The following is a 115343-nucleotide window of genomic DNA, read 5'->3' as shown; positions in this document are numbered from 1 at the left end:
TCATCTTTACTTAAATTTTGTGATTCCATTTCTTTGGTTAAAGCAATGGCGAAGTTTTTTCCTTCTACTGGTTTTTCATATTTAATCGAAAACATTAACGGACGTTCATTTTTTTCATAAGAACCCGTTTCAGAATATAAGCCGACAGTATAAACATGGAATGGCCCCCATGTGTATTCAGCATTGCCGACAGGTTGCCATTGGGCAAAAAGTGCGGTGGAAAAGAAGGCTGAAATGGCAGCAATAATAAATTTCAGTTTCATAGTTTTTTTCATGTCAAAAATATTGCCGTGATTATAACAAAAAAGCCCTTTAAAAAAACAAATAAAAAGGCAGGATATACCTGCCTTTGACACCAAATTATTGGCTGAGTTTATTTTAAGCTACCCACCATATCTTCTGGACGAACCCATTTGTCGAAATCTTCGGCTGAAACTAAGCCTAAGTTAATCGCTTCTTCACGTAGGGTTGTACCATTTTTGTGTGCAGTTTTCGCAATTTTCGCTGCATTTTCGTAACCGATGTGGGTATTAAGTGCGGTCACTAACATCAATGAATTTTCCAATTGTTGTTTAATGCGTGGGTAGTTCGGTTGAATACCGGTTGCGCAGTGTTCATCAAATGATACGCAAGCATCACCTAATAATTGTGCCGATTGTAAGAAATTCGCCACCATTACAGGGTTAAATACGTTTAATTGGAAGTGACCTTGTGAGCCAACAAATGCGATAGTGGTATCGTTACCGAATACTTGTGCACACACCATGGTTAACGCTTCACATTGAGTTGGGTTCACTTTACCTGGCATGATTGAAGAACCTGGTTCATTTTCAGGAATTAAGATTTCACCAATACCAGAGCGAGGGCCAGAGGCTAATAAACGAATGTCGTTTGCAATTTTGAATAAACTCATCGCTAATTGTTTAATTGCACCGTGAGTTTCAACGATTGCATCGTGCGCAGCTAATGCTTCAAATTTGTTTTCCGCAGTCACAAATGGTAAGCCAGTGAATTGTGCGATGTAATCCGCCACTTTCACATCATAGCCTTTTGGTGTGTTTAAACCCGTACCTACTGCAGTACCACCAAGTGCTAATTGGCTTAAGTGTGGAAGAGTGTTTTTAAGTGCACGTAAACCGAAATCTAATTGTGCAGCATAAGCAGAGAACTCTTGGCCTAATGTTAATGGAGTTGCATCCATTAAGTGAGTACGACCAATTTTTACTACATCTTTAAATGCAGCTGATTTTTGTGCGAAAGTTTTTTGTAAACGTTCTACGCAAGGAATGGTGTGTTCAACCACTTTTTTGTATGCGGCAATGTGCATTGCAGTTGGGAAAGTGTCATTTGAAGATTGTGATTTGTTCACATCATCATTTGGGTGAACAAAAGATTTTTCACCTAATTTACCACCATGTAAAACGTGAGCACGGTTTGCCACCACTTCGTTCACGTTCATGTTTGATTGTGTACCTGAACCGGTTTGCCAAATGACTAACGGGAATTGGTCGTCTAATTTTCCTGCAAGGATTTCATCACAGGCGGTTGCGATTAAATCACGCTTCTCTGCAGGTAATACACCTAAATCACAGTTTGCGAAAGCAGCGGCTTTTTTCAAATAACCGAACGCTTCAATAATTTCGTGCGGCATAGATGCAGCCGGACCAATTTTGAAGTTGTTGCGAGAACGTTCGGTTTGTGCTGCCCAGTATTTATCTGCAGGAACTTGAACTTCGCCCATAGTGTCTTTTTCAATACGAAATGCCATGTGATACTCCTATCATCGAAAATAAAAATAAATCTTAAAGATTCTAACACCTACGAGTTATGAATGGAATGTAACATAAAGGTTAAAAGTTACTTTTGTGATGTAGATCATAAAAGTGCGGTAAAAAATTTCTGTGTTTTTTCTATTTACTTTAATCGCCTTGTTGATGATTTATTTTTTGCTGCTTTTTTGATAAAATCCGCCAGTTTACAAAACGATAAATGGGGAAGTCGCAATCATGGCAAAAAACGCACAATTTTATCTCTTAAATCCAGAAAAGAAGATAACAGTTGAGCAACTTGCCTGTGATCTTGCCGCTCAAGCGTGGCGTTTAGGCAAGCGAGTTTTAATCGCTTGTGAAACAGAAGAGCAAGCATTTTTAATTGATGAAGCATTATGGCAACGGGATCCAAATGAGTTTGTTCCTCATAATCTTTCAGGTGAAGCAACACAATATGCTCCGCCAATTGAGATTAGTTGGAAAGGCAAACGCAATGCCCAACGTCGAGATTTGCTGATCAATTTACAAATGGAAGTGCCGGATTTTAGCCACAGCTTTACGCAATTAATTGATTTTGTACCGGTAGAAGAAACGCAAAAAGCCCAAGCGCGTGAACGTTATAAAATTCTTCGTTCGCAAGGCTGGATGCTTTCTACTGAAAACACTTAATATTTTTAACTTTAAAACCTAGGAAATTAACATGAATTTAAACGCTAAAGTGGCTTTAAGCCTTATTCTTGGCGCAAGCACTTTATTATCTGCTTGTGACAATAAAGAAAACACATCAACCCAAGTTGAGAAAGCAGTAAGAGTACCTGCACCACCAGAAAAAGCAGAAAGTGCGGTTGAAAAATCAAAAGAATTAGTGGCTGAAACTAAACCTGCTGAAAAAGCGGCTGAAAAAACAGAAAGCACAGAAGTTAAAGCTGATGTTAAAACTGCAGAAGTAAAATCCGATATAGTCAAATTTGAAGTCAAAAAAGAAGCAAAAGCAGATGATGTGGCAGAGAAAGCATCGGATAAAAAAGAGACTGTTGTCGCTCAACGAGCAACCTACCCTCAGAAACCACGCGTGGTAGTGATTGAAAAAGCACCAAAAGAAAGTGCAGAACGTAAACAGCAAAGAGCCGTATTAAATGTGTTAGAAAAACAATACGAAGAAGTTCGTTGTTCTGCTGACGCGAAAAATTTAAGCGGTGATAGTTTTTGCCGTCAAGAAGAACGCCGTTTATTCTTAGAAATTCAACGTATTAAAGATGAATTAAGAGGGATTAAGGAATAATTTCATCCTGGCCAATATGAGGGCGTGATCAATTCGCCCTCAAAATGAAAAATAGATTTTTTGTGACCGCACTTTATGAACGATATTACCTTTTATCAACGCTTCGAAGCTGATATTCTCGCCGGGCGTAAAACCATCACGATTCGAGATAAATCCGAAAGCCATTTTAAAGCAGGTGATATCTTACGTGTTGGTCGATTTGAAGATAATCAATACTTCTGCACGATTGAAGTGTTAAGTGTGTCGCCGATCATGCTTGATAATCTCACAGAACAGCACGCTGTTCAGGAAAATATGAGTTTGGCGGAATTGCGAGAAGTGATTAAAACAATTTATCCCAATGAAAATGAGTTTTGGGTGATTGAGTTTGACCTAATTAAGTAACCAAGATATCCAAGAGTGTTTCTTATGATTATTGTATTGTCAGCCATATTAGCATTTATTTCTTTTCCTTTTTTAATGAGTTTTGCTTGTATGGATGCTGGCATGGGGCCTGGCGGTCTAGGCTGTCTTGGTGTTGGAATAGGTTATACCATTGTTGCGTTTATTGTTTTTGTTATTTTGGGTGTAATGTTAGATTCACGTTTTAAGAATAAAGTGCAACAAGAGAATGATGACAAACCTTTTGATTTAAGCCAAATTAAAGAAGATAAATATCACGATATTATTCGTTACTATACGGAATCGGATGAAGAGCATAAGGGTCGAAAATGAAAAAAATCGTTTTTATATTATTAAGTATGTTTCTCTATGGATGTGGCACCTTAACGACACTGAAAGATCCTTGCCCTTATATTGGCACTCGATACGATTACAATATGGTGGTTGGTAATTTTTATGATGGTGTTGGTTTTAAGCATATGACCAGACCATTATATTTTATCGATTGGCCTTTATCTGTTGTGGCTGATACCGCATTGTTACCGATCAATATTCCTCGTTACTATCTATCAGATGATGAAGCAAGAAAATCATGTGGGCAATACGGTGACCCTAATAATAAACATCCTTGGCTAGATAAGAAGTAAATTAAATTTTTTGTGACCGCACTTTATGAACGATATTACCTTTTATCAACGTTTTGAAACTGATATTCTCGCAGGGCGCAAAACCATCACCATTCGAGATAAATCCGAAAGCCATTTTAAAGTAGGTGATATTTTACGTGTTGGTCGATTTGAGGATAATCAATATTTCTGCACGATTGAAGTGTTAAGTGTGTCGCCGGTCATGCTTGATAATCTCACAGAACAGCACGCAGCTCAGGAAAATATGAGCTTGTCGGAATTGCGAGAAGTGATTAAAATAATTTATCCAAATGAAAGTGAATTTTGGGTAATTAAGTTTCAGTTTTTTTAATAAGAGGGTGAATAGATATGAGTCTATCTGTGAGTCTACCTGATTTTATATTAGTAATTGTATGTTTTTTAAGTAATTTGGGTATTGTAATTAATTTGTTTTACTCTTCAAGGCATAAATATAAAAAACCTTATTTAGCTTTATTTGTGATATTTGTGTGTGTGGTTTTTGAGCTGATTTTATTTGTAGGACCGATATATCGTACTGCTCAAATTTCATCAATAAATAATGAAGCACCTCTACCTATAGAGTATATGGTTTATGCTTTATCTGTAACTTCATCTGTTTTTATTTTTTATTTATTAGATAATTTTCATAAAATGACAGAGAAACAGAAGGGGAGCGTTATTATTATTTCTGTGATTCAGGTTTCTGTATGGATGATTTTGACTTCATTACCTAATATATCAATTTATTTGAAAATGCTGGCAAATATTTGTTATATCTGTATTCCTGCATTTGGTATTCATAAAATAACTGAAAAATCAGATAAGGATAAAAATAATTAAGATAAATTAATCATATTAGATAATGCATAATAAATTTGAATATTCTTTGCACCAATAATAATTTAAAGTAAATGTGATGGATGATTTTTAACGAATAAAAAAGAGAACAACAATGACACAAAAATTCGAAATGGCAGACCGTTTTAATCCGTCTGCGGTAGAGCAAGCCCTTTATCAACATTGGGAAGAGAGCGGTTATTTTAAACCGTCTGAAAATGAAAATGCACCGAGCTATTGCATTGCGATTCCGCCGCCGAACGTAACAGGTTCTTTACACATGGGGCATGCTTTCCAACAAACCTTAATGGATACCTTAATCCGTTTTAACCGTATGGAAGGGCATAATACCTTATGGCAAGCGGGGACAGACCATGCGGGTATCGCAACCCAAATGGTGGTGGAGCGTAAAATCGCTGCAGAAGAAGACAAAACCCGCCATGATTATGGTCGTGAAGCGTTCATCAACAAAATTTGGGATTGGAAAGCTTATTCAGGTGGCACAATCAGCCAACAAATGCGCCGTTTAGGTAACTCAATCGACTGGGAACGTGAGCGTTTCACGATGGACGATGGTTTATCTAACGCAGTAAAAGAAGTGTTTGTTCGCTTGCACGAAGAAGGTTTGATTTACCGTGGCAAACGCTTGGTAAACTGGGATCCAAAACTGCACACCGCAATTTCCGATTTAGAAGTGGAAAACAAAGAGAGCAAAGGTTCTCTTTGGCATTTCCGTTACCCGTTAGCTAACGGTGCAAAAACGGCAGATGGTAAAGATTATCTAGTGGTGGCAACCACGCGTCCAGAAACCATGTTGGGCGATACGGCGGTGGCGGTGCATCCTGAAGATGAACGTTATCAATCTTTAATCGGTAAAACAGTAGTTCTACCATTAGCAAACCGTGAAATTCCGATTATTGCCGATGAATATGTGGATCGTGAATTTGGTACTGGTGTGGTGAAAATCACCCCTGCGCACGACTTCAACGACTACGAAGTGGGTAAACGTCACAGCTTGCCGATGGTTAACGTATTAACCTTAAATGCGGATATTCGTGATGAAGCCGAAATTATCGGTACTGACGGCAAACCGCTTGCAGGCTATGAAGCGACTATTCCTGCGGATTACCGTGGTTTAGAGCGTTTCGCTGCACGTAAGAAAATCGTGGCAGATTTTGAAGCGTTAGGTTTATTAGACGAAATTAAACCGCATGATTTGAAAGTGCCTTACGGCGACCGTGGCGGTGTGCCGATTGAGCCGATGTTAACCGACCAATGGTATGTGAGCGTGAAACCGCTTGCTGATGTAGCAATTAAAGCGGTGGAAGATGGTGAAATCCAATTCGTGCCGAAACAATACGAAAACCTTTACTTCTCTTGGATGCGTGATATTCAAGATTGGTGTATCTCTCGCCAACTTTGGTGGGGACACCGCATTCCTGCGTGGTATGACGCGGAAGGTAACGTGTATGTTGCGCGTAACGAAGAAGAAGTGCGGTCAAAATACAACTTAGATTCTGCGGTTGAACTCAAGCAAGATGAAGATGTGTTAGACACGTGGTTCTCATCAGGCTTATGGACATTCTCAACTTTAGGCTGGCCAGAGCAAACTAAAGAACTCAAAATGTTCCATCCAACGGATGTGTTAATCACCGGTTTTGATATCATCTTCTTCTGGGTTGCGCGCATGATTATGTTTACGATGCACTTCGTGAAAGATGAAAATGGCAAACCACAAGTACCATTCAAAACCGTGTACGTAACAGGATTGATCCGTGATGAGCAAGGTCAAAAAATGTCTAAATCAAAAGGTAACGTACTTGATCCAATCGATATGATTGACGGCATTAGCCTTGAAGATTTACTTGAAAAACGCACCGGCAACATGATGCAACCGCAATTAGCGGAGAAAATCGCGAAAGCGACCCGCAAAGAATTCGCAGACGGTATTGCAGCTCACGGTACAGACGCATTACGTTTCACATTAGCTGCGTTGGCTTCAAACGGTCGTGACATCAACTGGGATATGAAACGTTTAGAAGGCTACCGCAACTTCTGTAATAAATTATGGAATGCAAGCCGTTTCGTCTTAACAAATGAAAAATTAGATTTAAGCGAAGGTGAGATCGAATTCTCATTAGCGGATCGTTGGATTCAATCTGAATTCAATCGCACAGTAGAAACGTTCCGTAATTCATTAAGCCAATATCGTTTCGACCTTTGTGCCAATGCGATTTATGAATTTACCTGGAACCAATTCTGCGACTGGTATTTAGAATTGACTAAACCAGTATTTGCCAACGGCAATACAGCACAAATCCGTGCAGCAAGCCAAACCTTGGTTCATGTGTTAGAAAAATTATTACGTTTAGCGCATCCGCTTATTCCATTTATTACCGAAGAAATTTGGCAAAAAGTGAAAGGATTTGTGGGCATTACTGCAGACAGCATTATGTTACAACCTTTCCCACAAGTAGAAGAAAACGGCTTTGATCCAGAAGCAGAAGCTGAAATTGAGTGGTTAAAAGAAGTGATCGTTGCGGTGCGTAATATTCGTGCAGAAAGCAACATCGCACCAAGTAAAGGCTTAGATCTGTTATTCCGTAATTTAAGCGCAGAAAACGCAAAAATTCTCGAAAAACAGACCGCTCTTTTAAAAGCCATGGCTAAATTAGATAACGTTCAAGTGTTAGCCGCAAACGAAACCGCACCACTTGCGGTAGCAAAACTCGTTGGCAATGCTGAATTGCTTGTGCCAATGGCTGGCTTTATTAATAAAGAAGCAGAGCTTGCCCGTTTAACCAAAGAGATTGAAAAATATCAAAATGAAGTTAAACGTATCAAAAACAAACTTAGCAACGAAGCTTTCGTGGCTAAAGCACCTGAAGCAGTGATTGCAAAAGAACGCGAAAAACAAGCGGAATACCAATCTGGATTAGAAAAAATCCAAGAGCAGTATAAAGCGATTGAGGCGTTGTAGTCTTTAAATAAAAAAAGCGGTCAGATTTAAAATCTGACCGCTTTTTTCTTTACAATACGCCAAAATTTTGTACAGCGTTTTATCTTATTTTTGTAAGAATAATTTTAAATACTTGATTGTTTAGCTCAAAAAACAATCTTTTTTACTCAAAAAATGTGATCTTGATCCAATTTTAGAAAATTGGTGCGATTCCTCCCATTGACACTATGAGTTTATTTTGTAATATTTGCGGCGTCTATTTCGGAGATTGAACTTTTTTATGAAAAATTGTTTCAATCAAAAATCGTAGGTAACAACCAAAAGGAATAACAATTATGAAAAAGACACTAGCAGCATTAATCGTTTCTGCAGTTGCAGCTTCAGCAGCAAACGCAGCAGTAGTTTATGATAATGAAGGTACTAAAGTTGAATTAGGTGGTTCTCTTCGTTTAATCATGGAAAAAGCGGATAAAAAAGTGTACGACGCCGCTAACCACTCAACCAAAAAAGCTAACTCTGCTTTACGTAATGCAGGTTCACGTTTTGGCGTTAAAGTAAAACACAATTTAGATAATGATTTCTATGCATTAGGTAACTTAGAGTTACGCTTTGATGATACAGCTTCACGTGATAAATTTGGTGGAGCTTATGCTAAACGTGCTTATGTAGGTTTAGGTAGTCAGTCAGTTGGTGAAATCAAATTTGGTCGTCAATTAACTATCGCGGATGATTTAAGCCAAGCTAATGACTATGAATATGGTTTTATTCCAAAAGGTGATTATATTCCTACTTCAGGTACTGGTGTAGTTCGTTATGACTATAAAGGTATTGAAGGTTTACAATTAAGTGCAAACTATAACTTCGGTCAACGTCATAATGAGAAAGGTCAAGATTTGCAGAAATTATCTGATCCAAAACCGTACATTAAAAATGCTTTTGCTTTAGGTGCATTATATACAGCTGGCGATCTTGATGCTCGTTTCGCTTATGGTCATACTAACTTTGAAACTAATGCAACATATAAACACCGTGTGGATGGTTTCTTAGCATCATTAGGCTATAAATTTGGTGATTTCACATTAACGGGTGATTTTGGTTATGCTCATGAAAAAGAAAATGATGCTAAAACTAACAAATTCTATGTATCTCCAGGTTTTGCATATCAAGTTACCCCTATGTCTCAAGTATATGGTAACTACCTATATGAACGCGTGAAAGGTGAATCTGATAAAGACAAAACTCACGCTTTCTTACTTGGTGCAGACTACAAACTTCATAAACAAGTTGTATTATTCGTAGAAGGTAAATATGTGACTACTAAAGAGTACGTTAATGATTCTTACGATGGTAAAGTTAAAGACAGAGCTATCGGTGTAGGTATGCGTGTATTCTTCTAATCTTTGATTAGAAAAGAATCTTAAAAGGCGAATCGAAAGGTTCGCCTTTTTGTTTATTTTTTTAAATCTCCCCAACCCCTCTTTACGAAAGAGGGGCTTTTTTATGATGTTGCTTTTAGTGGTTTTATTGGGAATGTATTTGAGAGGGTTAAGAACGGCGAACGTTTATGGGCTATTAAGCTCCCCCCTCTTTCGCAAAGAGGGGGCTAGGGGGAGATTTAACTACTGCAACTTATTTAAAATTAATCTCCCCAACCCCTCTTTACAAAAGAGGGGCTTTTTTTATGATATTGCTTTTAGTGATTTTATTAGGAATATATTTGAGAGAGTTAAGAACGGAGAACGTTTATGGGGCTATTAAGCTCCCCCTCTTTCGTAAAGAGGGGGCTGGGGGGAGATTTAATTATTTCAACTTATCCAAAACCAATTTCCCCATCATTTCAATATGTGCTTTTTCAGCATTCAATGCGGGGATATAGTGATAAGAGACACCGCCATGATTTAAGAATGTTTCTTTATTTTCAACCTCAATTTCTTCTAAGGTTTCTAAGCAATCCACCGAAAAACCTGGGCAAATTACCGCGATTTTTTGAATCCCTTGAGAAGCGGCTTCTTCTAAAAAGTGATCTGTATAAGGTTGTAACCATTCTTCTCGGCCAAAACGAGATTGGAAGGTCATATTCCATTGGTTTTCTGTGAGACCTAATTTATCCACAATGGCAATCGTGGTTTGTTTACAATGCTGACGATAATAATCGCCCATATTCTCATAACGTAATGGAATACCATGATAAGAAAAGAGCAAAAACTCATCTGGTTTTAACCGCATTTTGATGGAGTCTACCAACGCATTAATGTAGTTTTCATCAAGATGATAAGAATGAATAAACTCAAAAGGCACAATATTGCGTTCTTGTGCAATGGCACGATTAAACGCATCGATTAATGCGCCTGTTGTCGTGCTCGAATATTGTGGATAAAGCGGCAACACAATCATGCGTTCTACATCATTTTTAAGTAAATTTTTGACCGCACTTTGCATAGAAGGATTGCCGTAAGTCATGGCAATTTCGACTTGTGCATTGATACCTTGTTCAGTCAAATAAGCTTGTAAACCTGCTTGTTGTTGCGTGGTAATCGCAAGCAGGGGAGAGCCTTGTTCAGTCCAAATAGATTGATAATTTCGTGCAATGCGTTTAGAACGCATAGGTAAAATAATGGCTTTTAAAAGGGGATACCATTTCCAACGCGGCAAATCGACCACGCGAGGATCCATTAAAAATTCCCACAAATAACGAGAGATCGCCGCGGGTTGAGGGGCATCTGGCGTACCAAGATTCGCTAAAATGATGCCGATTTTTTTTGTTGTATTCATAAATGTTTGATAGAAAGCGTTAATCGAGAAACGCAACAGAGTTTATCTTGTTCATCGCGAATGTCAATTTGCCAAACATGGGTATTTTGACTTAAAGCAATTGGTGTTGCCTTTGCGGTAACAAAACCTTTTTTCACTGGGCGCAGATGATTGGCGTTGATATCTAATCCCAAGGCAACTTGGCCTTCTTCTATACAGAGAAATCCAGCCAATGAACCAATGGTTTCAGCCAACGCGACAGAGATGCCACCATGTAATAAACCAAAAGGTTGAGTGGTGCGATGATCAACGGGCATTTTTGCCTCAATCCAGTTTTCACCATAAGCTGAGATCTCAATACCTAAATGCCCAACAGCACAATGTTTCCCCATTTCATTAAGCTGCTCAAGGGTAAAGTGTTTTTTCCAAATCATATATTCTTCCTAGGTCTAATTTAAAATCTCAAGCAATGCTTGAACAGGGTGTTTTAAGATGGCTTTTTCATATCGCTTCACTTGGCTACGACAGGAATAGCCGGTTGCGAGACAATGATTCGGATCTTTACCTTGTAATTTTTTGCCCCATGATACGTCATAAATGTCTTTTGACATGGTTTGATTTTGAACCTCATGACCAAATACGCCCGCCATACCACAACAGCCGACTTTCTCAACGTTCAAGGTTTGTCCAAATTGCGCAAAAATATACTGCCATTCTTTTGGGCTGTTTGGCATAAAGGTGGATTCAGTACAATGAGGGAATAAATGCCACTCAAAAGTGCGGTCAGATTTTGCGATATTTTTCACCGCACTTTGTAATGTGTTACAGTCTAACTGATTGGTCAGCCATTCATGCGCTGTGAGTACATGGAAATCACCGCGAGAATCACCTAATGCTTCTTTATATTCATCACGATAAGAAAGCACAATAGCTGGATCTACGCCGACTAAAGGTACATTTAATTTGGCGACACGATTTAAAAATTCCGCTTGTGTTTTCGCGGTTTTACTAAAGCGAGCTAAAAAACCTTTAATATGCATGGCTTTGCCATTCGGTTTAAAAGGCAGAAGGATTGGATTGAATCCTAATTTTTGCGTGAGAGCCACGAAATCCCGTACTACTTTGGCATCGTAATAAGAGGTGTAAGGATCTTGTACGATAAAGAGCATATTGGCTTTTTCGGCGGTGCTAAGAGCTTCCAATTCTTCTAATTTTTTGCCTTGATAACCAATTTCCACTAATTGTTGTTGAAGGTTTGGCTCTGAAAGGAGAGGCAAATCTGTCATGCCAAGCGTTTTTTCAACCACGCTTTGAGTAACTTTCAGTTTGGTAAAATAATTGAATAATGCCGGTTGTTTTGCCATATAAGGTGCAGCAACTTCTAAATTCGCCACAAGATGATCTTTGGCTGGGTGCAAATAACGACTGTGGTAGAAATGGAAAAATTTCGCACGGAAACTTGGTACGTCAATTTTAATCGGGCATTGGCTTGCACAGGCTTTACAAGCCAGACAAGTATCCATTGCTGCTTTTACTTCATGTGAGAAGTCATATTCACCACGCCATTTTTGCACGCTATTGCGAAAACGTTCCACAAGTGCGGTCAGTTTTACTTGCGTTTTATGAAAATCTAATTGATCAGGCGATACGTTTTCATTCGCCATCAATCGCAGCCACTCACGCACCATAGCGGCTCGTCCTTTTGGCGAGAATACGCGATTTTTACTCACTTTCATGGAAGGGCACATAATGCTGTGCTCATCAAAGTTAAAGCAAAGCCCGTTACCGTTACAGTTCATCGCACCTTTGAATTCATCTCGCATTTGAATTGGGATTTGGCGATCATTGTCAGCACGCATTGGCGAGAGAATCGAATAGAGTTCAGCATTGCTATTAAGTGGCGTACAGATTTTACCTGGATTCAGACGATTGTTTGGATCAAATAAAAATTTCACATAACGTAATTCTTGCCAAAGTTCAGGTGTAAAGAATTTCTCGCCATAATGAGAACGTACACCTTTACCGTGTTCACCCCATAGCAAACCGCCGTATTTCACCGTGAGTTCAGCTACTTCATCTGAAATTAGTTTAAAGAGTTTGACTTGTTCTTTATCACATAGGTCTAAAGCGGGGCGAACGTGCAATACGCCAGCATCAACATGGCCAAACATCCCATATTGCAGATTGTGACTATCTAATAAGGCTCTAAATTCTGCAATGTAATCCGCAAGGTGTTCAGGTGGTACACAGGTATCTTCTACAAAAGGAATCGGTTTGGCTGCGCCTTTCGCATTACCTAATAGCCCCACCGCTTTTTTACGCATGGCGTAAATACGTTCAATAGAAGGCAAGTCAGAACAAAGTTGATAGCCGATAATATGATCTTTGCCTTGTGCAATTTTTTCATCTAATTGCTGACAAAGTGCGGTCACTTGGCTGTCTATTTTAGCTTGATTGTTGCCCGCATATTCAACAATGTTTAAACCAAGAATTGGATTTTGTTCTTCTTCTGTTAAAAGTTCTTTCACTGAATGCCAAATAATATCTTGCTTAGCAAGGTTCAGCACTTTGGAATCGACGGTTTCAACTGAAAGGGCATTGGCTTTCACCATAAAAGGTGCATTGCGAAGTGCGGCATCAAATGAGCTGTACTTCACATTAATTAAGGTGCGATATTTAGGAATAGGCAATAAATTGAGTTTAGCTTCGCAGATAAACGCAAGTGAACCTTCTGACCCCGTTAAAATTCGGGTGAGATTAAATTCACTTTCATCGTTATTAAAGACATTCTTAAGATCGTAACCAGTGAGAAAGCGATTGAGTTGGGGTAAATCTTGAATGATTGAGGCGCGCTTCTCTTTACAACGTTGGAAAATCGTTTGATGTAGCGTTTTTCCATTTTCTGCAAGTGGGTAGTTTTCTAAAACATCGTCGGATTTGACCGCACTTGTATCTAATATTTCACCATTCATTAAAACTGAACGTAATGCTAAAACGTGGTCGGAGGTTTTACCGTATTGTAATGAACCTTGACCGGAAGCATCGGTATTAATCATGCCACCTAGTGTAGCTCGATTACTGGTGGAGAGTTCTGGTGCAAAGAATAAACCGTGAGGTTTTAAAAATTGGTTTAGTTGGTCTTTTACTACACCTGCTTGAACGCGAACCCAACGTTCTTCTATATTAAGCTCTAAAATGCCTGTCATGTGGCGAGAGAGATCCACAATAATATTATTATTAATAGATTGCCCATTTGTGCCCGTGCCGCCACCGCGAGGTGTAAAGGTTAAGTGAAGGTATTTCTCTTTATTGGCTAATTTGGCGATGCGTACCACATCGGCAACAGATTTAGGGAATAAAATAGCCTGTGGAAGTTGTTGATAAACGCTGTTATCCGTAGCGAGACTTAAACGGTCGGCATAATTTGAGGCAATATCACCTTCAAAATGCTGTTTTTGGAGTTCGCTAAGATAATCACTTACCACATTATTAAGTTGTGGCACATTAGAAAGACGGGGCAACATAAAATCACTCACACATAAATATAAATAGAGAAGAAAGTGAATTTGATGATATATGAAGCTCAAAAAAAAGTCGATTTGAACAAAAGATATTTTTTGTTAGAATAGAAAACGGGTTAAAAATTAACCCGTTTTTTGTGAATGAACGTTCATTTTAGGGGTTGTTTGTCTATAAAATAATCAAAAAGGGCAAAAAAGGTTTGATCTTTGATGTTTTTATAGGATAATAACCATACTTTTGAACGTTCCTTTGGCTATGGCAAAGGAATTGAATTTGTCAAAAGGATAAGTTAGGGCAAATTCAAAACCCTAGTTAAGCAATGTTTAGAGTGTTTCTTTTTTATAAAGTTCACAATAAACAAGGAAACTTTTCTTAATTAATAACGATGACTAAATAGAGGACATCAAAATGAAAAAAACTGCAATCGCATTAGTCGTTGCTGGTTTAGCAGCAGCTTCAGTAGCTCAAGCAGCTCCACAAGAAAACACTTTCTATGCAGGTGTTAAAGCTGGTCAAGCATCTTTCCACGATGGTATCAAAGCTAACACTGATGCTACTAACCCTCGTAGCTTAGATTTCGGTACTGGTTACAACCGTAACTCTGTTACTTACGGTGTATTTGGTGGTTACCAAGTATTAAACCGTGATAACTTAGGTTTAGCAGTAGAGTTAGGTTACGATGATTTCGGTCGTGTTAAATTCAAAGATGCTGGTAAAGTAGTATTCAAACACACTAACCACGGTGCTCACTTAAGCTTAAAAGGTAGCTATGGTCTTGGTGGTTTAACTTCTGCTTTAGAAGGTTTAGACTTCTACGGTCGTGCTGGTGCAGCTTTAGTTCGTTCTGACTATAAATTCTACGATGAAACTACTGGTGCTCGTGAGCACGCATATGGTCGTCACAGCTTACGCGTTTCTCCAGTGTTCGCTGCTGGTTTCGAATATGCATTACCTTCATTACCAGAGTTAGCATTACGTCTTGAATATCAATGGTTAGCTCGCGTGGGTAAATTACGTACTCAAACAGGTCCAAATAGCTCAGTAGACTACAACCCATGGATCGGTTCTATCAACGCTGGTTTATCTTACCGTTTCGGTCAAGGTGCTGCTCCAGTTGTTGCTCCTGAAGTTGTAAGCAAAACTTTCAACTTAAGCTCTGATGTAACTTTCGCTTTCGGTAAAGCTAACTTAAAACCACAAGCTAAAGCAACTTTAGACGGTATCTATGGTGAAATCGCTCAAATCAACAACGCTAACGTAGCAGTTGCTGGTTATACAGACCGTATCGGTAAAGATGCACCAAACGTGAAATTATCACAACGTCGTGCAGACTCTGTAGCTAACTACTTAGTAGCTAAAGGTGTTCCAGCTCAAAGCATCTCTGCAGTTGGTCACGGTAAAGCTAACCCAGTTACAGGTTCTACTTGTGACGCGGTTAAAGGTCGTAAAGCGCTTATCGCTTGTTTAGCACCAGACCGTCGTGTTGAAATCGCAGTTAACGGTACTAAATAATTTTATTTAGTTATCCATTAACGGATTAACATTAGAAGACCTAAACTTCGGTTTAGGTCTTTTCTTATATAAATTAAACCTATAATTGAAGGAATTTTTGAATGAAAAAGTGGATTATCTTGATTATTATCGCCGTTGCTGCAGGTTTTGGCTTAATGTCTAGCTACAATGGCTTAGTAAAAGCAGAAACTGAAATTGATTCTGTTTGGGCTAATGTTGAATCATCTTATCAACGTCGTGCTGATTTAATTCCAAACTTAGTGAATACTGTAAAAGGTCAAGCTAATTTTGAACAGCAAACATTAACCAATGTAATTGAGGCTCGCGCAAAAGCAAGTCAAACTAAAATCGATCCGTCTAATTTAACGGAAGAACAATTAAACGAATTCCAACAAAACCAAAATCAAGTAGGTTCAGCATTATCTCGTTTACTTGTTACTGTAGAACAATACCCACAATTAAAAGCGAATGAAGGTTTTATGAACTTACAAGCGCAACTTGAAGGTACAGAAAACCGTATCAATGTCGCTCGTAATAAATTTAATGAAGCTGCACGTATTTATAATGAAAAAGTACGTCAATTCCCAACTAAATTAGCGGCAATGATTTTTGGTTTTAAAGCTAAACCTTACTTTAAATCAGCTACTGGCGCTGAAAACGCACCAACTGTAAACTTTAACTAAGGTTTATCTATGCCATTCTTTTCCAGAATTCCGGTAGATAAAAAGCAAATCGAGGCGGCGATTAGTCGCCTCGAAAGCTTAAGTTCGGCTGAGTTACGTGTTTATATTGAACGCAAAGTACCAAAGGCTTCAGCACAACTGTCTGCAATGGAACGTGCTTTAGAAGTGTTTGATGAACTGGAAATGCATAAAACAGCGGCACAAAATGCCGTGTTGATTTATGTGGGATATAAAAATCATCTCTGTGCAATCGTAGGTGATAAAGGTATTCATCAATTTGTTGATGTGGCTTATTGGCAGTTACAATGCGATTTAATGATTGAGCAGTTTAAACAAAAAGCTTATACACAAGGCATTGTCGATGCGATTGATCGTATCAGTGATATTTTATCTCGCCATTTCCCTATTCAGTCTGATGATGTGAATGAATTATCTAATGAGGTAATTATTAATGGCTAAGCTTTTATCTTTTATGAAAAGTGCGGTTGTTTTTAGCCTTGTTTTTTTTGCTCAAATGGTTGTTGCGGCAGAATTTCCGCCTACACCAAATCCTTTCCATTACATAAACGATTACACCAACACACTTTCATCAGAACATAAGCAAATTTTAGAAAATAAACTGATTGCTTATAGTAAAGAAACGAGTTCACAAATCGCTGTTGTTTTGGTTCCGACAACCGGTGAATATGAAATTGCTGATTATACCTTTGCTTTAGGTGATAAATGGGGTATAGGACGTAAAAATCTGAACAATGGCGTGTTGATGTTGATTGCGAAAAATGATCGCAAAGTCTTTATTGCAACTGGACAAGGTTTAGAAGGCGTACTGCCGGATGCTTTTTTATCGCAAGTCATCCGTTCGGCCATTTTGCCACAATTTAAACAAGGTCAATATGCCCAAGGTATTAATGACGGCTTAAACCAAATTATTGCGGCAAGTAAAGGCGAGTTTGATGCAGCACAAGTTGAAGAAGATGCGTTCGATAAGTACATCCCATTCTTAATGGTATTGGCGTTTATTGCTATTGTATTATTTGGTGAATTCCAATATCACAAAGATGAAGTATATATTAGCCCGAATCAACGTGACCAACTGAATAAAATCATTCGTCAAAGTACGATTTCTCGTCGCCGTGGTGGCGGTTCTGGTTTCGGAGGCGGATTTGGTGGAGGCTTTGGGGGCGGTGGTTCTTCCGGTGGTGGCTTTGGTGGCGGTGGCTTTGGCGGCGGCGGAGCCGGTGGAAGTTGGTAAGACCAAGTCTTTCACTCAGGTTCTATCTTATGCTAGAATAGCGCCCTATTCATACTTATTTGAACAAGGAACATTATGGAAACGTTAGACAAAATCAAAAAACAAATTGCAGAAAACCCAATTTTAATTTACATGAAAGGTTCACCAAAATTACCTTCTTGTGGTTTCTCTGCGCGTGCATCTGAAGCATTAATGAATTGCAAAGTGCCTTTCGGCTATGTTGATATTCTTCAACACCCAGATATTCGTGCTGAATTGCCGGCTTATGCAAACTGGCCAACTTTCCCACAATTATGGGTAGAAGGTGAGTTAATTGGTGGTTGTGATATTATTTTAGAAATGTATCAAGCTGGCGAACTTCAAACTTTATTAAGCGAAGTAGCGGCTAAACATCAAGCTTAATTGACGATAGATTACCAAGATAAACCTGCTTTTTAGCAGGTTTTCTTTTGCTCAAAAAATGATAAACCTGTTATAAAAATGTGATCAGATTAACATTTTTAAGTTAAATAACTTGTTGATAAAATTTCCTTACGTTAGACTACACCGCACTTAGTCGGGGTGCCAATATTAATGGCTGAGAAACACCCGTGAACCTGAAACAGATAATGCTGGCGTAGGAAACTAATTATCTCATTATGCTGTTTCGTTATGCAAAAATAAGGAGAACGCATAATGAACAAAACGCTTCCCATTTTAACCGCACTTTTCACCTTTTCCGCTTTCGCACAAGCTGCACCTCAAACATTAGATGTTTATACTTATGATTCATTTAGTGCTGATTGGAGTGCTGGACCAAAAGTAAAAGCAGCTTTTGAACAACAATTCCCGCAATGTAAGCTGAATTATGTGGCTTTTGACAATAATGGCACTTTGTTTAACCGTGTTCGTCTAGAAGGTAAAAAAATTAAGGCGGATGTGGTGCTCGGTTTAGATAGTTATCAAATTGAGGATGCACAAAAACTCAATATTTTTGAGCCAAATAAAGTGAATTTAAGCCAGTTACGTTTGCCGATTAAATGGGAAAATAATACGTTCTTACCATTCGATTATGCACAATACGCGTTTATTTATGATAAAAATAAACTGACTAATCCACCAAAGAGTTTAAAAGAATTAGTTGAGCGTCAAGATCTTAAAGTGTTATATCAAGATCCGCGTACAAGCAGTATTGGACGAGGCTTATTGCTTTGGATGAATGCAGTGTATCCAGAAGCAGATGTCGCAAATGCCTGGAAAACCCTTTCTAAACATACTGTCACGGTCACCAAAGGTTGGACTGAATCTTATGGGGCCTTCTTAAAAGGTGAAGGTGATGTGGTTTTAAGCGTCAATACTTCGCCGATTTACCATATTCTTTCTGAACAAAAAGACAATTATGTGGCAACGGAATTTGCAGAGGGTAGTGTATTACAAGTTGAAGTCGCGGCAAAAGTCGCTAACCGCAATAATGCCTGTGCTGATGAATTTTTAGGATTCTTACTTTCACCGCAAGCTCAAGCGGATATTGCTAAAAATAATGTGATGTTACCCGTGGTAGAGACCAATATCGAAAGTCATATTGATGCGCTTAATTCTCGCGCAAAATCAATGCGTATTTTAGATACCACAACGGTAACAAGTGAGCAGCTGAAAGGCTGGATCAATCAATGGCAAAAAGCCTTATCTAAGTAGTATTAATGAGCTTATTGCAACATCCGCATTTTCGTCCTCGCCATTATTTGGGTGGAAGTGCGGTCATTTTTTTCATTGTTTTACTCTATGGATTTTCACTTTCTGCTGTTTTTTCAGTTGGAAGTGATTATGCCTTATCTGATTTCTTAAAAGACGATTATTTGCATCAAGTTATCGCCTTTAGTTTCGGTCAGGCATTATTATCTGCCTTGCTTTCTAGCATAATTGGTATGTTATTTGCGCGTGCTTTTTTCTATTTAGATTTCAAAGGCAAATCGCTCATTTTACGCATTTTTTCCCTCACGTTTGTTTTGCCGGCATTACTGGCTATTTTCGGTTTGATTGGTATTTATGGCACAGCCGGTTGGCTAACACAACTGCTGCAAACCTTAGATATTTCGTGGAAACCCTCCATTTATGGTTTAAGTGGCATTCTCATTGCCCATTTATTTTTTAATATTCCTTTAGCGGCAAGAATGAGTTTGCAGGCTTTGCAAAGTGTACCAACCGAACAGCATCAACTTGCGGCACAATTGAATATCAAAGGTTTCACATTTTTCCGCTTAATTGAATGGCCTTATTTGAAAAGCCAAATCGTGTCTGCCTTTGTGCTGATTTTTATGTTGTGTTTCACCAGTTTTACGATTGTCTTGGCACTTGGTGGCGGGCCACAAAATAGCACACTAGAAGTCGCCATTTACCAAGCCATTTTCTTTGAATTTGATTTACCCAAAGCGGCACTTTTTGCGTTAGTGCAATTTGCGTTTTGTTTTGCGTTATTTTCGCTTTCACAATATTGGGCAAAAGCACCCGAAACCCAGATTTCGCAACGTTATCGATGGGTTTTGCCGTCTTCAAGTGCGGTCAAATTTGGACATGTTTTTGTCTTATTCTCGGTGTGCTTATTTATTTTAAGTCCCTTATTCAATATCGTTTTCCAAGGTTTATCTGCAACTCAATTATTTGGCTATTGGCAAAACCCACAATTATGGAAGGCACTTGCTTATTCATTAACCATGGCACCGACAGCCGGGATTTTATCGGTATTATTTGGATTCTTCTTATTGTTACTTTCCCGTCAACTGCAATGGTTATATCACCCTAAATTAGCCCACTTAATTTTAACGGGGGGAATGATGATTTTAGCCATTCCGACGATTGTCTTAGCTGTTGGCTTATTCCTTTGGTTACAAGATATTGATTTTTCAGCAGGGCATTTGTTTGTGGTGGTATCTGTTTGTAACGCCTTGGCTGCCTTGCCATTTGTGATCAAAATTCTTAATACACCAATGAATCAATCGATGCAATATTATGAAAAACTCTGTTTATCGCTGAATATTACAGGTTGGCAGCGTTTTCGTTTAATTGAATATCCGCTACTAAAAGCACCGTTGAAATATGCCTTAGCGCTCGCAACGACTTTATCACTCGGTGATTTTACAGCGATAGCCTTATTTGGTAGTCCTGATTTTACTTCGTTGCCTCATTTGCTTTATCAACAAATCGGACAATATCGAAGCCAAGAAGCGGCGGTGACGGCATTGATTTTATTGGGTTTATGTTTAGGTTTATTTATGTTTATTGAAGGGCAGAAGGAACAACATGATTAAATTAGATAATGTGGTCTTCAATTATCAATCCATGCCGATGGTATTTGATTTACATATTCAAGCCCAGGAAAAAATCGCCATCATTGGTGAAAGTGGCGCAGGAAAAAGTACCTTGCTGAATTTAATTGCCGGCTTTGAATATGCTGATAGTGGCGAGATTTGGCTAAATGGTGAAAATCATACCAAAACAGCACCTTTTGAGCGTCCTGTTTCCATGCTATTTCAGGAAAACAATCTCTTTACTCATCTTTCTGTAGAAGAGAATATTGCCTTAGGTTTAAAACCGAATTTAGCCTTAAATGCAGAAGAAAAAGCCCTTGTAGAACAAGCTGCAAGTGCGGTCAATTTACAGGATTTTTTAACGAGAAAACCGACCGCACTTTCAGGTGGACAAAAACAGCGAGTAGCGTTAGCGCGCTGTTTGCTACGAGATAAACCCATTTTATTATTGGATGAGCCTTTTTCAGCTCTTGATCCTAAATTACGCATTGAAATGCAGGATTTAATGGATCAATTATGTGAAGAGAAAAAACTCACCATGTTACTGGTGACGCATCAACCCAAAGAAATTGAACGGCATATTGATCGAGTGATTGAAATTCATCAAGGAAAAGTGATCTGATCTCTTTTTATCATATTGCAGAGTAATATGCTCAACTTAATCAAAGCGACATAGCTTAAACGAGGAAAATATAATGACCACAACAAATGTAGTACAGCTTTCATCTATTACACCCCATCCATCAGTAGAGTATTGGTCTGTTTGTAAAGTAGAAGCGTTGTTTGAAACACCTTTTTTAGAATTAGTCTATCGTGCGGCTCAAGTGCATCGAGAGCATTTCAACCCTGGCGCGATACAGTTATCGACGTTGATGTCGATTAAAACGGGTGGCTGTCCAGAGGATTGTGGTTATTGCCCACAATCAGCACGTTATCAAACAGGCGTACAAAATCAGCAGATCTTGGATATTGATGAAATTGTCGAAAAGGCCAAAATTGCAAAAGCTCGTGGAGCAGGACGTTTTTGTATGGGCGCAGCATGGCGTGGTCCTAAGCCTAAAGATATGGAAAAAGTGACGGCGATTATTCGTGCGGTAAAAGATATTGGCTTAGAAACTTGCGGGACCTTTGGGTTGCTGCAAGATGGTATGGCAGAAGAGTTAAAAGATGCGGGATTGGATTATTACAACCACAATCTTGATACCGCACCAGAGAATTACCACAATGTCATTGGTACACGCCGTTTTGATGATCGTTTAAGCACATTAGGAAAAGTGCGTCGTGTCGGTTTGAAAGTTTGCTGTGGCGGTATTGTGGGCATGAACGAAACCCGTAAAGAGCGAGCTGGTCTCATTGCAAGTTTGGCAAATCTTGATCCGCAGCCAGAGTCAGTGCCAATTAACCAATTAGTGAAAGTAGAAGGCACACCAATGGCAGATGCAGCTGATTTAGATTGGACAGAGTTTGTTCGCACTATTGCCGTTGCGCGTATTACCATGCCGAAAAGTTATGTTCGTCTTTCTGCAGGTCGTCAAGGCATGAGTGAAGAAATGCAAGCCATGTGCTTTATGGCGGGAGCGAATTCCATTTTCTATGGTGATAAATTGTTAGTGACAGGTAATCCAGAAGAAGATGGCGATCAGCTGCTCATGGCTAAATTAGATCTTGAGCCGGAAACGGAAGAAAATAGAAAACCACTCGACAGAAATTAGTCATAAAAAAAGTGCGGTGAAATCTACCGCACTTTTTATTGAGTCTTACTTCACTTGTTCAGTTAGGCAAGGCTGAATTTTATTTAGCATTTCTTTTAAAATACGCGCTGGAGCAGCCACGATGTTGCCTGAGCGTAAATAGCCATGACCCGCATTGAAATCACACACTAAACCGCCAGCTTCACGCACGATTAAATCACCCGCTGCGCAATCCCAAGGTTTTAAGCCCATTTCGAAATAACCGTCAACGCGACCTGAAGCCACATAGCAAAGGTCTAATGCGGCAGAACCCGTACGACGGAAATCTGCTGCTTCATCAATTAAGTTATTCATGATAGCAAATTGAGTTGGCATCAAGCTTGGTTGTTTGAATGGGAAACCGGTGGCTAAAATCGCCCCGTTAAGTTCATTTAGGCTATCGACACGTAAACGCACTTCATTTAATTTTGCGCCTTCACCACGCACAGCAGTGAATAATTCATTACGAATAGGATCGTAAACCACACCCACTTCGGTACGGTTTTTTACACGGATAGCAATAGATACAGAGAAATGTGGCAAACCTTTTACAAAGTTGGTTGTGCCATCTAGTGGATCAATTACCCATTGGATATCGCTGTCTTTACCTTCTAATGCACCACGCTCTTCACTGATAATTGTATGATCAGGATAAGATTTTTGAATGATTTCAATGATCTCAGCTTCAGCGGCTTTATCGACGCTGGTCACATAATCATTAATACCTTTTTTACTTGTTTGGATGTCATCACGGCGCTCATAGTTTTTAGCAATCACGTTGCCCGCTTTTCGTGCCGCACGAATAGCGATATTTAACATTGGATTCATATTTCCACCAGATTTTAAAGAACAGATAAATAGGTCGCCTATTATAAGGGAGTTTTAGTAAATAGCCAGTTGAAAATGTTTAATTCACGGTTTTTCCCGTTTTTTAAAGGAAATTTGCGATCAGTATCGCAAAAATAGAGTAGCTAATTTGGCTTTCTTCTAAAGGAATTTTAAAGTGCGGTCAAAAAAGAAGGCATTTTATGTATAAAGGGATAACCTTATTAGAAACCTTGATTGTATTATTTATTTTAAGCTTAACATTAGCGTTTGCATTGCCTAAATGGCAGAAAAATGATCCCAAATATTTTCTCGAAAAAGAGCAACAACGGCTTTATTTTTTCTTACGTAATATTCAAGCGAGGGCGGAAAACTCATCGGCGATTTGGTTTATTTTGGCCAATCGAGATTCAGCAAATCAACGTTGGTGTATCACAGCCCAAGTAAAAAGCGATCATTTTTGTGATTGTTTTCATCCCCATAATTGTCCTAAAAACCTTTATGCGCATTTTTACTATCCTTATTTTGAAGGCAAAACGATGCTAATTGGCCCTAAACTATATCCGTCAGAAGTGGCGGTGAAATTTAATGGGGCCAGAAATACCATGGAAACAAATTGTTTTATGTTACAGGCTGAAGAGCATCGAACATTGTTCTCTTTTTTCAATGTTGGCAGTATTAAATTAAAGTCTGATCAGGCAGCGAGTGCATGTACAAGATGAAACCATTAAAAGGCGAAACATTGGTGAGCTTATTGATTTCACTCGGCTTATCCGCTTTATTATTGTTATTGGTTGCTCAATTTTATGCCCAAACTCAGCAGCAAAATCAGCGTTTAATGTTACAACTCAAATTACAAGCTGAATTACAACGCACAATTCAACTCATCGGGAAAGATCTGCGCCGCGTAGGCTTTCGAGCCGCAAACCAAAAACTCATCGAAGATAATCTCGCTTTATTTGAATTAGACGAAAAGGGCACAGCAATAACCATTGCTCAAGCAGACAATGCGCCATTAAATAGTTGTGTCTTGTTTTTTTATGATTTGAATAGTAATGGCTGTATTGGTGAAAAATACACAAAAAATACCTGCGTAAATGGCATTAAAAATGTGGCAAAAAATATCGAAAAGGAGCTATTTGGTTACAAACTTAACGGGAATATGATCGAAACCAAACAAACCTATAAAAATGCGGTAAATGCAGATTGTCGCTCAGCAGAGTGTCAGCGTGCTTTAACGCAATCTACTTGTAACGCGGGTGGTGGATGGACAGATTTATTGGATGAAAAAGAGTTTGATATTTCTCAATTACGTTTTGATTGGTTAAAGGCAGGGAAAGGGATTGAAATCAAACTCGCGGGAAATCTTACAACACATAAGCATATTCAATATGAAACTTCGCTTGTGGTGCCTTTATTAAATCAAGAAGAATGATCATGAAAAAAGGGATGGTGACATTGGCGGCGCTAATTTTACTTTCGGGATTATTGGCATTGATCTTATTATTTGATGAACAGATCTTTGCATTTTTTCGATCTCAAATGAGTCAGCGAAAATATTATGTAGAACAAAGTCTTCCTTTACAGAAAATCAGTCAGCAGCAACAAACGCACATTTGCCAAAACTTGCCTTTAAATAGTTCTGAAAAAGTGAAACAGGTCTTTTTCGAGTCTTCAGGGGAAGAGGATAAAGTCGCCTATTCTGTTTGGTGTAAACGCGCTGAGTTATTTAAGAAATCACCCACAAAAGGCATTAATGAAAATATGCTGCGAGATTTTATTTCCAGCGAAAAACAAGCTGATTTTCAACCGCACTTTGTGAAAGTAGATACTACTTTAATTGCTCAAAAAACACCGCAAGTGTATTGGGTAACGCAAAGCCAATTAGAAATTAAAGGGAATGTAAGTGCTATTCTGCTAGTAGAAGGAGATTTAACTTTAACAGGCAAAGGACGAATTAGTGGTGCGGTGATTACAGGTGGTTCACTTAAGTTAGAGGAGGGCGTGACGGTGGCTTACGGTAAAGCCGTGGTAACAAAACTCGTACAAGAATATAGCCAATGGCGTTTGGTGGATAAAAGTTGGAGTGATTTAAGTGCGCAAGATCAAAGTGAATAAAGGCATGTCGTTAATGTCACTTTTATTAGCCTTATCGATTTTCAGTGGGTTATTTTTGATCTTTAACCGATGGACGAGCGAGCAACGGAAAAGTGCGGTCAGGATTTTTCAAGAATTTCAGGCGATTCAAATTGCTGAGAATCAGGCTCAACGTCAGTTTTTAGGCTTGTCTTGTGAAAATAGCGTACAACAAAATGGCATTCAATTTGCAATTCAATGTAATTATCATCAAGTGAATATACGCTATCCTCAAGGTGAATTTTTATTGAAAACCGAGTAAAATAACGCATTGTTTTTGCTTTCAAAAGGGCGTTACTTTGTTCGTTACTTATTATTCAAACCAACCAGAAATTCAAAAGGATATTTTAGTTTTGCTGTTGGAAAATTTACCGCAAGATGATCCGTTTCAATCTGACATTGTGTTGGTGCAAAGTCCAGGTATGGCACAATGGTTACAAATGGAAATTGCTAAAAAACGCGGCGTTGCAGCGAATTTTCAATTCCCCATGCCTTCCAGTTTTATTTGGAAACTTTACGCCGATAATTTGCCGAATGTTTCCACGCAAAACCCTTTTGAAAAAGATTCAACGTTATGGCGATTAATGCGATTAATCCCAACCTTTTTACAGCACAAAGAATTTGAACCATTAAAAAAATATTTAGCGTCCTCGCCAGCATCAGAACAGCAAAAACTTTATCAATTAAGCCTAAAAGTTGCTGATTTATTTGACCAATATCTCGTCTATCGTCCCGAATGGATTGCCGCATGGGAAGAAAATAACGATGAAAAGATCTTGGCTCAAATTAATCAGCAAAAGCAGGGGCTTTCGGCGTTAAATCCTACCTTTCTTTCTCAAATTAAAGGCAATATTCACTGGCAGGGAATTTTATGGCGAGCCTTGGTGGATGATATCCAACGTGATTTTGGTGGAAAAGCAAAACATCGTGCTGCCCTCAATCAACAATTTTTAGCATTATGTCGTGATCCCAATGCGACACTCAACTTACCAGAACGTATTTTTATTTTTGGTATTCCAGCATTACCAACGGTTTATCTCAATATTTTCCAAGGTATTTCAGCTAAAACAGACGTGCATTTATTCTTTAATAATCCATGTCAAGAGTACTGGGGCGATTTGCGAGATCTGAGTAAATCCTATTTATTAGAAAGACAGCGTTTCGTGCAAGAAAGTAATGATGTGAAGCCTTTAATTTCAGCCGAGCAAGTGTCATGGAAACCTGCTAACCTTGATTACACTAATCAACAAGAAGAATTGTTCAGCGGGAATCCGCTTTTAGCCTCTTGGGGAAAAATGGGACGGGATTTTCTCTACCAATTAGTGCGTGATGAGGAGAGTATTCAAGCTATTTCCCGTGATTACTATGCAGAACTTCCCGAAAAAACGTTGTTAGGGCAGATCCAAAATCAAATTTTGACGTTAAGTCATGGTGCATTAAATGTAGCGAAAAATGACCGCTCTTTGGTCGTGAAATCTTGCCATAGCGCAATGCGAGAAGTTGAAGTGCTGCATGATTATTTGTTGGATTTATTCAATCAAAATCAGCATAAGCCAAAAGAAGAACAGATTACACCAAAAGATGTGGTGGTCATGGTGGCCGATGTTAACCAATATACGCCTTATATTCAGGCTGTCTTTGGTGCAAATAGTGCGGATGCCCCCGTTATTCCATTCTCAATTTCTGACAGTAAATTGTCTGAAAGTGATGTGATCGTGTCGAGCTATCTTTCTCTGTTAAATTTAAGAGAAAGTCAGTTTGGCGCGGAAGAAGTACTGGCTTTATTGGATATTCCGGCTATCCGTGAACGTTTTAATATTGCCCTTGCAGATCTCGAGCAAATCCGTGAATGGGTGAAAGAGTCGGGTATTCGCTTTGGTTTAGAAAAATTGCAGAATACACTGAATTTTAACGCATGGCAGGCGGGACTTGAACGTATGACCTTAGGTTATGCGATGCGTGAAGAACAAGGCGTTTGGCAAGACAGTCTTGGACTTGATAGTAGCTATGGATTGAAAGGGCAGTTAGTCGGTGCGGTGAATCAATTTTTTACTGCCTTAAATAAATGGCATCAAGATTTGCAAAAGGCACACAATATTGAAAAATGGCGTGAAAAATTGACCGCACTTTTGACTGATTTCTTTGTGCAAAATGAAGAAACTGCGGATACTTTGTTTTATATTCAAGATTGTATCAATGCCTTTGCCGATGATTTGCAGACCGTCAATTTTGAAGAAACTTTGCAAGCGGATGTCATTGCGGAAGTGATGTCTGCTCGTTTAGAAGAAACACCAAACAGCCTTCGTTTCTTAGCGGGGAAAGTGAATTTCTGCACACTTTTACCAATGCGTTCCATTCCTTTTAAAGTGGTGTGTCTGCTCGGAATGAATGAGGCGGATTACCCACGCAGTCATACACCAAATAGTTTTGACTTAATGCAATATCATCATCAAAAAGGCGATCGTGTTCGTCGAGATGATGATCGTTACTTATTCCTTGAAGCCTTACTGGCCGCAAGATCCCATTTTTATGTGAGTTATGTGGGCTCTTCAATTATTGATAATCAACCTAAAGAACCTTCAGTATTGGTGAGTCAGTTAATTGATTATATTAATCATTATTCAGAAAATGGCTTAAGGATTGAACAACATCCAATGACGGCGTTTAGTCCAAGTAATTTCCAAAATGAAGGGAAAATTAACCGCTCTTTTGCAAAAAAATGGCTGCCGATTGCGCAATTCCAAGAAAGAAAATGTCATGAATTTGTTGTGCCGATGGGCGAAAATCAAGAGCCAATAACGGAAATTGAACTCGATCGTTTTGTGAGTTTTGTTGAAAATCCAGTGAAATTCTTTTTTGAAAAGCAGCTTGGCGTGTATTTCCGAGATGAAGATGATCGCATTGAAGAAAGTGAAAACTTCACGTTAAATGGTTTGGATCATTATCGCATTAGTAATGAGTTATTGCATTTAGAGGAAGCGCAATTTAACGATTATTTTGCCAAACAGCGAGTAAAAGGCATCATGCCACGCGGCGAGTTTGCGGAGGTTTGTGAACAAGATATTCGTGCTGATGTATTGGCTTTTAAAGAGAAAATTAAGGATTATTCTTCACCACACAGTGAGAGTGTCGATTTTGTGGTGGAAACGGCACAAGGCAATATTCGCTTATTTGGTTATATGGAGCCATTATTTGGTGATGAAAATCAGATAATCGAATGGCGATTTGCAAAATATAAAGAGCGTTATCGTATTCGCCCATGGCTTTATTATCTCATTCAACTGGCGACAAAAGAGAATTCACTGCCACCACGCATTATCGCTAAAGATAAGGATTTAACATTAAAAACAATAGAAAAATCAACCGCACTTGAGAAACTGAAAATGTATGTTGAGGCTTATTTACAGAGCCAACAACAAATTCAGCTCATTCCAACAGAAAATATAGCGAAGTTTATTGAAAAAGATGAAAGTGCGGTCAATTTTGACAATGTTTTAACGAATATTGAATCCCTTGCGAAAGATGATAACTATGGTTATAGAAAAGCCGATCCTTATTGGGCAAGGGTGTTAGGGCAAACAGAACAATTTAAATCGCAGGAAGGTATTTCACAGTTGGTGAAACAAACCACATCTTGGTTTGGAGAAATGTTGTCTTAACGCGGATCTTCAGATCGAAAAGATCCTGGATTTTTGATAAGATACTGACTTAAGAATCATTTTGAAAAGGAGCTAAAATGCGTTGTCCGTTTTGTTCAACTGAAGAAACTAAGGTGATTGACAGCCGTTTGGTTTCTGATGGGTATCAAGTGCGTCGTCGTCGAGAATGCGGGAATTGTCATGAACGCTTTACCACCTTTGAAACAGCCGAATTAGCGGTGCCAAAAATTATTAAAAATGATGGGTCACGCGAGCCGTTTAATGAAGATAAATTGCGTAGCGGTATTCAACATGCGTTAGAAAAACGCCCTGTAAGTTCGGATGATGTGGAAAAAGCCATCAGCCATATTATTATCCAATTACGTGCGACAGGTGAGCGCGAAGTGCCAAGTCATCTCGTGGGCAAATTAGCCATGAATGAGCTGAAAGAATTAGATAAAGTGGCGTATATCCGTTTTGCGTCCGTTTACCTGAGCTTTGATAATATCAATGAATTCACCAAAGAAATTGAAAGCTTAAAGGATTAGTATGAGTGATACCTTTTCCCCTGATGACGTGAAATTTATGCAACAGGCTCTTGAGCTTGCGGCAAAAGGGCAGTACACCACTACGCCTAATCCATCCGTAGGATGTGTGTTGGTTAAAAATGGTGAAATTGTCGGGAAAGGGTTTCATTTTAAAGCTGGTCAGCCTCATGCAGAACGAGTGGCGTTGGCAGATGCCGGTGAGAAAGCGAAAGGCGCAACTGCTTATGTGACGCTTGAACCTTGTTCTCATTATGGACGCACACCGCCTTGTGCATTAGGTTTAATTGAAGCGGGTGTCAGTCGAGTTGTCGCAGCCATGGCCGATCCTAATCCTCAAGTGGCGGGCAAGGGCTTAAAAATGTTAGCCGATGCAGGCATACCAAGTGCGGTCAATTTATTGAACGAACAAGCAGAAGCTTTAAATAAAGGTTTTCTTAAACGTATGAGAATCGGTAAGCCTTATGTGCAGCTAAAACTAGCCATGAGTTTAGACGGCCGAACAGCTATGGCGAGCGGTGAAAGCAAGTGGATCACGGGTGAAGCCGCTCGTGCAGATGTACAAAAAATGCGAGCCAAAGCGACCGCACTTTTATCTACAAGTGCTACCGTGTTAGCCGATGATCCAAGCTTGAACGTGCGTTGGAATCAATTCCCCGATGCTCTAAAAGCGGAATATGCTGAAGATACTGTGCGTCAGCCTATTCGCATAATCTTAGATTCTCAAAATCGAGTTCAACCAAACCATCAATTATTCCATACCCATTCGCCAGTTTGGCTTGTGGGTTCAATTCCACGGGATATGTCTGTATTCCCTGATTTCTGTGAGCAAATGTTACTACCAGAAAACTATGATTTTGATCTATTGATGACAGAATTAGGCAAGAGACAAGTGAATTCTGTTTGGGTTGAAGCCGGCGCCAATTTAGCGGGAAGCCTGATTGAACAACATGCTGTAGATGAATTAATTATTTATGTCGCCCCAAAACTCTTGGGAGATAACGCTCGAGGATTATGCCAACTTCCGCATTTGGAAAAACTTGCTGATGCCCCATTGTGGCAACTGCAAGAATGTGAAAGAATTGGGGATGATTTAAAGCTCAGTTATTTACCTAACTTATTAATAAAAGAATAAAAAATGTTTAAAAAACTTTTCCACTCCGCCCTTTGGGGGCTTGCTGCGGCAGGTGTTATTTTATTTGCCGTTCCTAAGCTCAATAACAGCAGCCTTTTTTCTGCTGATGATATCGTTTCGTTTAATAGTGCCGTGAGAATTGCTTCTCCAGCCGTCGTGAACGTGTATAACCGATCTTTTTCTTCTGCCAGCATTAATGATAGCGATCAATTACAGGTAAATAACTTAGGTTCTGGCGTGATTATGACCAAAGACGGTTATATTCTCACCAATAAACACGTTATTCAAAATGCCGATCAAATTGTGGTGGCATTGCAAAACGGCAATATTTATGAAGCGAATTTAATCGGTTCGGATAATTTGACAGATCTTGCGGTATTAAAAATCAAAGCAACCAATCTTTCTACCATTCCACAAAATAAAGAACGCCAAGTACGAGTTGGTGATATTGCACTGGCTATTGGTAACCCGTATAACCTCGGTCAAAGTGTTTCTCAAGGGATTATCAGTGCGGTAGGGCGTAGTGCCGTAGGGGATTCTTTAGGTCGTCAAAACTTTATTCAAACAGATGCATCAATTAACCGCGGTAACTCTGGTGGTGCGTTGATTAACTCAGCTGGCGAATTAGTAGGGATCAGCACGTTAAGTATTGGTAAAACAGCCAATGAAATTGCAGAAGGTCTGAATTTTGCGATTCCAATCAGCATTGCCAATGATGTGTTATATAAAATTATTCGCGATGGACGCGTGATTCGTGGTTATTTTGGGGTACAAAGTGAAATCACCGCTAATTCAAATGGTGGTATCGTGATTACAGGCGTGACCGCCAATAGCCCTGCAGCGAAAGCGGGCATCCAAGTAGGTGATGTGATTTTACGTTTAAATAAACAAGATAACCTGTCTATTCGTGAAATGATGCAAATTATCAGTGATACTAAACCGAATACTGAAGTCATCGTTACCATTTCTCGCTTAGGTAAAGTGATTGATCTCCCTGTGATTATTGAAGAGTTCCCGTCTAATTAAGGATATATTGTGGAAGTTAAAACCAGTCACTTTTTTGCCTGTTTAGATCGTCTTCGTTTAATTCAGCGTTGGTCATTGATGCGCAATATTGAAAAGGAAAACTTAGCAGAGCATAGTCTGCAAGTTGCCTTTGTGGCACAAGCCTTAGCCATTATTAAAAATCAATTTTTTGGTGGGGAAGTGAATCCTGAGCGTATTGCGGTAATGGCGATGTATCATGATACCTCTGAAATCTTTACTGGTGATTTGCCGACCCCAATTAAGTATTTCAATTCTGAAATCACCCATGCTTATAAAGATATTGAAGCGGCTGCAGAATTGCATTTAATTAGTTTGCTCCCGACTGAATTACAAGAGAGTTTTGCACCATATTTAGATAGTGAGCAATTTAGCCCAGAAGAAAAGCATCTAGTAAAACAAGCGGATTTGATTTGTGCTTATATCAAGGCTCAATTTGAATTAGAGCATGGTAACCATGAATTTAAAACCGCCAAAAAACGCTTAGAAAATCTAATGGAACAATGGCACAGTCAAGAAATGGATTATTTTTTACAGGTCTTTTTGCCGAGTTTTGGACGCTCGATTGATGAGATTGCGTTATAAACGAAAATAAAAAAGTGCGGTGAATTTTGACCGCACTTTTTGTTTCTGAGGTTATTTCAATGTGGCCAAAATAATCTGTTCTGGATCCACGTGTAACCACACCTCTTGTCCCACTTTCCAACCATCTTTGCTATGAATACTGGCACAAAATTCAGTTGAGCTGTCCTTTAATTGCACAATGGCTTCTTCGTTTTCCATTGAAAGAATAGTCGCTTGGAAAAGGTTATTTTTTTCTTCTAATGGGGTAGCACTAATTTTCACCCAAGGGGCTTTAAACATGACCATTACTTCTTTTTCAGTAATGAGTCTGAGACGCTCAGCACTGCGCATTGTGATCGAAACGTGTAATGGGTGAGCTAAATCCAGAATATTTACTGCAACAATGCAGCGAGAGTCCACAATATGTTGACTTGCAACCTTACCAAAAAATTGATTGCGTGCGCTACTTTGTAAGGAGAATTTTGCCGTTGCTGAAAGGAGACTGTTTAGCGGGATCGTCTCATCTTGCAGAATATGAAAGGCGTGCTCTTGCGTTTGTTCGAGCAAATCATAAAGCTGCAGTAAACGCTCGGCATAAGTGGTTAATGAGGTACCGCCCCCATTTTTCCCACCGATATTACGTTCTAAAAGCGGTTTTGGGCTGATTTTATTCATTGCCTCAAGGTGATCCCAAGCACTTTTGTAGCTTACTTTGGCGTTTTTGGCTGCTTGGTTGATTGAGCCACATTCTTTAATTTCTTTTAAGAGGCGAACACGTTTTGGATCAATAAATAATTCTTGATGAAGTTTGATCGTCAGTAAAATTTCAGTTTGTTTCATCATCTCCTCCTAATACACAATTCTGTTTATTTTACTTGATCTTTAAGTTTTTCTGTATGCTTATTTAAAAATTCACGTTATAATTTATTCGCAGTATATTTTTTTATATATAGTTTCATTTATATAGGAGATAAATAATGAAATTAACTAAATTTGCAACCGCACTTTTAATTGCAGGGATGGGGGTATCTTTTGCTGCATCAGCAAAAGTGACTGTGTTTGCTGCCGCTTCAATGACTGATGCGTTACAACAAATTGCAGATCAATACCAAACTGAAAAGCCAAATAATACCGTCGTTTTCTCTTTTGCTTCTTCTTCTACCCTTGCAAAACAAGTTGAAGAAGGTGCACCAGCAGACTTATTTATTTCAGCTAGCAACAAATGGATGAAATATTTATCAGATAAGAATCTTACTGTTAAAGAGACTGAGAAAGTCATAGCTGGCAACGAATTAGTGTTAATTGCACCAGCCAAAAGTGCCACTAATTCAGTAGATATTGCAAAAGGTGAATGGATCAAAGGTTTAAAAGACAGCTATTTATCTGTGGGTGATCCTGCGCATGTTCCTGCAGGACAATATGCTGAAGAGTCATTAACCAAATTAAATTTATGGGATCAAGTTAAAGATAAGTTAGCGCGTGCGAAAGATGTGCGTGGTGCGTTAGCCTTAGTTGAACGCGCTGAAGCCCCTTATGGTATCGTGTATAGCACTGATGCAAAAGTGAGTAAAGACGTGAAAGCAGTAGGTGTATTCCCGAAAGATAGTTATAAACCGGTTGAATATCCCGTTGCGATTTTAAAAGATCATGACAATGCGGATACCCGTGATTTCCTTAATTACTTAGAATCGAGTGCAGCGAAAAAAATATTTGTTGAATATGGTTTCTCTGTGAAATAATGAGCTCAGACTTTATAAAGAAAGGACAGGAAACTGTCCTTTTTGTTATCTCTAAAGAAATTTCGTCATATCGATATATACACAAGGAAATATTTTGCTCTCTTGGTTTCAATTAAGCCCGATGGAATGGGATGCGATTCACTTAAGCATGAGTGTCGCATTGAGTTCTATGCTTTGGAGTTTGCCTTTTGCGATTTTTATCGCTTGGTTACTGGCTCGTAAGGAATTCTACGGTAAGTCACTGATTACAGGGATTATTCATCTACCTTTGGTGTTACCGCCAGTGGTAATCGGCTATTTATTATTAGTCGCCATGGGGCGTAACGGTTTTATTGGCAAGTATTTATATCAATGGTTTGGTGTATCCTTTGGCTTTAGTTGGAAGGGAGCGGTATTAGCTTCAGCGGTGGTGGCATTTCCATTGGTTGTGCGGGCGATTCGTCTTTCCTTAGAAAGCATTGACTTTAAATTAGAGCAAGCCGCACAAACGCTTGGCGCTTCGCCTTGGCGAGTCTTTTTTACAATTACATTACCTCTTTCTCTTCCAGGTGTATTGGCGGGTTTAGTATTAGGTTTTGCTCGGTCTTTAGGGGAATTTGGTGCAACCATTACCTTCGTTTCCAATATTGCGGGGGAGACCCAAACCATTCCTTTAGCGATGTATTCATTTATCCAAACACCTGGCGCAGAAGCACAAACTGCACGCCTTTGCTTGTTTGCGGTGATTCTTTCATTAATTTCTTTATTGCTTTCCGAAGCCTTAAGTAAACGGATGCAGAAAAAATTGGGGCAGGGCGATGCTACACATTAATGTACAACAACAATTAGGTCGTCTGACCTTACGTGCGGATCTGCAACTGCCAACTCAAGGTGTGACGGCTATTTTTGGTTTGTCAGGTTCGGGTAAAACCTCATTGATTAATTTGGTGAGTGGTTTAACTCATCCTGATCAGGGATTTATTCGTTTAAATGACCGCACTTTGGTGGATGTAGAGAACGGTGAGAATCTCCCCGTGCATCAGCGCAAAATTGGTTACGTATTCCAAGATGCCCGTTTATTTCCGCATTACAACGTCAAAGGCAATTTACGTTATGGCATGAAGCATGTCAGCCGTGAAGACTTTGACTATATCGTTCAGCTACTTGGTATTGAACCGTTACTCAAACGCTATCCGCTTACTTTATCGGGTGGCGAAAAACAACGTGTAGCGATTGGGCGAGCCTTATTAACAGATCCTGATATTTTGTTAATGGATGAACCGCTTTCAGCTTTAGATGTGCCTCGCAAACGTGAGCTTATGCAATATCTGGAAAGTCTATCTAAAGAAATTAATGTGCCGATTTTATATGTGACGCACAGTTTGGACGAATTATTACGTTTGGCCGATCGCGTTGTGCTGATGGAAAACGGCAAAGTGAAAGCCTATGACTCCTTAGAAAATGTGTGGAACAGTCCGTTATTTGTCCCTTGGAAAGGCGAATCGGAACAGAGTAGTGTATTGGCGTTGCCAGTATATTTACATAATCCAACCTATAAAATGACCGCACTTTCTTTGGGCGAACAACAGCTTTGGATTAATGAAGTACATCATCAAGCGAATGAAAAAGTACGCGTCTGTATTTATAGTTCCGATGTGTCACTTACTCTCAGCAAGCCAGAGCAAACGAGCATTCGTAATATCTTACGTGGGCAAATTGTCCAAATCATTCCGCAAGAGAATCGCATTGACATTGCGGTGTTGGTAGAAGGGCATAAAGTTTGGGCAAGTATCAGTAAATGGGCGTTTAATGAATTGCATTTTGCTCAAGGCATGGATGTTTATGTGCAAATAAAAGCGATTTCTGTCGTGTAAAGTCATTACTTATAAAATAAAAGTGCGGTCAATTTCAAAACAGTTTTAAAATTGACCGCACTTTCTGTTTAGGATTACTTACCTAAGTTATCAAAGAATTTCTTCACACCGTCTAAAAAGCTTGAAGATTTCGGGCTATGAGATTTTTGCCCTTTCAAACTTTCTTCCAGTTTTTCTAATAATTCTTTTTGTTCTTTATTTAAGTTTACCGGTGTTTCAATCACCACGCGGCAAATGAGATCGCCTGCGTAGCCGCTACGTGTAGAGGTCACCCCTTTACCACGCATACGGAAGAGCTTGCCTGTTTGGGTTTCCGCAGGAATTTTGAGTTTCACTTTACCGTCTAAGGTTGGAACTTCAATTTCACCCCCTAACGCTGCCATTGAGAAACTGATTGGCACTTCGCAGTAGAGGTTGTTTCCATCACGTTCAAAGATATGATGTTCTTTAACATGAATTACCACATATAAATCGCCTGCTGGTGCACCATTTTCACCCGCTGCGCCTTCACCGCTTAAACGTAATTGATTGCCGGTATCCACACCTGCTGGGATTTTAACGGAAAGGTTTTTCTTCTTGTGAACACGACCTTCGCCATGGCAGCTTTTACATGGTTTTTCAATTTTCTTACCAGAACCATGACAAGTAGGACAAACGGCTTCAGTTACGAAGAAACCTTGTTGGCGACGAATACGACCTGAACCATGACAGCTTGGGCATGTCTCAACTTTTGATCCTTTTTCTGCGCCAGTACCATCGCAGCTATCACAGTGAGCAAGCGTATTGATTTGGATGTCTTTGGTTGTACCTTTTACGGCTTCTTCTAATGTAATTTGGATGTCATAACGTAAATCTTCACCGCGTACTACACGTTGACGACCACGTCCACCACCGCCAAAGATATCACCGAACATATCACCAAAAATATCACCGAAATCAGCGCCGCTGAATCCGCCACCGAAGCCACCGCCTCCCATGCCACCTTGTTCAAAGGCTGCGTGACCGTATTGATCGTAAGCGGCACGCTTTTCTTTATCGCCTAAGATTTCATAGGCTTCTTGGATTTCTTTAAATTTTTCTTCTTTGGCTTTATCACCTTTGGTTCTATCAGGGTGATATTGCATGGCGAGTTTTTTGTAAGCACGTTTAATTGCTTTTTCATCTGCGCCACGTTCAACACCAAGAACGTCGTAATAATCTTTCTTTGCCATAATGTTTTCGTTTTCCGTTTAAAAATATAAATTTAAAAAATTTTATTTTGTTATTGTGTGGTACTGCATAACAACATACCTAACAATAAAAATGATGCCGAAGGCAGAAATATCAAGGGTAAATACGTTAATTTATACTTGTTTTTGTTTGCTTACTATTAAGATAAGTAAACAAATAAAAATAAGCGATAAGCTGAACGCTTTTATCTCTCTATTTAAAGTGGCAGGCAATTTGCCTGCCTTATAATACTTATTTCGCTGCAGCAAATGCTTGCTCTAAGTCAGCTAAAATATCTTGGATATTTTCAATACCGCAAGAAAGACGAATAAGTCCTGCAGAAATACCAGCTTGTTCTAGTTCAGCTTCACTTAATTGGCGATGTGTTGAAGTCGCTGGATGTAACGCACAAGTACGAATATCGGCTACGTGTACTTCACGTGAGGTCATTTGTAACGCGTTTAACCATTTTGCCGCAGTTTCTTTGCCACCTTTAATCTCAAAGGAAATGACACCACACAAACCGCTAGGTAAATATTTTTGTTTGAGCGAGTAATCTGGTGAGCTTGATAAGCCTGGGTAATTCACTTTAGCGACTTGCGGATGTTTTTCTAAAAACTCGGCTACGGCCTGTGCATTTTCATAATGACGTTGCATGCGAAGAGCAAGGGTTTCCATGCCTACATTCAACAAGAAACTATTTTGTGGGGCAGGAGTAGCACCTAAATCACGCATTAATTGTACACGTGCTTTGACAATATAAGCCGCAGGACCAAAGGTTTCTGTATAAACTAAACCATGATAAGTTTGGTCTGGCGTGCTTAATTGCGGATATTTGCCGTTATTCCAATTAAAGTTACCACCATCAGTAATGGATCCACCTAAGGCAATAGCATGACCATCTAAATATTTAGATGTGCTGTGAATGACCACGTTTGCGCCAAATTCGATTGGGCGACAAAAATAAGGGGTGGCAAAAGTGTTATCAATTAATAATGGCGCCTCTGCAGCTTTCGCTAAGGCAGCAAATTTTTCAATATCTAATACTCGTAAAGCAGGGTTAGCAATAGTTTCAGCAAAAACAGCTTTTGTATTTGGACGAATCGCTTTTTTGAGTTCTTCAAGCGGTAAGTCTTGATCCACAAAACTCACTTCAATGCCCATTTTTTTGAATGTATGGGCAAATAAATTGTAAGTACCGCCATATACATAAGAAGAGGAAATAAAATGATCACCGGCTTCTAAAATATTCAACATCGCATAGAAAACCGCAGATTGACCAGAAGCCGTACACATTGTTGCAACGCCACCTTCAAGTGCCGTAATTTTTTCTTCCGCAGCATTTGTCGTTGGGTTTGCTAGGCGAGTATAGAAATAACCTGCAGCTTGTAAATCAAATAGCTTGCCAATTTCTTCTGCAGAATCGTAGGTATAAGTCGTGCTTTGTACGATAGGTTGAACACGTGGCTCACCGTTTTTAGGGCTGTAGCCAGCATGGAGGAATTTCGTTTCGAATTTCATTGTTTTTTCCTTTGTTGTGTTTGTTTTGGGATAAAGTGCGGTCGTTTTTTATAAAATTCTACGCACTTTGAGCTTAGCAATGTGGTTCAACAGCGATATAAATTTCTACCAAACCATCAGGGTGGTATTTTTCAAAATCCACCGAATAAGCCCGCTTAAGTAAACCTTGTTGTTCTTTTTTCCAGATCAGTTGCCATGTTTGATAAATTTCATCTACTTTGCAACGAAAAACTTCGTAGAAACTCAAATCTTCAATTTCAATCACCGGGATATCTGTTTCTAATACTACTTCACTTGCAATCGCAAAATCATAGTCAGCTTGGTAATTCGTAGCATAATTAAAATAAATGCCATAACAACAGTGACCTTGTGGTAGTTTATTGAGGTTGTTTTGCCAAAGGGACAGGATTATCTCATCTGCTATGTTATTATTTAAGCGTTGCTGTACGATTGGGTAGAGTTTTAACGCCATTTATCCTCCAGGTTTATTTTTCCTCACTTCACTTTATTTAAATAAAGTGAAGTGAGGAAAAATTGTGGTTGATGAATACACCAAAAGGGCGTATTGCTACGCCCTTCTATTTTAGTGAGAGTGAAATTACTTATTATCTTTCACTTCTTCAAACTCAGCATCAACGACATCATCATTTGGTTTGCTGTTGCTTTGAGCTTGTTGTGCATCAGCTTGTGGTTGTGCAGCTTGAGCAAGTTTTTGAGCCACTTCTGCAAGTGCTTGAAGTTTAGCTTCGATTGCTGCTTTATCTTCGCCTTTCGCTGCAGTTTCTAAATCGCTTAATGCGCTTTCAATTGCTGCACGATCTTCAGCTGGAACTTTGTCACCGGCTTCTTCTAATTGTTTACGTGTGCTGTGTACAAGGTGATCTGCTTGGTTGCGAGCTTGTACTAATTCTTCAAATTTACGATCTGCTTCAGCGTTTGCTTCTGCATCACGAACCATTTTTTGAATTTCTTCATCACTTAAACCTGAAGAGGCTTTGATGGTGATTTGTTGTTCTTTGCCCGTACCTTTATCTTTCGCAGAAACATGGATAATACCGTCAGCGTCGATATCGAAGGTTACTTCAATTTGTGGCATACCGCGTGGAGCTGGGTTAATGCCTTCAAGGTTGAATTGGCCTAAAGATTTATTCGCTGATGCTTGTTTACGTTCGCCTTGTAATACGTGAATGGTTACTGCACTTTGGTTATCTTCTGCAGTTGAGAACACTTGTGATTTTTTAGTTGGAATCGTCGTGTTTTTCTCAATTAAGGTAGTCATCACACCACCCATGGTTTCGATACCTAAAGATAATGGTGTTACGTCTAACAATAAGACATCAGTTACATCACCTGCTAATACACCACCTTGAACTGCAGCACCGATAGCAACGGCTTCATCCGGGTTCACGTCTTTACGAGGCGCTTTACCGAAGAATTCTTCTACTTTTTGTTGTACTAATGGCATACGGGTTTGACCGCCCACTAGGATAACATCATCAATTTGTGATGCACTTAAACCCGCATCGTTTAATGCAACTTTTACAGGTTCAAGTGATTTCGCCACTAAATCTTCTACTAAAGATTCTAATTTAGCGCGAGTTAATTTGATGTTTAAGTGTTTAGGACCTGTAGCATCTGCAGTGATGTAAGGTAAGTTCACATCAGTTTGTTGTGCAGAAGAAAGTTCAATTTTCGCTTTTTCACCTGCTTCTTTTAAACGTTGCATTGCAAGTGGATCGTTACGTAAATCAACGCCTTGTTCTTTTTTGAACTCATCTACTAAGTAGTTGATTACACGGTTGTCGAAGTCTTCACCACCTAAGTGAGTATCACCATTGGTTGATAATACTTCAAAGGTTTTTTCGCCGCCTACTTCATCAATTTCGATGATAGATAAGTCGAATGTACCACCACCTAAGTCATATACTGCGATAGTTTTGTTGCCTTGGCCTTTATCTAAACCGTAAGCTAATGCTGCTGCAGTTGGTTCGTTGATGATACGTTTAACTTCTAAACCAGCGATACGACCCGCATCTTTTGTCGCTTGACGTTGAGCATCGTTAAAGTATGCTGGAACGGTAATTACTGCTTCAGTTACTGGCTCACCCAAGAAATCTTCCGCAGTTTTCTTCATTTTTTTCAATACTTCTGCAGAGATTTGTGGAGGTGCAAGTTTGTCACCTTTTACATTTACCCAAGCATCACCATTGTCTGCTTTAGTGATTTCAAATGGCATAATGTCGATATCACGTTTTACTTCAGCATCTTCAAAACGACGACCGATTAAACGTTTGATTGCAAATAGTGTATTTTTCGGGTTGGTCACTGCTTGGCGTTTTGCCGGTTGACCCACTAAAATTTCGTTATCATTTGTATAAGCAATAATTGACGGAGTAGTGCGATCACCTTCTGCGTTTTCAATTACGCGTGGTTTGTCACCATCCATTACTGCCACACAAGAGTTTGTTGTACCTAAGTCAATACCAATAATTTTTCCCATTTTGTTACTCCTAAGTAAATTTTAAATTCGTTGTAAATCATTACGATGAATAAGATGTGGATACTTTTCCGCATTTCAAGAGGCAAGATTTAAATTTTTTCTTCCTTTTAAAGTGCGGTCATTTCCGTTCTTGTTTCACAAAATAAGTCCAGCTGAACAAAGTTCAAGGGGGAAATATAAAATTATTTTGAAAAAATAAGAAAAAATTTGTGTTTTGTGGTAAATTGTCGACAATTTTAATCATCTATTAATTTAACAAAGGAATCGAAATGAAAAAATCAGTCGTAGCATTAGGTGTGATTGTGGCTCTCGGTGCGGTAGGTGTCGGTGGGGCTTGGTTTACCGGGGAAAAAGCACAAACTGAATATTTACGCCAAATTGAATTAGCAAATAAACAAGCTCAAGCTTTAGGCTTATCTGATTCATTTAAAGTTGTTTATCAAAATAAACAGTTTGAACGCGGTTTCTTTACCTCTCAAGTAGAAGATGAAGTGGTTATTTCTTTACCTAAAGAAGGGAAAGTATTCACTATTCCCCTTTCAACGAAACTTTATCATGGCCCATTTCCGCTTAATCAGCTAGAAAAATTCAACTTTGTTCCAACTATGTTTTCAGCACAAGGTGTGATTGGTAAAAATGAAACAACCCAACCTTTATTTGATTTACTTAAATCAGATAAGCCAGTTCAATATCAAGCCTCTACTAGCTATAGCTTAGCAACAAAAGGTAAAGTTGAACTAGCTGCTGGGGAAGTGACAGATCCAAATTCTCCACAAAATAAATTAGCTTGGTCAAATATCAATATAGGTTTTGATGTTGATAAAGATCGTGCGGGTAAATATGATCTGGTTTCAGATGAAATAAGCTTCAATTCAAACTTTGATAATATTGAAATAGAAGAGAGCAAAGATGTTGTTATGCCCAAATCAGTAACAATGAAAATGAAAGGCTTGAAATTTGAAACCTCATTCAACCCAACCAAGTGGGCTTATATTTATACGGGAAAAAGCGTTTCTTCAGCTGAAAGTATCGAAATGACTAACACCAATTCTTTAGACGATACGGTTTCTATTATTTACAAGGGGACTAAAGGAACATCTGATATTTCACTTAATGGTGATTTTTTGAATCTTAAAGGTGAAAATACGGTAGACTCGATAGTTATTGATGGGAAAGATTTTGGAAAATTAACTTACAATAGCGAGTTAAATCATATTGAAGCAAATGCAGCAAATGCGTTAATTGAAGCACTCTTCACCGTCTTCAAATCAGTAAGTGATGATGAAAATGCGAATCAGGAAATGGTCTCTGAAATTTTAAGTTCATGGGCTGAAAATCATGGTATGGCTATTTTTAATAATCAACCTCAAATTAAACTAAACCCTATTTCAATTTCAAATAGTCAGGGTAAAGTCTCATTAGATTTAAATGTGGCGTTAGCGAAAGATCCGAAATTTGATTTAATGGCGGGGAGTTTATATAAACAGTTTACAGATTTTGCAGTGAATATTCATGTGGATAAAGCAACTGTAGAAAAACTTATGACACAATTAGATCCAGAAGCAGATAAAGCGTTGATTAAAGCACAAATTGAAGAGCAAGCTAAACAAGCTGCAGCACAAAATATTATGGTGAATAATGATAAAAATGTGACGCTTAACTTAGTGCTTGAAAAGGGCGAACTCAAACTTAATGGTCAAGTGATTCCTGAAGAGCAAGTTCAAGGCGTGTTGTTTATGCTAATGATGGGAATGGCGGCACAGGGCCAGTAATTAACAACGAAATAATTAGAAAGGAGATAAAGGAGATAAAGTCATTTATCTCCTTTTTTATTAGGTTGGGATTATTTGAGTTTTAATCTAAACGTGCCTTTAAATACCCGTCATAATCAGGGATATCAATATCAATTTCTTGATCGAACAAACTTGATGTTAAAAGAAAATCAGCGGTGCTTTGATTAATTGCTACCGGAATATTCCAAACGGTTGCAATACGCATTAAGGCTTTTACATCGGGATCATGTGGCGCGGCATTCATCGGATCCCAAAAGAAAATCATCATATCAATTTTTTTCTCGGCAATCAGTCCGCCAAGTTGTTGATCGCCTCCCATCGGGCCACTTAATAGCGAGGCTATTTCAAGTCCTGTTTCTCTAGACAATAGATGGCCAGTTGTACCTGTTGCATAAAGTTGATGGGGAGCGAGAGCTTCTTTATGTTTCTTTACCCAATTGAGCAGGTTTTGTTTGCAGCTATCATGTGCAACGAGCGCTATTCGTTTATGAGAAAAGATTGTGCGAGTTGTAGTATTCATATTTTATCCTCTATAAAGCTAAAAAAGTATGCGAGCACTTTAGATCAAAGCGGGTATTGAATGCAATATGTAAAGCATGCTTTAACTCAAATCAGAAAATCTTCCTAAAATGACTGCACTTTTAATCACAAGTATGGAAATAACTGGAAGAAAAGCACGAGAACAGTGAAAATCTACTATCTTTCTTGCAAAAAATCTTCTAAAATTTACAAGATTTGTTAAATGTTTGTAACATTGATTAACAAGCTTGATTTTCGTGTTTGGTCATAACCAAACTTCATTTTCACTCAGTAAAATAAGGAAAGACTATGTCAGATACCTTAGTAAACGATATTGACCCAATTGAAACACAGGATTGGTTGTCAGCTGTTGATTCATTAATTCGTGCAGAAGGCGCAGAGCGAGCGCATTACATCATCAATCAGGTGATTGATCAGGCACGTAATGGTGGTGTGAACATTGCAAAAGGTGGCGTAACAACCCCTTATGTTAATACCATCCCACTTTCTGAACAGCCAGCATACCCAGGTGATAAAGCTATTGAGCGTCGTATTCGTAGTGCTGTACGTTGGAATGCGATCATGGCGGTATTACGTGGCCAGAAAAAAGATCTTGAATTAGGTGGTCACATTTCAACTTATCAATCTGCAGCAAGCATGTATGAAGTTTGTTTTAACCACTTCTTCAAAGCGGCGACTGATAAAAACGGCGGTGACTTAGTCTTCTTCCAAGGCCACGCAGCACCTGGTATGTATGCTCGTGCATTTGTTGAAGGTCGTATTACTGAAGATCAAATGAATAATTTCCGTCAGGAATGTGAACCAGGCAAAGGTCTTTCTTCTTACCCACACCCGAAATTAATGCCTGAATTCTGGCAATTCTCGACCGTATCTATGGGTTTAGGCCCTGTAAATGCGATCCGTACTGCTCGTTTCTTAAAATACTTAGATAACCGTGGTTTAAAAGACACCAAAGATCAAAAAGTGTATGCTTTCCTTGGTGACGGTGAGATGGACGAAATCGAAGCAAAAGGTGATTTAACGTTCGCAGCACGTGAAGGCTTAGATAACTTAATCTTCGTAGTAAGCTGTAACTTGCAACGTTTAGATGGTCCTGTAACGGGTAACGGCAAAATCGTTCAAGAATTAGAAGGTTTATTTGCTGGCGCAGGTTGGGAAGTGATCAAAGTCATGTGGGGTAGTGGCTGGGATAAATTATTTGCAAAAGATACTACTGGCAAATTAACCCAATTAATGATGGAAGTGCTTGACGGTGACTATTTAACCTTCAAATCTAAGAATGGTGCATACGTTCGTGAACACTTCTTCGGTCGTTACCCAGAAACGGCTGCATTAGTGGCAGATATGACAGATGATGAAATCTGGGCATTAAGACGTGGTGGTCACGATTCAGAAAAACTTTATGCGGCATTCCAGAAAGCGCAAACTGCAGGCAAACCTGTTGTGATCTTAGCGCACATGGTTAAAGGTTATAAAATTCCTGAAGCAGAAAGTAAAAACACTGCACACCAATCGAAAAAAATGTCACTCGAAAGCTTAAAATCTTTCCGCGATCATTTCCAATTAGATATTAAAGATGAAGATATTCCTAACTATCCATACATCACCTTCCCAGAAGGTTCGGAAGAGTACAATTATCTTCACGGCAGACGTAAAGCGTTAAACGGTTATTTACCAAAACGTTTACCAAAATTCACCACTGAATTTAAAGTGCCAGCATTAGAAGAGTTTGCGCCATTATTGGAAGAGCAAGCACGTCCAATTTCAACCACAATGGCATTTGTTCGCTTCTTAAATACCTTATTGAAAGATAAGAACATTGGTCAACAAATTGTGCCAATTATTGCTGACGAAGCACGTACTTTCGGTATGGAAGGTTTATTCCGTCAAATCGGTATTTACAACCCACATGGTCAAAACTATGTGCCTTCTGACCGTGATTTAGTGGCTTACTACCGTGAAGCGAAAGATGGTCAAGTATTACAAGAAGGTATCAATGAATTAGGTGCAGCATCCTCTTGGTTAGCGGCAGCGAACTCATATTCTGTAAATAATCTTCCGATGATTCCATTCTTCATCTACTACTCAATGTTTGGTTTCCAACGTGTGGGTGACTTAATGTGGGCAGCAGGTGACCAATTAGCGCGTGGTTTCATGATCGGTGGTACTTCTGGTCGTACAACATTAAATGGTGAAGGTTTACAACACGAAGATGGTCACAGCCATATTCAATCTCTTGTTATTCCTAACTGTGTGTCTTATGACCCTGCTTACGTTTATGAAGTGGCAGTTATCCTACAAGACGGTATCAACCGTATGTATGGTGAAAAACAAGAAGATGTGTTCTACTACATCACCACATTAAACGAAACTTACGAACAACCAGCAATGCCAAAAGGTGCAGAAGAGGGTATTCGTAAAGGTCTTTATAAATTTGAAACCGTTGAAGCGAAAGGTAACAAAGGTCATGTTCAATTATTAGGTTCTGGTGCGATCTTCCGTCACGTTCGTGAAGCAGCACAAATCCTTGCAAATGAATATGGTGTAAGCTCAGATGTATATAGCGTGCCTTCATTCACTGAAGTGGCTCGTGAAGGTGCGGATGCAGTACGTTGGAATATGTTACACCCAACAGAAACACCACGCGTACCTTACATTGCACAAGTAATGAACGATGCTCCAGCTGTTGCAGCAACTGACTACATGAAATTGTTCGCAGAACAAGTTCGTGCATTCATTCCTGCACAAAGCTATCACGTATTAGGTACTGACGGTTTCGGTCGTTCAGACAGCCGTGAAAACTTACGTGAACACTTTGAAGTGGATGCACGTTATGTTGTGGTTGCAGCATTACATGAGCTTGCAAAACAAGGCAAATTTGATGCGAAAGTGGTGGCAGATGCAATCGCGAAATTCGGTTTAAAAACTGAAATTTTAAATCCGCTTTACGCTTAATAAAAACATCCTGTGTGTGAGAGCACACAGGAGCATCTACAAATAAAGTGCGGTTGATTTTAACTGCGTTTTTTAAAGGTAAGATAACATGTCAAAACAAATTCAAATTCCTGATATCGGTAGTGATGAAGTTACCGTAACAGAAGTGATGGTGAAAGTAGGTGATACCATTACTGCTGATCAAAGTATTATCAATGTTGAAGGTGATAAAGCTTCAATGGAAGTACCCGCACCAGAAGCTGGTGTGGTAAAAGAAGTATTAGTAAAAGTGGGTGATAAAGTCACAACTGGCACACCAATGCTTGTTTTAGAGTCAGCGGATGCGGCAGCGCCTGCTCCTGCTGCAGCAGCACCTGCACCGGCAGCCGCACCAACAGCTGCAAGTGTCGTTGAAGTGAATGTACCAGATATCGGTTCAGACGAAGTAAACGTGACAGATATTATGGTGAAAGTCGGTGATACTGTTGAAGTTGACCAATCAATCATCAATGTTGAAGGTGATAAAGCGTCAATGGAAGTCCCTGCTCCTATTGCTGGCGTAGTAAAAGAAATTTTAATCAATGTGGGCGATAAAGTTGTTACTGGCAAATTAATCATGAAATTTGAAGTGGCAGGTGCAGCACCAGCCGCAGCGCCAGTTCAACAGGCTGCAGCACCTGCAGCAGCACCAACAGCTTCAGCCATTAAAGAAGTGAATGTACCTGATATCGGTGGCGATGAAGTTAACGTAACTGAAATCATGGTTGCCGTTGGTGACAGCGTTTCTGAAGAGCAATCTTTAATCACCGTTGAAGGCGATAAAGCCTCGATGGAAGTGCCAGCGCCGTTTGCGGGTGTGGTAAAAGAAATTTTAGTGAAATCAGGTGATAAAGTTTCAACTGGTTCATTAATTATGAAATTTGAAGTGGCAGGTGCAGCACCCGCTCCTGCAGCAGCTCCAGCAGCGGCAGCTCCAGCGCCTCAAGCAGCACTTGCAGCAGCGCCGGCAGCACAATCAGGTAATGTATCAGGTTTAAGCCAAGAACAAGTTGTAGCAAGTGCAGGCTATGCACACGCAACACCGGTGATTCGTCGCTTAGCGCGTGAATACGGTATTAACCTTGATCGCGTAAAAGGTACGGGTCGTAAAGGTCGTGTTGTGAAAGAAGATATTCAAGCTTACGTGAAAACTGCTGTTAAAGCATTTGAAACTGGTACTGTATCTTCTGCAGCAGCGGGTAATGGTGTGGCAAATGGTGCAGGCTTAGGCTTATTACCATGGCCGAAAGTTGACTTCAGCAAATTTGGTGAAGTAGAAGAAGTTGAATTAAGCCGTATCAACAAAATCTCTGGTGCGAACTTACATCGTAACTGGGTAATGATTCCACATGTTACTCACTTCGATCGCACAGATATCACCGATTTAGAAGCATTCCGTAAAGAACAGAATAAGATTGTTGAAAAACAAAAATTGGATGTGAAAATTACACCAGTTGTGTTCATTATGAAAGCAGTAGCGAAAGCATTAGAAGCGTTCCCACGTTTCAATAGCTCTATCTCTGAAGACGGACAAAAATTAACACTTAAAAAATACATCAACATTGGCGTAGCGGTAGATACACCAAACGGTCTCGTTGTACCTGTATTTAAAAACGTGAATAAAAAAGGTATTATCGAACTCTCTCGTGAATTAATGGAAATCTCCAAAAAAGCACGTGACGGTAAACTTTCAGGTTCTGATATGCAAGGTGGTTGTTTCACCATTTCAAGCTTAGGCGGTATTGGTACAACTCACTTTACACCAATCGTAAATGCACCAGAAGTAGCAATCTTAGGTGTATCTAAATCAGAAATGCTACCGGTATGGAATGGTAAAGAATTTGAGCCACGCTTAATGCTTCCATTATCATTATCTTTCGACCACCGTGTGATCGATGGTGCTGATGGTGCTCGCTTCTTAAGTTATATCAATGGCGTATTAGCTGATTTACGTCGCTTAGTGATGTAATTAACGCGGTAAGATGTGAGTGATTAGGCCACATCTTACAGAAAGGATCGCAAGTGCGGTCAAAAATTTGAACGTTTTTACGAGGTAAAAATGAGTAAAGAAATTAAAACCCAAGTTGTGGTACTTGGTGCTGGTCCTGCAGGTTATTCAGCGGCATTCCGTTGTGCGGACTTAGGTTTAGAAACAGTACTTGTTGAACGCTATTCAACATTAGGTGGGGTATGTTTAAACGTAGGTTGCATTCCATCAAAAGCATTATTACACGTTTCTAAAGTAATTGAAGAAGCAAAACACGCAACTAAAAATGGTGTTTACTTTGGTGAACCAACCATCAATTTAGATGAAGTTCGTGCAGGTAAAGATGCAGTAGTTGCTAAATTAACTGGTGGCTTAGCGGGTATGGCAAAAGCACGTAAAGTAACTGTAGTTGAAGGCTTAGCAGCATTTACTGACCCAAATACATTAGTTGCACGTGACCGTGATGGTAACCCAACTACTGTTAAATTTGATAATGCCATTATCGCAGCGGGTTCTCGTCCAATTCAATTACCATTTATCCCACATGAAGATCCACGTATTTGGGATTCAACAGATGCACTTAAATTAAAAGAAGTACCGAAAAAACTTCTTATCATGGGTGGTGGTATCATCGGTTTAGAGATGGGTACAGTGTATCACTCTCTAGGTTCAGAGATTGAAGTGGTTGAAATGTTCGACCAAGTTATCCCGGCAGCAGATAAAGATGTGGTAGCAATCTACACCAAACAAATCGAGAAAAAATTCAAGTTAATGCTTGAAACGAAAGTAACTGCAGTTGAAGCAAAAGATGACGGTATCTATGTTTCAATGGAAGGTAAAGCATGTAACGATACTAAACGTTATGATGCTGTACTTGTTGCTATCGGTCGTACGCCAAATGGTAAATTGATTGATGCAGGTAAAGCAGGTGTTGAAGTGGATGAGCGTGGTTTCATTCATGTTGATAAACAAATGCGCACTAATGTGCCTCATATCTTTGCAATCGGTGATATCGTTGGCCAACCAATGTTAGCACATAAAGGTGTTCATGAAGGTCACGTTGCAGCAGAAGTGATCGCAGGGAAAAAACATTACTTCGATCCAAAAGTCATTCCTTCTATTGCTTATACTGAACCAGAAGTGGCTTGGGTGGGTAAAACTGAGAAAGAATGTAAACAAGAAGGTTTAAACTACGAAGTGGCTAAATTCCCTTGGGCTGCTTCAGGTCGTGCGATTGCTTCAGAATGTGCTGAAGGTATGACCAAATTAATCTTCGATAAAGATACTCACCGCGTACTTGGTGGGGCAATCGTTGGGTCTAACGGTGGTGAATTATTAGGTGAAATCGGTCTTGCGATCGAAATGGGTTGTGATGCAGAAGATATCGCATTAACCATCCATGCTCACCCAACACTTCACGAATCTGTTGGTCTTGCGGCTGAAGTGTTTGAAGGTTCAATTACTGACCTTCCAAACGCAAAAGCGAAGAAAAAATAATTAATTGAAATCGTCCATAAAGGCTACTCGAATGAGTGGCCTTTATTTTTTGAGAGATAACTCACAAAATTGCATAAAAATTCAATAAAAACTGGCGGTCAAAATGACTTTTTGATAAAATCCGACCAGTTTTATTTTTATATTTTTTTATTATTTAAAAGCTATGTTAAAGAAGATTTTGATTATTGTAGGATTGGCCGTGTTGACAACAGCCTGTTCTAATGGCTCTAGGCAGGCTCATAATGGAGTCATTACAGAGAGCGATGATGCGGAGCTAACAGGTTTAATTGCAGGTTTAGATGGGAAACAAGGTGGACTTCACCCTAAATTAAGAACAAACCGTCCTAAATCTGGTTTAATTGGTGATAAAGCACTTGCTCAAGTTTATAACGAATGGGGTGGTACACGTTATAGAATGGGCGGAAGCACAAAACGTGGTATTGACTGTTCTGCATTTATGCAAACCGCTTTCCTTGATGCTTATGGTGTTGAACTTCCTCGCACAACTTCAGAACAACGCTATTTAGGTCGCCAAATCCAAAAACATGAATTACGTAAAGGCGATTTAGTCTTCTTCCGTCGAAATAACCATGTGGGCGTTTATATTGGTAACAACCAATTTATGCATGCAAGTTCAAGCCAAGGTGTAACAATTAGTTCATTAGATGAAGATTACTGGGCAAGAACTTACACACAATCACGTCGAGTGATGTAATAACAATTTTTTATTTCAACAAAAAGTGCGGTTAAAATTAACCGCACTTTTTCTTTGCGTAGATTATCTGTTTATTGGATTAAGCCGCAAATTTCATTAAATCTCTTCTTGGTTTCATTTGATGGATGGTATTTGTTACTGTTCCAACCAATGGTAGGCTTGTCCATTGTGTTGTTTTAATATTCTCCACTTTGGAATCTAATGCCATGAATACAAATTCATTACCGCTTACACCGGCAAATTCATAAATATGGAATTCATCTTGTTTTTCCAATACTACAAGATCACCGATGAAAAGGCTGTCATTTTTTTCAACCACTAACATATCGCCCATTTCAATTCCCCAAGCAAGCATATTCGGATTCGTTACACGAATAAAACACGTTTGTTGTGGACGTTTGATGCAATAAAGGTTGAGATCTAATTTTTTATTAAATGTCGATTTGCTTTCAACATCATTGAAAAATGGCATAGGATGATAAGAAAACGTCATATCATTTTGTGCAACTGTATTTGCGTAGTTCATCATCTTGTGTTCCTTTTAGTTAGTGTGTTTTTAATCATTGGTTGTTTATACAGGTGTAATATACTGTGGTTAGATACAGTATGTCAATAGGGCATAGAAAAAATTTTTTTATAGGCGAAAATTTTAGAAAAAATTCATTCCAGGCTTAAAAAGTTCAATTTTTTAATAAAATGATAAAGAAAAAATTTTCTTTTAAACAAAATTTAAGCTATCTTTAGTCTGTTTCGGTGGATCGTAACGATCTGAAGTTCAACTTAATCTTTATTTAAAATTATTATGAATACATCACGTTTATTTCATTTTCTTTTCCAAGGTAATTTGGTAAAACGAATTGCTGTTGGTTTGGTACTCGGGATCCTTGTTGCATTGGTGAATGAGAGTGTTAAAAATTCATCAGGCATTGATCTTGCATCTAGCTTTGGTGTGCTGGGTCAAATTTTCGTTAAAGCATTACGTGCAGTTGCACCAATTTTGATTTTCTTCCTTGTTATGGCTGCACTGGCTAATAAGAAAGTGGGCTCTAAAAGCAATATGAAAGAAATCGTAGTGCTTTATCTTGTGGGAACCTTCTTAGCCGCTGTTGCTGCGGTAATTGCAAGTATGGCATTCCCGTCAGAGGTTGCACTTGCGGTAAAAGAAGATGCAAGTTCGGCACCACAATCTGTTGGCCAAGTGATGCTTGCTTTAGTATTGAACGTGGTAGATAACCCATTAAATGCGATTTTTAAAGCAAACTTTATCGGTGTATTAGCATGGTCTATCGGTTTAGGTTTAGCACTTCGTCATGCTTCTGATGCAACTAAACAAGTGGTGGCTGATTTTGCAGAAGGCATTTCTAAAATTGTTCATATCATTATTTCTTTTGCGCCTTTCGGTGTATTCGGTTTAGTGGCTGAAACTTTATCTGACAGAGGATTAGCGGCGTTAGGTGGATATGTACACTTACTATTCGTGTTAATCGGTACAATGTTATTCACTGCATTTGTGCTAAACCCAATTCTCGTTTATTGGAAAATCCGTCGTAACCCATATCCATTAGTTTGGACTTGTGTACGCGAAAGTGGTGTAACTGCATTCTTTACTCGTAGTTCTGCGGCAAATATTCCAGTAAACATTGAATTAGCAAAACGCTTAAATCTTGATGAAGAAACCTATTCTGTGGCAATTCCATTAGGTGCGAATATCAATATGGCGGGTGCAGCGATTACTATTACTGTATTAACGTTAGCGGCTGTTCATACATTAGGTATAGAAGTATCTTTTGTCAGTGCTGTATTATTAAGTATTGTTGCGGCGCTTTGTGCATGTGGTGCTTCTGGTGTGGCAGGTGGTTCATTATTATTAATCCCATTAGCTTGTAGCTTATTTGGTATCAGTGATGACATCGCGGCACAAATGATCGGTGTAGGTTTTGTGATTGGTATCTTACAAGACTCAACAGAAACCGCATTAAACTCTTCAACTGACGTATTATTTACTGCGGCAGTATGTATGGAAGAAGAACGTAAAAACGGCTAATTAAATGAATCTGACAAGGCGGGCAAATTGCTCGCCTTTTGTTTTTAAGGGAAAGAGAATGACACTTTTAATTCAGCAAGCAAAATTTGAACTTCATCAAAAACAGACCTTAAACTTACCGCACTTTGCGATTGAGCCACGACAATATTGGGTTGTGGTAGGCAGTAATGGGAGTGGAAAATCAGCGTTTGCTCTCGCTTTGCAAAATGAATTGTCTTTGCAGGAAGGGAAGTATCATAATTCCTTTCAACGGGTTCAATCCTTCTCTTTTGAAAAACAACGTGAAATTCTTGAAGCAACATTAAAGAATTTAAATAATGATGATACCGATCCAGATTTTTTTGGTAAAACCGCAAGGGAAATGATCTTAAATGGCAGTTCATCGCTAGATTTTTGCGAAGAGATTGCAGAAAAATTAGGGATTACTTATCTCTTAGATCGTTTCTTTATCAAACTTTCCACTGGGGAAACGCGTAAAGTATTATTGGCACAAGCGTTATTACAAAAGCCCGACCTATTAATTTTAGATGAACCTTTTGAAGGGCTAGATCAGCAATCTGTGCAAGATTGGATGGCGATGCTGAACGAACTGAAAAAAGAATGTGCAATCGTTCTAATTGTTAATCGTCTAGCGGATATTCCAGAACAGTCCACTCATTTAGCCATGTTGGAAAATTTAGAGTTAGTATTAGAAGGTGAACGCCAATCCATTGAGCAACAAAGTATTTATCAACAATTAGTTTATGCGGAGCAATCTGTTGATGTAGCTTTGCCAGAACCAGCGTCACCATTACTAAAACTGCCTGGAAACCAACCGCACTTTGAGCTCCGAAATGTCACGGTTCAGTATGGCGATAAAGTGATTTTGGATCATTTAAACTGGGTTGTTCAACCTCATGAAAATTGGTGGATTAAAGGACCAAATGGTGCAGGAAAGTCAACCTTACTTTCTTTGATTACAGGCGATCATCCTCAGGCATTTTCGAATCATGTGGTGATCTTTGGTAAACAACGAGGCTCAGGCGAAACGATTTGGGATATTAAACAAAAAATTGGTTACGTAAGTAGCCAACTGCATTTAGATTATCGCGTGAATTGTTCTGTGCTTGATGTGATTATTTCGGGCTTTTTTGACAGTATAGGGATTTATCAACAAGTACCAGAGGCAATTCGTTTGAAAGCCATGCAGTGGTTAGCTCGTTTAAATCTGACTCATTTAGCAAAAACGCCATTTCGTTCACTTTCTTGGGGGCAGCAACGTTTGCTTTTAATCACACGAGCGATGGTGAAACATCCGCCTGTTTTAATTTTAGATGAGCCTTTTCAAGGACTTGATGGATTAAATCGTAAGCTAGTGAAACATTTTATTGAACAACTTGTTAATAATAGTGAAACGCAGCTCTTATTTGTCTCTCATCAAGATTTAGATGCTCCGAATTGCATTACGCATCTTTTTGAATTTATAAGAGAAAACGATAAATATATTTATATACAAAGTGCGGTCTAATTTGATAGACTTTTCTTATATTTCCTCATCATTAAGGAGCAATCTATGGAAGGCTTATCTATTGCCGCAATCGTCTTTATTGTATTAGTTGTTGTTGTGCTATTTTCGGCACTTAAAACTGTACCGCAAGGTTATAACTGGACGATTGAGCGTTTTGGGCGTTATACCCACACCTTAATGCCTGGCTTGAACTTTGTGGTGCCGTTTGTGGATCGTGTTGGTCGTAAGATCAATATGATGGAACAGGTATTAGATATTCCCTCACAAGAAGTTATTTCTAAGGATAATGCGAACGTATCCATTGATGCGGTTTGTTTCGTCCAGGTGATTGATGCTCGCAGTGCAGCTTATGAAGTGAATCATTTAGAACAGGCGATTATCAATTTAACCATGACCAACATTCGTACCGTGCTAGGCTCGATGGAATTGGATGAAATGCTTTCTCAACGTGATTCCATTAATGGTCGTTTATTGGCAATTGTGGATGAAGCGACCAATCCTTGGGGGATTAAAGTCACCCGTATTGAAATTCGCGATGTGCGTCCACCACGTGAATTGATTGATTCTATGAACGCACAAATGAAAGCGGAACGTAATAAACGTGCGGAAGTGTTGGAGGCGGAAGGTATTCGTCAGGCGGAAATTTTACGTGCAGAAGGGGAAAAACAAGCCCGAATTCTGAAAGCGGAAGGGGAGCGTCAAGAAGCCTTCTTACAAGCAGAAGCGCGTGAACGTGCAGCAGAAGCGGAAGCGAAAGCAACTCAAATGGTATCAGAAGCGATTGCCAGCGGTGATACCAAAGCGATCAATTACTTCATCGCACAAAAATACACAGAAGCCTTAAAACAAATCGGTGGTTCACCAAATAGCAAAGTGGTCATGATGCCGCTTGAAGCCGGTAATTTAATCGGCTCGGTAGCGGGTATTGCCGAACTGTTAAAAGGCGACAAAAAAGCGTAATTTCTTAAAGTGCGGTTAAAAATGACCGCACTTTTTCTCTCAAGGAGTTGATATGGCTGATTGGTTAACAACTTGGTCGGTATGGCATTGGTTGGTATTAGGTTTTGTATTGTTAATTGCTGAAACCCTCGTGCCCGGCGTATTTTTATTGTGGTGGGGCTTGGCTGCGATTGTGGCTGCAGGCGTAATGGCGTTAGTACCGAGTTTATCCTTAACCGTGTTAGCCGTTTTTTATGCGATTTTAGCGATTATATTCTCGTTGCTCTGGTGGAAATATCAACATAGCAAAGATAATCAGGACCAATCACGTACAACTTTAAACCAACGAGATCATACTTTGTTAGGTAAAAAAGGCACGGTATTAGAAATTGGTTCTAATGGGATTGGTCGTGGTGCCTTTGGCGATACCACATGGCGTATTCAAGGTGAGCATTTAGCGGTGAATGATCTAGTGGTGGTAGAACGCGTTGATGGCATCACATTGTTAGTGAAAAAGGTAACGGAATGAATCATTTAATTATTTTTGCACATCCCAATAGCCAAAAAAGTTTTGGTCGTGCCATCGTAGATCGTGTTGTAAAAGCAAGCCAACAACTTGGTGTTGAAACCCATTTGCGCGATCTTTACACCATGGAATTTAATCCGATTATTTCCTTTGAAGAATTGCAATCGGCCAATAAGGGGATTATCCCAGCCGAAATTCAGCAGGAACATGATTTTATCCGCCAAGCAGATTTGATTACGATGGTTTATCCTTTATGGTGGATGGGTTTTCCAGCGATGCTAAAAGGCTATTTGGATCGTGTATTAAGTCATGGTTTTGCTTATAAAACAGAAAATGGCGAATCCAAAGGTCTGCTTCAAGGTAAAGCGATGCAACAATTTATCACTATTGGTAGCAGCGTAGCAAAATATCAAGAATACGGCGTGGATAAGTCCCTCAATCATTGTTTGATCAATGGGTTATTTAATTATTGTGGTATTGAGAATGTGGATTATACTTTGTTCGGTGATATTCATATTATCGATAATGCTGCTCGCCAAGCGATGCTTGACGAAGCCGCCGAAAAAACAACGGCAAAATTGACCGCACTTTTAGCTCAATCGTGAGCACAATCATAGGAAAGCAAACAGATGTCAGAAACTCAAGTGAATAATTTTTCTTTAATAAGCCGCCTATTTGGCAATTTATTTTATCGCAGCCCCACAGATCCAATTTTGAGTGGGGTATTTGATTGGTTGCAGCAACAAGGTTTAAGTCAAGTGTGGGCGCTCTCTACAGATAAAGAAAGCGAAGCGGCCATTGATAATTTACAAATGAAAATTGATTTAACGTTGCTTGATCAAGAATATCAAAAATTGTTTGGTCCAAACGGTAACGTACCAACGGCTATTTCAAGTTATGATATGGATGTGCAACGTTTTGTGGATTTCCGTCATGCGCGTAATGTGCCTGAGGCAGAGAATGTCGATCATTTCGCTTTGCTATTGCTTACGGCTTCTTGGTTAGAAGACAACACGGAATCGCTATCCGCTCAACAGGATTTATTCGGTGATTTCTTATTACCTTGTGCAGCGAAATTCTTAACCCAAGTGGAAACTTATGCAACACTTCCTTTCTATCGTTCATTGGCGTATTTAACCCGTGAAATCTTGGCTGCAATGGCTGATGAATTAGAAGAGGGCGAGTAGTTTTCATCAATAGAATAGATCTCTAAAAGAGATTTTTAGATGCCAATAAAAAAGCCCCGCGAATCAAAACGCGGGGCTTTTATTTAATGGGAGATCAATTATTCTTCAGAAGTCACATCTTCAGTGCCTTCGTCTTCATCATCCACATCACAAACACGTTCAAGACTGACTACGTGTTCATCTTCTGCGGTACGAATTAAACGAACCCCTTGGGTGTTACGGCCAACGATACTTACTTCACTTACACGAGTACGCACTAAGGTACCTGCATCAGTGATAAGCATAATTTGGTCGGTTTCTTCTACTTGTGTCGCTGCAACGACTTTACCGTTACGTTCGCTCACTTTAATCGAAATCACCCCTTTGGTATTACGCGATTTGGTTGGGTATTCGCTTAATTGTGTACGTTTACCGTAACCGTTTTGTGTCGCCGTAAGGATTGCACCATCATTTTTCGGCACAACTAAGGATACGACTTTATCGATGTTGAGATCGAGTGTTTCTTCTGCATTATCGTCAGAAACATCTTCAATTTCGACCGCACTTTCATCGTCAGCGATATCATTGGTAAGAGCGAGTTTAATACCGCGTACACCTGTTGCTAAACGACCCATTGCACGGACTGCGCTTTCAGCGAAACGCACTACGCGACCTTGAGAAGAGAACAACATGATTTCGTTAGAACCGTCGGTGATATCGACGCCGATTAATTCATCTTCATCACGTAAGTTCAAGGCGATGATGCCGCTGGAACGTGGACGGCTGAATTCGGTTAGTGCAATTTTCTTCACAATACCACCAGCGGTTGCCATGATCACGAATTTATCTTCTTCATAAGCAGAGATTGGCAGGATTGCGGTGATACGCTCGTTTTCTTGTAACGGTAGAATATTGACAATTGGACGACCACGCGCACCACGGCTAGCTTGTGGTAATTGATAGACTTTCAACCAATATAAGCGGCCACGGCTAGAGAAACAGAGAATCGTATCGTGAGTATTCGCCACTAAGAGTTTTTCGATGAAGTCTTCATCTTTCATCTTCGTTGCAGATTTACCTTTACCACCTCGGCGTTGAGCTTCGTAGTCGGTAAGCGGTTGATATTTCACATAACCTTCGTGAGAAAGGGTCACCACCACATCTTCTTGAGCGATTAAATCTTCTAAATCAATATCACCGGAAGCTGCAGTGATTTCGGTACGACGTTCATCGGCGAATTGTGCACGTACTTGTTCAAGTTCTTCACGAATTACTTCCATCAAGCGTTCAGGGCTGTTGATGATGTGGAGAAGTTCTGCAATTTTAACCAATAACTCTTTGTATTCATTGATGACTTCTTCGGTAGCAAGACCGGTTAAACGGTGTAAGCGAAGTTCTAAGATTGCATCAACTTGTTCTGGAGAAAGGTAGTAATCAGAACCTTGAATACCAAATTCAGCGGCTAATTCAGCTGGGCGTGCCGCTGCATCAAGTAAGCCTAAGATCTCATTGTTGAGTTTCCAAGGGCGAGAAATTAATTTTTCTGCCGCTTCTTTACGCTCTTTCGATTGACGGATAATGTCGATGATTTCATCGATGTTTGATGTTGCAACCGCTAAACCTTCTAAAATATGGGTACGCTCGCGGGCTTTACGCAATTCAAATAAAGAACGGCGAATCACCACTTCGCGACGATGCATCACAAAAGCTTCAATGATTTGTTTTAAGTTGAATAAACGTGGTTGACCGTGATCCAAGGCCACCATGTTGATCCCGAAGGTTACCTGCATTTGGGTAAGCGCATAGAGATGATTTAATACCACTTCGCCTACGGCATCACGTTTGATGTCAATTTCAATGCGGATCCCTTCTTTGTTCGAAAGGTCGATAATATTGCTGATGCCTTCGATTTTTTTATCTTTGATAAGCTCAGCAATTTTTTCCACTAATTTGGCTTTGTTCACTTGATAAGGCAATTCGGTCACAATAATTTGCTCTTTGCCTTTATCTGTGGTTTCTACGCTAGCGCGAGCGCGAACATACACTTTGCCGCGACCAGTGCGATAAGCTTCTTCAATCCCTTTGCGGCCATTAATTAATGCCGCTGTTGGGAAGTCTGGGCCAGGAATATATTGCATTAACTCATCAATAGTGATGTTTTCGTTATCAATATAAGCCAAGCAGCCATCTAAAACTTCATTTAAGTTGTGTGGAGGAATATTCGTTGCCATCCCTACCGCAATACCGGAAGAACCGTTTGCTAAAAGTGCCGGAATACGGGTTGGTAATACGTCTGGAATCATTAATTCGCCATCATAGTTAGGCGAGAAATTCACGGTTTCTTTATCCAAGTCAGTTAATAACGCTTGGGTGATTTTTTGCATACGGACTTCGGTATAACGCATTGCCGCTGGGGCATCACCGTCGATTGAACCGAAGTTACCTTGCCCATCTACCAACATGTAGCGTAATGAGAACGGCTGTGCCATACGCACAATGGTGTCGTACACCGCAGAATCACCGTGCGGGTGATATTTACCGATTACATCACCTACCACACGGGCAGATTTTACGTATTTTTTGCCGGCAGTGATGCCAGATTGATCCATGGAGAAAAGCACACGTCGATGCACCGGTTTTAAACCGTCACGCACATCAGGCAAAGCACGCCCAACAATCACCGACATGGCGTAGTCAAGGTAAGAAGATTTTAGTTCTTCTTCAATATTGACTGGGGTAATAGAGGAATGGATTGAATCCGTCATTTTTATTCCTTTTTTGATCAAAAAATTGTGACGGATTATAGCATAAATTTAAGCATTTTTGTGTGAAAAGTGCGGTTGATTTTAAAGCAGTTTTTTAATGTGGAAATAAATAAGGCAGACATGAAGTCCGCCTTATGATTGAGAGAAAATTGCCTATTTCCAATTTTCTCGTTTGGCTTTTTGTAATTTCGCATAAGCACCAAGTAAAGCTTGGTGTTCTTTGAAGTTTTCAAGCGTTTCATCGCTGGCTGGCAAGTTATAGAACGGGTTACCTTTTTCTGCTACTGCCGCCCAAGCTTGTTGAACAGCTTCTTTGCCATACATTCTTTCAAATACAGTGCGATATTGTTGTGGATCGCGAGTATTGTCTAAATGCAATTCAATGATGCTGATTAAGGCACGATAGTAATTTGCACGCTCTGGTGTAAATACAGAGCTGTTCATATTCATCGTCCAGTTTGCCCAATCTAAGGCTAATTCTAATTCACCTAATGCTAAGTAAAGCATGGATTTAAGTTCACCAACACGTAATGTTGTCCAACCGCTTGCTTTTGGTGCAACGATACCGATAAATTCGCGAACGCGTGTAGCGTCGTCAATATCTTGCTCATCTAATTCTGCTAATAATTCTTCATAAGTTTCAGCATCATGATGATGGTGTGGTAGATCCAATAAGATCTCACGCCAGTCCATACCCATATTATTATTGGCATAAATGAGGTCATCAGCAGGATAGATATCAGACATGCCTGGTACGATAATGCGGCAAGCGTAAACGTCTAAATGGTTGTAATCCATGATATAGACTTCTTTTTCCTCTGCATTAAAGATTGCCATCAAGTTTTCATATTCTTCTTGCGTTGAACCTGAGAAATCCCAATCTACAAATTCATAATCTGGCGTATTTTTAAATAAATCCCAAGAAATTAAACCGCTAGAATCAATAAAGTGTGTTTCAAGGTTAGCATGCTCCGCCACATCATAATTATTGAATGATGGAGGCGAGAATACATCGAGATCTTTTAAGCTGCGACCTTGTAAAAGCTCCGTTACGGTACGCTCTAATGCCACTTGAAAGTTTGGATGTGCACCAAAAGAAGCAAAGCAAGTGCCATTATTTGGGTTAAGCAACACAACACAAATGACAGGATATTTGCCACCTAGTGACGCATCAAAGGCATAAATTGGGAAGCCTTCTTCCTCTAATTTTGCAATAGAGGCTTGAATGGATGGATAGCGATCCATCACAGATTTTGGAATTTCAGGAAGACTGATTGCTTCTGCAATAATACGATTTTTTACGTAACGTTCAAAAACTTCTGAAAGCCCTTGCACGCGTGCTTCATTTTTTGTGTTACCAGCGGACATCCCATTAGAGACGTACAAATTCGCAATGATACTTTGTGGAATATAGACGGTTTCTTGATCGGATTGGCGCACATAAGGCATCGCGACAATACCGCGATCGTAATTACCGGATTGCAGATCCACAAGCAATTCAGGGGTTAGTTCTTGATTTGGATCGAAATAATCCCATAAATAATCATCTAAAATCCCTTTTGGTAAAAGGGCTTCATCTTCAATTGGAAACCATTTTTCAGTGGGATAATGGACGAAATCGCCATTGGCAATCTCTTGCCCTAAATAGAAATCGGCAAAGAAATAGTTGGTGGAAAGACGTTCGAAATATTCACCTAATGCAGAGGCTAGCGCTGCTTTTTTGCTTGCACCTTTACCGTTAGAAAAACATTGTGGGCAATCCTTATCACGAATATGTACAGACCAGACATTTGGTACAGGATTAAGCCAAGAGGCTTCTTCGATATTGAAACCAAGTGCGGTCAATTTTTGTTGAAATTTTGAAATACTGTCTTCAAGTGCGGCATCTTTGCCGAGAATAAATGTTTGTTCAGTCATAATTGTTCCTGTTATAAAAAGCTCCCGCATCATAGGGGAGTTTAGTGGGCTAATCAAGCATAAAATTTATACGCTTTAGCTCTTGTTTTCCTTTATTTTTAAGGGTAAATTAGCCTGGCGCAGAAAGGCATTTTCTGTGTAGGTAAAATTATAAACAAATCAATCAATTGGGAGACATTATGGCTCAAGGATTTTATGAATTAAAAGTGGCTAAAGACGGACAATTTATGTTCAACTTAAAAGCAGCAAACGGACAAGTTATTTTAACTAGCGAACTTTATAAAACAAAAGCATCAGCTGAAAACGGTATTGCTTCAGTACAAAAAAATGGTGTGGATGCGAAAAACTTTGAATATCGCGTAGCGAAAAATGACAAACCTTACTTCATTTTAAAAGCGGCTAACCACCAAGAAATTGGCCGTAGCCAATATTATTCTTCTCAAGCTGCAGCAGAAAAAGGCGTTGAGTCTGTAATGAATAATGCATCTTCAGCAGTAATCAAAGAAGTGACAGAATAATCATTCTGTTCTGATTTCTTTAAATGCACCTGCCGGCTCTAAAAACGCCGGCATTTTTGACCGTGCTTTCTCCGGATTCAGTGTTAAGGGATAGGTTCGTTTTTGGGCGATGATCACGGTGAGCGGAGAGCAGAGCGTGGTCTTTTCTTGTTTTATAGATAGCCTTTCTTCTGTAATCACATCAAAATTTAATAACGATAACCAGTCAATGACTCGCCAAGTAGCATATTGTCGGAATTTGAAGTTACCTAACTTCGGTTTGAAAAGTAATGGACTCATCGGATTAAATAACGTGATGAAAATCCAGCCATCATCCTTTAAAACACGATGAGCTTCACGCAATATTTGGTGAGGATCTTGCGCAAAATTTAAGGTGTTTGCCAACAAGCAGGCATCCATTTCTTTTTCAATAAAAGGCAAGGCTAATGGCGATGCTTGGAGTAAGCTATCACTTTCATTTAAAAGTGCGGTAGGAAAATACGCTGTTTTTTCAGCTAATACAATTTGGTGACGTAAAGGCAAGTCAAAGGCGATTTCGCCACTTAAGGCGCCGACTTTCAGAATTTGATAGCCTAAAATTTTTGGTGTCCATTGGGCAAAATAATCGGTTAATACGTTACAATAGGTTTCACCTTGCGGTAACGCTTGCCAACTTTCAGGTGAAAGAAGTGGTTTGTGCCATTTGGCTTTCCAATTCAATGTTAATCCTATTTTCATAAGGTAATTTATGCTAGCTCCTATTCCTGCGTTCAATGATAACTATATTTGGCTTTATAGACGAGAAAATTTTCCCGTAATTGTGATTGATATCCCAGAAATAACCCGTTTAATTCCGTACTTAGAGTCCCATAAGTTAGACGTAGAAGCGGTGTTATTAACCCATAATCATGATGATCATGTGCAAGGTGTCGCGGAGTTTAAGCAGTATTATCCCAATGTGCCTGTTTTCGGTCCAACAGAATGTGCAAATAAAGGGGCAACCAATATCGTGGATAGTGGTGTGATTAATACGGCACATTATCATATTGAAGTTTTGCCAAGCGGTGGTCATACGGCAGGGCATGTCAGTTATTTGGTGGATGGGCATCTATTTTGCGGTGATGCGTTATTTTCTGGTGGTTGTGGACGCGTATTCACGGGAAATTTTGCTCAAATGTTTGAATCTATGCAACGTTTTAACCAATTACCAGATGAAACCGTGGTTTGCCCGGCTCATGAATATACGCTGGGCAATTTAGCTTTTGCGGAAACCGTATTGACAGATAAAAGTGCGATTGAAAATCAACGTGTTTTAGTGGAGCGTTATCGGGCAGAGGGCAAGCCGAGTTTGCCGACAACAATTGGATTAGAGAAACAAATTAACCCGTTTTTACAAGCAAAAAATTTAGACGAATTTACACAATGGCGTTTAGCTAAAGATAAGTTTTAACTCGTTTTAGTTATTTATTTGAGTTTTTTCTCTTGAAATTTGCTCAATTCTCAACAATTCATTAAAATAGCGAAACTTTTACTTTCTACTTAAGCCGCCTATTCATAAAAGTGCGGTTGTTTTTATTAGGTTTTTATGACCCTTCTTGTTCTTGGCATTAATCATAAAACGGCTTCTGTTGCTGTTCGTGAGAAAGTCGCTTTTTCTGAAGAAAAGCGGCAGCTTGCCTTACAACAAATTCACCAACAAGATTTGGCAGAAAGTGCGGTTATTCTTTCTACCTGTAACCGTACAGAGATTTATCTTCACCATCGTCAAATTTCACCCCAAGAGTGTAAGCAATGGCAAACGAACTGTACAAATTGGTTTGCTAATATTCATCAGCTTTCTGTCGATGAATTAAATAAGAGTATTTACACACATCAAAATCAACAAGCAGCGAATCATTTAATGCGAGTGGCCTGTGGTTTGGATTCATTAATTTTGGGTGAGCCGCAAATTTTAGGACAGGTGAAACAAGCGTTCCAAATCAGTGAAGATTATTATCAAGCGGCGAATATTCCGCTTTCAAGCACGCTTTCTCGTTTGTTCCAAAAAACCTTTGCTACAGCAAAACGTGTACGCACTGAAACCAATATTGGTGAAAGCGCTGTATCGGTGGCTTATGCAGCTTGTAGTTTGGCACGTCAAATTTTTGAATCTTTACGTGAATTACAAATTTTGCTCGTTGGGGCAGGGGAAACCATTGAATTGGTAAGCCGTCATTTATTACGCCATGGTGTAAAAAAATTGATGATTGCTAACCGCACTTTATCTCGCGCTGAACAGTTGGTGGAAAACTTAGCATCTAATACACCGATAGAAGTGTATTCTCTCGATGAGTTGCAAACACCACTAAATCAAGCGGATATTGTTATCAGCTCAACAGGCAGTCCGAATGTTTTAATCACCAAAGCAATGGCTGAAATTGCGGAAAAAGCACGCCAATTTAAACCGACTTTGATGGTGGATATTGCGGTGCCGCGTGATATTGATGAAAACGTCTCGGAATTAGAAAGTGTGTATCATTACACCGTAGATGATTTGCAAGATATTATTCAACGCAATCTTTCTCAACGTGAGCAAGCATCAGAGCAAGCGCAAGACATCATTACACAAGAATGCACGGATTTCTTCGAGTGGTTGAAGGTTCATCAGTTCTCTAATTTGATTCGTCATTATCGTGATGAGGCGGAGAATACTCGACAAGAATTACTCGAAAAAGCCTTACACCAAATTCAACAAGGTGAGAATGCTGAAAAAATTTTGCAAGAATTAAGTTATAAATTAATGAATAAACTCATTCATGCACCAACCCAAACCATGCAAGCCATGATGAAATCCGGTAATGCGGAAGGTTTGCATGCCTTTTCCAATGCTTTGCATTTAACCCATCCTTTAAATGAAAAAAACGATTAGATTTTTGACCGCACTTTTAGGTGGCTCATCGCTACTGATGAGTGTATCAGCCCTAGCTGAATATCGAACCTTTAATGATGGCAATATTACTTACGGGATTTTCCAAGCTAAACCTGAAGAAGTGCAGCTACATTGGAAAGATGCTGAAGGTAACGATTATCAAAGTTTAACGCGCCTCAAAAATGCCCTAGAAGATAGCTATAACGTGAAAATGGTCATGAATGCAGGCATTTATAGCATGAATAATGTGCCTGCAGGATTATGGATTGAGCAAGGAAAAGAGCTCAATGCGTTAAATACAAAATCAGGTAAGGGTAATTTCCATGTGCAGCCTAATGGCGTGTTTGCCATTGCTGGAAATAAACCCTATATTTTAACAACCGCTGCGTATCAAAAAAGCAAACTCAAACCAGATTTTGCATTGCAATCAGGCCCGATGTTGATTATTCATGGAAAAATGAATCCGCAATTTCGAGCTAGCCTAGAAAGCTATCATAAGCGCAATGCAGTGTGTTTGACGAAGCAAAATGAATTACTTTTCTTGATGACGATAAAAGGTGAGCCTAACCTTTATACCTTAAGCCAAGGTTTGCTGAAAATAGGTTGTCATGACGCCTTATATCTTGATGGAACAATATCTAATTGGTACATTCCAGGGCAATTTAACACCTTGCATTGGAAGCGTTTTGTTGGAATGATCTCCGTTCTTGATGTGAACAAAAAATAGCAAAAGCGTTTTATTTATAATCAACTAAATCAAAAAATCCGTTTTTTGCAAAAAAATGATTGACGAGAATAGGTCAAATCAGGATAATACGCCCCGCAAAGCCGATAAGGTAAAGCAAATGATGGCTACATAGCTCAGTTGGTTAGAGCACAACACTCATAATGTTGGGGTCGCAAGTTCGAATCTCGCTGTAGCCACCAAGTTTGCGGGACTGGCGAAATTGGTAGACGCACCAGATTTAGGTTCTGGCGCCGAGAGGTGTGTGGGTTCAAGTCCCTCGTCCCGCACCATTTATCAGCTTGCAGTCAAATAGTAGTTGGGGTATCGCCAAGCGGTAAGGCACCGGGTTTTGATCTCGGCATCCCTAGGTTCGAATCCTAGTACCCCAGCCATCTTATTTTTCAATTTCTTTTGTATAAAAAATGCGATTAAATTTAACCGCACTTTGTTTTATTTTTGTTTAAAATATTATTTACACATTCTCTCGATAAGTTTTGCTTCTAATCGGCGATGAAACCATGGTGTTGTATCAAATTCACTACCTTGTCCCAGTAAGCCAAGATCAAAAGTGTCTTCATCGACGTATGGACCAGACTTATCTCCTATTCCATCCATGTATTCTTCGCCAAGATCGTAAAAGCCAAGCAAATTCTTATTAAGATCAAACACAAAAACTGTGGCACGATAACCCAAATTAAGTGAAAACCCATTAGGAATGAAACCTGCACAAACAGAAATATTACGCTTGAATTTTGGAAAACTGTGGTTTACACAATGATTAGTCGAGTTCATCGAATATTCCATATCTCGACAAACATTACGCCATCGCCAGCTGAATGCAACAACTAGTATAAGAACGATACAGATGAAGTGTCGTTTTTTCATTTTATTTCTCATAAAGTGCGGTACTTAATTCACTATAAATTTTGACCGCACTTCGTATTGCAATTAATGTTCCCTTGTTTTAAAGAAGGTCACATCAGGATAACGTTCTTGTGCAAGGTTTAGGTTTACCATAGTCGGTGCGATATAAGTGAGATTATCCCCACCATCTAATGCTAGGTTTTGCTCATTTTTACGTTTGAACTCTTCAAATTTTTTGTTATCCGCACATTCCACCCAACGAGCCGTTGCGACGTTGACCGTTTCGTAAATGGCTTCAACGTTATATTCAGATTTCAAACGCGAAACAACCACGTCAAACTGTAATACACCGACCGCGCCAACAATCAAATCATTATTGCTTAATGGACGGAATACTTGCACAGCACCTTCTTCAGAAAGTTGTACTAAGCCTTTCAACAATTGTTTTTGTTTAAGCGGATCTTTCAAACGAATGCGACGGAATAATTCAGGGGCAAAGTTTGGAATGCCGGTAAATTTCAGATCTTCACCTTGTGTGAAGGTATCGCCAATTTGAATTGTGCCATGATTGTGTAAGCCGATAATATCACCAGCATAGGCCTCATCGGCATGGGTACGATCTCCCGCCATAAAGGTGAGCGCATCAGAAATAACCACATCTTTACCAATACGCACGTGTTTAAGTTTCATGCCTTTTTCATATTTGCCAGAAACTACGCGTAGGAAAGCCACGCGGTCGCGGTGTTTTGGATCCATGTTAGCTTGGATTTTAAACACGAAACCAGTGAATTTTTCTTCTTCTGCTGAAACCTTACGGGTATCAGCTTGACGAGCTTGTGGTGCAGGTGCCCATTCGGTTAAACCATCTAAGAAATGATCGACACCGAAGTTACCTAATGCAGTACCAAAAAAGACAGGCGTCAATTCACCACTTAAGAATAAATCTAAATCAAATTCATTACTTGCACCTTTTACTAGCTCTAATTCATCACGCAGTTGTTGGGCTAAGTCATCACCTACGGCAGCGTCTAATTCAGGGCTATTTAAGCCTTTCACGATTCGTACTTCTTGAATAGTAGAGCCTTGTCCACTTTGATAAAGATAGGTTTCATCTTTATATAAATGATAAACCCCTTTAAACAATTTACCGCAACCAATCGGCCAAGTAATTGGCGCACAATGGATTTTTAATATGCTTTCCACTTCATCTAATAATTCCATTGGATCACGGATATCACGGTCAAGTTTATTCATGAAAGTGATAATTGGCGTATCGCGTAAACGGGTCACTTCCATTAATTTAATGGTACGTTCTTCAACCCCTTTTGCAGAATCGATAACCATTAAGCAGCTATCCACAGCCGTCAAAGTACGGTAGGTATCTTCCGAGAAATCCTCATGCCCCGGCGTATCCAATAAATTCACTAAGCACTCATTGTAAGGGAATTGCATCACGGAAGTCGTAATGGAAATACCACGTTGTTTTTCCATTTCCATCCAGTCAGATTTTGCATGTTGTGCAGAGCCTTTACCTTTTACTGAGCCTGCTTTTTGAATGGCATTGCCGTATAACAATACTTTTTCGGTGATGGTGGTTTTACCCGCGTCAGGGTGGGAAATAATCGCAAATGTGCGACGTTTATTCACTTCTTCTAATGGATAACTCATTTGTCTTGTTTCTTCTGTTTTAAATAATGGTGTATTGTCGCTGATTTTCAGATTGAGCTCAAATTAAATTGTTTTTCTTTTGTTATCTATAGCTTATTTAGGTGTATGACTCTGTAATTTCTTTTCTTTAAAAATTTTTGATAAAAAAGCAAACGTTTGCGTAAGAAATGAGGTATAATACGTGCCGATTTTTTATTCTTATAATAAAAGGTGCAAGCAATGACACAACTTAGTCTAAAAAAAATCTATTCGGGAAAAGTGCGTGATCTTTATGAGATCGATGATAAACGGATGTTAATGGTCGCCAGTGACCGTTTGTCTGCATTTGATGTGATTTTAGATGATCCTATTCCACGCAAAGGGGAAATTCTGACTCAAATTTCCAATTTTTGGTTCAATAAGTTAGCCCATATTATGCCGACTCATTTTACTAGCGATTCAGTTTATGATGTGTTACCAAAAGAAGAAGCTGATTTAGTGAAAGATCGTGCAGTGGTATGTAAGCGTTTGAAACCAATAAAAATTGAATCTATCGTGCGTGGTTATTTAACGGGTAGCGGGCTAAAAGATTATAAGCAAACGGGCACCATTTGTGGTTTGAAATTACCAGAAGGATTAGTTGAGGCAAGTAAATTACCAGAGCCGATTTTCACACCATCAAGCAAAGAAGAAGTGGGCAATCACGATATCAATATTAGCTATGAAGAATGTGAAAAAGCAATTGGCGCAGAGTTAGCGGCACAAGTCAGAGAAAAAGCGATTGCACTTTATACTGAGGCTGCCAAATATGCGCTGACTAAAGGCATTATTATTTGTGATACTAAATTTGAATTTGGTTTAGATGAAAATGGTACGCTCACTTTAATGGATGAGGTATTAACACCAGATTCTAGTCGTTTTTGGTCAGTTGATACTTATAAAGAAGGAACAAATCCGCCCTCATTTGATAAGCAATTTGTACGAGATTGGTTAGAGCAAAGTGGTTGGGATAAACAACCGCCAGCGCCTAAAGTACCAAAAGAAGTGATTGAAAAAACAGTTGCTAAATATCAAGAGGCGTTGGATTTATTAACAAAATAACATTAACAAACTCCCTGCTATGCTTTAGAATGGCAGGGATTTTTATGGATAAAATATTGTAAATAAAAGAGTATGAAATCTGTTGCAATAGTTGGTTTAGGTTGGTTAGGCTTACCGCTGGCGCTGCACTTAAAAGAGCTTGGTTGGTGTGTAAAAGGATCAAAACAATCCCCTGAGGATGCTCAAAAATTGCATCAGCTAGGTATTGAAACTTATCCTTTTTCTCTTTCTGATGAAATAAAGCATTTACCAGACCATATTTGCACTCTTTTTAATGTAGATGCTCTCATTATCACCTTACCACCTAGCCGTTTTTCTTCTCAACAGTATTGTGAACATCTTGCTTTTTTAGCTAATCAAGCAAAGAAACAAGGTGTACAGCACTTGATTTTTACCAGTTCAACTTCTGTTTTTCCTGATATCTCGAGGCAATTTGATGAAAGTTCTCAACTTTCAGCTGAAACAGAAATTGGTAAAACACTGATACAAGCCGAGCAGTATTTATTCCAATCAGAAATATCTCATTGCGATATTCTTCGACTTGCAGGATTAATTGGGAAACAACGCCATCCGGTTAAATTCTTAGCAGGAAAACGAAATTTAAAACAGGGTAATTCACCTGTTAATTTGGTGCATCTAGAGGATTGCATTCAAGCTATTACTACCTTACTCATGAATCCAAATGGATTGCGAACTTACCATCTTTGCGCGCCAATTCATCCTACTCGAGCAGAATATTACACAAAAGCAGCGGTATTTTATGATTTATCCATACCACAATTCGATTGTAGTGATTCGGATCCGAAACGAATCATTATGGCAGATAAAATTTGTCGAGATTTAGGCTTCTCTTATCGTTATCCAAATCCCGATGATATGTTAGAAAAGTGCGGTGATTTTTGACCGCGCTTTTTAAAGACTTACTCACCATAACCACAATGAAGGAAATAAAATATGTCAAATACGATTCTGCAACATTTACCTAAAGGTCAAAAAGTTGGTATTGCTTTTTCAGGCGGGCTAGATACCAGCGCTGCATTACTTTGGATGCGTCAAAAAGGTGCGGTACCTTATGCTTATACAGCAAACTTAGGTCAACCCGATGAAGATGATTACAATGCAATTCCGAAAAAAGCGATGGAATATGGTGCGGAAAATGCGCGTTTAGTGGATTGTCGTGCGCAGTTAGCCCATGAAGGGATTGCGGCTATTCAATGTGGTGCATTCCATATTTCTACTGGTGGAGCAACCTATTTCAACACCACACCACTTGGTCGTGCGGTAACAGGTACGATGCTTGTTGCAGCAATGAAAGAAGATGATGTCAATATCTGGGGTGATGGTTCAACTTTTAAAGGTAATGATATTGAGCGTTTTTATCGTTATGGTTTATTAACCAACCCAAATTTAAAAATTTACAAACCATGGTTAGATCAACAATTCATCGATGAGTTGGGTGGTCGTTTTGAAATGTCAAAATTCTTAATCGAAAATGGTTTTGACTACAAAATGTCGGTAGAAAAAGCCTATTCAACTGACTCTAATATGTTAGGTGCAACTCACGAAGCGAAAGACTTAGAAGAGTTAAGCACAGGCATTAAAATTGTGAAACCAATTATGGGCGTAGCATTCTGGGATGAAAATGTTCAAGTGAAACCAGAAGTGGTGACTGTTCGTTTTGAAGAAGGTGTGCCAGTTGCCTTAAATGGTAAAACATTTGACAACGTAGTAGAGCTTTTCTTAGAAGCAAATCGTATTGGTGGTCGTCATGGTTTAGGCATGTCAGACCAAATTGAAAACCGTATTATTGAAGCAAAATCACGTGGTATTTATGAAGCACCGGGAATGGCATTATTCCACATTGCTTATGAGCGTTTAGTCACCGGTATTCACAATGAAGATACTATTGAACAATATCGTATCAATGGTTTACGTTTAGGTCGTTTGTTATACCAAGGACGTTGGTTTGATCCACAAGCATTAATGTTACGTGAAACTGCACAACGCTGGGTGGCTCGTGCGATTACAGGTGAAGTGACATTAGAACTTCGTCGCGGTAATGATTATTCAATCTTAAATACTGAATCACCAAACTTAACTTATGCGGCAGAACGTTTAAGTATGGAAAAAGTGGAAAATGCACCATTTGATCCAATCGATCGTATTGGTCAATTAACCATGCGTAACTTAGATGTAGCAGATACACGCGGAAAATTAAGTATCTACTCTCAAGTAGGTCTATTAACTGCAGGGAAAGATTCCGTTTTACCACAATTAGGTAAAAAATAATTTTCTCTTTTAAATTGGAAAAAGTGCAGTCAATTTTGACCGCACTTTTGATTGAGATAATAAAAAACCTTAGGCGTTGGGTCTAAGGTTTTTGTTTTTTAGCAAGAATTATTTTTTCTCTTCACATTTGTTGATATCGCTACATTTACCGTAGAGGTATAAACTGTGTGCTTTTAATTTGATACCATGTTGCTCACTGATTTCTTTTTGACGCTGTTCGATAATGTTATCAGTAAACTCAAATACCTTACCGCAATCTTCACAGATAATGTGATCGTGGTGTTCTGTTGGTGCAAGTTCAAAAACAGACTTGTTACCTTCAAAATTATGACGAATTAAAATACGTGCTTCATCAAATTGATTAAGTACGCGATATACAGTTGCAAGACCAATGTCACTACCTTGTTCTAACAAGATCTTATACACGTCTTCAGCTGAGAAATGCTCATTTTTATGTTCTTGCATTAATGCAAGGATAGTCAGCCGTGGTTCGGTGATTTTCAACCCTGCTTTTTTGAGTAATTTGATGTTTTCTTCAGACATAATGTTCCCTTAATTTGCTAAATAGAGATGGTTGATGGTTAAGCTAATTCTGCTAAACACATTTCATCGTAGATTTGTTTCGTCCATTTCTCTACACGTTCGGCTGTGAGTTCTGGTTGACGATCTTCATCGATACACAAACCGATAAAGTTTCCGTCGTCTAATAATGCTTTTGATGCTTCAAAGGTGTAGCCATCAGTTGACCAATTGCCCACGATAATCGCGCCACGTGGTTCAACGATATCACGTACTGTACCGATCGCATCACAGAAATAATCAGCATAATCTTCCTGATCGCCACAGCCAAAAATACCGACTAACTTGTCAGTAAAATCAATTTCTTCTAAGGTAGGAAAAAAATCATCCCAGTCAGCTTGTGCTTCACCGTAATACCAAGTAGGAATACCGAAAAGTAAAAAATCATAACCTTCGATATCTTCTTTCGAGCTTTTTGCAATGTCACGAATATCAACGAGTTCGTTACCTAATTGCTTTTGAATCATTTTTGCAATGTTTTCTGTATTACCTGTGTCACTACCGTAAAATAAACCGACAACTGCCATTGTTCTTTCCTTTTGAAATAAAATTAGGTGAATAGAAAAAAATTAGGGGCAAAGCCCTACAATTTGTGCGAACTATACCACAAATGAATTCTCATTTGAATAGAATAATTCTCATTTAAAACGATTAATTCTTATTTAGAAACCTATCAATTGCACGTATCACAAAATCTGGTTTTTCCGCATGAACCCAGTGCCCACAACCATTGATAGTGAAAGAGGTCGCATTCGGGAATTGTTTTAGAATAATTTCTGTATATTCAGGTTTAATATAAGATGAAAGCCCGCCTTTAATAAAGAGAGTAGGCGTATTAGCATAAACTTCCTGCCAATCCATCAGTTCCGCATAATGCTCAAAAAGTGCGGTCAAATTGAAACGAAAATATTCACTTGAAGTTGGCTCAAAAGATTTTAACATAAATTGCACCACGCTAGGATCGGCAATTTCACTTTCTAAAATAGGTTTAGCTTGTTGACGAGTTTGTGGTTGCGCTTTTTTCACTGCAAACAAACCACGGAAAACATCATCATGTCCCGTACTGCTATTAGCCACTGGAGCAATATCAATTACAACGAGTTTTTCTACTCGTTGTGGTTGAAGTGCGGTCATTTTCATTGCCGTTTTTCCGCCCATCGAATGGCCAATTAAGATCACTTTATCTAATTGAAGGTGATCGATAAGTTGCCATACATCATCAGCCATGACATCGTAATTCATTGTTTCTGAATGAAAACTTTGTCCGTGATTGCGTAAATCTACACGTAAAATGTTATAGTTATCGCTAAATGCACGGGCGATACCCCCAAGATTATTCATATCCCCAAATAAGCCGTGAATAAAAACTAAGGTAGGCGAATTAATTGCTTGTTTTGTTTGATGAAATTGATAGTTTAATAATTGGGAAGATGACATATATTTTGCGTGAGAATTTGGTTAGAAATCGTTATAATGGGTGAAAATTTTAGCAAACGGAGAGAAAAAAATGAAGATAATTGAAGTTGATGAAGAATTATATCAATACATTGCTGCACAAACTCAGTCTATTGGAGAAAGTGCTTCTGATATTCTTCGCCGTTTGTTGAATTTACCCGCTCATGCAACAAGCAAGGTTGATTTCTTTGAATCAGACGTATCAACTGAAAACACAAAAAGTGCGGTGCATTCTGAGCCTGTTTTAGCTGAAAAAACAACCGAAGTATCTCAACCAAAAGTTGAACCTGTTGAGCCGCCAAAAGTAGTGAAGAAACAATCGGACGAAGCAATTAATCACATTGTTGATAAAGTTCGTGCTCTCTTGAATTCTGCTGAATTTAAAGAAGAGCCAAAAGCAGTTGTGCGTTTTTTAAGTATATTGCGTACGCTTTATCGTACCAATCCAGAAAGCTTTGCACAGGCAACTGAAAGCTTACAAGGCCGTACTCGTGTGTATTTTGCTCGTGATGAAGGGACTTTACTAGTGGCGGGTAATCACACTAAACCAAAACAAATTCCTGACACACCATATTGGGTGATTACCAATACCAATAGTAATCGTAAGATGCTCATGCTAGAAGGGGCGATGCAATCTATGCATTTGCCGGAATATTTAATTGACGAAGTTCGCCCTTATTTCGTTAGCAACTAATTCGATGCAAAAATTTCCTTGGCAAGCATTTGCCCAAAATTCAGCATATGCAAATCAGATCGCGTTGCGAAATTCGCAGGGCGATCCTTTTACTTGGGCAGAACTTGCTGAGAAAATTAATCAGGTGGAAGCCTTTCTTTTACAACAAGGTGTGACAGCGCAAAGTGCGGTTGCTTTTTGTGGTAAAAATTCAGAAAAGATCTTATTTCTTTATTTATCCGTTATTCAGCTAGGTGCAAAAATTTTAGGTATCAATCCTGCATTTCCTCAAGAAAAAAGAGAAGAATTGTGCCAAGTATATGGGGTGGATTTTTGTTATCAAACCGAAGATATTCATTATTTAGCTGTTAAAGCATTACCCGAACATAACGCTGATTTTACAAAAGCGGCAACGATGACGCTAACATCGGGCTCGACTGGTTTGCCTAAAGCGGTGGTGCATAATGTGTCTGCTCATTTAGCTAATGCAGAAGGCGTTTGTGCCTTAATGAATTTTGGCAAAGATCAATCATGGCTACTTTCTTTACCGCTTTATCATGTTTCTGGACAAGGTATTGTGTGGCGTTGGCTGTATGCGGGAGCAACTTTAGTACTACCGAAAGAAGATTTTTATCAATCTATTGGTGAAGTTTCTCATGTTTCTCTCGTGCCAACGCAATTACAGCGTTGGTTTGATTATTTGACGGAGCATCCTCAGCCAGTTCAAACACAAGCCGTGTTATTAGGTGGGACACAAATCCCTGTAAAATTAACCCAAATGTTAAGTGAATTAGATATTCGAAGCTATTCAGGCTATGGTATGACAGAAATGGCTTCTACCGTATTCGCTAAACAATCGGATGGAAAAATTGGTGTAGGTCAACCTTTGCTTGGTCGAGAGTTTAAGTTAATGAATGAAGAAGTTTGGTTAAAAGGTGCAGGGCTTGCCATGGGATATTGGCGCGATGGACGTATAGATCCACTCACGAATCACGAAGGCTGGTTCCAAACCAAAGATAAAGGTCAATGGCTTGATGATGAATTAGTCATTCAAGGCCGATTGGATAATATGTTTATTTCCGGTGGTGAAAATATTCAGCCGGAAGAAATTGAAAAAGTGATTGCACAATCAGATTTGGTGAAACAAATCTTTGTTTTACCTAAACATGATGAGGAATTTGGCCATCGCCCTGTCGCAATTGTTGAATTTCATACCTCATTTAATGAAAGTGCGGTCGAATCTCTCAACGTTTTTTTACAAGGGCGATTGGAGCGATTTAAGCAACCCGTTGCCTACTATGAACTCCCTCAGGATTTAATCCAAGGGGCAATAAAGATTTCTCGCAAAGCACTCGCCGATTGGCTGTCGCAACAATAGGAAAGTTAGTTTAATGAAAAATATCTCTCGAGTTTTGACCGCACTTGGTCTTTCATTTGTTTTTACGCTGGCGCTTTCTCAGCCTGTTTGGGCAGAGAATAATAATGCTGATTTACCGACGGAAAAAACACTAAAAAGTGAATTAGCCGAGGCACAAAAATTACCAGATGGTGATGAAAAAACAAATAACGTCACGACAATCCAGGCTTCGCTTGATTTCTTGCAACAAATTCAAACACAGCAAAAAAATAATAACGATTTGCAAGATACGCTTATTGATGCAGATTCTGAAATTCAGAAGAATAATGCCGATCTTCAAAATCTTAAAAAACAGCTAAGCACGCCAAATAACACCGATTATGCTTCGCAAAGTTTAGCGACTTTACAGGCTCAGGTTGAGAAACTGACCAATCAACAACAAGATGCTCAATCTGCATTAAGTGCAGTGAATGCACAACTTGCAGGGCAAAGTGCTGTATCCGAACGCGCCCAAACAGCCTTAACAGATAATGTTAAACGTACGCAAGAATTGAATCAGAAATTGGCTGACCCAACAACTAGTTCGCTATTAAAACAGCAAATTCAGCTTGAATTGCAACTGATAGAACTAAAAAATATCTATAATCAAGTGCTATTAAAAAATAGTGATCAGTTGACGGTACTTTATCAAAGTCGATATGAGCTATTGAATGCGCGTGTTCAAGCGCTACAGAAACAAATTGCTGCCATTCAAGACGTGATTAATCAAAAGAATTTGGCTAAAACACAAAACCAAGTTGAGCAAGCACAACAACAAAGCCAAAATGTTGAGCAAAATCCGTTGATTCAGAAAGAATTGAATTTGAATGCACAGCTTAGCCAATATTTACTTGAGCAAACTGAGAAAACCAATACATTAACGCAAGATGAATTGCGCATGCGAAATGTATTGGATAACTTGACGCAGACACAGCGTACCATTGATGAGCAAATCAGTGCGTTACAAGGCACGTTGGTGCTTTCTCGCATTATTCAGCAACAAAAACAAAAATTACCGACCAATTTAAATATTCAAGGTCTTTCAAAGCAAATTGCGGATTTGCGTGTACAGATCTTCGATATTACGCAGAAACGTAATGAGCTTTATGATATTGATGCTTACATCAGTAAAATAGAGCAGGATGAAAATAAATCGTTTACACCGGCAGAAAAAACACAATTAACCAATTTACTCACTGAACGTCGTAAAGTAGGGTCAGATTTAATTAAGTCGTTGAATAACCAATTGAATTTGGCGATTTCCTTAGAGTTAACCCAACAGCAAATTACTCAAATCAGTGATCAGATTCAGTCTAAACTCGACCAACAAAGTTTCTGGGTAAAAAGTAATAATCCAATTAATCTTGATTGGTTCAAGAAATTACCGATGTCACTCAAAGCACAATTTGATGGCATTGGAAAGAAAATCGGCTTTCCGACAAACTTTGATAATTTGCCGTATTTACTCACTTACGTCTTTATTTTGTTTGTGATTGGTGGATTGATTTTTAAATTTAAAGAGTCGATTAAACAACGCTTAGCTGTGATTAATGGTGAGATTAACACGCTTCGTTCGGATAGCCAATGGCATACGCCACTTGCGTTATTTTATACGGCGCTTTTATCGTTATCAGGCACCCTGTGGTTCTTAGCGACTTGCCAACTTTTAGGCTTTTTCTTTGTGAAAAATCCACAAGAGTTTTGGGAGTGGTCGCTTAGCATGGCGGGCTATTGGTGGTTCTTTAGTTTTATCTTAGCTATTCTTCGTCCGAATGGTATTTTAGTGTGCCATTTTGGTTTTACTAAAGAGAGTGCAGCGAGCCTACAAGACGTCACGAAACGTATTATTGTTTCTGTTGTGTTATTACTGAATACGTCAATTTTCAGTAATGTCATGGATACAGGTTTAGCAAATGACGTATTGGGTGAAATTAATACCATTGTTGCTTTGCTTTTCTGCATTGTAATTATTGCACCACGTTTTATTCGTACTGAAAAATCATTGAGTTCAACGACAACAGATAAGCGTGATAGAACCATTTTCAAAATTGTACGAATCTTATTGCAATTGGTCCCTGTTATTTTAATTGCACTAATTGCTTTAGGCTATTATTACACCGCCTTAAATTTAATTACGCATATTATTAATACCTACATTGCATGGGTGGTGTGGTCGTTGGTGCGTCATACAATTTATCGTGGTGTCACCGTAGCATCAAGACGTTTAGCTTATCGTCGTTTACAAGAAAAACGTCAGCAAAAACAACAAGATTCAAGTGATGCTTCAGCCTCTGATGATGTGGTCGTGATTACCGAACAAGAAGAGGGATTGGACTTAAATGAAGTGCGTAGCCAGTTACTACGCTTTGCCGATCTCTTTATTTGGACCGCACTTTTTGTCATCTTTTATTATGTCTGGTCAGATTTAGTTACGGTGGTAAGTTATTTGCGTGATATTACCTTGTGGCAACAAACTTCAACAACTGAAGCGGGCGTGGTGACCGAAACGATTTCACTCTTTAACTTGATTGTTGCGTTAATCATTGTTGTGATTACCTATATTTTAGTGCGTAATATTCAAGGTATTTTAGAAATATTACTCTTCTCCCGAGTGAAACTTTCACAAGGTACGCCTTATACCATTACCACCTTATTAACCTATATCTTGGTTGCAGTGGGTGGCGCATGGGCATTTTCTACCCTTGGGATGTCATGGTCTAAATTACAATGGTTATTTGCCGCCCTTTCCGTTGGTCTCGGTTTTGGTATGCAAGAAATTTTTGCGAACTTTGTTTCCGGCATCATTTTATTATTTGAACGTCCAATTCGTGTGGGTGATACTGTGACAATTAACGATGTAACAGGTACAGTAGCGAAAATCCGTATTCGCGCCATTACGATGATCGATCCGGATCGAAAAGAAGTGATTGTGCCAAATAAATCCTTTGTAACCGGACAAGTGACTAACTGGGCATTATCTAACACCGTTACTCGTTTGGTTATATCCGTTGGGGTGGCTTATGGATCAGATTTAGAGTTGGTGAAACGTTTATTATTGCAAGCTGCAAATGAGCAACCAAGCATCTTAAAAGATCCAGAACCAAGAGCATTATTCTTAACCTTTGGGGCAAGTACGTTAGATCACGAATTACGTGTTTATGTGGGTCAAGTGTCTGAGCGAAATGATACGCTTGATGCACTTAATCGTCGTGTGAATGAATTATTTGCAGAAAATAATATTGATATTGCATTCAATCAATTAGATATTTTTATTAAGAATAAAGATACGGGTGAGGAAATTCCATTTATTGATGTGGCAAAATTAGCCCAAAATCATTAATTAAAGAGAGAAAATATGGCAGGGAATACTATCGGACAACTTTTTCGTGTGACGACCTTTGGGGAGTCACATGGTATAGCATTAGGCTGTATCGTAGATGGCGTACCGCCGAATCTTGAATTATCGGAAGCGGATATTCAACCTGATTTAGATCGTCGTAAACCGGGTACATCGCGTTACACTACGCCACGTCGTGAAGACGATGAAGTACAGATTTTATCAGGAGTATTTGAGGGTAAAACAACCGGTACCAGCATAGGAATGATCATTAAAAATGGTGATCAACGTTCACAAGATTATGGTGATATCAAAGATCGTTTCCGTCCTGGACATGCGGATTTTACCTATCAACAAAAATACGGTATTCGTGATTATCGCGGTGGTGGTCGTTCTTCTGCGCGCGAAACTGCGATGCGAGTTGCTGCTGGTGCGATTGCGAAGAAATATTTACGTGAACAGTTTGGTATTGAAGTGCGTGGCTTTTTAAGCCAAATTGGCGAAGTGAAGATTGCACCACAGACTGTCGGCAAAATTGATTGGGATAAAGTGAATAGCAATCCATTTTTCTGTCCAGATGAAAGTGCGGTTGAAAAATTTGATGAATTAATCCGTGAATTGAAAAAAGAAGGCGATTCGATTGGCGCTAAATTAACGGTGATTGCAGAAAATGTTCCTGTTGGTTTAGGCGAGCCGGTTTTTGATCGACTTGATGCCGATTTAGCCCATGCTTTAATGGGGATTAATGCCGTTAAAGGTGTAGAGATAGGCGACGGTTTTGCAGTAGTCGAACAGCGTGGCAGTCAACATCGTGATGAAATGACACCAAATGGTTTTGAAAGTAACCATGCTGGCGGTATTTTAGGGGGCATTAGCTCTGGTCAGCCAATCATTGCGACCATTGCACTAAAACCAACATCCAGTATTACCATTCCAGGACGCTCGATTAATTTAGAGGGAGAACCCGTAGAAGTCGTGACAAAAGGTCGTCATGATCCTTGTGTGGGTATTCGTGCAGTACCCATTGCGGAGGCCATGGTCGCGATTGTGTTACTCGACCATTTATTGCGTTTTAAGGCACAATGCAAATAACTATTTTAAATTAAGCTTATTTTTCTTTTATTGAAGATAAGGTAATTCGTTTTAGGAAATCTTATGAATAAATCTTTAGCAAAATTACTTTCAAGTGCGGTCGTTTTAGGGAGCGCTTTTCTCTCGCTACAAACAACAGCCTCGCCACAAGACTGGCAACGAATTAAACGTCCAATTCCTGCAACAGATGGTAAGGCAAATCCAATTGGTAGCTATTCGAATGGTTGTATTATCGGGGCTGAACCTTTGCCTTATAAAGGTGAGGGCTATCAAGTCATTCGTATGAATAAAAATCGCTATTATGGTCATCCGGATATGATTGCCTACTTACAGCGTCTTGGACAAAAGGCGAAGTCAGCAGGCTTACCAACCATGTTAGTTGGAGATATTGCTATGCCTGGTGGTGGCCGCTTTCTAACGGGGCATGCAAGCCATCAAATGGGATTAGATGCGGATATTTGGTTGCGCATGGGTACCATGACAGACAGTGAAGCGTTAAATTCTGACGGAAAAGGCTTACTCGTGGTGAATCGCCAAGCACAACGTGTTGATGAAAATGTGTGGAGTAACAATCATGCAACGTTAATCAAACTGGCCGCGCAAGATCCCAAAGTGACCCGTATTTTTGTGAATCCAGCAATTAAATTAAAACTTTGTCAAACTGCGGGAGACGATCGTGCTTGGTTACACAAAATTCGTCCATGGTTTGGCCATGATTCACATTTCCACGTGCGCATTGCTTGTCCAAAAGATGCCGCTTATTGTGAAGATCAAGCACCTGTACCAGCAGGCGATGGTTGTGGCGATGAACTTTATTCTTGGTTTGAACCCGCAAAACCAGGTTCAGGCGCTTCTAAACCAAAAGTGACACCACCAGAACCGTTTTTATGCCAACAAGTGTTGAGTTCGCCAAATAGTAGCGAATGGTTAGAGTAGGAGTTTAATCATGGAATTTGGAATTGATATTTTAGCTATGCTTTTTGCAGCAGCCTTTATTGCTGCATTTATTGATGCGATTGCAGGTGGCGGAGGCTTAATTACAATCCCAGCCTTATTAATGACAGGTATGCCACCCGCCATGGCATTAGGTACAAATAAATTACAAGCTTTTGGCGGTGCGTTGTCGGCAAGTATTTACTTTTTGCGTAAAAGAGCGGTCAATTTATCGGAGCTTTCTTTCATCTTACTGATGATTTTTATCGGCTCAGTGATTGGTACGTTACTCATTCAAAATTTAGATGCGACATTAATTAAAAAAGGGCTTCCATTTCTTATTTTAGCGATCGGCTTATACTTTTTATTGACACCTAAATTGGGCGAAAGTGATCGCAAACAACGAATTTCTTACGCTGTTTTTGCATTATGTTTTGGCTCATTGCTGGGTTTTTATGATGGCTTTTTTGGACCAGGTGTAGGCTCATTAATGAACTTGGCTTGTGTCACATTGCTTGGATTTAATCTCACCAAAGCAACTGCGCATGCTAAAGTGATGAATTTAACCTCAAATTTTGCGTCATTAATTTTCTTCTTTATTGGTGGTCATGTCATTTGGACCGTTGGTTTAGTGATGATGGCAGGAAGTCTGATAGGTGCAAATTTAGGCGCCAAAATGGTGATGGCAAAAGGCAAACAATTAATTAGACCAATGGTGGTGATTGTGTCATTTATCATGACAATAAAAATGGCGTATGATCAAGGTTGGTTTCATTTTTAACGATTGATTATGACAGATTCTCAAAAAAAATTACGTATTACGGCACGAACAGGCTATGAACCACATTTTTCATGGTCATATTTGCACCCGAAAAATTGGGGCATTTGGCTTGGTATTTTTGTGCTTTTGTTACTTGCTTTTGTGCCATTTCGTTTACGCGATAAAATGGCCGAGAAACTGGCTCGTGCGCTGACGAAAAAAATCGGTAAACCACGTATTCGTGCCGAGATTAATTTGAAACTCTGTTTCCCAGATTGGACGGCTGAGCAGCGTGAAAAAGTGATTGAAGAGATGTTTGTGACGGTCGCACAAGTCATGCTTGGTATTGGTGAAATTGCCATTCGTTCTAAAAAACATTTACAAAAACGCAGTGAATTCATTGGTCTTGAGCATATCAAACAAGCCAAAGCCGAAGGGCATAACATCATTTTGATGGTGCCACATGGTTGGGCGATAGATGCCTCTGGCATTATTTTGCATACACACGGCATGCCGATGACGTCAATGTATAACCCGCACCGAAATCCATTGGTGGACTGGTTGTGGACTTTAGCGCGTCAGCGTTTTGGTGGAAAAATGCATGCTCGCCAAAATGGTATTAAGCCGTTTTTAGCACACATCAAACAAGGTCAAATGGGATATTATCTTCCTGATGAAGATTTTGGTGCCGAGCAAAGTGTCTTTGTGGATTTCTTTGCCACTTATAAAGCCACGCTTCCTGGATTAAACAAAATGGCAAAATTAGCGAAAGCGGTGGTTATCCCAATGTTCCCTCGTTATAACGCTAAGAATGGGAAGTATGAAATGGAAATTCGCCCACCGATGCAATTAAGCGACGATCCTGAGCAATCAGCCCGTGCGATGAACGAAGAAATTGAGTATTTCGTTACGCCAACACCCGAACAATATGTCTGGATTTTACAGCTTCTTCGTACTCGAAAAGACGGGGAAGATATTTACCCAGATTAATTCATTTTATTTACAAAAGTGCGGTCAAAATTCACCGCACTTTTGCATTTTTATATGCTAGAATGCGAGCCTAAAAACAGGATTTTTTCTTACTCTTTTTTGAGCAATTATTTATGAACAAACAACTTGAATTAATCAAATCTTCTATCAAATCTATCCCAAATCATCCAAAAGAAGGCATTATTTTCCGTGATATCACGAGCTTACTTGAAGTGCCTGCGGCTTTTAAAGCCACAATCGATTTGATCGTTGAAAAGTATAAAGATCAAGGACTCACAAAAGTAATTGGTACTGAGTCTCGTGGATTTATTTTTGGTGCGCCAGTTGCATTAGCATTAGGCTTGCCATTTATCCCCGTTCGTAAACCGGGCAAATTACCGCGTGAAGTGATTGCACAGTCTTATCAGTTAGAATACGGTCAAGACACCCTTGAATTGCACACAGATGCCATTTCACAAGGTGATAATGTGTTAATCATTGATGATTTGTTAGCAACGGGTGGAACAGTTGAAGCTACCGTGAAATTAGTTCAACGTTTAGGTGGTGAAGTGAAACATGCTGCCTTTGTGATTAATTTGCCAGAATTAGGGGGCGAAAAACGCTTACGTGATTTAGGCATTGATTGCTACACCTTAGTGAATTTTGAAGGCCATTAATTTTTAAAGGGATGCGATGAGCTACCAAGTTTTAGCCAGAAAATGGCGACCAAAAAACTTTTCTGAAGTAGTGGGGCAAAGCCATGTACTCACTGCTTTGGAAAACGGTTTAAAAGAAAACCGTTTACATCATGCTTATTTATTTTCCGGCACTCGTGGCGTAGGTAAAACCTCCATTGCTCGTTTATTTGCGAAAGGCTTGAATTGTGTAAACGGTATTACTGCCGATCCTTGCGGTGAATGTGAAAACTGTAAAGCGATCGAAGCAGGCAACTTTATTGATTTAATTGAAATCGATGCGGCTTCTCGTACCAAAGTAGAGGATACGCGTGAGCTCTTAGACAACGTGCAATATAAGCCGGTAGTGGGGCGTTATAAAGTCTATCTAATCGATGAAGTCCATATGCTTTCCCGCCATTCTTTCAATGCGTTGTTAAAAACCTTGGAAGAACCGCCTGAATATGTGAAATTCCTACTCGCTACAACGGATCCTCAAAAATTACCGATTACGATTTTATCCCGTTGTATGCAATTTCATCTCAAAGCATTAGATGAACCGCAAATTTCAGCACATCTTAATCGCGTGCTTACTGCCGAAAATATTCCTTTTGATGCGCCAGCATTAGATAAATTAGCCAAAGCTGCACAAGGTAGTATTCGTGATAGCTTAAGTTTAACAGATCAAGCGATAGCCATGGGCAACGATAAAGTTTCCACTGATGTGGTGAATACCATGCTTGGGCTGTTAGACGAAGATCAGCCGATTGAAATCATTTACGCCTTACACCAAGGTAACGGTGAGCGTTTAATGAAAACCATCCAAACGGTGGCAGAAAAAGCGGGCGATTGGGATGAGTTATTGGCAGAAACAGCTGAGAAATTGCATCAAATTGCCTTAATGCAGTTGCTTGCTAAAAATACCATAGATGAAAACGATCACTTAGGCTTTCTGGCTAAACATATTTCACCGGAAGACGTACAATTTTTCTATCAAGTAATTGTATCGGGTCGAAAAGAATTAGCCTCCGCACCAAATCGTCGAATTGGTGCAGAAATGACATTATTGAGGGCGCTGGCATTCCACCCAAAGTTCCTTACGGCAGCACAAACGTCTAAACAAGGCGGGCTATCCCCTGAACAAAATACACAGAAAAGTGCGGTTGAAAATCAGCCTGTTTCTGGTTATGTAGATATGCCGGTGCTGTCGCAAAACATCAAAGCAAATTATTTTGTACAAGCGCAAAAGCCAATGGCTCAATCGGCGATTGTGCATTCTTCAACTTCTCAACCTGTTTCCACTCAAACCTCATCTTCATTGAATTTAGCCAGCCTTGCTGCGCTAGAGGCATTGAATCAATTAACGAAAATTGAGCAATCAGAGCGCCAGCATCATCATGATGAACAGCAAGCTGCAGTGGAAGAAACCTTACATCATCTTCAAGAGTTAGACGAGCAAAAAAACGCGCCTAAAATGACCGCACTTCCAGTGCGTGAGATGACGCCACCGAAAGCGACGCAAACGAAAGCAGCGGTGCCAAATCCAATGACTCAACAGGCTGACGAGTTAAAGCAAGGTATTGAAACGGTGGAAAATACCATTGATGACAATGCTGAAATGGACGCGGAAGAGCAAGAAATTCTGGATGCGGAAACTTATCGTTGGGAGTGGAGTAATCCGGATTTAGCCAAAGTGGATAGCGGTGTGCGTCCTTCTGATATTAAACAGGCGATGTTGAAAGATGTGACACCAGAATTGCGTGAGAAAATTATTCAAATTACGCAAAAACAAGATCCTTGGACGGATATCGTCGAACGTTCTGGTGTGATTGGCTTTTCAAAAGAGTTGGCATTAAATTGCTTTATTAAGTCGCAAACAGAAGATGAAATTCAACTCGGGCTTCATTCTGAAAAAGTGCATTTAAAACAAGATCGAAATATTAAAAATTTAGTGGAGCATCTTGAACGTTTATATGAAAAACCAGTCAAATTGTCAATTTTTGTTGAAGATTCCGATGTTTTAACACCAATGGATTACCGTAAAAAAGTTTATCAGGAGTTGCGTGAACAGGCATGTACGGATTTACAGCAAGATAAAAAACTGCTTTTATTACAAAAAGAGTTTGATGCGAAGTTGGATGTCGAAAGCATTCGACCAGTTTAAAACTCATTTCTCTAAATTTTAACTTTATAAAGGAAAGAATATGGCGTTTAGTTCTCTTTTTACCCTTATTGATGACATTGCATCGATTCTTGATGATGTTGCCTTAATGACCAAAATGGCAGCCAAGAAAACTGTTGGTGTGGTAGGCGATGACTTAGCCTTAAATGCTAATCAGGTAACAGGGGCATCTTCCGATCGTGAATTACCCATTGTCTGGGCTGTCACCAAAGGATCGTTAGTCAATAAAATCATTTTAATTCCAATTGCTTTACTGCTTTCTGCGTTTTTACCTTGGTTGATCGTACCACTTCTGATGGTTGGTGGGGCATATTTGTGTTTTGAAGGTGTAGAGAAAATTCTACATAAATTTATTGCTCATGAAGAGCATGAAGAAAAAACAACCTTTAATGAATCCGCTAAAATTAAAGGGGCAATTCGTACTGATTTTATTCTTTCCGCTGAAATTATCATTATTGCATTGGGCGAATTAACCGAAGCGAGCTTGCTGACTCGCATTATTTCCCTTTCGGTAGTGGGTATTGGGATTACTATTTTTGTTTATGGCTTAGTAGCATTAATTGTTAGAGCAGATGATTTTGGTTTATACCTTATCAAAAAAGGTGGCGTAGCGAAGTCAATCGGGAATGCAATTTTAGTGATTATGCCTAAATTTATGCGCTCACTTAGTTTTATCGGTACGCTCGCAATGTTCTTAGTAGGTGGTGGTATTTTCGTACATAATGTGGGTTTCATTCATCATTTGCTCGCTGATTATCAATTAGCCGATGGTTTATTAGGTAATGTGGCGACGTTAGTCGTGGGTGTGATTGTTGGGGCGATTGCTTGTGCGATTGTATTACCCGCGATGAAATTATTCGGTAAACACTAAAAACGAGATAAAAAATAACCGCACTTTGATGCTTTCAAGGTGCGGTTTTTTTATAGATGAAACAAACTATTTGCGAGAAGTGTAATCGCCGACACAAACCCATTTATAGCTGGTTAAGGCTTCTAATCCCATTGGGCCACGAGCATGAAGTTTTTGAGTACTTACCGCCACTTCAGCACCTAAACCAAATTGTCCGCCATCGGTAAATCGGGTACTTGCATTAACATACACGGCTGCTGCATCCACTTGATTGATAAATTGTGTGGCTAGTCGTTGGTTTTCCGTCAAGATACTTTCTGAATGTTGTGTGCCATATTCACGGATGTGAGCAATCGCCGCATCCATATCTTCAACCACCACAACATTGAGATCGAGTGAACCCCATTCTTGGCGTAGTGCTTGTTCAGTCACTTCTTGCACATCGACATTTGCAGCTTGAAGAATCGAAAGTGCGGTCGATTTCGCATGGAATTTCACTTTTTTCTCAGCTAAATATTTCGAGAGTTTTGGCAGGAAGGTTTCTGCAATCGAACGTTGAACTAAAAGCGTTTCCAACGTATTACATGTGCTTGGACGTTGGCATTTTGCATTCGCAATCACCGCAAAGGCTTTTTCTTGGTCAGCACTTTCTTCCACAAAAAGATGGCAAACACCAACACCACCGACAATCACCGGAATAGTGGAATGTTGTTTACAAAGCTCATGTAAGCCCGCACCGCCACGAGGAATAATCATATCCACATAGCGATCCAATTTAAGCAGTTGCATCACAAGTTCACGATTCGGATCCACAATAGCTTGGACTGCATGGCGTGGTAAGCCAGCCTGTTCAAGGGCATTTTGTACCACTTCCACCAAAATTTGGTTGGAATGTTGTGTTTCTTTTCCACCACGTAAAATCACGGCATTACCAGTTTTTAAGCAAAGGCTTGCCACATCAATGGTTACATTTGGACGCGCTTCGTAAATGGTACCAATCACGCCAAGTGGAGTACGGACTCGTTCGATCTTTAATCCGCTATCTAAGGTGCCACCATCAATGATTTTACCCACAGGATCGGCGAGCGAAATCACATGACGCACATCATTCGCAATGCCTTTTAGGCGATCTTCTGTTAATAAAAGACGATCAATTAAGGCTTCGGATAAACCATTTTGTTTTGCAATTTCAATATCTTTTTGGTTAGCGGCAAGAATACGATCTGCTTGCTGTTCTAATTGATCTGCAATAATACTGAGCGCATGATTTTTTTCAGTGGTGTTTAACTGCGCTAAAATAAAGGCTGCATCTTTAGCCTGTTTGCCCATTTGTTCTAACATAATTATTCCTTTTAATTATTTTGTTTTCTTCGGTAATTTATCATTTGTTTCTTCTTCTTGCTCTTGGAAATCGAAAACGGGTAGTCCCCAACCGAATCGAACAGCAAGTAAACGTAGTGCAAAACCGCTAAATAACGTGAGTAAAATTGAAAGCGTATGCTCTAATTGAATGTGTTGGAATGCCATATACATAGCCGCGGAGAAGAATGACACGCTCGCGTAAAGTTCTTTTTGGAATACAAGAGGAATACGGTTACAAAGTAAATCACGTAATACACCACCAAATGCCCCCGTCACCGTTGCTGCAATGGATGTCACGGTAAAACCATAACCCATATCAATGGCAATTTGTGCGCCGATAATGGAATACACGATTAATCCTAAAGCATCTAATACCAAGAAAATGGTGCGAAAGTAGCGCATAAAATGTTTGATGAAGGGCGCAATAAAAACGGTTAATACTGCCGCACCAGCTACCATGATGAAATATTCAGGATGTTTAACCCAGCCAACAGGGTAGTGCCCTAATAATACATCGCGTACTGTACCTCCGCCAATCGCCGTTACACAGGCGATAATAATTACCCCGAAAATATCCATTTTTTCTCGTCCAGCGGCTAATGCGCCGGTAATTCCTTCGGCGGTAATTCCAATAATATAAAGTACGCTTAATAGCATTTTTTTGTGGTTCCTAAAGTGCGGTTATCATTTTGCTTATTTTAAAAGGGAATGAGGCAAAATGCACGAAAGCCATTAAAAAAAGCCGTAAATTTTGGCATAATGATGCCTTCTTTTTCTAATCGAGAATCTTATGTCAGAAGAACAATCCAAACCCTTGGCCGCATTTCTTGCGATATTGCCAATTGGGTTGCTATTAATGGTCGATTTTTTTATAGAATCTTTGCAACTTGCTGAAAAATTGATTCCTCATTTAGCCTTTGGTGTACTGATTGCCCAATTACTTTGTTTAGTTGCCTTTATTAAAGGGGAAATTTGCCCAGGGCAGCGTGGACGGTTAATTAAAGCAAATGTCTGTTTTGCACTTTATTGGTTCGTTTGGCTAGGGATAAGCTTGGCCTCACCACATCATTACGTGATGACTGATATTGTCAGCTTATGCGGGTTATCTGCCGTATATGCAGTGTGGAAACAACCTAAAGATGAAGTCGCTCGCCGTGGTTTTCTCTTAATGGCATCGTTGGTGAGTGGATTTGGTATCATTGCCTATTTGATAATTTTCTTTGGCAATCCAACACCGAATTTCGTGCAGTATAATCCATTTGCACAAGCGGTGATGGGCGTCTTGTTGGCAAATTTATGCTTGTCCGTTTCTCGTAATCGTCTGCAAGGTTTCATTGCGTTACTACCGTTATTGATGATTTTACTGCTTGCGATTAATGCATTGGCAGTACTGATTTTTATTATTTATCAAGGCACAAGTGCGGTCGTTTTTTCGAACGTTTTCGCATACGGCATTTATTTTCTGCTTCACTTAGTGATAGCGGGTGTATTGCTCTTACAGAGTGTAAAGAAATGGAAGCTCAGCTATAACAGCCTACTCATTTTGTTCTTTATGGCGGCGAGTTTGCCAGTCTGGGCGATGTTTATTTAATGGATAAAGTAAAATCTTACGCCGCCCCGATGTTAGTCGTGGGCTGCGTGCTATTCGGTTTAGGAAGCCTAATTGTTAAGTTTGTGCCAGTAGGTGGTTATGCCATCGCATTTTGGCGCTTACTTATTGCCTCTTTTATTTTCTGGTTCTTAATGAAATTAAAAAGACAACGTTTTCCTAAAAGTCGTAAAGCGATGATGTATGCCGTATTCTCTGGTATCTTTTTAGCTTTTGATTTATCTTTTTGGCATGAAAGTGTCTATGCGGTAGGGCCAGGTATTTCAACGTTGCTGAATAGCTTGCAGATTTTCTTTTTGGCGGCAATTGGCTATTTTTTCTTTGGCGAACGTCAAAGCAAACTACAAATGTTAAGTCTATTTTTAGCGGTTGTTGGTGTTATCTTAATCTCAGGGGAAGAGCTACAGCATAATTTTGAAGGCATGTATGGCATTATCATTGGGCTCATTTCTGCTGGCTTGCTTGCAGCCTCAATGGTTATGATTAAAAAAGTACACGAAGAAGAACCAACGGCTTTATTCTCACTCATGTTTATTCTGAGCTTAAGTGGTGCTTTCGTCTTAATTATTCCTTCGCTGATTTTTAATCCTGATAATCTTTATCCTACGACTTTCTCCGATTGGGGATTGGTCTTCATTTATGGTGCGGTGATGCAATGTGTCGCCTGGGGCATGATTGCTTATACCATTCCTTATTTATCGTTAGGCTTAACCGGTTTATTACTGCTTTCTGAACCCGTGGTGGCGCTCGTGATTGATTATTTTGGATTGGATAAGCCCATCAATTATTGGCAATGGGCGGGGGCAGTGCTGACATTAGTCGCGATTTATCTGGGCTCTCAAAAAAACAAAACCTCTTAAAACAAAAAAGTGCGGTAAATTTCACCGCACTTTGTCTTTACATTAAACCAATTACTCAGCTGCTTTCTTTTTCAAGTATTGATAGAGCTCGTCTTTAATCCGTAATTTTTCTTTTTTCAAGTTCTCAATTTCCGTATGAGTTGCGAGTTCTATGTTATCGATCTTATTTTTGATCTCTTGGTCTAATGCATTGTGCTTTTCAAACAAGCGATCAAAATAAGCATCTTTGTTTTTAAGCTTAGTAATTAAATCGCGAAATTCAGGAAACATAGGTTACTCCTCTTGGTTAACGTTCATTTTCATTATAGAACTTTTTTTTGCTGTTTCTAGTGTCTCATTCTCAGAATTTGACAGAGATCACAAAATTAAATCATGGCTAAGTACGGTCATAAAATTTGATGTTTTTGAAAGAGTTAATAAAAGAAAAATCAGGCTTTTAACTGGTTTATTTGGCGAAAGCGCGCTAGAATAAAGGTATCTGTTTCATAATGAAAAATAGGGAATTCCAATGATCGATCCAAATTTACTCCGTAATAATCTGACTGAAGTAGCAGAAAAATTAAAAGTAAAACGTAACTTTATTCTTGATACGGAAAAACTTACCGCATTAGAAGAACAACGCAAAGATTTACAAGTAAAAACTGAGACATTACAAGCAGAGCGTAACGCGCGTTCTAAAGCCATTGGTGCGGCAAAAGCACGTGGTGAAGACATTGCACCATTATTGGCTGAAGTAGATAACATGGGCGAACAGCTTAACGAAGCGAAAACTCAACTTGATGCCGTGTTAGCAGAAATCAATCAAATCGCGTTAAGCATTCCAAACATCCCTGCGGATGAAGTGCCATTAGGTAAAGATGACACTGAAAATAAAGAAATTTTACGTTGGGGTACACCGCGTACGTTTGATTTTGAGATCAAAGATCACGTGTCATTAGGTGAAGATGCTAATGGCTTAGATTTTGCAGCAGGGGCTAAATTAGCGGGTGCGCGCTTTGCGGTCATGAAAGGTCAAATTGCTAAAATGCACCGTGCATTAGCACAATTCATGTTAGATCTTCATACCGAACAACATGGTTATTTAGAAGCTTATGTACCTTATTTAGTTAACCATGCGACCCTTTATGGCACAGGCCAATTACCAAAATTTGGTGAAGATTTATTCCATACTTTAGCGCTAGAAGGCGAACAACCTTACGCATTAATCCCGACAGCGGAAGTACCGGTAACTAACCTTGTTCGTGATGTGATTGTTGATGAAGCAGATTTGCCAATCAAAATGACCGCACATACACCATGTTTCCGCTCTGAAGCAGGATCTTATGGTCGTGATACCCGTGGTTTAATTCGTATGCACCAATTCGATAAAGTGGAAATGGTACAAATCGTCGATCCAGATAAATCTATGGAAGCGCTTGAAGAATTAACAGGCCATGCAGAAAAAGTATTACAACTTTTAAATCTACCATATCGTAAAGTATTACTTTGTACCGGTGATATGGGCTTTGGTTCTTGCAAAACTTACGACTTAGAAGTGTGGGTGCCTGCACAAGATACTTACCGTGAGATTTCTTCTTGCTCTAATATGTGGGATTTCCAAGCACGCCGTATGCAAGCACGTTGCAAAGCAAAAGGTGATAAGAAAACTCGCTTAGTGCATACATTGAATGGCTCTGGTTTGGCAGTAGGTCGTACATTAGTGGCTGTGCTTGAGAACTATCAAAATGCAGACGGCTCAATTACGGTACCAGAAGTATTACGTCCTTACATGGGCGGATTAGAAGTGATCTGCAAATAATCAAAAATATATTAATTCAATTTAGGGCTAATGTTTATTAGCCCTTTCTTTCATTTAGAGCAATGAGATTTTTATTCTAGTCTTTGAGATAAATCCACATCAATATTCACGCATTTATAGGTAATCTTATAAGGTATCAATTTTAGGAGAATAATAATGACTGATAAACGACCTTTTCCTTTGCCAACTGGGTATTTCGCGATTCCATTAGGCTTGGGTGCCTTGTCTTTAGCCTGGCTGCATATGGGCGATACGCTCTCTTTTTCTCGGAATGTAAGTGATATTATTGGATTAATTTCTGTTTCAGTATGGGCACTTTTCGTCTTGCTTTATATTTATAAAATGATTTATTTCTCTCACGAAGTACGCGATGAATATTGCTGTCAGATACGTTTTTCTTTTCTTGCCTTAATACCGATTACAACGATGTTAAGCGGGGATATTCTATATCGTTGGTTTCCTCTCATTGGTGAGGGATTAATTTGGATCGGGACGATTGGGCAATTATTGTTTGCTTCTGTGCGTATTAGTGCATTATGGAAAGATGGCACATTTGAGCAGAAATCGACATTGCCACCATTTTATTTACCCTCTGTAGCCACTAACTTTACCAGTGCCTCATCATTAGCGTTGTTAGGCTATCAAGATTTAGGCTATTTGTTCTTAGGGGCGGGGATGATTGCTTGGATTATTTATGAACCGGTGTTATTCCAACGTTTACGCGTGTTGCAGATTGAACCACAATTTCGTCCAACCATGGGGATCATTCTCGCGCCAGCATTTGTGGGCTCATCGGCTTACTTATCGCTTAATGGAGGCGAGATCGATCTTTTCGTTAAGCTCTTATGGGGATACGGTTTTTTACAAATGTTCTTTTTAATTCGTCTGTTCCCTTGGATTAGTGAAAAAGGACTGAATATTGGGTTCTGGGCTTTTTCATTCGGATTAGCTTCTTTAGCGAATGGGGCGGTTTCTTTTGTTCATCATAATGTACTGAGCGGATTGGCAAACGGTGCATTTATCTTTGCTAACTTGATGATGAGCGGTTTGGTGCTGATGACATTAGGAAAAATTTTTAAAGGACAATTTTGGTTAAAATAGCTTAAATAAAAAGTGCGGTTAAAAATAACCGCACTTTTTTTTATGAATTTTTTAAATAACAACCTATCATTTACAAAAACTAGACATGTCGTTTTGCTGTTGATGTAAATGCAATTTTATCTGGTCGATAGCTAATACTCCCATATTGAAACGGTCGCCCATCAGCCAAATAAGTGGTACTCGTCACATTCACAACCATGTCATACTCACCAAGATCGATCGCATTTTTTTCTTCTTTGTTTGCATAGCGAAAGACAATTTTTCGTTGTGAGTGGCTAATTTTTAATTTTAATTCGTTTTCCAGGTAGTGATAAATAGAGTGTTCTGCGATTTCTCGACTAATAAACGGCACGATGCGGCGATCAAAATAAGAAACCTCATATTCAACGGCTTCGCCATCGATTTCACGCAGACGAGCAATGCGGTAGAAATCGATCTGATCATCGACATTAAAAATATGCATCAGCTCTTCTTCACCTTGCACAATATACAAGCTGGTTAATGTAGTTTTTACTTGGTGTGTTGAGGCACTATTTAATTCGCTAACGGTTTTAATTTCAGAAAGCATTTGTGGTTTAGATAAATCATGTTCTAAAACAATCGAATTTCGGCCTTGTTGCTTTTGAATATAGCCATCAATTTCAAGTAAAGAAAGTGCTTTTCGAATAGTGTCTTTGGAAAAACCATAGCTTTGCATGAGTTCATTTTCACTCGGGAGCTCTTGCAATGGTGCGAAATTACCATTGTTAATTTGGGTCTTTATCTCGTTATAGACCTGCTTGTACTTGCTCATTTTTAATCCTTTTATCGACCGTTCGTTCCATAGGTGTCGTCATAGCATATCATAAAATCATAAATGTTATACGTATAAAATGTGACAAAAGTCACACATTTACGAAAATGTTATTAACTTTTACGTATAAGTTGTTGCATAAAAATACGTTTAGGTTAGAATGAGCCAAAATGATAACTTCCTAGAGGAAATATTATGCTTACTCGTTCAAGTGGTGTTCTTATGCACATTACCTCACTACCAAATGCATTCGGAATTGGTAGTTTTGGGCAATCGGCTTATGAGTTTGTTGATTTTTTAGTTGAAACTAAACAAACTTATTGGCAAATTCTTCCACTTACCACCACCAGCTATGGTGATTCTCCTTATCAATCTTTCTCTGCAATCGCAGGCAATACTCACTTTATTGATTTTGATTTATTAACCCAAATGGGGTTATTGAAAGAAGCAGATTATGCCTCAGTCAATTTTGGGGATGATCCAACTAGTGTTGATTATGAACGAATCTTCTCTGCGCGCCGTCCAATTTTAGAAACGGCAGTGAAAAATTTTTTAGCGAATCAATCATTCCAAGCTGATTTCCAAAATTTTGAAAAAAACAACCGCTTGTGGTTAGACGATTTTGCTGAGTTTATGGCAATTAAAGAGCATTTCGGCAATCAAGCATTGCAAAAATGGGCTGATAAAAAAGCGGTAGCGCGTGATCCAAAAACATTAGAAAAATATCGCACCATGTTAGCGGATCAAATTCAGTACTTTAAAGTGACGCAATATTTCTTCTTCAAACAATGGGGCGAATTAAAAGATTACGCGAATCAAAAGGGCATTAAGATTATCGGTGATATGCCGATTTATGTGGCGGCAGATAGCGTAGAAGTTTGGACAAAACCAGAACTCTTCCAATTAGATAAAGAACGCAATCCGCTTTTTGTCGCGGGGGTTCCTGCCGATCAATTCAGTGCAACGGGGCAGCTTTGGGGCAACCCACTTTACGATTGGGAAGAACATAAAAAACAAGGCTATACTTGGTGGATTCACCGCATTGAAGAAAGCTTCAAGATTTATGATGTACTCCGCATCGACCATTTCAAAGGTTTCTCCGATTATTGGCAAGTAGATGGAAAAGCTGATATTGCTAAATACGGTAGTTGGCAGCCTGGTCCGGGTTATGACTTATTCAAAGTGGTTAAAGAACAACTAGGCGATTTGCCGATTATTGCTGAAGACTTAGGTAATATTGATGAAAAAGCCAGAAAGCTACTTACAGATTGTAATTATCCAGGCATGAAGATTTTGCAATTTGGCTTTGAAGATGTCAGTGGAAAAAGCTTAGATAGCCCGCATTATTGCATACCACATTCTATTGCTTATACAGGCACGCATGATAATGATGTGACCAATGGTTGGTATAACGGTCTTACCACCCAACAGCAGCAATATATCAATGATTATACGCACCGTCATAATGATGAGTCGATTTGCCAAGCAATGATTCGTCAGCTCTTTGCAACGGTCAACAATACTGCGATTGCAACGATGCAAGATATTTTAGATTCACCTGCGAGTTCAAGAATGAATGTTCCGTCAACAATTGGTGGAAACTGGCAATGGAGAATGCAGAAATCTGATTTAACACAAGATAAAAAAGACTTTTTAGCCAAAATGACCACGTTATATCAACGTGCTAATCAGGAAATCCCTATGATTAAATTTAGTACATTTGTAAAAAACAAAACCAATAAATCGCTTGAACAATTAAGCGATAAAGAAACTTATATTCAATTATTAAATTACGTGAAAACACTCTCTGCAGATAAACCTAAAAACACAGGTAAACGTAAGGTTTATTATATTTCTGCAGAATTCTTAATTGGTAAATTACTTTCTAATAACCTGATTAACCTTGGTGTGTATCAAGACATCAAAACGGAATTAGAAAGTGCGGGTAAATCATTAAGCCATATTGAAGATATTGAGCCAGAACCGTCTTTAGGAAATGGTGGGTTAGGTCGTTTGGCTTCTTGTTTTATTGATTCAATGTCTACGCTTGGCTTAAATGCTGAGGGGGTAGGTTTAAACTATCATTATGGGTTGTTCAAACAAGTCTTTAAAAAGAATGAACAACATGCTGAGCCTAATGACTGGATTGAAGATAGCTCTTGGTTAATTCCAACGGATATTAGCTATGAGGTGCCATTTAAGAAATTTACGTTAACTTCTAAATTAGATCGTATTGATATTCTAGGTTATAAGAAAGACACAAAAAACTATCTCAATTTATTTGATATTAAATCAGTGAATCCTAAACTGATTAAAAAAGGTATCGAGTTTGATAAAACTGCAATTGAAGAAAATCTAACATTATTCCTTTATCCAGATGATTCAGATAAAAATGGGGAATTACTGCGTATTTATCAACAATACTTCATGGTATCAAATGCAGCACAATTATTAATTGATGAAGCGATTGAACGTGGCAGTAATTTACATGATTTAGCCGATTATGCGTATGTTCAGATCAACGATACTCACCCTTCAATGGTGATTCCTGAATTAATTCGCTTATTAACGGAAAAACATCAGATTAAATTTGCAGAAGCCGTTGAAATTGTACGTAAGATGGTGGGCTACACAAACCATACAATTTTGGCTGAAGCATTAGAAAAATGGCCACTCGCTTATTTAGATGAAGTGGTGCCGCATTTAGTGGTGATCATTAAAAAATTAGATAAATTAGTGCGTGCCGAGTATAAAGATCCTGCCGTACAAATTATTGATAAACAAAAACGTGTGCATATGGCGCACATGGACATCCACTTTTCAAATTCTGTGAATGGTGTGGCGGCATTACATACGGAGATTTTGAAAAATTCAGAGCTTAAAGCGTTCTATGCGTTATATCCTGAAAAATTTAATAATAAGACAAACGGCATTACCTTCCGCCGTTGGTTAGAGTTTTCTAACCAACCATTAGCTGCTTATATTAAAGAATTGATTGGCGATGAGTATTTGCATGATGCAACGAAATTAGAAAAATTGTTAGCCTTTAAAGATGATAAAAAGGTTCATCAACAATTAGCGAAAATTAAGTTTGAAAACAAATTAGCATTAAAAGCGTACCTTAAAGAAAATAAAGGTATTGATTTAGATGAAAATTCAATCATTGATACGCAAATTAAGCGTTTCCATGAATATAAACGCCAACAAATGAATGCGCTTTATGTGATTCATAAATACTTAGAAATTAAAGCGGGTAAATTACCAAAACGTAAAATTACGGTGATTTTTGGTGGAAAAGCCGCACCAGCTTACGTGATTGCACAGGATATTATTCATTTAATTCTTTGCTTATCTGAGTTAATCAATAATGATCCTAAAGTGAATAAGTATTTAAACGTGCATTTGGTGGAAAACTATAATGTGAGCGTAGCGGAAAAACTGATTCCTGCAACCGATATTTCAGAGCAAATTTCACTTGCCTCTAAAGAAGCTTCCGGTACAGGGAATATGAAATTTATGCTTAATGGGGCGTTAACACTAGGCACAATGGATGGCGCTAATGTTGAAATTGCAGAATTAGCAGGTGCTGAAAATATCTATACATTCGGTAAAGACTCAGAAAGCATTATTAAACTTTATGAAACAGCAGGTTATGTTTCAAAAGAGTATTATGAAAACGACAAAGAGATTAAAAGAGCGGTTGATTTTATTCTTAATCCTGCGGTGGTGAAATTAGGTAATAAAACACGTTTAGAACGTCTTTATAACGAGTTATTAAATAAAGACTGGTTTATGACGTTAATTGACTTTAATGCTTATGTCGACGCGAAAGAACAAATCTTAGCAGATTATGAAGATCAAGATAGTTGGAATGAGAAAGTAGTTCACAATATCGCAAAAGCGGGCTTTTTCTCATCAGATCGTACTATTGCTCAATATAATGCAGACATCTGGCATTGTGAGGGCTAAGGGGGAAGCAATGAAACTACTTACCCTGAATGTACACGCTTGGTTAGAAGCTAACCAAGCGGAAAAAATAGAGATTCTTGCTGATACTATTGTAGAAAAGGGCTATGACATCATTGCCTTACAAGAGGTTAATCAATTGATGTCGGCTTCTGCGATTTCGCCAACATTAAAGCAAGATAACTATGGTGTCATTCTGTTGAATAAAATCAATCAACGCGTTGCACAAAAATATTCGCTTTTTTGGAGCAATTCGCATATTGGTTACGATAAATATGATGAAGGCATTGCGTTTTTAACCCGTTTGCCTGTTTATGATGTTGATGCGTTTTATTGTAGCCAACATCAACGTCTTGACTCAATTCTTTCGCGTAAAATCATTGGCTTGACGGTAGAATATCAAGGACAGTTAATTGAATGTTATTCTTGCCATATCAATTTGCCAAATTGTGATGGGGAAAACCAACTCGATAATGTTCGTTATATTGTAGAACGGAGTCAAAGTGCGAATCTTAAAATCTTGATGGGCGATTTCAATACTGATGCAATAAGCGACCAGCAAGCTTACCAACAAATTAAATCCTTAGGCTTATTCGATACATTTGAAATGGCAGAACAGAAGGATAGTGGCATCACTGTAGAGAAAGCGATTGACGGCTGGAAAGGCCATAGTCAAGAAAAGCGATTAGATTATATTTTTTTAAATCAGGCAAAAAAGGTTTTATCCAGTCAGGTTATTTTTAATGGGAAAAATAAACCGATTGTTTCCGACCATTTTGGCGTAGAAGTAGATCTCATCTTGTAGGAGGATTGATATGAAAAAACTACTCAGTTTTGAGTTTTGGCAAAAATTCGGTAAATGCCTAATGGTTGTGATTGCCGTTATGCCAGCAGCGGGTTTAATGGTGAGTATTGGTAACTCACTGCCTTTGATTAGTGACGCAGAATGGCTAGCGCGTGTCGGAAACATTATCGCTCAAATTGGTTGGGGGATTATCGGTAATCTTCATTTATTATTTGCTTTAGCAATTGGTGGTAGCTGGGCAAATGAGCGAGCAGGTGGGGCATTTGCAGCGGGCCTTGCTTTCATTTTAATTAACTTAATCACTGGTCACTTTTTCGGTGTGAAGATTGAAATGCTAGCCGATCCAAATGCTCACGTAAGTACCGTATTTGCAGGAGAAATCCCAGTTGCACATTACTTTGTGAATATTCTAGGACAGCCTGCGTTGAATATGGGGGTATTCGTCGGTATTATTGCGGGTTTTGTGGGGGCAACAACCTTCAATAGTTACTACAATTTCCGTAAATTACCTGAAGTACTCACTTTCTTTAATGGTAAACGTTTTGTTCCTTTCGTTGTCATTTATCGTTCTGTATTAGTCGCTATCGTTTTATCGCTATTCTGGCCTTTAGTTCAAACTGGAATTAACCATTTCGGTCAATGGATTGCGAACTCACAAAACTCAGCGCCAATTTTAGCACCATTTATTTATGGTACCTTAGAACGTCTGTTGCTTCCATTTGGTTTACATCATATGTTGACTATCCCAATGAACTACACTTCATTAGGCGGTACTTATGAGTTCTTAACCGGTGCACAACAAGGTAAACAAGTATTTGGCCAAGACCCACTGTGGCTTGCCTGGGTGACTGACTTAATTAACCTTAAAGATGCGGGTAACTTAACCCAATATAACGAACTTCTTTCAACCGTGACACCTGCTCGATTTAAAGTAGGACAAATGATTGGTTCAACTGGTATCTTAATGGGCTTGACTCTCGCAATGTATATCAATGTGGATGAAGACAAGAAAAAACTCTATAAAGGTATTTTCCTTTCATCAGCACTTGCGGTGTTCTTAACAGGGGTAACAGAGCCAATCGAATACATGTTTATGTTTGTCGCATTACCACTTTATATTGTTTATGCTTTAGTACAAGGTTGTGCTTTCGCCATGGCAGATATTGTGGACTTACGTGTGCATTCATTCGGTAACATTGAGTTCTTAACGCGTACACCAATGGCAATTAAAGCAGGCATTGGTATGGATGTGCTCAACTTTATTTGGGTATCTATCCTCTTTGCCGTTGCCATGTTCTTTATCGCAAACTTTATGATTAAGAAATTTAACCTTGCCACAGCAGGCCGTAATGGTAACTATGATGCAAAAGGTTCAGATGAAGCTTCTAGCGATGAACCAAAAGTGGCGAATGCTAGCGCACAAGTTATTCAAATCATCAACTTACTTGGCGGACGTAATAATATCGCGGATGTTGATGCTTGTATGACACGTTTACGTATCACTGTACATAATCCAGATTTAGTGGGTGATGAAGCAAGCTGGAAACAAGCGGGTGCAATGGGCTTTATTGTGAAAGGATCTGGTATCCAAGCGATTTATGGGCCAAAAGCAGATGTCTTAAAATCGGATATTCAAGACGTGCTTTCATCTGGCGTTGATATTCCTAAAATGTAATTCAACCTAAATGCTAATTTTATCCCCGCTCTTCAAGGCGGGGATATCATATACCTCTCCTAGATATTGAATATCTTCAATATATCTCCAAAATTCCTTTATTTGATACCATCTATAAAATATTGTCACAACTTCGGCGCTAGAAAAAATACCGCTCATTGTGTAACGAGCGGTATTTCTAGTGTTAGAAGGGAGGTGGTCATTAAATGATTAACTGACCGATAATACTGCGAGTTTCTTCTCGAACCTCGGTAAGTTTCACTTTCACTAAATCACCGATTTTGTAACGGCGTTCCCCTTGAATATACAGTGCCAATTCATCAGCATTCACTTGCATTTCATCTTTATTTGGATGCAATGTGGAGGCCGGTACGAACATAGATGCGCCATTTTCCAATAATTGGACACGTAAACCACCACGCATCACATCTTGCACTTCTGCATCAAATTCAGCATTTTCTGCGACTTTATCAGCAAGATAGCGACAATATAACCAGTCTGCAATATCACGTTCAACCAAGCGATTTTGACGACGGGCTTCTTGTAAGCGAGCAAGGACTTCATCTTGTGGTTTTTCACAAGCTTGCTGTGTGAGCACGGCTTTAATTAAACGATGGTTCACCATATCGGAATATTTACGGATAGGCGATGTCCAAGTTGCATAACCTTCTAATCCAAGCCCAAAATGTGGAGCAAGTTCTGATTTAAATTCCGCAAAGGTTAAATAACGACGTAAACGGAATTCTAAATAGTCACCTTCAATCGGTTCAATATCATGACGCATTTGGCAATAACCCTTTAAGGTTGCCAAATTTTCTACCGAATAGCGTTCAGCAAGCTCGGCTTGATTTTCTTCATTAGCTAAATTTGCCATTAAGAAATTATGTGCGTTTTCTAAGAATTTCTTATCAAACCCAGAGTGTGTATTAAAAATACCGGTTTGCGCTTGTTCAGCTAAGAATTGAGCCGCACAGATATTAGCAATAATCATGGATTCTTCCACGATTTGATTTGCAATACGACGATATTCCGCTTTAATTTCTTTCACTTTGCCATTTTCAGCGAGAATAAAGGAGTAATCCGGTTTCTCTTTAAATAAAAGAGAATGCGTTTTACGCCATTGAATACGTGCTTTAGTAAATTGATGTAACCAATCAATTTGCTGTGCAATTTTTGGTGTTTCCGGTTGCCATGCATCCGGTACTTGTTCTAAATAATCTGAGATCTTGTTATAGACTAATTTCGCTTTAGATTGCACATAAGCAGACACAAAATTCGGTTTAGCCGTGATGTTACCTGCAAGATCCGTTTCAATGTAACACACTAATGCAGGACGAGTTTCATTTGCCATTAATGAACATAATTCATCAGATAATTCACGAGGCAACATAGGAATGTTGAAGCCAGGCAAATAATTGGTGAAACAACGCTGTTTAGCGTCTTTTTCAATTTGTGAATCTAATGCAATGTAAGCTGTTGGATCCGCAATGGCAACGACTAATCGCCAGCCGGTTTGCGTACCATTTTGCTCGACAGGTTCGATGTAAAGGGCATCGTCCATATCCTGAGTGCTTTCAGAGTCAATGGTGACAAAATGAAGTGCGGTCAGATCTTCACGTGTTTGTTGATCTAACATTTCATAACTCTCTGCACCTTGCACAGGATGACGAGATTGTTCATGACGAGCCAATGTGACCCACCAAGGGGCTAATTCATCATCAGCACGGCAAATAAATTGATTGATGGTGGCATAGAAAAAGCGATCATCACGTAATGGGTGCGTTTTCAAATTTGCGACAACCCAGTCGTCTTCTTGTAATTCTTCTTTGACGGATTTGGCTTGTTGCGCACCAATGGGTTGGTTGATACTTGGATGATCAACCAAAACTTGCAATTTCTTGTCTTTATTGAACCGCACTTTGGCAATAAAGCGCGTGAGCATTGGCTCAATTAATTCTTCAGGTTCAGCTTGCTCTTTATCGCCTTGCTTTTCAATGGTGGCTTTGATTTTGTCACCATGCATCACTTTTTTCATTGCAGGGGGGGCAATAAAGTAGCTTTTTTTATCGCACTCTAAAAAACCATAAGCTTTATCAGTACTTTTTACCACGCCTTCAACGTGTTCTTTGCTATCGTGGATTTGTTGCTTAAGTTGTGCGAGTAGTGGATTATCTTGGAACATAGTTATATTTAAAAAAAGAGAAAAGGCAGACTGAAAAGCCTGCCTAAAAATAGATTGTACGAAAAATTATTCTTCGCCTAATTCGCCCATTGCAGTGATGCTGAAACCTGCATCGACGTGAACGATTTCACCGGTAATACCAGATGCTAAATCAGAGCATAAGAATGCTGCAGAGTTACCCACATCTTCGATAGTAACAGTGCGGCGTAACGCTGCGGTTTTCTCAAATGCAGAAAGCATTTTCTTGAGGTTTTTAATACCTGATGCTGCTAAGGTACGGATAGGACCAGCAGAGATCGCATTCACACGAATACCTTCTTTACCTAAATCAGCCGCCATTACGCGAGTTGCCGCTTCAAGAGACGCTTTCGCTAAACACATGACGTTGTAGTTAGGAATCGCGCGCTCTGCACCTAAGTAAGAAAGGGTTAATAATGCTGCATTTGGATTTAAGTAAGGACGTGCTGCTTGTGCCATAGCAACGAAGCTGAATGCACTGATATCGTGAGCGATACGGTAGCCTTCACGAGTTGCTGCGTTTACGTAATCACCATCTAATTGGTCGCCTGGTGCGAATGCGATAGCGTGTACGAAACCATCAAATTTTTCCCAACGTTTGCTTAATTCAGCAAAGCAGTTTTGGATGCTTTCATCGGTCGCTACGTCTAAAGGTAATACGATGTCAGAACCAAATTCTTTTGCAAATTCTTCTACGCGTGGTTGTAATTTATCGTTTAAATAAGTGAAAGCAAGTTCAGCGCCTTGTTCTTTCATTGCTTTTGCAATCCCGTAAGCGATAGAACGGTTGCTTGCAAGACCTGTTACTAAAATACGTTTACCAGTTAAGAAACCCATATTTTTTCCTATGTTTGAGTTAAAAAATCGACAAGATTATACTTGTTTTGTATGCTTTTGGCAATTAATCACACTTTGTACCAGTTAGGCCGGATTATCAATATCTTTAAATTCTACATCCAGACCATATTCCGTTGCCAACCATTCACCTAATGCTTTGATACCGTAGCGTTCAGTCGCATGATGACCAGCCGCAAAGAAATGAATACCTTGCTCACGAGCAGAGTGAATTGTTTGCTCCGAAACCTCACCGGTAATAAAGGCATCACAACCTTGTGCTGCAGCTAAATCAATATAGCCTTGTCCGCCACCGGTACAAATGCCAATTTTATGGATTAAGTGCGGTCCATTTTCGATGCAAATTAACGGTTTGCGTTGAAGCACTTGTTCAATACGTTGTGCAAACTCTTCAGCGGTAATAGGATCTTTTAATGTTCCCCAAACAGGAATGCTGGTTGTGCTATTTTCTAAAGGTTGAAGATCGCCAATCCCTAATAACTGAGCAAGTTTTGCATTGTTGCCTAATTCTGGGTGAACATCCAGAGGCAAGTGGTAGCCGTATAAATTAATATCATTTACAAGTAAGGTTTTGATGCGTTTGCCTTTCATGCCGCGAATACATGGATTTTCACTTTTCCAAAAATAGCCATGGTGGACAAGTACCGCATCAGCTTGTTGTGCAACAGCATAATCAATTAGTGCTTGGCTTGCGGTGACACCCGTGATGATCTTTTTGATCTCCGCTTTGCCTTCTACTTGCAAACCGTTAGGTGCGTAATCGTTAATTCTGTCTGTGCTAAGTTTTTCGTTTAGTAAACGTTCAAGTTCTAGATTGTTCATGATTTCTAAGAAAAAAAGAAAAGGGTGAGATATGGTAAGAGATTTCAAAAAAAATGACTAGTGCAAAAGGAGTGGGGGGAATGCACTAGCCAGTAGAGTGTCTGTCATAACACAAGTTTACTATCTAAAACGAGATACATTATATATTTAATTATATAAAGATCAAGAGGGATTTTAGATATTTTTTAAACTCGAATTATTGATAGATTTACCAGCCCTCAATAATAGTATTTTTACAAAATTTTATAGGCAGAACTCGCTGAGTTAGTCGAATAATAGAGCAATTAATTCAAAATATAATTAAGTGCGTAACCAATTGTTTTAATTATATTTTATTCCAAGAAGTATACTTCTTTTAGTTGGTATTGACATACCAACTAAACAAACACTGATAAAAATATTTTTAATTAACATTTAACATAAGGAATCGGAGTAAAACATGCCAAAAATTGAATTATCAAGTAAATGGTCTTATGATGGACGTGAGTTAAAACCTAAAGTTGGAGCAAACCAAAGTGATATTTGGATATATGATGGACGTGAGCTAAAACCTAAAGTTGGAGCAAACCAAAGTGATATTTGGATATATGATGGACGTGAGCTAAAACCTAAAGTCGGAGCAAAACAAAGTGATATTTGGGTGACAGAAGGGAATAAGATTAAGCCTAAAATTTCAGCAAACTATAATACTACTTATGAACTAAGTGGTAACCCTATTCTAGTTGCTTTTGGTCAAGTTGTTTTAAAACTTTGGTAAGATAGAGGTAATTATGTCTAAAAAAATTAGAAATTCTGCAATTTATAAAGATTTAATTATTGAATCTGCTGAAGATTATACCGTTACTATCAGATGCCGTGACAGAAAAACACGAAACATGTTAAGAGAAATTTCTGAAGATCTTGGTTTTGAATATTCTGACGAATGGAATACTCGTTATTTTGGCCATCGATTAATTAATTTCATCAACGGCGTTGATACCCGTAGAGAAACTACAAAACTCGCAGAGGATAAATTCCCAGAAGAACTTATCTCAGATACTGATACTACAGAGTATATTTCTGATGAGGATTGGGAATGGTGGTGTGGATTATCAGATACACTAAAATATATTGTGTTATGGAATATTAAAGATGAATTTCTTGATGAAGACTATGGCCTAACTCCTGAATATGATGATTTAAGTCAGGAAATTTCTACAGAACTAGATCTTTATGACAGAAATGGTGCAATCGCTTTCTATTTGAAAGATTATATTGTAGGTGTGCATTTCTCAGATGGTAATTTTGAACCTGGAATAACTCATAAATTTGTCATTCCGGATAATGTGTATAATATTAGAGAGTTGCCTAAATTGTCACATATTAAGCAATTGTCTTCATTATCGTTCCATGGTTGGGGTGGCGGTTTTGGTTCGGAGGAAATTGATTTGCTTGCTCAAATTCCTCAACTAAAAGAACTGGATCTTACTACTAATAGTGTTTCTGGAGATGCTCTAGAAAAATTATCCTCGTTGACTAATTTAAGAACTCTTTCTTTACCATATTCGGGGGATTGGAGTGCTGATGAGTGTAGTATGTTAGCCGCATTAGGTGATAAATTACCAAATTGTGTAATTAATCTACATGTTGGTACTTATGAGGATATTAGTAATCTTGCTGCATTAAAAAACCTTAATGTATCATCACTTTCATTCAGAGATTGGGATGAGTCTGTAAAAGAAGATGTAATAGATTTGATAATTTCATTCTCTAGTATTAAAGAATTAGACCTTTCTGGTAATAAAGTAGATATTCAATTATTAGCTAAATTAGCGTCTTTGCCTAATTTAAGCACCCTTTATTTAGAAGATACTAAGAATTTTGATTACTACAGCATAGAACCTGATAGTGATGAGTGTAATCAACTTCAAAGTGCATTACCAAATTGTAAAATTCGGTATAGCATATAATAAGTTGGATTTACGATTGACTGACTTTATAAATAACACCGTGTGTAATACATGCGGTGTTTATTATTTTTATTGTGGAATGGCAAGTGTATATAGAAAGAAATATTACTTATTCGTTTTGGTGTTCCCATATTTAAATAAATATCAAGTATTGGAGAAAATGTGGAAAAGTCTTTACCTCCTAAACCCTGTTTTTCAGAAGTTAATAAATATCTAAATAAATGGAAAAATCTTGAAGGTTATACTTCACAAGAAGAGGCATTAAATAAACTTTTTCTAGAGTTATTACCTGGAAATTCTGAAATAGCTGATATTTTATTAAAGGCATCATATTTAAATGATTTTTATAGCACAAGAATATTTGCTATTTATCCTGTGGCAAAACGTATTTTAAGTATTAAAGATCTAGATAAACGTTTAAAGGCAGGTGACATAAAATTAGTTTGTGAATTAGGAAACGTAAAAATTGGTGATGACAAAAGGTATTTTTATTCTTTTGCGACTAAATATTGTAGTCATCATAATCCAATTGCTTTCCCAATTTATGATAGCTATGTGGAGAGAGTTCTCCTCTATTTTAATAAGGTAGATAAGTTTTCATCGTTTAAAAAGAAAGATTTAAAAAATTACAGAAAATTTAAAGGGATTTTGTTAGATTTTCAAAGATATTATAAATTCGAGAGATTTAACTTAAAAAAAATTGATCGATATCTCTGGTTATTAGGTAAGGAGTTTTTTCCAAAAAAATAATAGCCTATTTTAATATAAAATAAAAGGCTAGATTCTTTATAGCATCTAGCCTTTTCAGATTTTTTTAGTAGAACCATCTTTTTACAAATACAAACTTGGCTGATCCTCAGTTGGACGGGTTTTAAATCGGCGATGTAGCCACATGTATTGTTCCACACCTTTTAAGATTTCTTTTTCCACGACTTTATTCATTCTTGTAGCGATCGCCGTTTCATCTGAAAGATCAGAAAAATCCACTGGAGGAGAAATACTGACCGTATAGCCTGAACCGTCTTTATTACGTAATGGGGCAAAAGGTACGACTTTGCAATTTGGCGCGGATTTAAGTAGATAATAACTGCCCGTCGTGGTTGCCGCTTCTTGTACAGCAAAGAAAGGTACAAATACGGCATTTTTTCTGCCGTAATCATGATCAGGGGCATACCAAATGGTTTCACCTTTGCGTAAAGCTTTGAACATTCCACGTAGATCTTTTCGGTTCAGCATATCTTTATTTGAACGTAAGCGACCTTTAATTTGTAACCAGTCTAGTACAGGATTGTCATTTGGACGATAAACACCTATTCCAGGATGATGTAAGCCCACAATACGCGCGCCTAACTCAAGAGTGAGGAAATGAACACCCACAAAGATAATGCCGTCTTGAGCATTTTCTTTTAAATAATTTAAGCCTTCAATTTTTGACCATTTTTTAATGCGCGCATCAGACCAAAACCACGCCATGCCGGTTTCAATAATCGCCATACCAACAGCACGCAAGTTTTCTTGCAAAATGGCTTCACGTTCTTGCTCGGGCATTTCTGGGAAACAGAGCTCAAGATTTCGGCGAGCAATCGCTGCACGACGTTTTCCCACTTTTAGTTTTGAGAAAAGCCAGCCTAAGCCGTTGCCGATGTGACGTAAAATTGGATAGGGAAGTAACAAAAGGCTTCGCCAAATCGCCACACCAAGCCAAAAGCCCCAGTATTTAGGTGCAAGAAAGTGCGGTTGAAATTGAGGGAGTTTTTCGTTTTTCATAATTCTTTTCTGGTTAGTTCGGCGTGTAGTTTATCGCAAATTTGAGTTGTGGTAAAATTGCACCAAATTTTTATTATTCCAACAGAGAGATTTCAAAATGGCTCAATATTCTGCCAATTTTAATCAAGCGAAAGTATTAGTGTTAGGCGATGTCATGCTTGACCGTTACTGGTTTGGTGCAACTAATCGTATTTCGCCAGAGGCACCGGTTCCTGTGGTTCGCGTACAAAATAACGAAGAACGAGCAGGTGGTGCAGCAAACGTGGCGATGAATATTGCTTCTCTTAATGTACCCGTACAAATTTTGGGCTTAATTGGTCAGGATGAAACAGGTTCTGCCTTAACGAATTTATTACAGCACCAAAAAATTGATTGTAATTTTGTGGCATTGGATACCCATCCAACTATTACGAAATTACGTATTTTATCTCGCCACCAGCAATTACTTCGTTTGGATTTCGAAGAAGATTTCCAAAACGTAGAATGCCAAGAGTTGCTAGCGAAATTAGAAGTTGAAGTGAAAAATTTCGGTGCATTAGTGCTTTCGGATTACGGTAAAGGCACGTTAAAAGATGTGCAAAAGATGATCCAAATTGCACGCAAAGCGAACGTGCCTGTGTTGATCGATCCAAAAGGTACAGATTTTGAACGTTATCGTGGTGCGACTTTACTGACACCAAATATGTCAGAGTTTGAAGCGGTGGTAGGTAAATGCAGTTCTGAAGAAGAAATCATTGAGAAAGGTTTAAAATTAATTTCAGACATCGAATTGACCGCACTTTTAGTGACGCGCTCTGAAAAAGGCATGACATTACTTCGTCCAAATCAAGAACCATTCCATTTACCAACGCTTGCAAAAGAAGTATTTGATGTAACAGGGGCAGGTGATACGGTAATCAGCGTGTTAGCAACTTCACTTGCAGATGGTCGTTCTTTTGAAGAATCTTGCTATTTAGCTAATGTGGCGGCAGGTATTGTGGTCGGTAAATTGGGTACATCAACGGTTTCTACTGTGGAATTAGAGAATGCAATCCATGGCCGTTCTGAAACAGGCTTCGGTATTATGTCTGAAGACCAATTAAAAACAGCGGTAGCTCATGCTAAAGCGCGCGGTGAAAAAATTGTGATGACAAACGGTTGTTTTGACATTCTTCACCCTGGCCATGTGTCTTATTTAGAAAATGCTCGCAAACTTGGCGATCGTTTAATTGTTGCCGTGAATACGGATGATTCAGTCAAACGCTTAAAAGGTGAAAGTCGTCCAATTAACAATCTGAATGCACGTATGGCAGTATTGGCAGGCTTAGCCTCTGTGGATTGGGTGGTTTCTTTTGATGAAGATACACCACAACGTTTAATCGGCGATATTTTACCGGATTTATTGGTAAAAGGTGGCGATTACAAACCAGAAGAGATTGCAGGCAGTAAAGAAGTGTGGGCGAATGGCGGCGATGTTCGCGTATTGAATTTCGAAAATGGTTGTTCAACCACAAACGTAATTGAGAAAATTAAAGCGCTGAAAGATTAATTTATTAAGGAATGAGTAGAATAAAGCTTGCCTTTATCCTGCTCAATCGTTAAAATTCAGGCTCCTTGTCATCGCTGAGTTAGAGATCGGCGAATGATGTATTAATAACACTACCTTTTAGGAGTAAAAAATGTCTCTAAGTACTGAAAAAAAAGCAGCAATCGTTGCTGAATTTGGTCGCGATGCGAAAGATACTGGTTCTTCTGAAGTTCAAATCGCATTATTAACTGCACAAATCAACCACTTACAAGCTCACTTTGCTGAGCACAAAAAAGACCATCATGGTCGTCGTGGTTTATTACGTATGGTTTCTCGTCGTCGTAAACTTTTAGACTACTTAAAACGTACTGATCTTGCTTTATACCAAAGCACTATCGCTCGTTTAGGTTTACGTCGCTAATTTTTATTACGATAGTAAAAATAAAAGCCTTCGGATTACCGAGGGCTTTTTTATTTTCTGCATATTAGAAAAATAAAAAAACGGTCAAAAATTTGACCGCTCTTTTTTAGTTATTAGTTCGCAATGCCTTTATGGCGAAGCAAGGCGTCTAATTGAGGTTCACGTCCACGGAAGCGTTTGAATAATACCATTGGTTCTTCAGAGCCGCCTCGAGTGAGAATTTCATCTAGGAAGGATTTACCCGTAACCGGATTGAAAATTCCTTCTTCTTCAAAGCGAGAGAAGGCATCAGCAGATAACACTTCAGCCCATAAATAGCTGTAATAACCTGCTGCGTAACCGCCAGCAAAAATATGGCTAAAGCTATGTGGCGCTCTTGCCCATTCAACACCTTTAATCACGGCAACTTTATCTTTCACTGCTTTTAAGGTATCAAGCACTTGGTTAGCTTTACCCACTTCAAAAGTATGATGAAGGGTAAAATCAAACAAGCCAAATTCAAGCTGACGTAACACAAACATTGCCGCTTGATAGTTTTTCGCTTTCAGAAGTTGATTTAATTTTTCTTCTGGCAATGGTTCGTGCGTTTCAAAGTGACCCGAAATAAAATCAAGGGCTTCTTTTTCCCAGCACCAGTTTTCCATAAATTGACTTGGAAGCTCTACTGCATCCCAAGGTACACCATTGATACCCGCGACATCTGGCACATCAACTTTGGTGAGCATGTGATGAATACCATGACCAAATTCATGGAAGAGAGTGGTGACTTCATCATGGGTGAATAACGCAGGTTTATCACCAATAGGGGCGTTGAAGTTACATGTTAAATAGGCAACCGGTTTTTGAATTGAACCGTCGGCATTGCGTTTTCTGCCGATACAATCATCCATCCATGCGCCGCCACGTTTATTTTCACGCGCATAAAGATCAAGATAGAAACTGCCACGTACTTCATCGGTTTCATCAATTAAATCAAAGAAACGTACATCTTTGTGCCAAGTATCTACACCAAAACGTTCAACTGCACGAATATTAAAAATACGCTTAATTAATTCAAATAAACCCGAAATAACGCGATCTTCAGGGAAATAAGGACGAAGTTCTTCATCATTGATCGCATATAAATGTTGTTTTTGTTTTTCGGAATAGAAACTGATATCCCAAGGCGCTAGTTCAGTGACGCCAAATTCTTTTTCACAATAAGCTTTGAGTTCAGCTAATTCTTTCTCACCTTGTGCTTTTGAACGATCCGCAAGGTTATTTAAGAAATCTAGAACTTGTTGTGGATTTTCAGCCATTTTAGTGGCAAGTGAACGTTCAGTGTATGTATTGAAACCTAGCAATTTAGCTAATTCCACGCGTAACGTCATGATTTCTTCAATAATCGCGGTGTTATCCCATTTATCGGCATTTGGACCTTGATCTGAAGCGCGAGTCGCATAAGCACGATACATTTCTTCGCGTAGTGCTGCATTTTCACAATAGGTCATGATTGGCAAATAACTTGGGATTTCTAACGTAAAGCGATAGCCTTTTAAGCCTTTACTTTCGGCAGATTGTTTTGCCGCAAGTAATGCAGATTCAGGAAGACCTGCTAATTCACTTTCATCTTCAATGACTTTTTCCCAGCCCATAGTGGCATCGAGCACATTATTGCTAAATTGTGAGCTTAATTCAGATAAGCGAGCAACAATCTCACCATAACGTTTTTGTTTTTCTTCGGATAAACCGATACCTGAAAGCTCAAAATCACGTAGTGCATTTTCAATGGCTTTCTTTTGTGCGACGGAATAAGTCGCAAATTCAGGGCTATTTTTTAAGGATAAATAGGCATTGTATAACCCTTCGTGTTGGCCTACCCAAGTACTGTATTCAGAGAGTAGTGGTAAGCAAGCTTGGTACGCATCACGTAATTCAGGGCTGTTTTTAACTGAATTTAAATGGGAGATCGGTGACCAAGCACGACTTAAGTGTTCGCCTGCTTCAGAAAGCGGTTCAATAAAGTTTTCCCAAGTAAAGTGCGGTTGTTTTAAAACTTGTTCAATGGCTTGACGATTTTCTTCGATGAGTTTTTGGATTGCTGGTTGAATATGCTCCGGTTTGATTTGAGAAAACGGAGGTAAGCCTTCAATATGAAGTAATGGATTAGACATAAATATTCCTTTTGCTAATAGTTTCTTTAATAAATTGCGGCAAATTCTATAATATCAAGGTTGAAAAATCTAAAAAATCAGTGATAATTGCGTATCACTTTTATTTAGGATTTATGATGGACGGCACTTCCTTTTTTTCTATTATCATTTTTTCTGGCATCATTGCTCTTGCGATCGTTGTAGGTGTTGTTTCACTTAAGTTTTTCCCAAAAACTTCTTTAACCAAGGCTATGTATGTTGCTCTTGGATGCATTTCTTTAATATTAGGTGTTATTGGTATTTTTTTACCTATTCTTCCGACCACACCTTTTTTACTGCTTACACTTTATTCTTTTGCGAAAGGTTCTTCTCGTTTAGAGCAATGGTTTTTAGGGACGAAGCTTTATCAAAAGCACCTAAAATCCTTTAATGAACGTCGTGCATTGACGAAAAAAGCAAAAATTTCTATTCTAACGTTTTCAACCACCATGCTTTTAATTGGCTTTTACTTTACCCCAAGCATTGTGGGTCGAACGATTATTGCCATTTTAATTGCGGTAAAATATTGGTTCTTTTTCTTTTGGATTAAAACAGAAGACGTTAAAAATGGATAATTCTTTCCTTACTTGGCTTAAAAGTGCGGTCATTTTCGGTATCGTTTTTGGATTGAGTGGTTGTGATAAATTAAACAGTCCTAAATCTACAAATACGGCAACGGAAGAGCAACCAACACAAAGCCAGTCTATCAAACAAGAGAATACTTCAAAACCGAACCGTACTTTACTGACTCGGGCGTTTACTCATCCCCCTTCTTTTGAGCCTTGGTTTGCTCGTTATCCCGAACAAGAGAACTTATTACGTGATTTGTATGAAGGTTTAACCGCTTATGATCCGGAAGGGAGAATCGTGCCGGGTATCGCAGAAAGTTGGGAAACGAAAGACAACAAAACCTGGATCTTTACCTTGCGTGAAGGGCTTCGTTGGTCAAATGGTGATCCTTTAGTTGCCCAAGATGTCATGCTTTCTTGGCAAGCACTGTCTCAATCAAATAGTTCATTAAGATCTTATTTGGCTTATCTCAACCTAAAAAATGCGAAAGGCGTTTTAGAGAAAAATAAACCTTTTAGGAGCTTAGGAATTTATGCGGAAAATGACCGCACTTTACGCATTGAGCTCGATAAAGTAACGCCTTATTTACCGGAAATGTTGGCGCATATCAGCCTTGTGCCTCAATATCGCGATCCTGATTCCCCAGTGACAAACGGGGCTTATATGATCGAAAGCGAAAGTGTGAAAAGCATACACTTAACTAAAAATCCCTATTATTGGCAGAAAAATAATGTGGCTTTTGAGCGTGTAGAATATTTGCCTTTTATCGCCACTAAATTATCTGACTTTGATGTGGTGGTTGATGTACCAGAAGTACACGCAGACCTTCAACATTTCCCACAGCTTTGTAGTTATTTTTATGAGTTTAATCTCAACGATTCTAAAGTTGCTAAGGCCGATGTGCGCAAGGCGATTGCTTCGTTGGTCTCTGTCACCAATATCGTGAATAATGAGATTCCCGCGGCAATTCCGAGTTCGTATTTTTTACCGAAAGCCATGTTAAATGGACAAGATTCAAGATGGGAACCCGTTGTTGCCGAGCAGCTATTGGCTCAAAATAAAATTAATGAAAGACATCCGCTACACTTAAATGTGCTTTATGATGAGACGCCATTGCATGTAAATATCGCGCAACGTTTAGTAGGACAATTAACGCAATCAGATATGTTGCGTGTGGATGCACAACCAGTCAGTTGGCAAACATTACAGGCTAAACGTCAAAAAGGTGATTTCCAAGTCATTCGTTCAGGCTGGTGTGCGGACTTTAATCATCCGATGGCATTCTTGAGTTTGTTCTATTCTAAAAGTCCCGATAATAAAAATGGCTATGCCAATGCGGAATATGACCAACTTTTTGAGCAAGCATTGAAAAGCTTAAATGAAAAAGAGCGGTCAGAAATTTACTTAAAATTAAGTGAGAAGATCCAACAGGAAAACCTTGCTTTACCGCTTTTCCAATACACCACGCCAGTTTATCTTTCTCCAACTATTATGGGAGCGAAGAAAAATCCAGTGGGCGTCATTTACAGTAAGGATCTATGGCGAAAAGTTGAAAGCTAAAGCTGATTAAGAAAGTTGTTCATGATGTGGTGAACAACTTTTTTTATTAAATTTAATAAAAGTGTAGAGTAACACTATTTACTTTTTATTTTTATACGATACAATACACAACAAATCAACCTAGAGGGAAATCCTTATGTTAAAAATGAATGATTTGGTTAAGCTTAGTCAGACACCAAAATCCACGGTGTTGTACTATGTGAAAGAAGGTTTGTTGCCAGAACCAGTAAAAGATAAACCGAATTTTCATCTCTATGATGAATATTGTGTAGAGTTGCTCAGTTTTATTAAATATCTACAAAGCAATTTCAATGCGACGATTTCACAAATTAAAGCACTTTTTGCTCATCCTCATTTTGATTGGAATAATCCTTATGAAAGCCTTATTGGATTATTGGATATCATCATGGGGGCAGAAAATGAAGTGTTCACCATTGAGCAATTATGTGAAGAATTTCATCTTTCCGCTAAACAAATCGAAGACATGGTAGCGGAAGGATTATTGAATCCTCGTGAAGGCATTTTTACAGCAAAAGAACGTGATATTTTGGCGATCTTGGCTCGTTGTGATGAAGCCGAAATGGATGTAGTGAAAGCTTATTTAGCTGCAGCAAAAATGTTAGCAGAAAAAGAGGTGAATGTGACTTTAGCGGCATTAGCCAATAGCGAACAAAAAGATGAAAAATTAAAACATTTATTTGATTTATTGTTGGTGTTAAAACCTTATCTCTTGAATATGAAAACCTTTAATCTTTATCAAGCGGAGAGTGCGAAATGAAACTCTTAAAATATGCTGGCTTTGTACCGTATTTAGCCATTGCCTTTATTAATGCCAGTGTGGATTTGGCACATAAAATTACCATTCAAAATGTGTTGCTGAAAAGTTTTTCAGGTGAGAGTTTGGTTGTTTTAACGGCATTAATTAATGCCAT

Annotated in this window: 104 protein-coding genes, 3 tRNA genes and 1 riboswitch (2 of these 108 running past the window's edge); of the genes, 77 read left to right on the top strand and 30 right to left on the bottom strand. The window is 39.0% G+C overall.

The genetic code is table 11. From position 1 onward, the window contains the following. Both INQ00_RS09345 and fumC read right to left on the bottom strand, forming a co-directional pair. Nucleotides 1-263: the 5' end (the start) of a chalcone isomerase family protein gene (locus INQ00_RS09345; protein ID WP_197546882.1), read on the bottom strand. The gene continues 340 nt to the left of window position 1, outside the view; 263 of the gene's 603 nt are visible here — the first part of the coding sequence; the start codon lies at nucleotides 261-263; the stop codon falls past the left edge of the window. 110 nt (nucleotides 264-373) lie between these two features. Then, nucleotides 374-1768, bottom strand: a complete 1395-nt coding sequence (gene fumC / locus INQ00_RS09340) for a class II fumarate hydratase (RefSeq protein ID WP_070582146.1) — start codon at nucleotides 1766-1768, stop codon at nucleotides 374-376. Between the two features lie 238 nt (nucleotides 1769-2006). Between fumC and INQ00_RS09335 the strand changes: the two genes are divergently transcribed. The 9 genes from INQ00_RS09335 (at nucleotide 2007) to INQ00_RS09295 (ending at nucleotide 9272) form a co-directional block, all read left to right on the top strand. After that, nucleotides 2007-2438, top strand: a complete 432-nt coding sequence (locus INQ00_RS09335) for a DNA polymerase III subunit chi (RefSeq protein ID WP_014065690.1) — start codon at nucleotides 2007-2009, stop codon at nucleotides 2436-2438. A gap of 31 nt (nucleotides 2439-2469) precedes the next feature. Beyond that, entirely contained in the window at nucleotides 2470-3051 is a 582-nt protein-coding gene (locus tag INQ00_RS09330; protein ID WP_197546881.1) for a hypothetical protein, read from the top strand. Between the two features lie 75 nt (nucleotides 3052-3126). Next, entirely contained in the window at nucleotides 3127-3435 is a 309-nt protein-coding gene (gene yqfB, locus INQ00_RS09325; RefSeq protein ID WP_197546880.1) for a N(4)-acetylcytidine aminohydrolase, read from the top strand. 75 nt (nucleotides 3436-3510) lie between these two features. Further along, nucleotides 3511-3765: a hypothetical protein gene (locus INQ00_RS09320; RefSeq protein WP_232086603.1), complete on the top strand. Its 255-nt coding sequence runs from the start codon at nucleotides 3511-3513 to the stop codon at nucleotides 3763-3765. 26 nt (nucleotides 3766-3791) lie between these two features. Then, nucleotides 3792-4079 (top strand): YceK/YidQ family lipoprotein, encoded by a 288-nt coding sequence (locus INQ00_RS09315; protein ID WP_232086602.1) that lies wholly within the window; start codon nucleotides 3792-3794, stop codon nucleotides 4077-4079. Nucleotides 4080-4104: 25 nt separating this feature from the next. After that, nucleotides 4105-4410 (top strand): N(4)-acetylcytidine aminohydrolase, encoded by a 306-nt coding sequence (gene yqfB, locus INQ00_RS09310; RefSeq protein WP_197546877.1) that lies wholly within the window; start codon nucleotides 4105-4107, stop codon nucleotides 4408-4410. Nucleotides 4411-4427: 17 nt separating this feature from the next. Continuing rightward, complete coding sequence (locus INQ00_RS09305; protein ID WP_197546876.1) at nucleotides 4428-4919, top strand: hypothetical protein; 492 nt, start codon at nucleotides 4428-4430, stop codon at nucleotides 4917-4919. A 112-nt stretch (nucleotides 4920-5031) separates the two neighbouring features. Continuing rightward, entirely contained in the window at nucleotides 5032-7896 is a 2865-nt protein-coding gene (valS, locus tag INQ00_RS09300) for a valine--tRNA ligase (protein ID WP_197546875.1), read from the top strand. Nucleotides 7897-8210: 314 nt separating this feature from the next. Continuing rightward, nucleotides 8211-9272 carry a porin gene (locus INQ00_RS09295; protein ID WP_197546874.1) on the top strand — a complete coding sequence of 354 codons (1062 nt, stop codon included), beginning with the start codon at nucleotides 8211-8213 and terminating at the stop codon, nucleotides 9270-9272. Nucleotides 9273-9675: 403 nt separating this feature from the next. Here the strand turns inward: INQ00_RS09295 and hemH are convergent, their stop codons facing one another. From hemH to ydiJ, 3 genes are read right to left on the bottom strand one after another with little or no spacing between them, the layout of a single operon-like run. Continuing rightward, a complete protein-coding gene (gene hemH, locus INQ00_RS09290) occupies nucleotides 9676-10647 on the bottom strand; it encodes a ferrochelatase (RefSeq protein ID WP_197546873.1) in 972 nt (323 codons plus the stop codon). Beyond that, nucleotides 10644-11060, bottom strand: a complete 417-nt coding sequence (locus INQ00_RS09285) for a hotdog fold thioesterase (RefSeq protein ID WP_197546872.1) — start codon at nucleotides 11058-11060, stop codon at nucleotides 10644-10646. The genes hemH and INQ00_RS09285 overlap by 4 nt, the downstream gene beginning before the upstream one ends. A 15-nt stretch (nucleotides 11061-11075) precedes the next feature. Then, nucleotides 11076-14150 carry a D-2-hydroxyglutarate dehydrogenase YdiJ gene (gene ydiJ / locus INQ00_RS09280; RefSeq protein WP_197546871.1) on the bottom strand — a complete coding sequence of 1025 codons (3075 nt, stop codon included), beginning with the start codon at nucleotides 14148-14150 and terminating at the stop codon, nucleotides 11076-11078. Between the two features lie 406 nt (nucleotides 14151-14556). Between ydiJ and ompA the strand changes: the two genes are divergently transcribed. The 9 genes from ompA to bioB all read left to right on the top strand — a co-directional run bounded on the left by ompA (nucleotide 14557) and on the right by bioB (nucleotide 22591). Continuing rightward, on the top strand, nucleotides 14557-15660 hold the full coding sequence (gene ompA / locus INQ00_RS09275; RefSeq protein ID WP_197546870.1) for a porin OmpA: 1104 nt from the start codon (nucleotides 14557-14559) through the stop codon (nucleotides 15658-15660). A 101-nt stretch (nucleotides 15661-15761) separates the two neighbouring features. Beyond that, on the top strand, nucleotides 15762-16343 hold the full coding sequence (locus INQ00_RS09270) for a LemA family protein (protein WP_197546869.1): 582 nt from the start codon (nucleotides 15762-15764) through the stop codon (nucleotides 16341-16343). Nucleotides 16344-16352: 9 nt separating this feature from the next. Continuing rightward, entirely contained in the window at nucleotides 16353-16802 is a 450-nt protein-coding gene (locus INQ00_RS09265; RefSeq protein ID WP_197546868.1) for a TPM domain-containing protein, read from the top strand. Next, entirely contained in the window at nucleotides 16795-17595 is an 801-nt protein-coding gene (locus INQ00_RS09260) for a TPM domain-containing protein (RefSeq protein ID WP_197542246.1), read from the top strand. The genes INQ00_RS09265 and INQ00_RS09260 overlap by 8 nt, the downstream gene beginning before the upstream one ends. Before the next feature lie 75 nt (nucleotides 17596-17670). Continuing rightward, on the top strand, nucleotides 17671-17997 hold the full coding sequence (gene grxD, locus INQ00_RS09255; RefSeq protein ID WP_005699458.1) for a Grx4 family monothiol glutaredoxin: 327 nt from the start codon (nucleotides 17671-17673) through the stop codon (nucleotides 17995-17997). A 145-nt stretch (nucleotides 17998-18142) separates the two neighbouring features. Beyond that, nucleotides 18143-18235: riboswitch (TPP riboswitch) on the top strand. 35 nt (nucleotides 18236-18270) lie between these two features. Then, nucleotides 18271-19269 carry a thiamine ABC transporter substrate binding subunit gene (thiB, locus tag INQ00_RS09250; protein ID WP_197542245.1) on the top strand — a complete coding sequence of 333 codons (999 nt, stop codon included), beginning with the start codon at nucleotides 18271-18273 and terminating at the stop codon, nucleotides 19267-19269. 5 nt (nucleotides 19270-19274) lie between these two features. After that, the gene (thiP, locus tag INQ00_RS09245) at nucleotides 19275-20879 is read left to right on the top strand and encodes a thiamine/thiamine pyrophosphate ABC transporter permease ThiP (RefSeq protein WP_197546867.1); all 1605 of its coding nucleotides are present in this window, start codon (nucleotides 19275-19277) and stop codon (nucleotides 20877-20879) included. Further along, nucleotides 20872-21501 carry a thiamine ABC transporter ATP-binding protein gene (thiQ, locus tag INQ00_RS09240; RefSeq protein ID WP_197546866.1) on the top strand — a complete coding sequence of 210 codons (630 nt, stop codon included), beginning with the start codon at nucleotides 20872-20874 and terminating at the stop codon, nucleotides 21499-21501. Before thiP ends, thiQ begins: the two co-directional genes overlap by 8 nt. A 73-nt stretch (nucleotides 21502-21574) precedes the next feature. Continuing rightward, nucleotides 21575-22591 carry a biotin synthase BioB gene (gene bioB, locus INQ00_RS09235; protein WP_102704187.1) on the top strand — a complete coding sequence of 339 codons (1017 nt, stop codon included), beginning with the start codon at nucleotides 21575-21577 and terminating at the stop codon, nucleotides 22589-22591. 45 nt (nucleotides 22592-22636) lie between these two features. Here the strand turns inward: bioB and suhB are convergent, their stop codons facing one another. Then, nucleotides 22637-23437, bottom strand: coding sequence for an inositol-1-monophosphatase (suhB, locus tag INQ00_RS09230; protein ID WP_111315483.1), 801 nt, complete (start codon nucleotides 23435-23437; stop codon nucleotides 22637-22639). A gap of 200 nt (nucleotides 23438-23637) precedes the next feature. Between suhB and INQ00_RS09225 the strand changes: the two genes are divergently transcribed. The 9 genes from INQ00_RS09225 to yfbR all read left to right on the top strand — a co-directional run bounded on the left by INQ00_RS09225 (nucleotide 23638) and on the right by yfbR (nucleotide 32517). Continuing rightward, the gene (locus tag INQ00_RS09225) at nucleotides 23638-24156 is read left to right on the top strand and encodes a prepilin-type cleavage/methylation domain-containing protein (protein ID WP_197542242.1); all 519 of its coding nucleotides are present in this window, start codon (nucleotides 23638-23640) and stop codon (nucleotides 24154-24156) included. Beyond that, on the top strand, nucleotides 24153-24869 hold the full coding sequence (locus tag INQ00_RS09220) for a PulJ/GspJ family protein (protein ID WP_197547530.1): 717 nt from the start codon (nucleotides 24153-24155) through the stop codon (nucleotides 24867-24869). Before INQ00_RS09225 ends, INQ00_RS09220 begins: the two co-directional genes overlap by 4 nt. Then, entirely contained in the window at nucleotides 24866-25552 is a 687-nt protein-coding gene (locus tag INQ00_RS09215; protein ID WP_197546865.1) for a DUF2572 family protein, read from the top strand. The genes INQ00_RS09220 and INQ00_RS09215 overlap by 4 nt, the downstream gene beginning before the upstream one ends. Before the next feature lie 13 nt (nucleotides 25553-25565). Next, nucleotides 25566-25832, top strand: coding sequence for a DUF5374 domain-containing protein (locus INQ00_RS09210; protein ID WP_197547529.1), 267 nt, complete (start codon nucleotides 25566-25568; stop codon nucleotides 25830-25832). Nucleotides 25833-25869: 37 nt separating this feature from the next. Beyond that, nucleotides 25870-29229, top strand: a complete 3360-nt coding sequence (recC, locus tag INQ00_RS09205) for an exodeoxyribonuclease V subunit gamma (RefSeq protein ID WP_197546864.1) — start codon at nucleotides 25870-25872, stop codon at nucleotides 29227-29229. 77 nt (nucleotides 29230-29306) lie between these two features. Next, nucleotides 29307-29756 (top strand): transcriptional regulator NrdR, encoded by a 450-nt coding sequence (nrdR, locus tag INQ00_RS09200; protein WP_197546863.1) that lies wholly within the window; start codon nucleotides 29307-29309, stop codon nucleotides 29754-29756. A gap of 1 nt (nucleotide 29757) precedes the next feature. Continuing rightward, nucleotides 29758-30888: a bifunctional diaminohydroxyphosphoribosylaminopyrimidine deaminase/5-amino-6-(5-phosphoribosylamino)uracil reductase RibD gene (gene ribD, locus INQ00_RS09195; RefSeq protein ID WP_197546862.1), complete on the top strand. Its 1131-nt coding sequence runs from the start codon at nucleotides 29758-29760 to the stop codon at nucleotides 30886-30888. 3 nt (nucleotides 30889-30891) lie between these two features. After that, complete coding sequence (gene degS, locus INQ00_RS09190; RefSeq protein ID WP_054418592.1) at nucleotides 30892-31914, top strand: outer membrane-stress sensor serine endopeptidase DegS; 1023 nt, start codon at nucleotides 30892-30894, stop codon at nucleotides 31912-31914. A 6-nt stretch (nucleotides 31915-31920) separates the two neighbouring features. Continuing rightward, nucleotides 31921-32517 carry a 5'-deoxynucleotidase gene (gene yfbR / locus INQ00_RS09185; RefSeq protein WP_049374037.1) on the top strand — a complete coding sequence of 199 codons (597 nt, stop codon included), beginning with the start codon at nucleotides 31921-31923 and terminating at the stop codon, nucleotides 32515-32517. Nucleotides 32518-32568: 51 nt separating this feature from the next. On the opposite strand, the gene modE is transcribed toward yfbR, so the two are convergent. After that, on the bottom strand, nucleotides 32569-33336 hold the full coding sequence (gene modE, locus INQ00_RS09180) for a molybdenum-dependent transcriptional regulator ModE (protein ID WP_197547528.1): 768 nt from the start codon (nucleotides 33334-33336) through the stop codon (nucleotides 32569-32571). 134 nt (nucleotides 33337-33470) lie between these two features. On the opposite strand from modE, the gene modA reads away from it, so the two are divergent. The 3 genes from modA (at nucleotide 33471) to modC (ending at nucleotide 36088) form a co-directional block, all read left to right on the top strand. Beyond that, nucleotides 33471-34235 carry a molybdate ABC transporter substrate-binding protein gene (gene modA / locus INQ00_RS09175; RefSeq protein WP_083304568.1) on the top strand — a complete coding sequence of 255 codons (765 nt, stop codon included), beginning with the start codon at nucleotides 33471-33473 and terminating at the stop codon, nucleotides 34233-34235. 94 nt (nucleotides 34236-34329) lie between these two features. Further along, nucleotides 34330-35046: a molybdate ABC transporter permease subunit gene (gene modB, locus INQ00_RS09170; RefSeq protein ID WP_258172058.1), complete on the top strand. Its 717-nt coding sequence runs from the start codon at nucleotides 34330-34332 to the stop codon at nucleotides 35044-35046. Next, entirely contained in the window at nucleotides 35033-36088 is a 1056-nt protein-coding gene (gene modC, locus INQ00_RS09165; RefSeq protein ID WP_197546861.1) for a molybdenum ABC transporter ATP-binding protein ModC, read from the top strand. Before modB ends, modC begins: the two co-directional genes overlap by 14 nt. A 74-nt stretch (nucleotides 36089-36162) precedes the next feature. On the opposite strand, the gene dnaJ is transcribed toward modC, so the two are convergent. The 4 genes from dnaJ to dnaK form a co-directional block, all read right to left on the bottom strand. Beyond that, nucleotides 36163-37299: a molecular chaperone DnaJ gene (gene dnaJ / locus INQ00_RS09160; protein ID WP_197546860.1), complete on the bottom strand. Its 1137-nt coding sequence runs from the start codon at nucleotides 37297-37299 to the stop codon at nucleotides 36163-36165. 250 nt (nucleotides 37300-37549) lie between these two features. After that, the gene (locus tag INQ00_RS09155) at nucleotides 37550-38818 is read right to left on the bottom strand and encodes an O-acetylhomoserine aminocarboxypropyltransferase/cysteine synthase family protein (RefSeq protein ID WP_197546859.1); all 1269 of its coding nucleotides are present in this window, start codon (nucleotides 38816-38818) and stop codon (nucleotides 37550-37552) included. A 73-nt stretch (nucleotides 38819-38891) separates the two neighbouring features. Further along, nucleotides 38892-39290: a GyrI-like domain-containing protein gene (locus tag INQ00_RS09150; RefSeq protein WP_197542234.1), complete on the bottom strand. Its 399-nt coding sequence runs from the start codon at nucleotides 39288-39290 to the stop codon at nucleotides 38892-38894. A gap of 126 nt (nucleotides 39291-39416) precedes the next feature. Next, the gene (gene dnaK / locus INQ00_RS09145) at nucleotides 39417-41318 is read right to left on the bottom strand and encodes a molecular chaperone DnaK (RefSeq protein WP_197542233.1); all 1902 of its coding nucleotides are present in this window, start codon (nucleotides 41316-41318) and stop codon (nucleotides 39417-39419) included. A gap of 269 nt (nucleotides 41319-41587) precedes the next feature. Between dnaK and INQ00_RS09140 the strand changes: the two genes are divergently transcribed. Beyond that, nucleotides 41588-43090, top strand: coding sequence for a YdgA family protein (locus INQ00_RS09140; protein ID WP_197546858.1), 1503 nt, complete (start codon nucleotides 41588-41590; stop codon nucleotides 43088-43090). 82 nt (nucleotides 43091-43172) lie between these two features. On the opposite strand, the gene mgsA is transcribed toward INQ00_RS09140, so the two are convergent. After that, on the bottom strand, nucleotides 43173-43631 hold the full coding sequence (gene mgsA, locus INQ00_RS09135) for a methylglyoxal synthase (protein WP_197546857.1): 459 nt from the start codon (nucleotides 43629-43631) through the stop codon (nucleotides 43173-43175). A 308-nt stretch (nucleotides 43632-43939) separates the two neighbouring features. On the opposite strand from mgsA, the gene aceE reads away from it, so the two are divergent. The 4 genes from aceE (at nucleotide 43940) to INQ00_RS09115 (ending at nucleotide 50823) form a co-directional block, all read left to right on the top strand. Continuing rightward, nucleotides 43940-46606 (top strand): pyruvate dehydrogenase (acetyl-transferring), homodimeric type, encoded by a 2667-nt coding sequence (gene aceE, locus INQ00_RS09130; RefSeq protein ID WP_197546856.1) that lies wholly within the window; start codon nucleotides 43940-43942, stop codon nucleotides 46604-46606. A gap of 88 nt (nucleotides 46607-46694) precedes the next feature. Further along, nucleotides 46695-48593 (top strand): pyruvate dehydrogenase complex dihydrolipoyllysine-residue acetyltransferase, encoded by a 1899-nt coding sequence (aceF, locus tag INQ00_RS09125; RefSeq protein WP_197546855.1) that lies wholly within the window; start codon nucleotides 46695-46697, stop codon nucleotides 48591-48593. Nucleotides 48594-48683: 90 nt separating this feature from the next. Continuing rightward, complete coding sequence (gene lpdA / locus INQ00_RS09120) at nucleotides 48684-50108, top strand: dihydrolipoyl dehydrogenase (RefSeq protein WP_054418621.1); 1425 nt, start codon at nucleotides 48684-48686, stop codon at nucleotides 50106-50108. A 163-nt stretch (nucleotides 50109-50271) separates the two neighbouring features. After that, the gene (locus INQ00_RS09115) at nucleotides 50272-50823 is read left to right on the top strand and encodes an NlpC/P60 family protein (protein WP_054418623.1); all 552 of its coding nucleotides are present in this window, start codon (nucleotides 50272-50274) and stop codon (nucleotides 50821-50823) included. Between the two features lie 79 nt (nucleotides 50824-50902). Here INQ00_RS09115 and INQ00_RS09110 read toward each other — a convergent pair whose 3' ends face one another. Next, the gene (locus INQ00_RS09110) at nucleotides 50903-51352 is read right to left on the bottom strand and encodes a LexA family protein (RefSeq protein WP_075915980.1); all 450 of its coding nucleotides are present in this window, start codon (nucleotides 51350-51352) and stop codon (nucleotides 50903-50905) included. 273 nt (nucleotides 51353-51625) lie between these two features. Here INQ00_RS09110 and sstT point away from each other — a divergent pair, with 273 nt between their 5' ends. From sstT to INQ00_RS09080, 6 genes are read left to right on the top strand one after another with little or no spacing between them, the layout of a single operon-like run. After that, a complete protein-coding gene (sstT, locus tag INQ00_RS09105; RefSeq protein WP_197546854.1) occupies nucleotides 51626-52867 on the top strand; it encodes a serine/threonine transporter SstT in 1242 nt (413 codons plus the stop codon). A 58-nt stretch (nucleotides 52868-52925) separates the two neighbouring features. Beyond that, a complete protein-coding gene (modF, locus tag INQ00_RS09100) occupies nucleotides 52926-54374 on the top strand; it encodes a molybdate ABC transporter ATP-binding protein ModF (protein WP_197546853.1) in 1449 nt (482 codons plus the stop codon). 45 nt (nucleotides 54375-54419) lie between these two features. Next, nucleotides 54420-55334, top strand: coding sequence for an SPFH domain-containing protein (locus INQ00_RS09095; protein ID WP_049366068.1), 915 nt, complete (start codon nucleotides 54420-54422; stop codon nucleotides 55332-55334). A 52-nt stretch (nucleotides 55335-55386) separates the two neighbouring features. Then, a complete protein-coding gene (locus INQ00_RS09090) occupies nucleotides 55387-55842 on the top strand; it encodes an NfeD family protein (RefSeq protein ID WP_197546852.1) in 456 nt (151 codons plus the stop codon). Beyond that, nucleotides 55839-56444, top strand: coding sequence for an NAD(P)H-dependent oxidoreductase (locus INQ00_RS09085; protein ID WP_197546851.1), 606 nt, complete (start codon nucleotides 55839-55841; stop codon nucleotides 56442-56444). Before INQ00_RS09090 ends, INQ00_RS09085 begins: the two co-directional genes overlap by 4 nt. A gap of 24 nt (nucleotides 56445-56468) precedes the next feature. Then, nucleotides 56469-57026, top strand: coding sequence for a TorD/DmsD family molecular chaperone (locus INQ00_RS09080; protein WP_111315460.1), 558 nt, complete (start codon nucleotides 56469-56471; stop codon nucleotides 57024-57026). A 98-nt stretch (nucleotides 57027-57124) separates the two neighbouring features. Here INQ00_RS09080 and gyrA read toward each other — a convergent pair whose 3' ends face one another. Together gyrA and ycaO are read right to left on the bottom strand one after the other, a co-directional pair. Further along, nucleotides 57125-59770, bottom strand: coding sequence for a DNA topoisomerase (ATP-hydrolyzing) subunit A (gyrA, locus tag INQ00_RS09075; protein ID WP_054418635.1), 2646 nt, complete (start codon nucleotides 59768-59770; stop codon nucleotides 57125-57127). 153 nt (nucleotides 59771-59923) lie between these two features. Next, the gene (gene ycaO / locus INQ00_RS09070) at nucleotides 59924-61687 is read right to left on the bottom strand and encodes a 30S ribosomal protein S12 methylthiotransferase accessory factor YcaO (protein WP_197546850.1); all 1764 of its coding nucleotides are present in this window, start codon (nucleotides 61685-61687) and stop codon (nucleotides 59924-59926) included. A gap of 179 nt (nucleotides 61688-61866) precedes the next feature. Here ycaO and INQ00_RS09065 point away from each other — a divergent pair, with 179 nt between their 5' ends. Then, entirely contained in the window at nucleotides 61867-62205 is a 339-nt protein-coding gene (locus INQ00_RS09065) for a YegP family protein (RefSeq protein ID WP_049381360.1), read from the top strand. Here INQ00_RS09065 and INQ00_RS09060 read toward each other — a convergent pair whose 3' ends face one another. After that, entirely contained in the window at nucleotides 62206-62922 is a 717-nt protein-coding gene (locus INQ00_RS09060) for a class I SAM-dependent methyltransferase (RefSeq protein WP_197546849.1), read from the bottom strand. Between the two features lie 10 nt (nucleotides 62923-62932). Between INQ00_RS09060 and gloB the strand changes: the two genes are divergently transcribed. The 6 genes from gloB to INQ00_RS09030 all read left to right on the top strand — a co-directional run bounded on the left by gloB (nucleotide 62933) and on the right by INQ00_RS09030 (nucleotide 66211). Then, the gene (gloB, locus tag INQ00_RS09055) at nucleotides 62933-63634 is read left to right on the top strand and encodes a hydroxyacylglutathione hydrolase (protein ID WP_197546848.1); all 702 of its coding nucleotides are present in this window, start codon (nucleotides 62933-62935) and stop codon (nucleotides 63632-63634) included. Between the two features lie 135 nt (nucleotides 63635-63769). Further along, nucleotides 63770-65092, top strand: coding sequence for a glutamyl-tRNA reductase (hemA, locus tag INQ00_RS09050; protein ID WP_111315456.1), 1323 nt, complete (start codon nucleotides 63770-63772; stop codon nucleotides 65090-65092). Then, nucleotides 65076-65819 carry a phosphodiester glycosidase family protein gene (locus INQ00_RS09045; protein ID WP_197546847.1) on the top strand — a complete coding sequence of 248 codons (744 nt, stop codon included), beginning with the start codon at nucleotides 65076-65078 and terminating at the stop codon, nucleotides 65817-65819. The genes hemA and INQ00_RS09045 overlap by 17 nt, the downstream gene beginning before the upstream one ends. A gap of 123 nt (nucleotides 65820-65942) precedes the next feature. Continuing rightward, nucleotides 65943-66019, top strand: a tRNA-Met gene (locus INQ00_RS09040). A 5-nt stretch (nucleotides 66020-66024) separates the two neighbouring features. Then, nucleotides 66025-66109 (top strand) — tRNA-Leu (locus tag INQ00_RS09035). Between the two features lie 27 nt (nucleotides 66110-66136). Then, nucleotides 66137-66211 (top strand) — tRNA-Gln (locus tag INQ00_RS09030). Between the two features lie 76 nt (nucleotides 66212-66287). On the opposite strand, the gene INQ00_RS09025 is transcribed toward INQ00_RS09030, so the two are convergent. Both INQ00_RS09025 and prfC read right to left on the bottom strand, forming a co-directional pair. Beyond that, nucleotides 66288-66704 carry a hypothetical protein gene (locus INQ00_RS09025; protein ID WP_126471759.1) on the bottom strand — a complete coding sequence of 139 codons (417 nt, stop codon included), beginning with the start codon at nucleotides 66702-66704 and terminating at the stop codon, nucleotides 66288-66290. Between the two features lie 63 nt (nucleotides 66705-66767). Beyond that, nucleotides 66768-68351: a peptide chain release factor 3 gene (gene prfC, locus INQ00_RS09020; RefSeq protein WP_197546845.1), complete on the bottom strand. Its 1584-nt coding sequence runs from the start codon at nucleotides 68349-68351 to the stop codon at nucleotides 66768-66770. 219 nt (nucleotides 68352-68570) lie between these two features. Between prfC and INQ00_RS09015 the strand changes: the two genes are divergently transcribed. The 3 genes from INQ00_RS09015 (at nucleotide 68571) to argG (ending at nucleotide 71720) form a co-directional block, all read left to right on the top strand. Next, a complete protein-coding gene (locus INQ00_RS09015; RefSeq protein ID WP_197546844.1) occupies nucleotides 68571-69431 on the top strand; it encodes a phosphoribosylaminoimidazolesuccinocarboxamide synthase in 861 nt (286 codons plus the stop codon). Between the two features lie 72 nt (nucleotides 69432-69503). Further along, nucleotides 69504-70334, top strand: a complete 831-nt coding sequence (locus INQ00_RS09010; RefSeq protein WP_197546843.1) for an SDR family oxidoreductase — start codon at nucleotides 69504-69506, stop codon at nucleotides 70332-70334. A 51-nt stretch (nucleotides 70335-70385) separates the two neighbouring features. Continuing rightward, nucleotides 70386-71720 carry an argininosuccinate synthase gene (gene argG, locus INQ00_RS09005; protein ID WP_197546842.1) on the top strand — a complete coding sequence of 445 codons (1335 nt, stop codon included), beginning with the start codon at nucleotides 70386-70388 and terminating at the stop codon, nucleotides 71718-71720. Nucleotides 71721-71828: 108 nt separating this feature from the next. Here argG and fur read toward each other — a convergent pair whose 3' ends face one another. The 3 genes from fur to INQ00_RS08990 form a co-directional block, all read right to left on the bottom strand. Next, the gene (fur, locus tag INQ00_RS09000; RefSeq protein WP_197546841.1) at nucleotides 71829-72263 is read right to left on the bottom strand and encodes a ferric iron uptake transcriptional regulator; all 435 of its coding nucleotides are present in this window, start codon (nucleotides 72261-72263) and stop codon (nucleotides 71829-71831) included. Between the two features lie 38 nt (nucleotides 72264-72301). After that, nucleotides 72302-72826, bottom strand: a complete 525-nt coding sequence (fldA, locus tag INQ00_RS08995; RefSeq protein ID WP_049370273.1) for a flavodoxin FldA — start codon at nucleotides 72824-72826, stop codon at nucleotides 72302-72304. A 124-nt stretch (nucleotides 72827-72950) separates the two neighbouring features. Next, on the bottom strand, nucleotides 72951-73736 hold the full coding sequence (locus tag INQ00_RS08990) for an alpha/beta fold hydrolase (RefSeq protein ID WP_197546840.1): 786 nt from the start codon (nucleotides 73734-73736) through the stop codon (nucleotides 72951-72953). Nucleotides 73737-73806: 70 nt separating this feature from the next. On the opposite strand from INQ00_RS08990, the gene seqA reads away from it, so the two are divergent. From seqA to INQ00_RS08940, 10 genes are all read left to right on the top strand, one after another. Then, on the top strand, nucleotides 73807-74448 hold the full coding sequence (gene seqA, locus INQ00_RS08985; RefSeq protein WP_197546839.1) for a replication initiation negative regulator SeqA: 642 nt from the start codon (nucleotides 73807-73809) through the stop codon (nucleotides 74446-74448). A gap of 4 nt (nucleotides 74449-74452) precedes the next feature. Then, the gene (gene menE / locus INQ00_RS08980; protein ID WP_197546838.1) at nucleotides 74453-75805 is read left to right on the top strand and encodes an o-succinylbenzoate--CoA ligase; all 1353 of its coding nucleotides are present in this window, start codon (nucleotides 74453-74455) and stop codon (nucleotides 75803-75805) included. A 13-nt stretch (nucleotides 75806-75818) separates the two neighbouring features. Next, complete coding sequence (gene mscK / locus INQ00_RS08975; RefSeq protein ID WP_197546837.1) at nucleotides 75819-79163, top strand: mechanosensitive channel MscK; 3345 nt, start codon at nucleotides 75819-75821, stop codon at nucleotides 79161-79163. Between the two features lie 15 nt (nucleotides 79164-79178). Then, nucleotides 79179-80252 carry a chorismate synthase gene (gene aroC / locus INQ00_RS08970; RefSeq protein WP_197546836.1) on the top strand — a complete coding sequence of 358 codons (1074 nt, stop codon included), beginning with the start codon at nucleotides 79179-79181 and terminating at the stop codon, nucleotides 80250-80252. A gap of 63 nt (nucleotides 80253-80315) precedes the next feature. Continuing rightward, a complete protein-coding gene (gene mepA / locus INQ00_RS08965) occupies nucleotides 80316-81188 on the top strand; it encodes a penicillin-insensitive murein endopeptidase (RefSeq protein ID WP_197546835.1) in 873 nt (290 codons plus the stop codon). Between the two features lie 10 nt (nucleotides 81189-81198). After that, nucleotides 81199-81966 carry a TSUP family transporter gene (locus INQ00_RS08960; RefSeq protein WP_197546834.1) on the top strand — a complete coding sequence of 256 codons (768 nt, stop codon included), beginning with the start codon at nucleotides 81199-81201 and terminating at the stop codon, nucleotides 81964-81966. 9 nt (nucleotides 81967-81975) lie between these two features. Further along, the gene (lpxM, locus tag INQ00_RS08955) at nucleotides 81976-82935 is read left to right on the top strand and encodes a lauroyl-Kdo(2)-lipid IV(A) myristoyltransferase (RefSeq protein ID WP_197546833.1); all 960 of its coding nucleotides are present in this window, start codon (nucleotides 81976-81978) and stop codon (nucleotides 82933-82935) included. Between the two features lie 113 nt (nucleotides 82936-83048). Beyond that, complete coding sequence (gene apt / locus INQ00_RS08950) at nucleotides 83049-83591, top strand: adenine phosphoribosyltransferase (protein ID WP_005698770.1); 543 nt, start codon at nucleotides 83049-83051, stop codon at nucleotides 83589-83591. A gap of 16 nt (nucleotides 83592-83607) precedes the next feature. Then, nucleotides 83608-85752 carry a DNA polymerase III subunit gamma/tau gene (gene dnaX / locus INQ00_RS08945; protein ID WP_197546832.1) on the top strand — a complete coding sequence of 715 codons (2145 nt, stop codon included), beginning with the start codon at nucleotides 83608-83610 and terminating at the stop codon, nucleotides 85750-85752. 40 nt (nucleotides 85753-85792) lie between these two features. Then, complete coding sequence (locus INQ00_RS08940) at nucleotides 85793-86641, top strand: DUF808 domain-containing protein (protein WP_197546831.1); 849 nt, start codon at nucleotides 85793-85795, stop codon at nucleotides 86639-86641. 66 nt (nucleotides 86642-86707) lie between these two features. On the opposite strand, the gene proA is transcribed toward INQ00_RS08940, so the two are convergent. Next, nucleotides 86708-87961, bottom strand: coding sequence for a glutamate-5-semialdehyde dehydrogenase (gene proA / locus INQ00_RS08935; protein WP_197546830.1), 1254 nt, complete (start codon nucleotides 87959-87961; stop codon nucleotides 86708-86710). A 15-nt stretch (nucleotides 87962-87976) separates the two neighbouring features. Then, nucleotides 87977-88639: a trimeric intracellular cation channel family protein gene (locus INQ00_RS08930; RefSeq protein ID WP_054418676.1), complete on the bottom strand. Its 663-nt coding sequence runs from the start codon at nucleotides 88637-88639 to the stop codon at nucleotides 87977-87979. Nucleotides 88640-88772: 133 nt separating this feature from the next. Between INQ00_RS08930 and INQ00_RS08925 the strand changes: the two genes are divergently transcribed. Beyond that, on the top strand, nucleotides 88773-89573 hold the full coding sequence (locus INQ00_RS08925) for an HI_1241 family integral membrane domain (protein ID WP_197546829.1): 801 nt from the start codon (nucleotides 88773-88775) through the stop codon (nucleotides 89571-89573). After that, nucleotides 89573-90451 carry a DMT family transporter gene (locus INQ00_RS08920; protein ID WP_054418680.1) on the top strand — a complete coding sequence of 293 codons (879 nt, stop codon included), beginning with the start codon at nucleotides 89573-89575 and terminating at the stop codon, nucleotides 90449-90451. The genes INQ00_RS08925 and INQ00_RS08920 overlap by 1 nt, the downstream gene beginning before the upstream one ends. A 51-nt stretch (nucleotides 90452-90502) precedes the next feature. Here the strand turns inward: INQ00_RS08920 and INQ00_RS08915 are convergent, their stop codons facing one another. Next, nucleotides 90503-90721, bottom strand: a complete 219-nt coding sequence (locus tag INQ00_RS08915) for an HP1242/YdcH family protein (RefSeq protein ID WP_049357594.1) — start codon at nucleotides 90719-90721, stop codon at nucleotides 90503-90505. Between the two features lie 238 nt (nucleotides 90722-90959). Here INQ00_RS08915 and serS point away from each other — a divergent pair, with 238 nt between their 5' ends. Then, nucleotides 90960-92249 carry a serine--tRNA ligase gene (serS, locus tag INQ00_RS08910; RefSeq protein ID WP_054418682.1) on the top strand — a complete coding sequence of 430 codons (1290 nt, stop codon included), beginning with the start codon at nucleotides 90960-90962 and terminating at the stop codon, nucleotides 92247-92249. Between the two features lie 156 nt (nucleotides 92250-92405). Further along, nucleotides 92406-93350, top strand: a complete 945-nt coding sequence (gene tehA / locus INQ00_RS08905; protein ID WP_197546828.1) for a dicarboxylate transporter/tellurite-resistance protein TehA — start codon at nucleotides 92406-92408, stop codon at nucleotides 93348-93350. 79 nt (nucleotides 93351-93429) lie between these two features. Here tehA and INQ00_RS08900 read toward each other — a convergent pair whose 3' ends face one another. Further along, the gene (locus INQ00_RS08900; RefSeq protein ID WP_054418686.1) at nucleotides 93430-94143 is read right to left on the bottom strand and encodes a GntR family transcriptional regulator; all 714 of its coding nucleotides are present in this window, start codon (nucleotides 94141-94143) and stop codon (nucleotides 93430-93432) included. 195 nt (nucleotides 94144-94338) lie between these two features. Between INQ00_RS08900 and malQ the strand changes: the two genes are divergently transcribed. The 3 genes from malQ to INQ00_RS08885 are packed head-to-tail and all read left to right on the top strand — an operon-like array spanning nucleotide 94339 to nucleotide 100589. Beyond that, nucleotides 94339-98112 carry a 4-alpha-glucanotransferase gene (malQ, locus tag INQ00_RS08895; RefSeq protein ID WP_197546827.1) on the top strand — a complete coding sequence of 1258 codons (3774 nt, stop codon included), beginning with the start codon at nucleotides 94339-94341 and terminating at the stop codon, nucleotides 98110-98112. 10 nt (nucleotides 98113-98122) lie between these two features. Next, nucleotides 98123-98914: an endonuclease/exonuclease/phosphatase family protein gene (locus tag INQ00_RS08890; RefSeq protein WP_070868063.1), complete on the top strand. Its 792-nt coding sequence runs from the start codon at nucleotides 98123-98125 to the stop codon at nucleotides 98912-98914. 10 nt (nucleotides 98915-98924) lie between these two features. Next, complete coding sequence (locus INQ00_RS08885; RefSeq protein ID WP_070868062.1) at nucleotides 98925-100589, top strand: PTS transporter subunit IIBC; 1665 nt, start codon at nucleotides 98925-98927, stop codon at nucleotides 100587-100589. Between the two features lie 202 nt (nucleotides 100590-100791). On the opposite strand, the gene rnb is transcribed toward INQ00_RS08885, so the two are convergent. The 3 genes from rnb to INQ00_RS08870 form a co-directional block, all read right to left on the bottom strand. Then, nucleotides 100792-102771, bottom strand: a complete 1980-nt coding sequence (rnb, locus tag INQ00_RS08880; protein ID WP_197546826.1) for an exoribonuclease II — start codon at nucleotides 102769-102771, stop codon at nucleotides 100792-100794. 66 nt (nucleotides 102772-102837) lie between these two features. Continuing rightward, nucleotides 102838-103626, bottom strand: a complete 789-nt coding sequence (locus tag INQ00_RS08875) for an SDR family oxidoreductase (RefSeq protein ID WP_049365990.1) — start codon at nucleotides 103624-103626, stop codon at nucleotides 102838-102840. Nucleotides 103627-103710: 84 nt separating this feature from the next. Beyond that, a complete protein-coding gene (locus tag INQ00_RS08870; RefSeq protein WP_197546825.1) occupies nucleotides 103711-104466 on the bottom strand; it encodes a Nif3-like dinuclear metal center hexameric protein in 756 nt (251 codons plus the stop codon). Between the two features lie 439 nt (nucleotides 104467-104905). Between INQ00_RS08870 and INQ00_RS08865 the strand changes: the two genes are divergently transcribed. From INQ00_RS08865 to dag1, 3 genes are all read left to right on the top strand, one after another. Next, nucleotides 104906-105223 (top strand): hypothetical protein, encoded by a 318-nt coding sequence (locus tag INQ00_RS08865; protein ID WP_197546824.1) that lies wholly within the window; start codon nucleotides 104906-104908, stop codon nucleotides 105221-105223. A 13-nt stretch (nucleotides 105224-105236) separates the two neighbouring features. Beyond that, a complete protein-coding gene (locus INQ00_RS08860) occupies nucleotides 105237-106415 on the top strand; it encodes a leucine-rich repeat domain-containing protein (protein WP_075875295.1) in 1179 nt (392 codons plus the stop codon). Nucleotides 106416-106577: 162 nt separating this feature from the next. After that, nucleotides 106578-107165, top strand: coding sequence for a Dag1 family anti-phage DNA glycosylase (gene dag1, locus INQ00_RS08855; protein WP_197546823.1), 588 nt, complete (start codon nucleotides 106578-106580; stop codon nucleotides 107163-107165). A gap of 81 nt (nucleotides 107166-107246) precedes the next feature. Here the strand turns inward: dag1 and INQ00_RS08850 are convergent, their stop codons facing one another. Further along, the gene (locus INQ00_RS08850; protein WP_197546822.1) at nucleotides 107247-108182 is read right to left on the bottom strand and encodes a Kdo(2)-lipid IV(A) acyltransferase; all 936 of its coding nucleotides are present in this window, start codon (nucleotides 108180-108182) and stop codon (nucleotides 107247-107249) included. Nucleotides 108183-108279: 97 nt separating this feature from the next. On the opposite strand from INQ00_RS08850, the gene hldE reads away from it, so the two are divergent. Then, a complete protein-coding gene (hldE, locus tag INQ00_RS08845) occupies nucleotides 108280-109710 on the top strand; it encodes a bifunctional D-glycero-beta-D-manno-heptose-7-phosphate kinase/D-glycero-beta-D-manno-heptose 1-phosphate adenylyltransferase HldE (protein WP_197546821.1) in 1431 nt (476 codons plus the stop codon). 130 nt (nucleotides 109711-109840) lie between these two features. Beyond that, nucleotides 109841-110110 (top strand): 30S ribosomal protein S15, encoded by a 270-nt coding sequence (gene rpsO, locus INQ00_RS08840; RefSeq protein WP_005628925.1) that lies wholly within the window; start codon nucleotides 109841-109843, stop codon nucleotides 110108-110110. A gap of 113 nt (nucleotides 110111-110223) precedes the next feature. Here the strand turns inward: rpsO and prlC are convergent, their stop codons facing one another. Beyond that, entirely contained in the window at nucleotides 110224-112263 is a 2040-nt protein-coding gene (prlC, locus tag INQ00_RS08835; protein ID WP_197546820.1) for an oligopeptidase A, read from the bottom strand. Nucleotides 112264-112493: 230 nt separating this feature from the next. Between prlC and INQ00_RS08830 the strand changes: the two genes are divergently transcribed. The 4 genes from INQ00_RS08830 to INQ00_RS08815 form a co-directional block, all read left to right on the top strand. Then, nucleotides 112494-112856, top strand: a complete 363-nt coding sequence (locus tag INQ00_RS08830) for a YbaN family protein (protein ID WP_232086624.1) — start codon at nucleotides 112494-112496, stop codon at nucleotides 112854-112856. Further along, nucleotides 112849-114411 (top strand): peptide ABC transporter substrate-binding protein, encoded by a 1563-nt coding sequence (locus INQ00_RS08825; protein ID WP_197546819.1) that lies wholly within the window; start codon nucleotides 112849-112851, stop codon nucleotides 114409-114411. Before INQ00_RS08830 ends, INQ00_RS08825 begins: the two co-directional genes overlap by 8 nt. Nucleotides 114412-114547: 136 nt before the next feature. Beyond that, nucleotides 114548-115189: a MerR family transcriptional regulator gene (locus tag INQ00_RS08820; protein WP_070592345.1), complete on the top strand. Its 642-nt coding sequence runs from the start codon at nucleotides 114548-114550 to the stop codon at nucleotides 115187-115189. Beyond that, nucleotides 115186-115343: the 5' end (the start) of an acyl-[ACP]--phospholipid O-acyltransferase gene (locus INQ00_RS08815; protein WP_197546818.1), read on the top strand. 3292 nt of this gene lie beyond the right edge of the window; the window shows 158 of its 3450 coding nt (coding positions 1-158); the start codon lies at nucleotides 115186-115188; the stop codon falls past the right edge of the window. Before INQ00_RS08820 ends, INQ00_RS08815 begins: the two co-directional genes overlap by 4 nt.

It is taken from the genome of Haemophilus parainfluenzae (assembly GCF_014931275.1).
Classification (GTDB): domain Bacteria; phylum Pseudomonadota; class Gammaproteobacteria; order Enterobacterales; family Pasteurellaceae; genus Haemophilus_D.
The sequence above is the reverse complement of the archived record's forward strand: the minus strand, read 5'-3'. Positions and strand labels throughout refer to the sequence as shown.

What these genes read in the sequence shown, in the direction of transcription:
- valS (WP_197546875.1), top strand. Translation starts at nt 5,032, where the DNA reads ATGACACAAAAATTCGAAATGGCAGACCGTTTTAATCCGTCTGCGGTA.
- INQ00_RS09305 (WP_197546876.1), top strand. Translation starts at nt 4,428, where the DNA reads ATGAGTCTATCTGTGAGTCTACCTGATTTTATATTAGTAATTGTATGT.
- lpxM (WP_197546833.1), top strand. Translation starts at nt 81,976, where the DNA reads ATGACAGATTCTCAAAAAAAATTACGTATTACGGCACGAACAGGCTAT.
- rpsO (WP_005628925.1), top strand. Translation starts at nt 109,841, where the DNA reads ATGTCTCTAAGTACTGAAAAAAAAGCAGCAATCGTTGCTGAATTTGGT.
- modF (WP_197546853.1), top strand. Translation starts at nt 52,926, where the DNA reads ATGACACTTTTAATTCAGCAAGCAAAATTTGAACTTCATCAAAAACAG.
- INQ00_RS09015 (WP_197546844.1), top strand. Translation starts at nt 68,571, where the DNA reads ATGACACAACTTAGTCTAAAAAAAATCTATTCGGGAAAAGTGCGTGAT.
- degS (WP_054418592.1), top strand. Translation starts at nt 30,892, where the DNA reads ATGTTTAAAAAACTTTTCCACTCCGCCCTTTGGGGGCTTGCTGCGGCA.
- menE (WP_197546838.1), top strand. Translation starts at nt 74,453, where the DNA reads ATGCAAAAATTTCCTTGGCAAGCATTTGCCCAAAATTCAGCATATGCA.
- INQ00_RS09215 (WP_197546865.1), top strand. Translation starts at nt 24,866, where the DNA reads ATGATCATGAAAAAAGGGATGGTGACATTGGCGGCGCTAATTTTACTT.
- INQ00_RS08865 (WP_197546824.1), top strand. Translation starts at nt 104,906, where the DNA reads ATGCCAAAAATTGAATTATCAAGTAAATGGTCTTATGATGGACGTGAG.
- INQ00_RS09270 (WP_197546869.1), top strand. Translation starts at nt 15,762, where the DNA reads ATGAAAAAGTGGATTATCTTGATTATTATCGCCGTTGCTGCAGGTTTT.
- dnaJ (WP_197546860.1), bottom strand. Translation starts at nt 37,299, where the DNA reads ATGGCAAAGAAAGATTATTACGACGTTCTTGGTGTTGAACGTGGCGCA.
- INQ00_RS08890 (WP_070868063.1), top strand. Translation starts at nt 98,123, where the DNA reads ATGAAACTACTTACCCTGAATGTACACGCTTGGTTAGAAGCTAACCAA.
- suhB (WP_111315483.1), bottom strand. Translation starts at nt 23,437, where the DNA reads ATGAATCCAATGTTAAATATCGCTATTCGTGCGGCACGAAAAGCGGGC.
- proA (WP_197546830.1), bottom strand. Translation starts at nt 87,961, where the DNA reads ATGTTAGAACAAATGGGCAAACAGGCTAAAGATGCAGCCTTTATTTTA.
- INQ00_RS09335 (WP_014065690.1), top strand. Translation starts at nt 2,007, where the DNA reads ATGGCAAAAAACGCACAATTTTATCTCTTAAATCCAGAAAAGAAGATA.
- hemH (WP_197546873.1), bottom strand. Translation starts at nt 10,647, where the DNA reads ATGAATACAACAAAAAAAATCGGCATCATTTTAGCGAATCTTGGTACG.
- INQ00_RS08875 (WP_049365990.1), bottom strand. Translation starts at nt 103,626, where the DNA reads ATGGGTTTCTTAACTGGTAAACGTATTTTAGTAACAGGTCTTGCAAGC.
- INQ00_RS09045 (WP_197546847.1), top strand. Translation starts at nt 65,076, where the DNA reads ATGAAAAAAACGATTAGATTTTTGACCGCACTTTTAGGTGGCTCATCG.
- ycaO (WP_197546850.1), bottom strand. Translation starts at nt 61,687, where the DNA reads ATGACTGAACAAACATTTATTCTCGGCAAAGATGCCGCACTTGAAGAC.
- INQ00_RS09140 (WP_197546858.1), top strand. Translation starts at nt 41,588, where the DNA reads ATGAAAAAATCAGTCGTAGCATTAGGTGTGATTGTGGCTCTCGGTGCG.
- INQ00_RS09025 (WP_126471759.1), bottom strand. Translation starts at nt 66,704, where the DNA reads ATGAAAAAACGACACTTCATCTGTATCGTTCTTATACTAGTTGTTGCA.
- INQ00_RS08960 (WP_197546834.1), top strand. Translation starts at nt 81,199, where the DNA reads ATGGAATTTGGAATTGATATTTTAGCTATGCTTTTTGCAGCAGCCTTT.
- INQ00_RS09155 (WP_197546859.1), bottom strand. Translation starts at nt 38,818, where the DNA reads ATGAAATTCGAAACGAAATTCCTCCATGCTGGCTACAGCCCTAAAAAC.
- fur (WP_197546841.1), bottom strand. Translation starts at nt 72,263, where the DNA reads ATGTCTGAAGAAAACATCAAATTACTCAAAAAAGCAGGGTTGAAAATC.
- ribD (WP_197546862.1), top strand. Translation starts at nt 29,758, where the DNA reads ATGAGTGATACCTTTTCCCCTGATGACGTGAAATTTATGCAACAGGCT.
- INQ00_RS08820 (WP_070592345.1), top strand. Translation starts at nt 114,548, where the DNA reads ATGTTAAAAATGAATGATTTGGTTAAGCTTAGTCAGACACCAAAATCC.
- INQ00_RS08860 (WP_075875295.1), top strand. Translation starts at nt 105,237, where the DNA reads ATGTCTAAAAAAATTAGAAATTCTGCAATTTATAAAGATTTAATTATT.
- INQ00_RS08870 (WP_197546825.1), bottom strand. Translation starts at nt 104,466, where the DNA reads ATGAACAATCTAGAACTTGAACGTTTACTAAACGAAAAACTTAGCACA.
- INQ00_RS08825 (WP_197546819.1), top strand. Translation starts at nt 112,849, where the DNA reads ATGGATAATTCTTTCCTTACTTGGCTTAAAAGTGCGGTCATTTTCGGT.
- INQ00_RS08850 (WP_197546822.1), bottom strand. Translation starts at nt 108,182, where the DNA reads ATGAAAAACGAAAAACTCCCTCAATTTCAACCGCACTTTCTTGCACCT.
- seqA (WP_197546839.1), top strand. Translation starts at nt 73,807, where the DNA reads ATGAAGATAATTGAAGTTGATGAAGAATTATATCAATACATTGCTGCA.
- INQ00_RS08920 (WP_054418680.1), top strand. Translation starts at nt 89,573, where the DNA reads ATGGATAAAGTAAAATCTTACGCCGCCCCGATGTTAGTCGTGGGCTGC.
- lpdA (WP_054418621.1), top strand. Translation starts at nt 48,684, where the DNA reads ATGAGTAAAGAAATTAAAACCCAAGTTGTGGTACTTGGTGCTGGTCCT.
- INQ00_RS09065 (WP_049381360.1), top strand. Translation starts at nt 61,867, where the DNA reads ATGGCTCAAGGATTTTATGAATTAAAAGTGGCTAAAGACGGACAATTT.
- INQ00_RS09330 (WP_197546881.1), top strand. Translation starts at nt 2,470, where the DNA reads ATGAATTTAAACGCTAAAGTGGCTTTAAGCCTTATTCTTGGCGCAAGC.
- INQ00_RS08885 (WP_070868062.1), top strand. Translation starts at nt 98,925, where the DNA reads ATGAAAAAACTACTCAGTTTTGAGTTTTGGCAAAAATTCGGTAAATGC.
- mepA (WP_197546835.1), top strand. Translation starts at nt 80,316, where the DNA reads ATGAATAAATCTTTAGCAAAATTACTTTCAAGTGCGGTCGTTTTAGGG.
- ydiJ (WP_197546871.1), bottom strand. Translation starts at nt 14,150, where the DNA reads ATGTTGCCCCGTCTTTCTAATGTGCCACAACTTAATAATGTGGTAAGT.
- tehA (WP_197546828.1), top strand. Translation starts at nt 92,406, where the DNA reads ATGACTGATAAACGACCTTTTCCTTTGCCAACTGGGTATTTCGCGATT.
- INQ00_RS09260 (WP_197542246.1), top strand. Translation starts at nt 16,795, where the DNA reads ATGGCTAAGCTTTTATCTTTTATGAAAAGTGCGGTTGTTTTTAGCCTT.
- INQ00_RS08930 (WP_054418676.1), bottom strand. Translation starts at nt 88,639, where the DNA reads ATGCTATTAAGCGTACTTTATATTATTGGAATTACCGCCGAAGGAATT.
- fumC (WP_070582146.1), bottom strand. Translation starts at nt 1,768, where the DNA reads ATGGCATTTCGTATTGAAAAAGACACTATGGGCGAAGTTCAAGTTCCT.
- sstT (WP_197546854.1), top strand. Translation starts at nt 51,626, where the DNA reads ATGAATACATCACGTTTATTTCATTTTCTTTTCCAAGGTAATTTGGTA.
- INQ00_RS09010 (WP_197546843.1), top strand. Translation starts at nt 69,504, where the DNA reads ATGAAATCTGTTGCAATAGTTGGTTTAGGTTGGTTAGGCTTACCGCTG.
- mscK (WP_197546837.1), top strand. Translation starts at nt 75,819, where the DNA reads ATGAAAAATATCTCTCGAGTTTTGACCGCACTTGGTCTTTCATTTGTT.
- argG (WP_197546842.1), top strand. Translation starts at nt 70,386, where the DNA reads ATGTCAAATACGATTCTGCAACATTTACCTAAAGGTCAAAAAGTTGGT.
- aroC (WP_197546836.1), top strand. Translation starts at nt 79,179, where the DNA reads ATGGCAGGGAATACTATCGGACAACTTTTTCGTGTGACGACCTTTGGG.
- aceF (WP_197546855.1), top strand. Translation starts at nt 46,695, where the DNA reads ATGTCAAAACAAATTCAAATTCCTGATATCGGTAGTGATGAAGTTACC.
- grxD (WP_005699458.1), top strand. Translation starts at nt 17,671, where the DNA reads ATGGAAACGTTAGACAAAATCAAAAAACAAATTGCAGAAAACCCAATT.
- rnb (WP_197546826.1), bottom strand. Translation starts at nt 102,771, where the DNA reads ATGTTCCAAGATAATCCACTACTCGCACAACTTAAGCAACAAATCCAC.
- INQ00_RS09115 (WP_054418623.1), top strand. Translation starts at nt 50,272, where the DNA reads ATGTTAAAGAAGATTTTGATTATTGTAGGATTGGCCGTGTTGACAACA.
- INQ00_RS08990 (WP_197546840.1), bottom strand. Translation starts at nt 73,736, where the DNA reads ATGTCATCTTCCCAATTATTAAACTATCAATTTCATCAAACAAAACAA.
- ompA (WP_197546870.1), top strand. Translation starts at nt 14,557, where the DNA reads ATGAAAAAAACTGCAATCGCATTAGTCGTTGCTGGTTTAGCAGCAGCT.
- mgsA (WP_197546857.1), bottom strand. Translation starts at nt 43,631, where the DNA reads ATGAATACTACAACTCGCACAATCTTTTCTCATAAACGAATAGCGCTC.
- INQ00_RS08830 (WP_232086624.1), top strand. Translation starts at nt 112,494, where the DNA reads ATGTATGTTGCTCTTGGATGCATTTCTTTAATATTAGGTGTTATTGGT.
- INQ00_RS09095 (WP_049366068.1), top strand. Translation starts at nt 54,420, where the DNA reads ATGGAAGGCTTATCTATTGCCGCAATCGTCTTTATTGTATTAGTTGTT.
- INQ00_RS09295 (WP_197546874.1), top strand. Translation starts at nt 8,211, where the DNA reads ATGAAAAAGACACTAGCAGCATTAATCGTTTCTGCAGTTGCAGCTTCA.
- INQ00_RS09320 (WP_232086603.1), top strand. Translation starts at nt 3,511, where the DNA reads ATGAGTTTTGCTTGTATGGATGCTGGCATGGGGCCTGGCGGTCTAGGC.
- nrdR (WP_197546863.1), top strand. Translation starts at nt 29,307, where the DNA reads ATGCGTTGTCCGTTTTGTTCAACTGAAGAAACTAAGGTGATTGACAGC.
- modE (WP_197547528.1), bottom strand. Translation starts at nt 33,336, where the DNA reads ATGAAACAAACTGAAATTTTACTGACGATCAAACTTCATCAAGAATTA.
- INQ00_RS09085 (WP_197546851.1), top strand. Translation starts at nt 55,839, where the DNA reads ATGAATCATTTAATTATTTTTGCACATCCCAATAGCCAAAAAAGTTTT.
- INQ00_RS09225 (WP_197542242.1), top strand. Translation starts at nt 23,638, where the DNA reads ATGTATAAAGGGATAACCTTATTAGAAACCTTGATTGTATTATTTATT.
- thiQ (WP_197546866.1), top strand. Translation starts at nt 20,872, where the DNA reads ATGATTAAATTAGATAATGTGGTCTTCAATTATCAATCCATGCCGATG.
- hldE (WP_197546821.1), top strand. Translation starts at nt 108,280, where the DNA reads ATGGCTCAATATTCTGCCAATTTTAATCAAGCGAAAGTATTAGTGTTA.
- yqfB (WP_197546880.1), top strand. Translation starts at nt 3,127, where the DNA reads ATGAACGATATTACCTTTTATCAACGCTTCGAAGCTGATATTCTCGCC.
- modC (WP_197546861.1), top strand. Translation starts at nt 35,033, where the DNA reads ATGCTACACATTAATGTACAACAACAATTAGGTCGTCTGACCTTACGT.
- thiP (WP_197546867.1), top strand. Translation starts at nt 19,275, where the DNA reads ATGAGCTTATTGCAACATCCGCATTTTCGTCCTCGCCATTATTTGGGT.
- apt (WP_005698770.1), top strand. Translation starts at nt 83,049, where the DNA reads ATGAACAAACAACTTGAATTAATCAAATCTTCTATCAAATCTATCCCA.
- prlC (WP_197546820.1), bottom strand. Translation starts at nt 112,263, where the DNA reads ATGTCTAATCCATTACTTCATATTGAAGGCTTACCTCCGTTTTCTCAA.
- INQ00_RS09315 (WP_232086602.1), top strand. Translation starts at nt 3,792, where the DNA reads ATGTTTCTCTATGGATGTGGCACCTTAACGACACTGAAAGATCCTTGC.
- serS (WP_054418682.1), top strand. Translation starts at nt 90,960, where the DNA reads ATGATCGATCCAAATTTACTCCGTAATAATCTGACTGAAGTAGCAGAA.
- INQ00_RS09210 (WP_197547529.1), top strand. Translation starts at nt 25,566, where the DNA reads ATGTCACTTTTATTAGCCTTATCGATTTTCAGTGGGTTATTTTTGATC.
- aceE (WP_197546856.1), top strand. Translation starts at nt 43,940, where the DNA reads ATGTCAGATACCTTAGTAAACGATATTGACCCAATTGAAACACAGGAT.
- hemA (WP_111315456.1), top strand. Translation starts at nt 63,770, where the DNA reads ATGACCCTTCTTGTTCTTGGCATTAATCATAAAACGGCTTCTGTTGCT.
- INQ00_RS09220 (WP_197547530.1), top strand. Translation starts at nt 24,153, where the DNA reads ATGAAACCATTAAAAGGCGAAACATTGGTGAGCTTATTGATTTCACTC.
- INQ00_RS08925 (WP_197546829.1), top strand. Translation starts at nt 88,773, where the DNA reads ATGTCAGAAGAACAATCCAAACCCTTGGCCGCATTTCTTGCGATATTG.
- INQ00_RS09110 (WP_075915980.1), bottom strand. Translation starts at nt 51,352, where the DNA reads ATGATGAACTACGCAAATACAGTTGCACAAAATGATATGACGTTTTCT.
- gloB (WP_197546848.1), top strand. Translation starts at nt 62,933, where the DNA reads ATGCTAGCTCCTATTCCTGCGTTCAATGATAACTATATTTGGCTTTAT.
- INQ00_RS09285 (WP_197546872.1), bottom strand. Translation starts at nt 11,060, where the DNA reads ATGATTTGGAAAAAACACTTTACCCTTGAGCAGCTTAATGAAATGGGG.
- gyrA (WP_054418635.1), bottom strand. Translation starts at nt 59,770, where the DNA reads ATGACGGATTCAATCCATTCCTCTATTACCCCAGTCAATATTGAAGAA.
- INQ00_RS09090 (WP_197546852.1), top strand. Translation starts at nt 55,387, where the DNA reads ATGGCTGATTGGTTAACAACTTGGTCGGTATGGCATTGGTTGGTATTA.
- yqfB (WP_197546877.1), top strand. Translation starts at nt 4,105, where the DNA reads ATGAACGATATTACCTTTTATCAACGTTTTGAAACTGATATTCTCGCA.
- bioB (WP_102704187.1), top strand. Translation starts at nt 21,575, where the DNA reads ATGACCACAACAAATGTAGTACAGCTTTCATCTATTACACCCCATCCA.
- dnaK (WP_197542233.1), bottom strand. Translation starts at nt 41,318, where the DNA reads ATGGGAAAAATTATTGGTATTGACTTAGGTACAACAAACTCTTGTGTG.
- INQ00_RS09060 (WP_197546849.1), bottom strand. Translation starts at nt 62,922, where the DNA reads ATGAAAATAGGATTAACATTGAATTGGAAAGCCAAATGGCACAAACCA.
- malQ (WP_197546827.1), top strand. Translation starts at nt 94,339, where the DNA reads ATGCTTACTCGTTCAAGTGGTGTTCTTATGCACATTACCTCACTACCA.
- INQ00_RS08900 (WP_054418686.1), bottom strand. Translation starts at nt 94,143, where the DNA reads ATGAGCAAGTACAAGCAGGTCTATAACGAGATAAAGACCCAAATTAAC.
- INQ00_RS09150 (WP_197542234.1), bottom strand. Translation starts at nt 39,290, where the DNA reads ATGGCGTTAAAACTCTACCCAATCGTACAGCAACGCTTAAATAATAAC.
- INQ00_RS09080 (WP_111315460.1), top strand. Translation starts at nt 56,469, where the DNA reads ATGTCAGAAACTCAAGTGAATAATTTTTCTTTAATAAGCCGCCTATTT.
- thiB (WP_197542245.1), top strand. Translation starts at nt 18,271, where the DNA reads ATGAACAAAACGCTTCCCATTTTAACCGCACTTTTCACCTTTTCCGCT.
- fldA (WP_049370273.1), bottom strand. Translation starts at nt 72,826, where the DNA reads ATGGCAGTTGTCGGTTTATTTTACGGTAGTGACACAGGTAATACAGAA.
- INQ00_RS09265 (WP_197546868.1), top strand. Translation starts at nt 16,353, where the DNA reads ATGCCATTCTTTTCCAGAATTCCGGTAGATAAAAAGCAAATCGAGGCG.
- INQ00_RS08940 (WP_197546831.1), top strand. Translation starts at nt 85,793, where the DNA reads ATGGCGTTTAGTTCTCTTTTTACCCTTATTGATGACATTGCATCGATT.
- prfC (WP_197546845.1), bottom strand. Translation starts at nt 68,351, where the DNA reads ATGAGTTATCCATTAGAAGAAGTGAATAAACGTCGCACATTTGCGATT.
- INQ00_RS08915 (WP_049357594.1), bottom strand. Translation starts at nt 90,721, where the DNA reads ATGTTTCCTGAATTTCGCGATTTAATTACTAAGCTTAAAAACAAAGAT.
- dnaX (WP_197546832.1), top strand. Translation starts at nt 83,608, where the DNA reads ATGAGCTACCAAGTTTTAGCCAGAAAATGGCGACCAAAAAACTTTTCT.